The sequence below is a fragment of the Neisseria weixii genome, from assembly GCF_042658245.1.
Lineage (GTDB): Bacteria > Pseudomonadota > Gammaproteobacteria > Burkholderiales > Neisseriaceae > Neisseria > Neisseria weixii.
The window spans coordinates 56,388-171,730 of sequence record NZ_JBHSPY010000002.1; the positions used below are offsets into that span (position 1 = coordinate 56,388).

Below are 115,343 nucleotides of genomic sequence, written 5' to 3' on the forward strand. Positions count from 1 at the left end.
ACGTGCGCGGTTAATCGCACGGCCAACATTACCTTCACCCCAGTTATAGGCAGCCAAAGCCAAAGACCAGTCTCCGAACAGACCATGCAGATATTCCAAATAATTTAATGCGGCATTTGTAGCGGCGTAAACGTCATGGCGTCCATCGTATAATGCAGTTTTTTCCAAACCGTAATGGCGGCCGGTAGCCGGCATAAATTGCCACAAACCTGAAGCACCGACATGTGATTTTGCTTTGGTCACATACGCACTTTCAATGAAAGGCAGCAGAGCGATTTCGGCAGGCATATTGCGCTTTTTAACTTCAGTGGCAATATGATACATATAAGGTTTGCTGCGATTGATGGTTCGGTCGAAATAAGCACGGCCAGCCGCAAATTTACCTTCATGGTGACGAACCAATTCGGTGTTGACTTCACTCATGCGGAAGTCTTTACGCAGGGAAGCCCATAAGCTGCCGGAGCCGAAGGTTTGTGATTTGGCTTGGTCGAGCAATGCGGAATTCAAACGCATCATTGCCATACCGACTTGATTAGGAGTAGCGTTGCTGGCTGCTTGTGCGTAAGTAGCGCCGGAAACGGCGGAAATACCGGAAATGGTGAGAGCAATCGTTTTCAGTTTTGCCATAGTCAAAAATAATAGTAAGATAGAATAAATTTTGTCAGTTCGATACTACTGTTTGATGTTGTGAACGTCAAGCTAATAAGCTTGGTATTTGTCGATACTGTGGCCTTAATGCCAACTTTTTGATTAAGGTTATGATGTTAGTGTAAAAACTTGACATTATGGTATAAATTGATACCCGAATTTATAATGAGGCCGTCTGAAGACAAGGAGCGCAAATGAATAATTGGTTTGAACAAACCGTAATAGGACAATATGTTGCGCAAAAAGAGCGGAAGTTTTTCCAAAAACATGTGCATCTTGCTGCAAATGAACAGGCAGTACAAATCGGGCAAACTTGGTTGAGGCCGTCTGAACGGCTTATTTATGTTCCCGATGATATACGCATGAGCGCGAGTGAAATGGCTTGGGAAAGCCAATCTTTGAATATGCTGCTGCTGCCACACAGCCATGAATACAGTGATTCGCCGCTTTTGGCGCTGGCTGAATCGGCCAGAGTATTGAAGCATGGCGGCAAGCTGGTTGTGACAGGCTTTAATTTGAATTCGCTTTGGTGTGGCCGCGAGTGGTTTGATGGTAAACGCTTGCCACAGAAAGAGAACTGTTTTACCTTGTCGCAATTTAAGCAGCAGATTCAGGATTTGGGTTTTGAAATCGAATACGGGCAATTTATGGTGTACGTGCCGCCGGTAGAGCAGGCATCTTCGTTGAAATTTTGGCAATTTTTGGAAAAGGCGGGCGATCGTTGGTGGCCGCAGTGTGCAGCGGTGTATGGTTTGGTATTGGTCAAGCGCATGGCAGGGGTAACGCCGTTACCTGAGCTTGAGGAAGAGTTGGCAGAGCAGCCTGTGGCTTTAACGATTGCCCGCGCGGAGGGTTATTAGGGTATTTTGCAGAGTTTTACCTTTTTCAGACGGGCTGACCCTTTAAAATAAATGTTGTTGGTTTTATTGTTTCGCTTTCTTTGTAAAATTATTCTTATTTAACGATTATGCCGGAATTGCCTGAAGTAGAAACCACCTTGCGCGGGATTAGCCCGCACATTGCTACGAAAACCGTATCAGCGGTTGAGGTGTGCCAGCCTAAGTTACGTTGGCCGATTCATCCTGAATTGGCGCAGATTTTGACTGGGCAAACTGTACTTGATTGCCAGCGTCGCGCGAAATATTTAATCATTCAATTTGATACCGGTATTTTGCTGATTCATTTAGGTATGTCGGGTAGCTTGCGGATTTTTACGGCAGGTGACGAACACATAAAGACGCATGATAAACATGATCACGTTGAAATATGTTTTTCAGACGGCACATTGCTTCGTTATCATGATCCGCGCAGGTTTGGCGCATTTTTATGGTATGAAGGCATTGCCGAACATCATCCTTTATTGGAAAAATTAGGCCCCGAACCTTTGTCTGATGATTTTAATGCCGAATATCTGTATCAAAAATTAAAACCGCTGAAGCGTGCGGTGAAACTGGCTTTAATGGATAATACCGTTGTGGTGGGCGTGGGCAATATTTATGCTAACGAAAGCTTGTTTAAAGCAGGCATTTTGCCACAGCGCCCGGCTAATAAAGTGACTAAAAAAGAATGCGCCTTATTGGTTGAAACCGTTAAAGCAGTGTTGCAACGTGCCATTGATACCGGTGGCAGCACTTTGCGCGATTTCGTCAATAGTGATGGTAAAAGCGGTTATTTTCAGCAGGAATATGCTGTTTACGGTAGACACAACGAGCCTTGTCTGCAATGCGGCCAATTGATTCAAAAGCAGACTTTGAGCCAACGCGGTACTTTTTATTGTCTGCATTGCCAAAAATAAGGCCGGGTAAAGTTCCGGCTGTCTGAAAACAAATGGAATATAAGAAAAATATGTCTTCTCCAAAAGCCTCATTTACCACACGCCTGCGCCGCTTATCCCGTTTGACGGCGTGGCTTTATCAAACTGCTAAAAACTTGAGCAATATTGATGGTAATAATCCCGCACAACGCAATCAGGCAGTGCTCGCTTTAGGCCAAGGCGCGCTGAATGCATTGGATATCGAACTGGAAATAGGCACTCCGCCGCAGCAACAATCGGTAAACGGTACTTTAGTTGTGGCCAATCATGTGTCTTGGTTGGACATTTTTGCCATGAGTGCGGTGTACCCGAGCAGTTTTATTGCCAAACAGGAAATCGGCAAATGGCCGGTATTGGGCAAAATGGGCAAAAATGCCGGCACAGTGTTTATCAACCGTAATTCCCGCCGCGACATTGAGCCGATTAATCAAGCGATAGGCGCGGCATTGCGTTCCGGACAAAGCGTAAGTTTTTTTCCCGAAGCGCGCACTTCTTCAGGCAGAGAGGTCTTGCCTTTTAAAGCAGCCTTGTTCCAATCTGCCATTAACGCCGGTGCGCCGATTCAGGTGGTGGCTTTGCGCTATTACGACAGTTTGGGGCGGCGCACTATTGAACCTTCCTATGCCGATGTAAACTTGGTGTCATCGTTGTGGCGTATCATTTCTATGAAAAAAATCCGCATTCGATTAGACTTTGCGCCTTTATACAGGCCGTCTGAATATCCGGACAGTGACCGTTATGAATTGAAAGACATTGCGGAAAATTATGTGCGGCAGACTATTGAATCAGATAAAGATAGCTTTGAATAAACCTTGAAATTTTTCAGACGGCCTATATTTGCAGCTTTAGAAGCAATGACATAATTTATAGTTTTAAATTATTAAGATTATTTGAACTATAAATTATACAAATGGAAATCGGTGGCTTAGAATGTGCTTATGGATTTTCAACACCCTTACTAAACCCTAATCTAAAAGGAGCTTAAAATGGCTTTGCAAGATCGTACCGGTCAAAAAGTACCTAGCGTCGTATTCCACACTCGCGTTGGCGACACTTGGAAAGACGTATCTACCGATGAATTGTTTGCCGGGAAAAAAGTAGTGGTATTCTCATTGCCTGGTGCGTTTACCCCAACTTGTTCTTCTTCTCATTTGCCGCGTTACAACGAATTAGCTAAAGCATTTAAAGAAAACGGCGTAGATGAAATTTGCTGTGTTTCTGTAAACGATACTTTCGTGATGAACGCTTGGGCTGCTGAAGAAGAATCTGACAACATCGTGATGATTCCTGACGGTAACTGCGAATTTACCGAAGGCATGGGCATGTTGGTTGATAAAAACGACTTAGGCTTTGGCAAACGTTCATGGCGCTACTCTATGCTGGTCAACGACGGCGTAGTAGAAAAAATGTTCATCGAGCCGGAAGAACCAGGTGATCCGTTCAAAGTATCTGATGCTGATACCATGTTGAACTACATTGCACCAGACTGGAAATCTCAAGAATCCATCGCCATCTTCACCAAACCAGGTTGCCAATTCTGTGCTAAAGCTAAAAAAGCTCTGGAAGACAAAGGTTTGTCTTACGAAGAAATCGTATTGGGTAAAGACGCAACTGTGACTTCTGTACGCGCCATCACCGGCAAGATGACCGCTCCTCAAGTATTTGTCGGCGGCAAATACATCGGCGGCAGCGAAGAGCTGGATGCTTACTTGGCAGCTCTTTAATCATTCATGATTAATCATTAATCGCTAAAAGATGAAAAGCAGCCTTAGGGCTGCTTTCCTGAATAATGTTAGAGTTATTCAGGTAATGCCGAACATAGCGGTATTACCTGAATAACTCTATATTTACAAGGGAAGCCGGTTATTACTAAATTTAATCGGAATTTCTTAAAAACCAATCAAGCCGTTTGAACAGTTTTAGGCAGCAATCATAAAGGAATCAACAATGAAAAAAATTCAAGCAGATGTAGTGGTAATCGGTGGCGGTACTGCCGGTATGGGCGCGTTCCGCAATGCCCGTTTGCACACAGACAGCGTTTACTTGGTTGAAAGCCACGTCTATGGAACAACCTGCGCACGCGTCGGCTGTATGCCTTCGAAATTATTGATTGCCGCTGCCGAAGCCCGTCATCATGCTTTGCATACCGATCCATTCGGTATTCATTTGGATAAAGACAGCGTGACGGTTAACGGCGAAGAAGTGATGAACCGCGTCAAATCCGAGCGTGACCGTTTCGTCAGCTTCGTGTTGAGCGACGTAGAAGAATGGCCTGCCGACAAACGCATTATGGGCACCGCTAAATTCATCGATGCCAATACCGTACAAATTGACGACCACACCGAAATCACAGCCAAAGCCATCGTGATTGCCACCGGGTCACGTCCGGTTATGTTGCCGCAATGGCAAACATTGGGCGATAAAGTCATCATTAATGACGATGTATTTTCATGGGATACACTGCCGGAAAGTGTCGCAGTATTCGGTCCGGGCGTGATTGGTTTGGAATTGGGCCAAGCTTTGCACCGCTTGGGTGTGAAAGTCGAAGTATTCGGCGTGGGCGGCAACTTGGGCGGTATTTCTGATCCGGTAGTGTTGGAAGAAGCCAAAGCCGTATTTGGCGAAGAAATGACCTTGCATTTGGATGCCCAAACCGAAGCTGCATTGGATAAAGACGGCAATGTCGTGGTGAAATGGGAGCAAGACGGTGAAAGTGGCGAATTCACTGCAGAATACCTGTTGGCTGCTGTTGGCCGTCGCCCGAATGTGGATAACATTGGTTTGGAAAACTTGGACATCAAATTGGACGACCGCGGTGTACCGGTTGCTGATCCGTTGACCATGCAAACCAGCATTCCGAATATTTTCATCGCCGGTGATGCGTCTAACCAATTACCATTGCTGCACGAAGCTTCTGATCAAGGTAAAATCGCCGGTGATAATGCCGGCCATTATCCGAATTTGGAAGAAGGCTTGCGCCGCAGCACCATCGGTGTTGTGTTTACCACGCCGCAAATTGCTTCGATTGGTTTGAAATACACACAAGTTTCTGCCAAATACTCAGAAGAACAATTTGTCATCGGTGAAGTATCATTTAAAAACCAAGGCCGCAGCCGTGTGATGTTGGTTAACAAAGGCCATATGCGCGTTTATGCCGAGCAAGGTACCGGATTATTCTTAGGTACAGAAATCTTTGGCCCTGCCGCCGAACACTTGGCGCATCTGTTGGCGTGGGCGCATCAAATGAAGATGACCATTCCGCAAATGTTGGATATGCCTTTCTATCATCCGGTTATCGAAGAAGGCTTGCGCACCGCATTGCGCGATGTGAATGCGAAATTGAAATCAGCTTAAATAAAGTTGCCATTCGAATGAGCAGTCAAAGGCCGTCTGAAAATAATATCGTGCAAAATCATTTCAAACCGTTTCATAAACTATTTTAAGGATGAAACCATGCAAAAAATCCTGTTGTTAATTGTTGCCGTTGCATGGGTTGCCCCTTTGTCTGCGCATGCTGTGGGTGCCAAGCCGACTGAAAAAGCAGTTGCTGCACAACCTGCCAAAGCAAAAGGCGTATGGATTGATGTGCGGACACCGGAAGAATTTTCTCAAGGTCATTTGCGTAATGCGGTTAATATTCCGGTAAATGAAATCACCGCCAAAACCAAACAAGTCAGTCCGGATAAAAATGCGCCGGTTAATTTATATTGCCGCAGTGGCCGCCGCGCCCAAGCCGCTTTGAAAGCGCTGAAAAAAGAAGGCTACACCAATGTGACCAATCATGGCGGCTATGAAGATTTATTGAAAAAAGGTTTGAAATAATCATTGAGGCCGTCTGAAAGAAAGTATTTTCAGACGGCCTTGATTTAAAAATATAAGAAGGAGATTTCATGAAATCATTAAAAACTTTAGCTATTGCAGTATTTGCTACCACGGTAATTGCCGCTTGTACTACCTCTGCCATTAAACCAGCCCAAGCCATACAACAAGACGCGCAGACGAATAAAACGCATTCAGCCGCCAGCCGGTATACTTTTGACGAAACCGTTAACCGCCTGCAAAGCGCAGTCAAAGAAAAAGGCATGAATGTGTTTGCCGTTATCGATCATCAAGCGGCGGCAAAAGAAAGCGGCTTGGATATGCAGCCGGCGAAAGTGATTGTGTTTGGTACGCCGAAAGCCGGTACGCCTTTGATGGTAAAGGATCCTGAATTTGCATTGCAATTGCCGCTGCGCGTATTGGTAACGGAAGCCGACGGTCATGTGAAAGTGGTGTTTAATGATACTCGCGCATTGATTGCGGACAGTAAAATCGACTATGCTGAAGTAGAAAACACGTTGGCCAACGCGGAGAAGTTGATTCGTAAGGTGGTTACGGAATAAGCGATTATCAATGAATGAGGCCGTCTGAAACGTTTGAACTGTCCCTCAATACTTGGACAAGTTAAGAATCTTTCTTAAACATCCTTTTCAAGCTGGGTTCTGTAGCCGACAGAACTCAGCTTTTTCAAGTTTAAACTAATCCGTTCATGGTTGTAATAACGTATGCAATCATCTATCACTCTAGTCAATTCTGCCACCGACAGCGCACCTTCCTGATAGAAGCTCTCTTTTAATGTACCGAAGAAACTCTCCATCGGTGCATTGTCCCAACGTGCCTTTGCGCGACATGCTTTGCACCATCCCTTTCTCAGCCAGTTTCGTTCGATAAGCATCGGTGCGGCAAAGTACACCTTGGTCGGAATGCAGCTGCGGTGTTTGGCCTTTCAGACGGCCTTTGCGTATGGTATGGATAAAAACATTTGCAAAAAACGAAAATTCTCGGAAAACGACAATCCGCTGTTATTTTCGCAAGTCCTCTGTATTTTCCTACATGGACGGGAATCGGGCTGGGAATTTTATACCAATTGCATGTTATCACTCATGTTCAAACGTCTGCCAGCGCCGAAACAAATTGCCTAATCAGTCGCGCCACTTCCTCGGGATGGCTGAAGGCCATGTCGTGCCCGCCTTGCGGTATCACGGCCAGCTGCGCATCGGGTAGGGTGCGTTGCAGGAATTTGCCTGCGGCCAGCGGACTGATGGCATCGCTGCCTCCCCAAATCAGCAAGGTTTTTTGGCGGATTCGGGCGAAGTCGGGCATAAAATCCTGTGGGGCGTCGGCAAACCATTGCGGTAGTTGTGCCATTTCGACCTGATAATCGGTGCGCCAGTCGGCCGCTGCAAAACGCCGCATATCCATCCCGCCCGAAGTGGCAGCCAATACCAACCCCTGCACCAAATGCGGTTTCTGCAAAGCGGCCTGCACGGCGATAATGCCCCCCATTGATTGCGCCACTGGAATGACCGGTTCCTGAATTTGTCCGACTATCCAACGGCTTAAATCATCTAAACTGTTCACATCCGGCTGCGGCGGTTCACCCCAAAATCCCGGATAAGCCTGTATGACGCAGTCAGGTGGCGGCGGCAGACGGTCGATGACAGGTTGCCAGAATTCGGTGCTGCCAGATGCCCCGGGCAGGAAAAGCAGTTTGTTGGCGGTTGCGGTCATCATTGCGGAATGCCTGTCTGAAAATTGGAAGGAGAGGCGGGCATAGGGATTGGAATGTTTTAGCTGTGTTTGTGCGTAGATGCCACCTTAATTTGAACTTGATTTGAACTGATTTCGCTGATACCGTCAATTTTTACCGGTACTGAAAGCATGACAAGCAGAAATCTATTTAGCCAAGGGCGGTTTGTAAAAAAAATCTTCAATCTTAATTGTCTGCATTTCTGCAAACCTCCACCGCTTCCTGCAAACTCGCTACACCGAAAATCTCCAAATTCGGAAATTCTTTTGCATTGCGCGGCATATTGGCTTTCGGCACGATGGCACGTTTGAAGCCGAGTTTCTCTGCTTCTTTGAGCCGTTCCTGCCCGCGGGCAACGGGGCGCACTTCGCCGCTCAAACCGATTTCGCCGAAGGCGACCATTTTTTCCGGTAAAGGGCGATTACGGAAGCTGGAGAGCATGGCGAGAATCACGGCCAAGTCAGCTGCGGGTTCGCCGATTTTCACACCGCCGACAGCGTTGAGGAACACATCTTGGTCGAAACAGGCGATGCCGCCGTGGCGGTTTAACACAGCCAACAGCATGGACAGGCGGTTTTGTTCGAGGCCGACGGTAAGGCGTTTGGGCGTGAAACCGTGGGCATCGTCGACCAAGGCTTGGATTTCCACCAACAAAGGCCTTGAGCCTTCCTGCGTCACCAATACACACGAACCCGGCACATCATCTCGATAGCTCGCCAAAAAAATTGCCGAAGGATTTGAAACTCCTTTCAAACCGGTTTCCGTCATCGCAAAAACCCCCAACTCATTGGCCGCACCGAAGCGGTTTTTAATCGTGCGAATCATGCGGTAATTGGAATGCTGGTCACCTTCGAAATACAGTACCGTATCGACCATGTGTTCCAACACGCGCGGACCGGCAATCGCACCGTCTTTGGTAACGTGGCCGACCAAAATCATGGCGATGCCCATCTGCTTGGCCATGCGCGTCAGTTGCGCCGCACATTCCCGTACTTGCGACACCGATCCGGGTGCGGAAGTGATTTGATCGGAATACATGGTTTGAATCGAGTCAATCACCACCACTTCCGGCTCATGCTGTTTTAAGGCCGTCTGAATCGCTTCCATGCGGATTTCGGCCAACAGATTCACACCATCGGTCGGTAAATCCAAACGCTGCGCACGCAAGGCGACCTGTTGCGCCGATTCCTCGCCTGATACATACAACACCTTGCGTGTTTGCACCATTTTGGCAATGGTTTGCAACAGTAAGGTTGATTTGCCGATGCCCGGGTCGCCCCCCAACAAAATCACCGCGCCGTCAACCAAGCCGCCGCCCAGTACACGGTCAAGCTCGCCCATGCCGGTCGGATTGCGCGGCACTTCCGTTGCAGTGACGGCAGATAAAGACTGCATGCTCGAAGTATCCGCCGCCCACGATTGGAAGCGTGCGTTTTTCGGATCGGGCGCGGCCAAGCTTTCCTGCAAAGTGTTCCATTCGCCGCAATGCGGGCATTTGCCTTGCCATTTGGGCGATGTGCCGCCGCATTCGGTGCATTGGTAAACGGTTTTCGGTGCTTTTGCCATGACGGATTCCGTGAGTAAGTGTGAGACCGTTATTATACGCATGCCGCCCAATGCCGTCTGAAACTTTTCAGACGGCATTGCACAGGACTGTTGAAATAACTATTGCATTTGTGTTTGCCCGTCTGACATTCAGACGGCCTGTAATGGCGCTTTAATCCGATGAATCATTGCTTTTCACAATGATAGCTGCCAAAATTTTTCATGACGATTGTCGCCGATTGTGATATAAATTAGTAAATAAACTCTAAAACACATCATCTAAAAAAGAGGTTGTATGACATCTGCAGAATCTACATTGCAGCCGGTGAACATGGATACGGCTGCTTTTTTGCGACATATCGAAGAAACGTTTGCGCGCGTATTCGGCGGCGGATTGTGCTTGATGCAATATCTGCCGGAAGACAAATGGCTGGAATTGAAAAATGCCGGATTGCTGCTGCCGTTTTTGGATGAAAAACACGGAGGCCGCAAAAATAATCAGTTTGAAATTCAAGAAGTATTGCGCTTGGCCGGTCATTACGGCGTACCGGTAACCTTGCGTACCGGCATAGAAGGCGCACTGGTATTGCAGCCTTTGCAAGAATTCGGCAGCGAATCGCAAATCAAGCTTGGTTTAGACTTGATTTTCAAAGGTGAGGGCGGCGGCTTGGGCGTGACCGAACCGGAAACCTCCGGCGCGGCGATTGCACGTGAAATGCAGTCATTTTACGAATACGCCGATGATGAAACCGTTTACGTTAAAGCGGCCAAATATTGGCAGGGCAACTCGCAAAGCGATTTCCTGCTGGTGGCGGCCAAAGAACGTAAAAACGGCAAATTGTCTAAAGTCATCGATTTGTTGTTGGTGCCGAAAGAATACATCCGCTGCGAAGTGTTGAAGTCGGAAGGTTTGCGCGCGGTGCGTTATGCGATCAACCGCATCGACGGCACTATCCCGGCCGATTTGGTGGTGAAACTTTCAGATAGTGATGCCGCCAGTTTGCGTGCGTTTCAGAATATTTTCATCCGCAGCCGTCTGCAATTGGTCGGCATGACGCACGGCATCATGGAATATATCGTTGCGAACACGCAAAAATATGTGCGCAACGACATCAAGTTTGTCGAATTCGAGCGCCGTGAAATTCAGCGCCGCTATGAAGTGTCGCAAGTATTGTACGGCTTTACCTGCAATTGCGTGTCACCTGACCAGCCGGTGAGCCATCAAGTGATGGAAGCCAATATCATCAAGACCTTGGCGACTGAATACACTTACGAAGCCGCGCAAAAGCTGCAAAAATTACTTGGCGCCAAAGGCTTTGAGAGCGGGCATGTGGCCAGCAATATCGCCATCGATTTCCGTCCGTTTACCATTTTTGAAGGGCCGAACGACATGCTGTATGCCGAAATCTATGATGCATTTAACCGTGCCACGGCTGAAGAAAAAGAAGCAGGCATCAAGCTCGATAAAGAGCAAACCCTGCTGCAACGCTTCAACAGCGACAAACGCCTGACGTCGGTGAAACTGGATAAAAGAAGCCTGCCGCAAGACATCGCCGATTTCTTGGCATCTTACAAAATCGCCGAAGCCTGTGCGTTGAAGAAAGTATTTATCGGTAAAGTGGTGGCGAAATTATTTGTGTTCATTCAAACCGAATCCGACAGCGCTGCTGAATTCTTGCTGAAGAATATCCGCAAAGACATTTTGGATTGCGAATATTGTTGATAAATATACGAGGCCGTCTGAAACAGACGGTCTGAAACCTTTGCAAAATCCCCATCTTTGGTACAGTTCAAAGTTAGAGCAGCACAGAAAGCGCAGACATATCATAAAGATAGGCAATTTTTTGAGCAGCGTACAACGAAGAAATCTACCAAAGATGGGGATTTTGCAAAGGGCTCAGTCTTTATTTTTGCGTTGCGTCAAAAGATGAATATAAAAGTTATGTTATGATGACCGAAGTTTAACCCCAAAGCGAGATTGAAGCCATGAGCGAAGAAAACAAAATCAAAGTCAACGATTTGCCGAATCAACAACCCGAAACCAAAGAAGAAGTGGAATTGCCGGTTTTGGATAATCAAGAAAAACGCGGCGGCCACAGCGAAGGCGGTTGCTGCGGTGCATGTGGCGGTTGATTTATTGCGATTAAGGCCGTCTGAAAAAATAGTTTTCAGACGGCCTTTTCGTTTCTTAACGCTTTAATCCGCTGAATATTGTATTAAGTAAGAACAATTTATCCTTTTCTCGGAATATGATACAGTTATCCCACATAACAAAAAGCCGCGCTGGTTGAGCATGGCGAAAGGAAAGAGATATGTTTTGGTATATTATCGGTTTTTTAGCGGCGGCGGCCGGGCTGCTGTCGCTTTGGGTCAACGCCAGCGCATTCGGAATGGAAGACGATGATACACCGCCATCCGATTATGAAAAAAAGCTGGGCTTAGGTACAACTTTAAAAGATAAAGACACGGTTGCGCGTGAGCGCGCGGCAGCCAGATTTCACCCTGACGATTAACTTAAAGCCGTCTGAAAGTTTCTGATAAAATGCTGATTTCAGACAGTTTTAATGAAATCACGGACAATAACTTCATAACACACAAACTTCACAATACACAAAAGGATAAACATGTTAAAACTTTACTATATGCCGGGAGCTTGCTCATTGGTACCGCACGTGGCTTTGGAATGGGTGAAAGCCGATTTTGAAGCGGTGAAAATGGCGCATGATGAATTGAAAACGCCGGAGTTTTTGGCCTTGAATCCCTTAGGCTCTGTCCCGGTTTTGCAAGACGGTGATTGGACGCTGACGCAGAATATGGCGATTTTGGATTTCATTGACACGCAATATCCCGAAGTCAAGCTGTTTGGCAAAGGTGGTGTGCGCCAACAGGCTAAAGCGCGTCAATGGTTGGCGTTTGCCAATGCCGATTTTCATTCGGCATTTGCTTATGTGTTCTACCCCAACCGTTTTATCGAAGGCGAGGGCGAAGGTGCGCAAATCCGTGCACGTGCAATGTTGCAAGTGAGCGATTATTTCGGCTTGGTTAACGAAGCCCTGCAAAACCAGGATTACTTGATCGGTGAATTAAGCATGGCCGATGTGTACGTGTATGTGTTGCTGCGTTGGGCGAAGGCATTTAATATCGATTTGAACCACTTGAATAAGCTTGAAGGCTTTTATCAGCGCGTAGAAGCCGATGAAGGTGTGCAAAAGGCATTGGAAACGCAAGGTTTGTTGTAATTTAGGTTGTAATTTATAGAGGCCGCCTGAATGGATTGATCACATTCAGACGGCCTCAATCAGAACGGGGCAACATGAAAAAATGTGTGGTCTTAACAGGCGCGGGTATCAGCGCCGACAGCGGCTTATTGACTTTCCGCGATGCGGGCGGTTTGTGGGAAGGACATAAGGTGACCGATGTCTGTACCCCCGAAGCCTTGGCGAAAAATCCGAAGTTGGTGATTGATTTCTACAACCAACGCCGCCGCCAAGCCAATGAGGCCGAGCCGAATGCAGCACACAAAGCGCTACTGGATTTGGCCGAACATTACCGCGTGCACATCATCACGCAAAACGTCGACAATCTGCACGAAAGAGCCGGCAGCAAGAATGTGCTGCACCTGCATGGCGAACTGAATAAATTACGCAGCGTTGATTACCCCGATGAAATCATTGAGTTTACCGGTGAGCAAACTGCGGAAACTTTGAGTAGCACCGGTGGCGCGATGTGGCCGCATATTGTGTTTTTCGGCGAAAAAGTCCCCATGTTTGATGTCGCGGTGGAAGAAATGCGCGATGCCGATGTGGTGGTGATTGTCGGTACCTCGATGCAAGTGTATCCGGCGGCTTCTTTGGTGCATTACGCGCCGCCGCATGCCGATTTGTATTTGGTTGATCCGAATCCGCAGAACGTGGCCGCGAATATCGAAGTGATTCCGAAACGCGCGACAGAAGGCGTGCCGGGTTTGGTGGCCTATTTGATTGAGCAAGCAAAAAGCTGATTATTGATTCCGGGCTGTCTGAAAATAGTTTTTTCAGACGGCCTGAGACCTTTTATTTTGACTAAGAATAATCCCGAATCAATTGCGGTAATTGCGCCATATCGTCAAACAAAACCTGCGCGCCGGCTTTCTGCAAGGTTTCGCGCGGTGCCCAGCAGGCATAGCCAAACGGTGTCATGCCGGCAGCAAGTGCGGCGGTGACGCCGGTGGGGCTGTCTTCAATCACCACACAATCTGGCGGCACGTAGCCCATGGTTTCGGCAGCGAGCAGAAACAAATCAGGCGCGGGCTTGCCTGTTTTGACCTGCGTGGCGCTGAACATTTTGCCTTGAAAACGCGGCAGCAGGCCGGTAGCGCCAAGCGTGGTATTCATCTTGTCAAAATCGCCGTTAGAAGCCACGCAATAAGGAATTTCAAGCGCATCAAGTGTGGCTTCGATGTTTTTTACCGCTTTGACTTTTTCTTTCAACTCAGCATTGGCACGCTTGGCAAAGTCCTGCCACATGCTTTCAGACGGCCTTTCGCCCAGCATTTCGCCGATCATCTCCATGCTTTTGGGAATGGATTTGCCGACGAACAAACGCCAGACTTCTTGGCTGTCCATCACCAAGCCGAGTTCGGCCAGACATTGTGTCAATACTTCGCAGGTAATGCGTTCGCTGTCGACCAAGACACCGTCGCAATCGAAAATCGCTAATTTGAATGCACTCATAAAAAAATCCTTTGCAGTGGTTTTTTAAACAGGTTACACTTTCCGCGCCGTCTGAAATCATAGCCTAAATAAGGGCATAAAGATATGCTTGCGTTTCAGACGGCCTTTATCCGCCGCTGTCGTCATTGTGCCGACAGTCAAGCCATCAGCGTCATTGCGCCGCTGTGAAACCAGAAAGAACACAACATGACCCTCTCTCCTGTAGCCTTGCGCCGCCAAACCGAGCGCAAGCCGCATCCGACTGCGCGTTATTGGAAAAAATGTGATGTAGAAGCTTTGTTTGCCTTGCCGTTTTTAGACTTGGTTTATCAGGCTGCCGAAATCCACCGCCAACAATTCAATCCGCGTGAAATCCAGCTTTCCACCTTACTTTCCATTAAAACCGGCGGCTGCCCCGAAGATTGTGCATATTGTCCGCAATCGGCGCATCACCATACCGATTTGGGCAAAGCGCAGATGATGGATGTCGATGAAATCGTCGCCAAAGCCAAAATAGCGCAAGCACGCGGTGCCAGCCGTTTCTGCATGGGCGCGGCGTGGCGTGGGCCGAAGCCGAAAGATGTGGAAACCGTGTCCGAAATCATCAAAGCCGTGAAAGCCTTGGGTCTGGAAACCTGCGGCACATTCGGTATGCTTGAAGACGGCATGGCCGAAGATTTGAAAGAAGCCGGATTGGATTACTACAACCATAATCTTGATACCGATCCCGAGCGCTACAACGACATCATCCACACGCGCCAACACGAAGACCGCATGGATACTTTGGGCAAAGTGCGCCATGCCGGTTTGAAAGTGTGCTGCGGCGGCATTGTCGGCATGAACGAAACCCGCGCCGAACGCGCCGGATTGATTGCCAGCTTGGCCAATCTCGACCCGCAGCCGGAAAGTGTACCGATTAATCAGTTGGTCAAAGTCGAAGGTACACCTTTAGCCGGTGTCCAAGATTTGGATTGGACGGAATTTGTGCGCACCATCGCCGTAGCGCGCATTACCATGCCGAAAAGCTTTGTGCGCTTGAGTGCAGGGCGCACAGGCATGAGCGAATCGACCCAAGCCATGTGTTTTTTGGCCGGAGCCAATTCGATTTTCTACGGCGGCAAGCTACTAACCACTGATAATCCTGATGAAGACGGCGACCGGCTGCTGATGGATAAATTAGACCTGATGCCGCTGAACCACCAAACCGAAGCAGCTCAAGCACCACCCGCAATTAAAGTGGATTATTGAGAACCAAAGGCCGTCTGAACCATATAATTTCAGACGGCCTGATTTTTATCATCACAAAATCAGCGTGTTTGCATAATATCCATCAAGTTTGTATATATTTGATTGACACAATTGCAAGCTATTTTTATATTATTAGGAATATCTTTCATTTTCCGCCCCCTATGTCAGGAAGCGGCATAACCAAGCGAAAAGGAGTGTAACCATGGCAGCATTTGAATTACGCAAGAGCGACGACGGTCATTTCAGCTTCAGCCTGCTCGACGGTGATGATAAGACCTTATTGAAAAGCGAGCAGTACAACAGCAAATCGTCTGCGCAAAACGGCATTGAGTCGATTCGTAAAAATTCTGCCGAAAATGCACGCTATGAGTTAAAGGAAAGTAACAACGGTAAATTTTACTTTAATCTCAAAGCGACCAACGGTCAAATCATCGGTACCAGCCCATTGCTTCCCGATGAAGCCGCGCGTGAAGCCGCTATCGCCAAAGTGAAGGCAGAAGCCGCTTCAGCCAGCGTATTGGAAGGCTAAAATAGTTTGCATGAAAAAGCCGTCTGAAATTCAACTTTCAGACGGCCTTGATTGTTACCGGTGTTTACAAGACAGCCAAAGCCGCATCGTAATTCGGTTCTTCACCGATTTCAGGCACCAATTCGCTGTATAATACCTGGTCATTTTCGTCCAACACCACAACCGCTCGGGCGTTTAAGCCTTTGAGCGGTGAAGACTGAATTTCAGTACCGTAGTCTTGCTTGAAGTTTTTGCAGCGGAAAGTCGAAAGCGAGGTCACATTTTCAATGCCTTCGGCACCGCAGAAACGCGCCAAGGCAAACGGCAAATCGGCAGAAATACACAAAACAACGGTGTTGTCCAAGCCGGTGGCGCGCTCGTTGAATTCGCGTACCGATTTTGAGCACACGCCTGTGTCGATACTCGGGAAAATATTCAGCACTTTGCGCTTACCGGCAAAATCCGACAGACTTTTTTCGGATAAATCGGTGGCCACCAAGGTAAATGCAGGGGCGGTTTGGCCGACTTGGGGCAGGGTGCCGCCCACTTCTACGGATCGCCTTTAAAGGTTACTTGAGCCATATTGATTCCTTTCTGTTAAGTTAAGTCCTACGGTTAATGGATTTCGTCGATGCGGCGATACCATGCTTCTTTTTCCGCATCACTGATAAACGAGGCCTTGAACGAATTTTTGCACAGCATGCGGATGTCTTCATTGCTCAAATCCAAAGCCTCGGCTAATTCTATAAAATTTTGATTCACATAGCCGCCGAAGTAGGCAGGGTCGTCTGAATTTACCGTCACCAACACACCGCGTTGCAGCATACGGTGCAGATTGTGTGCGCTCAGATGATTGACGACGCTCAATTTCAGGTTACTCAACGGGCAGACCGTCAGCGGCATTTGCAAATCAATCAAACGCTGCATCAGGGCATAGTCTTCTTCGGAGCGCACGCCGTGGTCGATGCGCGCCACCTTGAGCAAATCTAAGGCTTCATACACATATTGCGGCGGGCCTTCTTCACCGGCATGCGCCACGGCGAGAAAACCGTGTTCGCGAGCTTTGGCAAACACACGTTCGAATTTAGACGGCGGGTGGCCGACTTCACTCGAATCCAAGCCCACACCGATGATTTTGTCGTGAAACGGCAAAGCCCGGTCTAAGGTTTCAAACGCCGATTCTTCCGACAAATGACGCAGAAAACACATAATCAGGCGGCTGGAAATGCCCCATTCCTGCGCGGCATCACGGCAGGCGCGGTCTATGCCGTTAATTACGGTTTCAAATGCCACGTCGCGCTCGGTATGTGTTTGCGGATCGAAAAATATTTCAGTGTGGGTAACATTGTCTTTGCGGCAGCGCAACAGATAGGCGCGGGTCAAATCGTAAAAATCACGCTCATGCAGCAAAACTGCCGCGCCGGCGTAATAAATATCCAGAAAAGACTGCAAATTATGAAAATTATAAGCGGCTCGAATGTCATCGACATTGGTATAAGGTATATCAACCTGATTGCGACGGGCGATTTCAAACATCAATTCAGGCTCAAAGGTACCTTCGATATGGACATGGAGCTCGGCTTTGGGCAGGGTGGCGATCAATTCATTGTGCGTCATAATGGTTTTCTTGTTCAGACGGCCTTTACCTAAAACCGTTATTCGTTGATTGATTGTCGTCTTTTCAACTGACGCGGTCAATGTTTGCGAGTGTAAGATTCTGTATGGGCGCAATGGTAAAATAGCTCAATTGTCATGAACAACGGTTGATACTTAAAGCCGACCGTGATAGCTACTTTCGGCGGTAGAGCGACTTTCAGACGGCCTTTTCCTGCCTTCGGGCTTGTCTAATCGGGCAAATCAGCCTAGACTCCGTATGAATCTGTTTCCGGGAAAATAGCATGTCTAAAACCAAACAAGATATTTTTGAACACAACCGTCAATGGGCCGAAGAGCAATTGCGCAACGACCCGCATTTTTTCGATAAGCTCTCCATCAACCAAACACCGGATTATCTCTACATCGGCTGCTCTGACAGCCGCGTGACCGCTGAAGATATGATGGGCATGCAGCCGGGCGAAGTTTTCGTGCACCGCAATATTGCCAATATGGTCAATGCCATTGATATTAATGTAGCTTCGGTCATCAATTATGCGGTTTACCATCTGAACGTGAAACACATTGTCGTGTGCGGCCACTACGAATGCGGCGGCGTAAAATCCGCTATGCAGGCCAAAGATTACGGCATGCTCAATCCTTGGTTGCGCTGTATCCGCGACGTGTACCGCCTGCACCGGGAAGAACTGGACGCGATTGAAGACGAGCAAGCGCGTTACGACCGTTTAGTCGAATTAAACGTGCAAGAGCAATGCATCAATGTCATCAAAAGCGCAGGTGTGCAGAAACGTTATTTGAAAGAAAAATTTCCGGTGGTGCACGGCTGGGTATTTGATATCCGTACAGGCCGTCTGAAAGATTTGAATATCGATTTTGACAATATTCTGAAAGAAATTCAGAAAATCTATGATTTGACCAACAGCGATTGGAGTGTACCGCAATCGTGAGGTAACGGTAGTTTGATAAACACGGAATTAAAAGGTCTCGGCCGTCTGAAATATTGGTTTCAGACGGCCTTTTAATTGCGGATAAGCCTAAAGGTTAAGCAGCCAACCACTCATTAATCGCGACTTCCAAGCGTTGCATGCCTTCTTGTAAATCTTCATTATTCAGTAGCAAGCTTGGTGCGAAGCGCACGACATTGGGTCCGGCCACTAATACCATCAGGCCGTGTTTCAGGGCGGCGTTGAAGATTTCGCCGGCGCGGTTTTCGTATTGGTCGGCCATCACCGCGCCGAGCAGTAAGCCCATGCCGCGGACTTGTTTGAATACGCCGGTGCGCTCGCCGATTTGTTGTAAGGCCGTCTGAAGTTTTTCGCCTTGGGTTTGTACATGGCTTAAGGTTTCAGGGGTGTTGATGATGTCGAATGCGCGGTTGGCGACGGCGCAGGCTAACGGATTACCGCCAAATGTAGAGCCATGCGTGCCGGGGCCGAAGGTTGGGGCAATGGCATCAGTGGTGACAATCGCGCCAATCGGGAAGCCGCAACCTAGTGCTTTGGCCAAACTCATGATGTCGGGTTTGACGCCGTAATGCTCGTAGGCAAACAGTTTGCCGGTGTGGCCGACGCCGGTTTGCACTTCATCAAAAATCAGCAAGGCATTATATTGGTCGCACAGGCGGCGGGCAGCTTCAAGATATTCTTGTGTGGCAGGCAAAATGCCGCTTTCGCCTTGAACCGGCTCGATAATCACGGCGCAGGTTTTATCACTGATGGCGGCTTCGAGCGCGGCGATGTCGTTAAAGGCAACGTGGCTGATGCCTGGCGGCAACGGCGCGTAATCTTGGCTGTATTTCGCTTGGCCGCCGACGGATACGGTAAACAATGTGCGGCCGTGGAAGCTGTTGATGCAGGCAATGATTTCGGTTTTGTGTTCGCCGAAATGGTCGCGGCCATATTTACGGGCAAGTTTAAGCGCAGCTTCGTTGGCTTCGGCGCCTGAATTACAGAAAAATACTTTGTCGCCAAAGCTGTGTTCCACCAAGCGGCGGGCTAAATCTTGCGCAGGCTGAGTGGTGTAGATATTGGAAATGTGCCACACCTTTTGCGCTTGCCGGTTCAGGGCATCAATTAGCTCGGGATGGCTGTGGCCCAAGGCATTTACGGCGATGCCGCCCGATAAATCAATCAGCTCACACCCTTCGGTATCCCACACGCGACTGCCCGAAGCACGCTCGGGAATCATGGGGGCGAATGAGAAATTGGGGGTGAGATAGTTGCTCATGGCGGCTTCCTTTATCGAAATGGGTTGGCTATTTTTACAAAAACGAGCATTTGATTATGCGCCGATTGTTAACGATTTTCAAGACAAAAGGCCGTCTGAAAACGATATTTTCAGACGGCCTTTAATCATCGCAATCAAATCGAATATTCGATTAATTCGTTTTGCGAAAAGATGTAGATTTGTTTCGGCACTAAAGCCAACTCTTTGCCCACGGATAAGGCCAGACGGGTGGCATCGCTGCCGGCTAGGGTGATGTGTACATCGCGTTTGTCGTGTTTGACGGTGACATGGGTCAATGCGCCGACAGCGTGGATTTTTTCAACCGCGGCGGTCAGCATCGGCGTTTGTCCGGCTTGGGCGATTTGCCATTCGTGCGGACGGATGTAGCCGATGGCCAATTGTTCCTGCCATTTGTATTGGCGGTCGAGCGGCCATTGGTAGCTGCCGTAATGCCACACGCCTTTTTCGATGCGGCCTTCAAAGGCATCGGTTTCGCCCAAAAACTCGGTGACAAACGCATTTTCCGGTTGGCGGTAAATGTGGTCTGCGCTACCGGTTTGTTCGATATGACCGTGGTTCATTACCACGATTTCGTCGGACACTTCCAAAGCTTCTTCTTGGTCGTGGGTGACGAGAATGCTGGTCACGCCGAGATTATGGTGAATGTCGCGCAGCCATGTGCGCAATTCTTTGCGAACCTTGGCATCGAGCGCGCCGAATGGTTCGTCCAGCAGCAGTAATTTGGGTTCTACCGCCAAGGCGCGGGCAAGGGCGATGCGTTGGCGCTGGCCGCCTGAAAGCTGGTGCGGATAAGATTTGGCCAAATGCGAAAGCTGCACCAAACCCAATAATTCTTCTACTTTGGCGCGGATTTTTTCTTTGCTCGGGCGCTTGCTTTTCGGCAATACGGTCAAGCCGAAAGCCACGTTGTCGAACACGTTCATGTGGCGGAACAAAGCGTAATGTTGGAATACAAAGCCGACTTTGCGGTCACGAACATGCTTGTCTGTCACGTCTTGTCCGTCGAACAGAATTCTGCCGTTGTCGGAAGTTTCTAAGCCGGCAATAATGCGCAACAGCGTCGTCTTGCCGCAGCCGGATGGGCCGAGTAGCGAAACCAGTTTACCGGTCGGTACGTTTAGATTGATGTTTTTCAGTGCGTGAAAATTGCCGAAATGTTTGTTTAAATTTTCAATGGTGATGCTCATGCGTTTCTCTCCGCTGCGGCGAGTTTTTTCTCTTGCATTTTGGTAATAAAGTTTTGTAAGGCTAGGGTGGCTAGGGCTAATAAGGCCAATACGCCGGATAGGGCAAAGGCGCCGGTAAAGCTGTATTCGTTGTAAAAGATTTCCACCAACAGCGGAATGGTGTTGGTCTCGCCGCGAATATGGCCGGACACCACGCTGACGGCACCAAATTCGCCCATAGCGCGCGCGTTAGTGAGAATGATGCCGTAGAGCAGCGCCCATTTGATATTGGGCAGGGTAACGCGCCAAAACATCTGCCAGCCGCTTGCGCCCAAAATCAGCGCGGCCTGCTCTTCGCTGTCGCCCTGCGCCTGCATCAGCGGAATCAGTTCGCGGGCCACAAAAGGAAAGGTAACAAACAGCGTGGCCAAGATAATGCCCGGAATGGCGAAGATAATCTGTATGCCCTGCGCTTCGAGCCAGCCGCCGAAAGCGGTATGCGCGCCGAACAGTAACACGAACATCAAGCCGGCCACCACGGGTGATACGGAAAACGGCAAATCAAGTAGGGTGGTCAGCAATTGTTTGCCACGAAAATCAAAGCGCGTGAGTAACCAAGCCATAGCAATACCCAATACGGCATTCGCCGGCACCACAATAGCAGCGGTAATCAAGGTTAATCGAATGGCCGACCATGCTTCGGGATCGGTAACGGATTGCACATACAAACCCCAGCCGCCTTTTAAGGCTTCGTAGAACACGGCCACCAGCGGCACAACCAGCATCACCAGTAGAAACAGTAATGCAATCGCGGTTAGGATCAAACGCAGCCAGCGCGGTTCGGTCAGGTTTGGATTGGAAGAATGGGTTTGCATAATGAATGTCTTTTTTCGGTTCTAAAATTTTCAGACGGCCTATCATGTAGGAAATTGTCGGGTTGTTTACACTTTTTATGCAAAACAGCTTTTATTTTTTACCTAAATGATTGTTTTAGGATTTTTGAGCATTATTAAGAACCATGCGGCGTTGCCGTGCCTTTCGGCATTCTTGACAACACTCAAAAATCCCAAAATGGGTCTTCAAGCAAAAAAGAAAAAGTGTAAACAACGCTAGGATTTTCTACACCATCAGGCTTTGGCACCCGCCCGTTTGCTCAATGCCCATTGAGTCACGTTTAAAGCAAACAAGATCGCAAACGAAATCATCAGCATAAACAGCGCCACCGCTGATGCCCCCTGCACATCAAACTGCTCCAATTTTCCGGTAATAATCAGCGGCAAAATCTCGGAAACCATCGGAATATTACCTGCAATAAAAATCACCGAACCGTATTCGCCGGTCGCGCGGGCAAACATCATGCCTGCGCCGGTAATCAAAGCCGGCATGATTTCCGGCAGCAATACGCGGCGGAAAGTGGTGAACCGGTTTGCGCCTAAAGTAGCCGCGGCTTCTTCGTATTCGCCCGATAATTCTTCCAGTACCGGCTGCACCGCACGCACAATAAACGGCAGGCTTACCACCACTAACGCAATCCAAATGCCGATGGGCGTAAAAGCAATTTTGATGCCCAAAGGCGCGAACCATTGTCCGATCCAGCCATTCGGCGCGTATAAAGTGGCCAAGGCAATACCGGTGACGGCAGTAGGCAGGGCGAAAGGTAAGTCCACCAGTGCATTAGCCAGATTTTTTCCCGGAAACTCATAGCGCACCAACACCCACGCGACTAAAGTGCCGAACACAATATTAGTCAGCATGGCATAAAACGACATTTTCAGGCTCAACCATACCGCTGCCAGAACGTTGGGTTCGGCAATTGTTTGCCAAAAAGCCGTCCAACCAATTTCGCCGGCTTTGGCGGCCATCATGACAAACGGCAACACGACCAAAAGCGACAAACACAACACGGTCAACCCTAAGCTGATTTTAAAGCCCGGTAAGACGCTGGGGGTTTTCAGTAATAACATGGCTTGATAACAGAGTAGTGATTATGGGCGAACTTTATAGAAGCTGTCGGAAAAAGGGAAAGAATGGTTTGTTTATTGCAAAGATGATTTTGTTATATATGTTTATAAAGGGGTGATTTCTTTAAACACAAAAAGGCCGTCTGAAGCCGATGTTTCAGACGGCCTCTGAATGAAAAATGTTTATGCATCAAACTGTCGGCTAAATTCGATAAATTCTGCTTTCTTGGCCTTGGCTTTACCCGAATCAATCGCTTCTTGTGCGGCGGTGACACCGGCAGCCAAAGAGTCCACCACATTGCCCGCATACAGGGCGGCGGCGGCATTGAGCACTACGATATCACGTGCGGCACCGTGTTCGCCGTTTAAAACGGCATCCATTTTCTGCAGTGATTCTTCGCTGTTTTCCACGCGGATATCGTCAAGGTTGCGGCGCAGTTCTATACCGAAATCTTGTGGGTTGATGTCGTATTCGCGGATGGTACCGTCTTTTAATTCCGCGATGCGGGTGTTGCCGGTGAGGGTGATTTCGTCCAAACCGCCTTCACCGCACACCACCAACACATGTTTCGACCCCAATTGCTGCAACACGCGCGAGAGAATGCCGCATAAATCAATGTGGAATACGCCTAACAGCTGGTTGGGCGCCCCCGCCGGGTTGGTTAACGGCCCCAGAATGTTAAAAATGCTGCGGAAACCCAGTGAGCGGCGCACCGGCGCAACATGGCGCATGGCGCTGTGATGGTTTTGCGCAAACATAAAACCTAAGCCGGTTTGCTCTATGCTTTGGGCGACTTGCTCGGGCGTAACATTCAATACCGCGCCCATTTGCTCCATCACATCGGCCGCGCCGCAGGAAGACGATACCGATCGGCCGCCGTGCTTCGCGACTTTGGCACCGGCTGCGGCAGCAACAAACATGGCCGTAGTGGAAATATTGAAGGTTTTCGCACCGTCGCCGCCAGTGCCGACAATATCAACCAGATTATCGGCATGGCTAACCGCTACTTTGGTGGAAAATTCACGCATCACTGCTGCGGCAGCTGTAATTTCAGAAACGGTTTCTACTTTGATGCGTAAGCCCGTCATAATGGCGGCGATTTGCTCCGGCTGCACTTGGCCGCTCATGATCTGTCTCATCAAATCGGTCATTTCATCGTAAAAAAGCTCGTTGTTGCTGATTAGGCGTTCAATTGCCTGTTGCGGCGTAATCATGTGTTTTCCTTCGGTAATAAACAAATGCTATGCACTTTCTTTGAGGCCGGGTTCGGGTTTGGGCGGTGCGCCTGCCAGCCAAGCGCACAGCATGACGGCACTTATACAAAACCATAACCAAATATAAGCCAATGCAGACGCAAAATCGGAGGGCGGCAGCCAGATAGTATGCGCTTCCATGTAGTGGGTAATCATTTTAAACAGCCATGCGCCAATCACAATGGCCAAGAAAACGGCCGTAGCGAAAAAGCCGATAATATACCCGCCGCGTTTGTTGCGGTAAACCCGTTTGGCCACGCAAATCGCGACGGTAAGCAAAACCAAGGGCAGGCAGGTCAGTGTGGCATACAGCAGAATTTCAAAAAGATGGGCGGATATACCGGTTGGCGGATGATGATAGCCGTCTTGCCGCTCGGCCCACCTGAGAATCTGCCAATTGGCTTCGATAACGAGCAATGATACGCCGAAACCGCAGATGAGTGAATAGAAAAGCACTTGGCGGCTGGGATAAGATGGGGTAGGCATGACGCAGCAATATCCTTATTGTATTGTTTTGCCATAAATTATGGATTTGCCGGTAGCGCAAAGAGGAATCTTTGCAGGACTTGTTTGGCCGGAAAATAAACAGCGCGGCCGCCAAGGCAAATTTGAAATCTACGGTGGTTTGTGGAATAGATATTGAGCAGGCGTATTGTCGAATGTGTTGTGCCGAAAGGGTTTTCGACATGTAAAGAGAGTATATTATGAAACCGCCTGAACATATTTGGGGGATAAACAGATTCAGACGGCATTTATTGTATGAACATACAGACCGCTGTCATGGCGGTTAGTTCATTGGAATTCAATTTTTTGTTTCAATCAGCTTGATCGCAGAAATCTTTGAATTCTTCCAAAAAATTGTGCAGCATTTCATGGCCATACTCGGTCAACAAAGCTTCGGGATGGAATTGTACGCCTTCGATAGCATATTGTTTGTGGCGTACGCCCATGATTTCTTGGTCATCCGTCCATGCAGTAACTTCAAGGCAGTCGGGCAGGGTATGGCGGTCGATGACTAGGCTGTGATAGCGTGTGCAGGTTACAGGATTTGGCAAATCTTTAAACATACCTTTATTGGTATGGTGAACCGGCGAGACCTTACCATGCATTAAGGTTTGCGCACGCACCACATTGCCGCCGAATGCTTCGCCTATGGTTTGATGACCGAGACATACACCCATAATCGGCAGCTTACCGGCAAAATGCCGCATGGCCGCCACGGAAATGCCCGCTTTTTTCGGAGAACAAGGACCGGGGCCGATAATCAAGTATTGCGGATTGAGTGCGGCGATTTCTTCTAAAGTAATGTCGTCATTACGGCGCACGACGACTGCTTGGCCTAGTTCGGCAAAATATTGCACGATGTTATAGGTGAAGCTATCGTAGTTGTCAATAAAGAGTAGCATTATTAACCTTTTGTATTTACTCGTTTTATATTTCAGACAGCCTAATTTTTTACCATTGCCAAATTATCGGGGTCATTAATAAACAACCACATTTTTTCATCGGTGGTAAACACGCCGTTGCGGATGAGATAGTGCAAATCATGCTTCACTTGGGCATCGGCTTTACGTATCACTACGCGCATATTGTTGCGGAAAGCGGCCATTTCAAGAATTTTAGCGGCAAACTTCGGCTGGTGTAAACGGGCATGGGCGAGCGGGTTGCGGTGGATGTATTCATTTAACTTCCGGGCGCTACTTTTGAAATCAGTGTGCAGCGGATCGATGAATACGATATGAAACGGCATCCGGCTGAGGTAATCGTGTTCGATATCCATCATCTTCGCCTTTTCTATTAAATCTTGAATGATGCTTATCTTATCAGCAATTCAGGCCGTCTGAAAGAATTTTTGCCTAGGGTAAATAGCTGCCCATCTTTCAGACGGCCTGTTGAAAACTGCTTTAGTTTAAGGTAATTTCGGTTTTACTTTGACGCTCAAAGGCAGATGGTCGGAAAGCATTTGCCAGTTGCGGCTGTTGTGAATTTTAGTATCCATGATGTCCAAATTACGCGTGTAAACCCGATCAAGGCTCAACAGCGGCATACGCGAAGGGAAAGTTTTCGGGCGTTTGCCGTTACTGTCGAGAAACACTTCATCTAAGTTGAGCGCCTTACCAAAAGAAATGGCTGATTTGTAGCGCCAATCGTTGAAGTCGCCGGCAATAATCAATGGGCTTTGGGTATCGATGTGTTGGCTGACGTATTCAAAAATCGTCTGATATTGCTTGGCGCGGTCAGGTTCACGCAAATTCAGGTGGGCGCACAAACACACTAAAGGAACATCCCAGCCTTCCGGCAATACTTCGCAATGCAACATGCCGCGCTGCTCGTGTTTATTGACTGTAATATTCAGATTATTGCGGGTTTCAAGCGGTAGATGGCTGAGGATGGCATTACCGTGGTGGCGTTGCGGATAGATGGCATTTTTGCCATAGCTGCGGTTGAAGGAGAGATGGTTACCCAGCACATCATAATGCGGTTCGCTCGGGTATTCGAGAATTTTGCTGCTGCGGTTGGCGTGCATACCTTGCACTTCTTGAAGAAACAATACATCTGAATTGAGCGATTGTAAGGCATCTCCCATGATGTCGAGCTGGTATTTTCGGTTGAGTGCCGACATACCTTTGTGCATATTGTAGGACGTAATGGTAACGGGACGTGGTGACATGATATGACCTCACAGTGTGTTTTGTTATGTGTCGGCGTGGTTGGATTTTTATTGAAGCCGACTATTTATTCCTATTACAGTATAACACCATTGAAGCAATGGTTTTTTGCGCTATGTAAAAAACTTCAGTTTTAGCAAGCAGTAATAAGACAAAGGCCGTCTGAAAATAAACTTTCAGACGGCCTTTGGCTCTCTAATTTAAGATTTAGCTTTGCTGCGGCCTTTGCGTTTGCCGGAAGGCTCGCCGCTGTTTTTTACTTTGATTTTAACGCCTTTATTTTTAGATGATTTTTTGCTTTTTGCTGCCTTTGATTTGGCCGCTTGCTTGTGTTCATCCGTTTTATGGCGTGAAGTTTTTTGCTTGGCGGCAGCCATTTGCTCGTCAATTTCCTTTGCCGACAGTTTTTTACTGCGCGTTTTGACTTTTTCGGCTGCGGCTGATTGATTACTTTCGGTTTTGCCGGGCGCGCGGCGTGAATTTAGGTGGCGGCTTTTTGTGCCGTTTTCATTACCGTCTGCCAATACCAAATCAATCTTGCTGGTGTCCAAATCCGCACGGGCAACTTTAACCATCAATTCATCACCCATATTGAAGCGTACGCCGCTGCGTTCGCCTTCAATCGCCATGATTTCAGGTCGGAAGTTGAAATAATCTTCGCCCAAGTCGCTGATGTGTACCAAACCGTCGATGTGGATGTCGTCCAAGGTAACAAAAATGCCAAAGCTGGTCATGCCGGAAATTTTGCCCTTGAACACTTCCCCCACTTTATCGCGCATATAATAAGTTTTCAGCCAGTTTTCAACATCTTTGCTGGCATCATCGGCACGACGCTCGCAGAATGAAGTATGCACCCCCCAAGCCTGCCATGTTTTTAGCGGCGTGTATTTTTCGCCTTGCAACACGGCTTTAATGGCGCGATGCACGGTCAAATCCGGATAGCGGCGGATAGGCGAAGTGAAGTGGGCGTATGATTCGTAAGCCAAACCAAAGTGGCCATCGTTATGCGGTTCATATACTGCCTGCTGCATTGAGCGCAACATCATCACTTGCAGCAACTCTTCATCCGGTCGGCCTTTGAATTGCTGCGCCAAGACAGCATAATCTTTCGGGGTCGGTTTATCGCCGCCACCCAAGATCAAACCCAGCAAGCCCAATTGTTCGCGCAAAGTGGCTAATTTTTCAGGTGTGGGGCCTAAGTGGTTGCGGAATAGGGCCGTATGTTTGTTTTTCAACAGAAAATTCGCCGCACATACATTCGCTGCCAGCATACATTCTTCAATCAGTTTATGCGCATCGTTGCGGAGCACCGGCACAATTTTTTCGATTTTGCCGTTGTCGTCGAAAATCATCTGAGTTTCCACGCTGTCAAATTCGACGGCACCACGATCTTGGCGTTTTTTCTGTAATACTTGGAAGAGTTTATATAAGGTATCGATTTGCGGCTTCAGCGGATCGTCGGAACCTTCTTCAATCCATTGCCACACTTGATTATAAGTTAACCGCGCATGCGAGCGCATAACCGCCGGATAAAATTGATATTCCTTGACATTGCCCGCGTAAGTGATGGACATATCGCAAACCATACACAAACGCTCGACATCTGGATTGAGTGAGCAAATGCCGTTGGAAAGGTTTTCCGGCAGCATTGGAATTACACGGCGTGGGAAATAGACGCTGGTGCTGCGTTCGACTGCATCATTGTCGATCGCATCGCCCGGACGCACATAATGGCTGACATCGGCAATTGCTACCACCAAGCGGAAATTGCGACCCATGCGCTCGGCATAAACCGCATCATCAAAATCACGTGCGGTTTCGCCATCGATGGTCACCAAAGGCAAATCGCGCAAATCTTTGCGTCCCTTCAAATCGCTTTTACGCACATGATCGGGGATTCTGGCGGCAGCTTTTTGACAAGCTTCACTGAATTGGTGCGGCAAATGATGCTTGCGCACAGCAATTTCGATCTCCATGCCGCTGTCGGCATATTCGCCCAATACTTCAATGATTTTGGCCACAGCAGGGCGGTGTAATTCAGGGTAGCTCTCGATTTCAGCCACAATTACTTGGCCTGATTCAGGCTTAAATCGCGCCACACTCTCAGGCTCCAGCACAATACTTTGTGTCAAGCGTTTATCTTCCGCTTCCAAAATAGCGATACCACGATCAATATAGAAGCGGCCGACCACTTGAACTTGCGCACGTTCGACAATATCCAGCACCATGCCTTCGCGGCGGCCGCGGCGATCGATGCCGGCAGGGCGCACGGTGACAATGTCGCCATGCATTACGCCACGCATTTGGCGTTCGTATAAAACAAAATCGCCTTCGCCGGTTTTTTCCAAAGGCACGGCAAAACCGAATCCGTCTTTGTGTGCTTCAACACGGCATTTCACCAAAGCCAGTTTGTCCGCCGCACACAGCGCACCGCGACGGTTAATCAACACCTGACCATCACGCGCCATAGCTTTCAGGCGGAGTTCGAAAAATTCGTATTCTTCGTCTTTAATGGAAAGCTCGCGCGCCAAAACCTCTATTTTGGTCGGCACGCCTTTTTGCTCTAATAATTCAATCACCCACTCTCGGCTGGGCAACGGTTCAGCATAACGTTGCTTTTCTCGCTCTAAGTAAGGATCTTTTTCTCGTAGATTTAATGATTTAATTTTTTTATTCATTTTTACAGTTGACATTCTTCGTTGTAAATATATAATAGCCACTTCGTTTTCGTTTTCAGCGGCACCTTCTTCGGTACTGTAACGTAAAACGGTAAATAAAGCAAAGCCCAGGTGGCGGAATTGGTAGACGCGCTAGCTTCAGGTGCTAGTGTCCTCACGGGCGTGGAAGTTCGAGTCTTCTCCTGGGCACCAAGATTGGTCTCTTTGCTCTGAAAAATTGAATGCCCAGGTGGCGGAATTGGTAGACGCGCTAGCTTCAGGTGCTAGTATCCTCACGGGTGTGGAAGTTCGAGTCTTCTCCTGGGCACCAAAACTTCCGGTTTGAAACCGGATTTTTATTATTTGCTTAAAGCCTACAGGCAAATAGTCTTTTATTACAGAGGGGTGGATGAGTGGTTTAAGTCGCACGCCTGGAAAGTGTGTATACGTTAATAGCGTATCGAGGGTTCGAATCCCTTCCCCTCTGCCATATATATGAATCCCAAGTCAATATTGACTTGGGATTTTTTATTGTCTAACTGTAGTATTCTCAAATAATGGGATCTTTGCAAAACCCTAGGTGTGAGTGCAGTTCAAATTGCCGCAGCACAGAAAGCGAAGATATATCATGAAGATAGGCAAGCTTTCGAGCAGCACACAACGAAGAAATGTGCCAAAGATAGGAATTTTGCAAAGATCTCATAATATTTGAAAATCACTCCTATTCTTAATGACTTATTTCATTTATTCATGCTATACAAAGCAGCCAAACCGGTGTATCCTTGCATTCATTAAATACATTCATAAAATATGTATCTTTAAAAAAGGCCGTCTGAAAGCCTTTAACCAACACAAGGAACCTGACCATGACTGATTTTACCGTTTGGGAAACTGCGCCTTTTCATGCAACCATCGACCATATTTTGCAGCGTTATCATAATGTGCATCGCGCGCAGTTTGATGAATTGGTACCATTGGCGCAAAAAGTGGCAACGGTGCATGCCGATATTTTTCCGGCTGAAATTGCTGAATTATTGGCCTATATGCAAAACGAGCTGCTCAGCCACATGATGAAGGAAGAGCGCATGCTGTTTCCGATGGTGAATCAGGGGGTCGGGCGCGGAGCGGCGATGCCGATTAGCGTAATGATGCACGAACATGAAGAACACGACAAAGCCATCCAACGCCTGCGCGAATTAACCAACAATTTTGAAATTCCGGAACATGCCTGCGGCAGCTGGACGCGCTTGTACCGTTTGGCGGAAGAAATGGTCAGTGATTTGACCGACCATATCCATTTGGAAAACGAAGTGTTTTTCCCGCGCGTATTGGCTTCTTAATCTAATTTTTCTTAATCTAATTTTATTGCGCTAGAAATGCCGTCTGAAAATCTTCAGACGGCATTTTTTCAGACGGCCTGTTGTTCTGTTTCAAATGCCAACAATACTTGTTTCACTTCATCCGCTTCTTTCAAGGTTCGCACGCGCTCAAACAAATCCTGCGCTTGCGGAAATTCTTTTTTCATCATGCCGAGCCATTGTTTCAAACGCGCCACGGGATATTTATTGTTGGCTTCTTTGGCCACGCACAAATCAAAAAAGAGATTAATCCAACCGGCAATTTCAGCAAAATTGGTGGGATACACTGTTTCGCCACCCTCGTACTGTTTGATTTGCCGCGCCAAATCGGGCCGAATCACCGCACCGCGCCCCAGCATCACGCTGTTGCAGCCGCTGACATCTTTAATTGCCAAATAATCTGCCAGCGTGAACACATCACCGTTGGCGGTCACCGGAACGGACACTGCATCGCGGATTTTACGTACCCAATCCCAATGCGCGGGAGGTTCATACCCCTCGACTTTGGTCCGGGCGTGAACGGTCAAACCGCATGCGCCGCCTTCGGCAATGGCAGCCGCGCATTCCAAGGCCAAATCGGTGTTTTCAAAGCCCAAACGCATTTTTCCGGTCAGCGGAATATGTTCGGGTAGGCGGCTGCGCAAGGTTTTGACAATATGGTGAATCAATTCCGGCTCTTTCAGCAAAGCCGCGCCGCCTTTGTGTTTGTTGACTGTCGGTGCAGGACAGCCGAAATTTAAATCTATTTTATCGGCACCGAAGCGTACTGCCTCCAAAGCATTGACGGCCATATTGTCGGCATCGCTGCCCAAAAGCTGCACTGTACAGGGCGTACCGGCAAAGGTTTTGTTGCCGCTGGCGATTTCGGGCACATATTTCAACCATGTAGCGCGGGAATGCACGGTGTGGGTAATGCGCACAAATTCACTGATGCACTCGTCATAACCGCCGATACGCGTTAATAAATCACGCATCACGTCGTCGCATAATCCTTGCATGGGGGCGAGCAGCAATCGCATAGTCAATAGGCCGTCTGAAAAATGAAATGCGTATTGTAGCGGTATATCGGGTAAAATACAGCCGTTTAAGATATTTTTCAGACGGCCTGACTATGATAAACACAAGAATTCCGGCAACTGCCGCGATGTTGGTCAAAAATTCCGAACGCTATTTGGTGGAAGTGTTGACCGCGCTGGGCGATTTCGATGAAGTTTTGCTGCTCGACAACGGTTCGACCGACCGCACATTCGAGATTGCCGCGCAATTTAAAAACGTCAGCTATTTCAAGCATGATTTTATCGGTTTCGGCCCGATGAAAAACATGGCCGCACGTTTGGCGCAAAACGATTGGATTTTCAGCATCGACAGCGACGAAGTGCCTGATACGGAGTTAATCGGCAGCATACGCGCTGCCGTGGCGGAAAATAATCCGCAAAATATTTATACCTTGTCCCGCCTGAATCATTACAACGGCCGTTTGATTAAAGGCTGCGGCTGGTATCCGGATATTCTGCCACGCCTTTATCACCGCCGTTTTACCCGCTTTTCTGACCGCCAAGTCCACGAATCGCTGGTGCTGCCCAAAGATGCGCAAAACCATTCTTTGTCAGGCCGTCTGAAACATTATTCTTTTGAAAACGCGGAAGGCTTGATTCAGAAAATGCAGCAATATTCTTCGTTGTATGCCGATGAAAACCGCTTTAAAAAGCAGACTTCTCCTGCTCAAGCTTTATTGCACGGCGGCGTGTCGTTTATCAAAAATTATTTCCTGAAACGCGGTTTTGCCTACGGTTCAGACGGCCTCACGATTTCGGTGGCCAATGCGCAAGGTTCTTACTATAAATATGTGAAGCTGCATGAGCGCAACCAGAACCTGAAAGTATCGCTGATTATTACTACGTATAACCGGCCGGATGCGCTCGCTTTTGTGTTGCAATCGGCTTTATCGCAAACGCGCTTGCCCGATGAAATTATTGTGGCCGATGACGGTTCGACCCGCGAAACGGCAGATGTGATTCAATACGTTAATCGGCAGAGCCCGGTGCCGGTGAAGCATTCTTGGCGGCCTGACGATGGTTTTCGTGCTGCCGAATCACGCAATCGTGCGTTGGCGGTGGCCAAAGGTGATTATATTGTATTGATTGACGGGGATATGCTTCTGGATGCTTCGTTTATTGCCGATCATTTAAAACTGGCACTTAAAGGCCGTTTGGTGCAAGGTTCGCGCGTGATTTTGACTGAAAAACGAACTCGGGAAATTCTGGCCTCTGATCAATTGCCGAATCTTTCTGTGTTTGATTCAGGTATTGAAAAGCGTCTTTCCGCTTTAAGATGCCGTTGTTTGTCTGCTTTGGTCGGCAAAAACGGCAGCCAAAACCACCGCGGCATCAAAACCTGCAACATGAGCTTTTTCCGCGAAGATGCCTTGGCCGTAAACGGCTTTAACAATTGGTTTGTCGGTTGGGGACGAGAAGACAGTGAGTTTGTGGCCCGCTGCTACCACAACGGTATGAAACGACATAATCTCAAATTTGCCGGCATTGCTTATCATTTGTGGCATCATGAGGCAGAGCGCGATGCGTTGCCGCAAAACGATGTGCTCTTAAAGCATACTTTAGAAACGCAGCAAATTCGTTGTGAAAGCGGGGTAAATATGTTCTTGAAGAAAAATACCATAAGCTAAATGCCGGGCCGTCTAAAATCGTTTTCAGACGGCCTCTTTATATAGAGCAGATGACGTTTAAGTTAAAAATCCAACAGCTTGTCATCATCATTCGGTTCATCTTTTTAGTACGGTTAGAATGTCAAAACAATATAAATAAATAAAACGCCATATGACACAGACAGCCGAAAATCTTTATCACCAAGCCAATCAATTTTTGCTGCAATCCCCGCCTGATTATGCGCAAGCTGTACCTTTGTTGCAGCAGGCTGCGAAGATCGGACACAGCGAAGCCGCTTTTCAGCTGGCTGCGTGTTTGATTAACGGCAATGGCATTGCAGCGGATTTTGCCGCCGGTATTGAATTCTTGAAGCAAGCAGCCAGAGCAGGGCATGTTTATGCCCGTTATAATCTGTTGCAATTGCAAGAATCGGAAAACGGCGATGTTCAACCCCTTTTGCCGCACTACACAGAATTGGCCGAAGAGGGTTTGGTGCATGCGCAATTGCGTTTGATGCGTGCATTTAACGATAGGCGACAAACCCAACAGGCATTGCTTTGGGCGAATAAGGCAGCCGAGCAAAACCACCCGCAAGCGCAGTATTTTTTGGCGCAATATCATCAATATGCTGCCGAACCCGATTTATACAAAGCACATCATCTTTACCGTTTGGCTGCCGAACAGGGTTTTGTCGCAGCGCATTGGCAGCTTGGATTGCAATATAAACTGGCGCAAGGTGTAGCAAAAGACCTGAAGCAAGCAATGGCGCATTTGCAGGTTGCCGCTCAACACGGTATCGCGCCTGCACAAACCGCACTGGCTGAGATTTTATTGTCACAAAACAGTGATGAAGCGCTGACTTGGTTTCAGACGGCCGCACAAAACGGCGAAAATGATGCTCATGCTGCTTTAGCGGAAATTTATCTATTAGGCCGGTATGTTGAGCGAAATCCGCAAAATGCATATCATCATGCGAAACAGGCTGCTGAAAACAACCATCCGCAAGCCTTGCGTTTATTGGGCGATATTTACCGTTATGGCTTGGGCGTGGCGGCGTATCCGCAAAAGGCTCGTGAATATTACCGTCGGGCGGCAGATTTGGGCGATATGAAAGCGCATCAAAAATTATTGTCCGACAGCGCATTGAACGACCATCAGCATTATGAAGAGGCCAAACAGGCCGCTTTACAACGCCAACAAGCAGAAAGCCTTTATCAAAAAGCCTTTGCCGCCCATTATGGTTTGCAGCGGCGTCAAAGCTGTGCCGAAGCCTTACCGCTTTATCTCCAAGCAGCAGAGTTGGGGCACATTAAAGCCAAGACCAATTTGGGAATGATGTATTACAGCGGCCAGGGGGTGGAGACCGATTTCAGCCAAGCCGCGCAATGGTTTGAATCTGCCGCCGAGCAGCAAGATACTATGGCGCAATACAATCTGGCCTGCCTGTATTTTCACGGCATTGGCGTTCAGAAAAATGCGGCCAAAGCCTGTGAGTGGCTTTGCAAAGCGATTGAACATGGCCATGAGCAAACCGATATGTTGAAAGCTTTGCTGGCGCAATGGCAACAGGCGGTCTGAAAGTATAAACATCAAGAAAAGGCCGTCTGAAAGAAGCATAATCAGGTATAATTGTGCGCTATATATTCCAAGCTGTTTGTTTCAGGCTGCCTTTCATTTCGATTATAAAAATTTAACCAGTATGACAGATTCCACTCAAAACCACGAAGAAAACCAATTACCTGCAGAGCATTTGCGTTCTATCCGCAGCTTTGTATTGCGCCAAGGACATATGACTGCCGCGCAACAGCGGGCCATCGACACCATGTGGCCGCAATTCGGTATCGACTATCAAGATGCCGTCATCGATTTAAACCAACAGTTTGGCCGCGGCAATTCGAAAGTTTTGGAAATCGGATTCGGCATGGGTACGGCTACGGTAGAGATCGCCAAGCGTTTGCCGGAAACTGATTTTCTGGCGATTGACGTACACGGCCCCGGTGTCGGCAATATTTTGAAACTGATTGAAGAAGAGCAAGTCGGCAACATCCGCGTGATGCGTCACGATGCCGTAGAAGTAGTGGAAAACATGCTCGCTGACGACGCATTATCGGGTATTCACATCTTTTTTCCGGATCCGTGGCACAAAAAGCGCCATCACAAACGCCGTTTGGTGCAAACGCATTTTGTCGGAAAACTATTACCGAAATTAGCCATAGGCGGTTACATCCACATGGCAACCGACTGGGAAGAATACGCGGTGCAGATGCTGGAAGTATTAAGCGCTTTCGACAGCCTGCAAAACACAGCTGAAGATTATGCCCCAACACCGGATTACCGTCCGGAAACCAAATTCGAAGCCCGCGGTAAGCGCTTAGGGCATGGCGTTTGGGATTTGGTGTTCAAGCGGATTAAATAGAACCCATGAAAAGGCCGTCTGAAAGAAATCTTTTCAGACGGCCTTTTCATAGCGGTAAAACACACAAAAAATCAACGCAATTCGCGTGAATCTTTCCAGCCGTCACTGGTTTTAACCAGTGTAGCCGTTTGTACGCGCACTTCGTCCAATGGCAATTTGGCATTGCCGCCGGCTTTCAATAAATTGCCAATCCATTTTTCCGGTACAAATTTCGCTTCGTAAGACACGCGCGAAACAGTCATACCGTTAGACGGGCCAGGCTCGGTGTACCAATTGATTTTACTGACCTCTTGGTGCCCAATGCAGAAATGCGGCATTCTTTCTTTGGCGCGGGTTTGTTTTCCGCCTTTTTCAGTCAGCTTATAAACCAATATTTTGATAGTCTCATCGCTGTTAGGGGCAACCGGCATGGTTTCTTTAGATTTTTCGTAGAAATCTTCTTTTTCGAGAATATTCAATTGCTTCAACGCGGTTTTGTTGATGTTGTTGCCTTTGCGGTCTTTTTCTGCCAACTTGATTTCAGGCGCGCCGATCGGCACTTGCGTGAAGCTGTCGCCGGCGCTTGGATTTTGTACATTCAAAACCAAAGGCAAACAAATGCCTTGTTTTTTTGCATATTGATTGATGGTTTTTTCAAATAAAGAATTGCTCGGCTTATTGTCTGAACAGCCCGCCATAAGCACAGCGGCGGCAATTAAAGAAAGCGTGACGTTTTTTTTCATCGGGTCGCTCCGTAATGATGTCGTGTGTCGGAATATCGGCCAAAGCCATTGCTGGTTATTCTACCGTATTTTGTGGCAAACTGTACAAGCTCTCGGTAGAATGGAAGGGCAAAAATAAAAGAAAGGCTGAACATGATTAAATTATATGGTATTCCCAATTGCGACACAGTCAAAAAAGCCCGCATATGGCTGGCAGATAACGGCGTAGAAGCCGAGTTTGCCGATTTTAAAAAATCACCGCCTACACCTGAATTGATTACGGCATGGTTGTCGCAAATTCCTTTAGAAAATTTATTGAACAAACGCGGCACGACTTGGCGCAAATTAGATGCCCAAACACAGGCGCGAGCGACCGAACAGCAAGGAGCCGTTCGCATTATGGTTGAACATCCGAGCGTAATTAAGCGCCCGGTGTTGGAGAAAGACGGTCAGTTTTATGTTGGTTATTCTGCTGACCGTTATCAGCAGATTTTTGGCTGATACGGCCTTTGTTTATAAAACAGAATTTTGCAGATTTTTCTTCGTGGGGTGGTACGCGCAACACTTCACGATCATTTCATTGAATATCAAGAAATTTCCCATATAAGCAAACAACCAAATACCCAAAATATTAAACAGTATGCCAGGGATCAATGTGGCCATATAAGCTAATGGGTCAGCGACGCTGCTTGAAAAATAGCTTCTACATTCATTGTTCTATATTAAATCATTAGCCGGCTCAGCCCAACCTTACATACGCCCCAATTCGCGTTGCAGAGCTTGAATGTTTTGCTGGCGGTCGAGCACCGCACCTTCCAGATTTTTGATTTGCTGGCGGTCAATAGTGCCACCTTTCACTGCACGCGCTTGTGCCAACGATTTTTGCGCTTCTGACAATGCCCTGCGCTCGTTGCTCAATTCGATTTCCAAAATAGTGCGACGGCTGTTGCTGGCGGCAGGTTTCGGTGCAGGAGCGGCAACGGATGCCGTGGTCGGGCGAATCGGTGCCGCCGGTGCTTTTGCTTTGGCGTTCACTGTTTTACTTGGGCTACGCTTGGTGTTGTTAGCAGCTTTACGCTGCGACTCAGGCGCGGCCATCATTTCAGGCGCATCGTAACGTGCGCTGCTGTATCGGCCAATCGGCGGTAAATCAGGTGCATGACAGTCGCCGGACGGGCGTGATGTATAGACCACCGTGCCATTGATTTCGCAGGTATAGATTTTGCTGGCTTCTGCCGTAAAGCTTGAAAACGCGATGACGGCGGCAAATGTATTTAAAGCAAAGTATTTCATGTTCATTCTGAAACACCACACCTACCTTTCAGACGGCATGGTGATGATTTTAAAGTGAGTGGGACAATGTGCATTCGGCCGCTTATAAAATCACCCAAACGATTTCTTAAAAATTAGAATCAGAATCTTATGATTTTTTCAGACAGCTTTTTATTATTTTATTATTAAGATGAAACGATTCAAGCAAACTCGGCATCAATTTGAGTCAAGATCTCTTCCAACTCCTGCTGCCAAAGCAGCCAATTTTCTTCCAATTCGTTTAATTTTACTTTAGTTTCAGCCAATTGCGTGAGTGTTTCCTGTAACTTGGCTTTGTTTTCATCAAAATACGCGGCTTCTTGTCCCAAAAATGCTTCACAGGCCGTCTGAATTTCAATCAGCTTGGCTATTTCTTTTTCCGTTTTGTCGATTTCCTGCTGAACCGGCTTGCCACGCTTGGCTTTTTCCTGACGGATTTTCGCTTCAATGCGTTTGGTGTCTTTGCGGTTTTGCGATTGAACGGAGTCAGCAGGTGCGGTAGCGGCATTTTCTTGCGCCAAGCGCCATTGGCGGTAATCATTCAAATCGCCGTCAAACGGATTCAGACGGCCTTTATCGATTAATAAGAAACCGTCGGTCGTGGCTTCGAGCAAACTGCGGTCATGTGACACCACAATCAATGCACCTTGGAAACTTTGCAAGGCCAAGGTTAAAGCGTGGCGCATATCCAAATCCAAATGGTTGGTCGGTTCGTCAAGCAAAAGCAGATTCGGTTTTTGCCACACAATCATTGCCAAGGCCAAACGTGCTTTCTCTCCGCCGGAAAACGGCTCGATTTTCTGCAAAGCCATGTCGCCGACAAAGTTGAAACCGCCCAAAAAATTGCGGATTTCCTGCTCGCGCACTTCCGGTGAAAGCTGCTGGATATGCCAAATCGGGCTTTGGTCATCGCGTAACGTATCGAGCTGATGTTGCGCAAAATAGCCGATATTGAGTTTTTCCGAGCGCACAATCTGGCCGGAAAGCAAATCCAGTTCACCTGCTAACGCTTTAACAAAGGTCGACTTACCGCTACCGTTAACACCCAGCAACCCGTAACGCGCGCCGCTTTCCAGCGACAATCTCAAATCGTGCAAAACCACATGATCGCCGTAGCCCAAATCGGCTTTATCCAGTTTCAGCAAAGGATTGGGCAAATGCGCCGGACTCTCAAATTCAAACGAAAATTCGCTGTCCAAGTGAGCGGGTGCGATGCGCTCCAATTTTGCCAAGGCTTTCATACGGCTTTGCGCTTGGGTGGCTTTGGTGGCCTTAGCTTTAAAGCGGTCGATAAATGACTGCAAATGCTTGATTTGCGTTTGCTGCTTCACATAGGCGGCTTGCTGCTGCGACAAACGCTGCGCGCGCTCGTTTTGGTAGAAATCGTAATTGCCGCCGTATTGGGTTAATTTTTGGTTCGATAATTCAATTGTTTGCGTGGTGGTAGCATTGAGAAAATCACGGTCGTGCGAAATGATGATTTGCGTGCACGCCAAATTGGCCAAATGATTTTCCAGCCATAACACGGTTTCCAAATCCAAGTGGTTGGTCGGTTCATCAAGCAGCAGCAAATCAGCGCGCCGCATCAAGGCTTGCGCCAAATTCAGGCGCATACGCCAACCGCCGGAAAACGCTTTCACCGGCCTGGCGTGCTCTTCTTGCGAAAAGCCCAAGCCGCTCAATAATTTGGCCGCGCGTGCCGGCGCAGTGTAGGCATCGATTTCTTCTAATTTGGCATGATATTCTGCCTGCTTCATGCCGTCGTTTTGCGCTTCAGCTTGGCTTAAGGCCGTCTGAAACATTTGCAATTCGGTATCACCCTGCAACAGATAATTCAGTGCCGATGTCTCCAGAGCCGGCGTTTCCTGCGCTACAGCCGCCAGCTTCCATGTGCGCGGAATCAGAATATCGCCGCCATCCTGACTGATTTCGCCTTTAATCAACGCAAAAAGGCTGGATTTGCCTGTACCGTTTTTACCGATTAAGCCTACGCGCTGGTTGGGGTTGATGGTAACGCTGGCTTTATCCAGCAACACTTTCAAACCGCGTTGTAAGGTTAGGTTTTTTAATTCGATCATGGGGAGCTCTATATCAAGATGGCTAAGCGCAAAGGCGGTATTTTACCTGAAATCAATACAAAAAGGCCGTCTGAAAAACAAGTTTTCAGACGGCCTGATGGGGTTCACTCAAATCAGACGCTTTTCTCTTTACGCCCGTAAATATCGAAACCGGGCTGCTTCACACGTAACAGGAAGGTTACGCAGAAAGCAAAAATATACAAGGCAGTATAAGCATACACCACGCCGATAAAACTAAACATCGGCAACACTAAAGTCGCAATTGCGGGCGCAACGAAATTCGACAAACCGGCTGACAGGTTATACACCGAGATGGCCGCGCCTTGGTGTTTCGGTTCCAACGTAGTAAACACAGCCGTCATCGGCACAAATGCCGCCACAAACCATCCCAGCAAAATTGCCGGAATCCATGCCATCATGAATTCGGACGTTGAGGCACCTTCTATGCCCTCCGGTGCGATTTTGTTGTACCATTGCGGCAGATAATAAAACACCAGTGAGGAAACCGCCATACCGATACAGCCGAACCAGCGCACTACTTTTACCCAGCCGAGCTTCTCGCCGACAATACCCCAAAACACATTCGAAATCAGTGTGGTGGCAAAGAATACCGTCCAGATTTGCAGCCATTGCGAAGTGGTAAACCCCAACTCTTTGGTAAACATCATCGGCATGATGACGGCAAAACCGAACAGTGACAAGGTGTTGATAATACGAATCCAGCTTGAAAACAGAATTTGGCGGTTGGTAATCAGCAGTGTCACCGCACGGCTCAATTCGCCGAATTTTTCCTTCATCGGCAAATCGTGCATCGGCGATTCGGAATTGACATTGCGCAACATCACCATTGCCATCAGACCGCCGGCAATACAGAACACCAAGGCCAGCCAAAGTGTACCCATTTCCCCCATAGCAGGAATAGTCAGGCTTGGGATGAAGCTGCCGAACACGCCGATACCCACGGAATAAGTTGTCCAGAACCAACCCATAGACGGACTGATTTGGGTGCTTTTCACGTTTTGTACAATCATCACGATGAATGAATAGAGAAACAGCGGATAAGCAAAACCACGGATGCCGTAAAACAGCATAATCAGCGGATAGCTTTTGTCTCCCAAGCCAAAAATTAAAAACAACACGTGAAAAACACACCACATGATAAAACCGATAATCATGGTTTTACGCGGAGTGATGATTTCCGCCAATACGCCGGAAATCCAAGCCGACAATGCTGCGGCAAAGCCGTAAACTGCAAAAGCCGAAGAAGATTGCGCTTCCGTAAAGCCTAAGTCGGTAATGTATTTTGACAAAAATGCCAATTCAAAACCGTCGCCGGTCATAAACAGGGCAATGGCAAGATAGCCCCATACCAAATTCAAGGGCATACCCAGCCATTGTTTGGTTTCTGTTTCTAATTTATTCATCATCATCCTTTGATTTGAGATTCAATAAATGCCGTCTGAAAGCAAACAGACGGCATTCATCACTGTGCTTATGATTCATAAAACTTCAGATCGCCTGAGCCTGTCTAAAAGCTTTATCTTGTTGGTACAAAGCACGGAACAGCGCATAACGTTTGACCAAGTAGTCCGCATTGGCGGCTTCAGGTTCAAAAACTTGCGCAATTTCAGGCTTGGTACAAACCTCTTTTTCATCGGCACCGGCAGCCAAGGCCGCCAAACGTGCCGCTCCCAATGCGCCACCGGTTTCGCCGCCTTTATGGGTTACAATCGGTAATTGCAGTGTATCGGCCAGCAGTTTTGCCCAGAAAGGGCTGCGTGCGCCGCCACCCAATAACGAACATTGTTCGATATGCGTCCCGCTTTCCTGTAAAACGCGTACACCGTCGGCAATGCCGAAGCCCACGCCTTCAATCACAGCATAACCCATTACCGCGCGGTCGCTGCTATGGCGGATACCGTGGAAAACACCGCTGGCAAACGGATCGTTATGCGGTGTGCGTTCACCTGAAAGATAAGGCAGAAAAATCGGCGCATTGGTTTTTTGTTCCGCACTCAAGCCGGCGATTTCGGCCAACAAATCAGCTTCACGCGCACCAATCAGTTTGCAATACCAGCTCAAACAGGCCGCCGCACTCAGCATTACGCTCATTTGATGCCAGCGCTTAGGCAATGTGTGGCAGAAACAATGCACCGCGTCTTTGGGCGCAGGACGGTAGGCTTCGTTCACCACAAACACCACACCCGAAGTACCCAGTGAAATAAATGCATCACCCGGGTTTACCGCACCGACACCTACCGCGCTGGCAGCATTGTCACCGCCGCCGCCGGCCACGATAACATCCGAGGCCAAGCCCCATTTTTCGGCAATTTCCGGCAAGAGCGTGCCGCTGCTTTCACTACCTTCAATCAAGACAGGCATGTTTTCCCGGGTCAAACCTGTGGCCTCCAACACTTTATCCGACCAATCGCGCTTGGCCACATCCAGCCACAACATACCGGCCGCATCCGACATTTCCGATACTTTTTTGCCGGTCATTAAAAAGCGGATGTAGTCTTTCGGCAGCAATACTGAGGCCGTCTGAACAAAAATTTCCGGCTCATGTTTTTTCACCCACAATAATTTCGGCGCAGTAAAACCCGGCATGGCCAAATTACCGGTGATGCCGTGTAAATCAGGTACGGCAGCTTCCAATTGAGCACATTCTTCCGCACTGCGGGTGTCGTTCCACAAAATCACCGGGCGCAGCACTTGATTGTCCTGTCCCAGCAACACCGCGCCGTGCATTTGGCCGGATAAACCGATGGCCTTTACCGCATACCAAGCCTTACCGGCTTTTTCACGCATTTTGGTCATGAGATCGTTGGTTACCTGCCACCATTCCGCCGCTGATTGCTCCGACCATTGCGGATGCGGACGCTGGATAGAAAGCGGCAAACCGTGCGTACAAACGATATTGGCGTGTTCGTCCAGTAATAGCGCTTTGATTTCGGATGTGCCGTAATCTAAACCGAGATACATAATGATTTCCTTAAAGGCAATGAAAAGGCCGTCTGAAAGATATTTTTCGAAGTTTTGTCTTTTCAGACGGCCTGGTTCGGTTTATTTCACAAATTGACGCGCTTTGGCGACTTGTTCGCGCAACAAGGCTTCAAAATCGGCATTCTCAGCCAATTCGCCGAACAACGCTTTATCGGTGGCAAACACATGAATCGGGTCATCAGATTCAAACATCGCATGCACCGCAGCTTCATCCAAAATACCGTCCTGATATGCATAGGGCAGCTTGCCTTGGTGCCATTGTTCCATAAATACGAAGAAAATTGCCGGAATCAATGCGGTGGCCGCCGGGCGTGCGCCTTGTTTATAGCGTTCGATTAAGGTTGGCTGGATTTGCGCCGGAATTTTTGAAAAACCGTCGGCCGCAACGCGTTGATTGGTGTCTTTGATGTGCGGATTGGTAAAACGCTCCAGCACCACATCGCGGTATTTACCCAAATCAATCAAATCGTTGCCCAAGCTGGCAATCACGTCTTCGGTGACATAATCATAGGCCACTTGGCGTACTTTATCGTTTAAGGTGCTGTCGTGGATAAATAGTTCGTCCTGCAAAGTGCCCGCCCATGCAATTGCAGCATGCGGCACATTCAACACTCGGATTTTGGCTTCTTCGTAAGGAATCACCGATTCCACCAATTCCACACCGACTTTTTCCAAAGCCGGACGGATACCGTCTTTAAAATTATCTTCAATTACCCATTGGATAAAGGTTTCACCCATGACCGGCGCTTTATCGTCGATGCCGGTTTTTTCTTTGATACGCGCAGGCAAATCTTCAGCAGGACGCGGCACAATGCGGTCAACCATGGTGTTCGGCGTAGTGGCGTTTTGCGCCAGCCAATCAATCAAATCGTTTTGATCGGTTAATTGCAGAAATTCAACCAAACCATCATGGAAACGCTCACCGTTGTGGCGTACATTGTCGCAACACAATAAGGTCACGCGGCCGTCTGAAAGCTTCATGCGCTCGCGCAGGATTTTAACAATCACGCCGTAGATGGTTTCATGGCCGCCCTTCAAATCCGCCTGCAAAGCCGTATCGTTTTGTACCAGCTTGAATTTACTGTCAAGGTAATAGCCTGCTTCGGTAACGGTAAAGGCGATTACTCTGGTGTTTTCCGCCGCTCCCACGGCAATCAGTGGCGCCAAATCGGCTGCCCAGCGAATCGGTTGCTTGATGGATTTAATCACTTCATATTCACGCTCATCATGCGGACTGACGGTTTCTAAAACATATTCGCCGTTTTGAGCCAACATTGCTTCCACAGTGTGCTCGCTGTCGTTACGGATATTACCTGCCGCAATCGCCCAACTGTCGTCGCCGGATTCAATCAATTCATTAAAATACCATGCTTGGTGTGCACGATGGAATGAACCGAGGCCGATATGCAGCCATATGTATTGTTGACTCATTGCAAACTCCTTTAAAATCGCATTATCCGTGAAGTTAAGTTATATAATGTAACGAATTTCGTTTGATTTATATGTAACTTTCTGAAACTCATTTTTTGATTTTACTTGAACTTAATTTCAGGTCAAGAATTAATTTTACTACACGACAACCAATATTTTATTAACATAATTTAAATATAAATTATTTAAATTCAAAATATTATGTAAAACTACATCTAATAAAAGGTTAAGACTGATGATAAACCAGCTAAAATCAATCTTCTGCTTATCATGTTGTAAGTATTAAATATTGAATTTTACTACTATATGACACTAGATTAGTGATTTATGTTGATTGCATTTTTTGAAAGATAATTTCAAGAAACCAATTCACATTTAAGCTCTACTCAGCAGCATTTTGAGTAGTCAATAGTAAAAAATGTAAAAGTAGATATTGTTCTTTTGAATGTCTAGGCTCATAAAAAGGGCTTTATTGTGCTGTATAACTAAAAAATTATGATGAAGAAACCAAAAAAAGGCCGTCTGAAAAACAAGTTTTCAGACGGCCTTTAAATCACTTCAATCAAAATTCAATGCATTACGCGATTTCCAACCACATCACTTGATACGGACGCAATTCCACATCTTGATTCAATTTTACGGTTTCGCCGCTGATTAAATCTGTCGCTTGGAACGGCATCGCCTGCAACGCGTGTGCAGTGATGGTTTGTGGGAATTCACTGAAGTTGGCAAAGGCCAACAGCGCATTGTTGCGGATGTAGCCGATAACGTGTTTGTTGTGCGTATAGAACGTTACCAAACGGCCACCGTCGAAACGCGGATTGTTTTGGCGAATCTCAATCATGTGGCGCAAACCTTGATAGATTTGGCCTGCAGTAGTCGATTCATCGTGACGCTGATTGTACAATTCTTCATTGTAACGCGGACGGTGTGCCCAGCGGCTATCATCACGTTTGTTTTCGTCATGTGACCAATCGGTATCGTTTAAAGTGCCGACTTCATCGCCCAGATAAATCAATGGCAAACCGCCCGTACTCATCACAATGCTATAAAGTAGTTTCAAGCGATCAACGGCAAACGGGTCGTTTTGCGCCAAACCGACCAATGCTGCTGCCGTACCGCTCACGCGGCAATCGCCGGTAGTTGGGTTGTATTGGAACGGTTCGCCGCGGGCAAAGCTGCCATCGTAATGATTGACAAAGAAGCGGTTAAGGAATTGGCGGTGGTCATAACCGTGAATACCGAATTGACCGGCATCTTCGTCGGCAAATGTCCAGCCGATGTCGTCATGGCTGCGCACATAGTTCACCCATGCGGTGTGTTCCGGCAGATTGTGGCGGTAGGTCAATGCATGATGCAGTAAGTTGACTTCGCGCGTAGCTAAGGTGTTCCATAGTAAGGCCATCTGCAGTGGGTTGTAGCCGATTTGGCATTCATTTTGGCTGATGTATTGCACTACTTCATCAGGGTGAACAATGGCTTCGGATTTGAAGAACACGCCCGGTGCGGCAATGCGCATCACGGAATTAAACGCGCGAATCAAGGCATGGGCTTGCGGCAGGCTTTCGCAGGTCGTACCCATCTGTTTCCAAATAAAAGCCACCGCATCCATGCGCAGAATATCCACGCCCAAATTAGCCAAGAACATCATCTCACCGGCCATAGCGTTGAACACCCAAGGGTTGCTGTAGTTTAAATCCCATTGGAAAGAATTGAACGTCGTCCATACCCAACGGCCGTCTTCCAATTGAGAGAAGCCGCCCGGATGTTGATCAGGGAAGATTTCACGCAAGGTACGGTCATATTGGTCAGGCATCCAGCGGTCGGGGAAAATATAGTAGAAATTGTCATATAAAGGATTACCGGCCGCGCATTCTAATGCCCAATGATGCTCGTTTGACGTGTGGTTGAAAATAAAATCGACTACCACAGAAATACCGGCCTCGTGTAAGGCTGCAATCACATCGCGTAAATCGTCAATCGTGCCTAAAGCGGGATTTACATCGCGGTAGCTGCTTACGGCATAGCCGCCGTCACTTTTACCTTCCGGACATTTAAACAGCGGCATCAAGTGCAGATAAGTCAGCCCCAATTCCTTGAAATAAGGGATTTTTGTTTTCAAACCCTGCAAATCGCCGGCAAACAAATCGACATAACACACCCCGCCGACTTGTTTGTTCGACAAAATCCAATCGGGATCGGCTTCACGAGCCGCATCGGTTTGCTTCAGTGATTTGGCACGTTGTGAATAGCTTTGCCATGCTTGGGAAAACAATTGCTCCAGCATCGGCAAAACAGCTTCATTGCTGCCGTAAACATTATCCAACTCATACATCAAGCTCGGAAAATGCATTTGCAAACGCTCGTTGAATTTTTGCCAATCTTCCGAACGCTCAATACTTGCCCGCTGCTCGGGCGTGTAAATCGTCAATACACGCTCTTTTAAGTGCTGAAGGGTCAAATCGACCTGCTGGGTTTGAGTCAACATAATGCCTGCTCCGATTAAGGTAAAATATCAAACAGTCTGAATTAACAGGGAAATTTTTTAAAATTCTTTTACACTGCCAAACATCATACTGCAAGTCATAGCCCATGCCTAGAGGCTGCCAACCGGTTTTCATTACAATATTGCCAATCGCTTCATACGGCTATTTGTTTATCATGAGGATGTGATTATAAAATCATATTTATCTAATTGATTTTATAATAATTAAATTTAAATCATGGTTAAAATTTATCATCTACATGCTTTAAATGAATACCTTTATTTCATATAGAAACTGTGCATATCGTTTGACTCAAATCAAAGGTCGTCTGAAAGAAAATTTTTTCAGACGGCCTTTGGCATTATAAAGTGGCAATCTCATGCGCATAATCATCTGATAGCACAAAAAAAGTGGTTAATTGCATCGGAGTTGATGTACTGTAGGCAGATGAGCCGTAAGCAGTAATTTATAATTTTGGCAGAATCAGGCCGTCTGAAGATGAAAACAGGATTCTTTTGTTGAAGAATCCTGCTGACGATTGCTTTTAAAGAGGTTAGTGTGATTTTTGATCGCCGTTATCTTTGCCGTTACCATTGGCACTGCTTGGAATCTGTACGGGATAAACCAATTGCAGCGGGTTGGTTTTGACTTGGGCCCACACGTTTTTGATGAGGTTCGACATACTGCTGATTTCTGTGCCGCGTGAACGTAAGGCGACGTATAAAGCCAAAACAAAACTGACAATCAGATTTACTGTGCCGATAGCTAACACGCCGATCATGCCGTAGATGAACGCAGCCGCGCCAATATCACCGCTTACTGCTGCATAGCCCAAGTTGGCCGAAGAAAAAGCCACATGACGGATATCGAGCGGCAGATTAAAGAGATGGCCGAAAAAGCCGGTCATTCCCAGCAGCATACCGAAAATAAAATTGCCCATCAGCGAGCCGTAATGATTGTGCATGTATTCAGCAAAGTGCTTGCGCAAGGCCGCAGGCATGATTTTGCGTAAAAAGGGATTCACAGTCAGGCGGTTGCGTAAATCCAGATAATCGGAACGGTTGTCAAAAAAGCCCGCGATAATCCCCGAGCAAAACAGCCAAACTCCGGCAATAGCAGCATACCACAGTGTCGGCTGAGTAAAGATATCAATCGATTTTAATTGATAGGCCACGCTTTGTTCACTCAATAAAGGCTGCTGGTTGCTGCTGATAAAAGCTGCCGAAATCACACCCGCCAACAAAATCGCCACCACCACATTGCCAAATACAGCCACACTTTGCGAGCGGCACACATCAATCAGCAGCTTAGCCAATTTATTGTCGACCGCGCGACCGCGTTCGTTTAAATCAACTTTTTCGGCAAATCGCGCGGCGGTCATGGCCGGTTGCTTGGTGGCGACGGTGAAATGCAGCATATGGATAATCATGAAGCCTATGCCGTAATTCAGGCCGGATAATACAGATTTGATGAATTCGCTGTAGCCCAGGGTGCTGATATGGATTTTGTTCAGCGCCATTAAAGCGATAATCACACCACCACCGGCTGCCGAGTAGAGCATGCTCATATATTCTCTACGGTCACGCGTGATGTAGTGTTCGCCGTGGTTGCTGGTATTTTCGGTGATGCTGCGCGCCAACATGCGGATGCTGCTTCGGCGTAATTCACGTGTGCTGTATTGGCCGACGGCAGCATTAATCAGGTGATTCATCAGCACAATAGTCAAACGTGTGCGCTGCTGCGGCTGGGTTTGAATATTGGTTAAAAGTTTCAGGCGGCCTAAGGTCTGCTGCAAGCGTTCCAACAAATGTGCTACTTTGACTGATGAGCCGGAGCCTGCACCAGTGCCGCGACGAGCCAAGTATTCCACTTGTTTAACGCATTGATCGAACATCACTTCCAGATGAGCGGTGTCGTAAGGCGTGGTTTCGAGGCGATAATGTTCAATCAGCTTGGCCATTTCGCGTTGCAAGGCGACAAAAGGCGAATCGGAATGCAGCAAGCGCGGCGCAATGCGCACCAATTCCGGCTCAATGGCTTCGGAGGCAATCCAGAGTGAGAGCATTTCCATTGAGCGGAGCAGAGAATCGGTCAATTTGCGTTGCACAATTTGCAGCAAAGTCGGATCCGCATGCTCTTCAATCAGCTCATATAAAGCCAACCATTGTCGCAAATTCAGGGTTTGCAACCATTTTTCATCGCTTTGGGTATGGAAAAGGTAAAGAAAAACTTCCAATAAATTATTGAAATCTTTGAAAGATGGGCTAAAGCGCTCATAAATGCGGATGGTAATTTCGCGGATAAAGCTGTCACGTGAAAATAAGCCGAGTTTGATGAGCGCCGGATAAACGTGTACTTTTTCCAGCCAAATATAAAAACGTTGGCTGAATTTGCGGGCTAAATCCGGATTGTTTTTCAGTGTGGCAATGATTAAATCAAAACGCTCTGAGGCCAGTCTTCTACCGCCGTTGCGCAAAAACCTGATGATGGCGTTGAGAATCAACACAAATTCTTTGCTCTCGAGTGCTTCGTTGAGCTGTACGTGCAGGTTTTGGGCAGTGAGTTTTTTCATTGAGTGTTTTCCATAAAAAATATGAGCTTAATGGATATTACTGATAGATAGCACAAAGCGTTGTTTTTTATGTATGGCTAGATTTTTGCTGCGGAGAGCCATAAGAGTGATGCCGATTATAACCATATTTTGCTTTGTGTATGTGTCAGATGCAGCAGGGTATGGTTAAACGGCAATTCTTTAAGCTTATCATTGAATATATTACAAAAGGCTGTCTGAAACGTTCAGACAGCCTAAGTGAATGAATATTTAAAGAGTTTGGCTGTCTAACCAACGTTCTGCATCCAAAGCCGCTTGGCAGCCGGAAGCGGCGCTGGTAATGGCTTGGCGGTAGGTATGGTCTTTCACGTCGCCGGCTGCCCATACACCCTCGATATTGGTAGCGCCGACATTGTCTGCCGTACCACCTTTGGTTTTCAGGTAACCCGTGGCATCCATATCCAGTTGGCCTTTGAAAATATCGGTGTTCGGTTTGTGACCGATGGCGATAAACACGCCTTTGACGTCGATATTTTCGATGTTGCCGTCGTTGTGTTTCAAGCGTGCGCCAGTCACGCCCATGTCATCGCCCAATACCTCGTCTAAGTTGGTATTCAGTTTCAGAATGATTTTGCCTTCTTCAACGCGTTTCATCAGTTTGTCGACCATGATTTTTTCCGCGCGGAAGGTTTCGCGCCGGTGAATCAGGGTAACGGTTTTGGCAATGTTGGCTAAGTACAGCGCTTCTTCGACAGCAGTGTTACCGCCGCCGACCACGGCCACATCCTGCTCACGGTAGAAGAAACCGTCGCAAGTGGCGCAAGCGGATACGCCTTTGCCGGCAAAGGTTTCTTCGCTCGGCAACCCCAAGTATTTGGCCGAAGCACCAGTGGCGATAATCAGCGCATCGCAGGTGTATTCGCCCATATCGCCTTTGAGTGTGAACGGGCGGTTTTGTAGGTTAACCGTATGAATTTGATCGAAAATCATTTTTGTACCGAAGCGTTCTGCATGGGCTTGGAAACGTGCCATCAATTCAGGGCCTTGCACACCTTCTGCATCGGCCGGCCAGTTGTCGACTTCGGTGGTGGTCATCAATTGGCCGCCTTGTTCGACACCGGTAATAATGACCGGATTCAGATTAGCGCGTGCGGCGTAAACGGCGGCGGTGTAACCGGCAGGACCCGAACCCAAAATAATCAGTTTGTGATGGTTGCTCATGCTGTTTCCTTTATGGTTGGCATTTTCAGACGGCTTATTGTACTGAAAAGGCGTGTGCTTTGGAATAAATGGTTTTTACTATCTTTAATAATAGCAATAAAATATATTAAATTAATGAATTTTGATATTTTAATATATTTTAAAAATGAATAAGGCCGTCTGAAAGAAAAGTTTCAGACGGCCTGTGTAGATTATAATTAACGTCGGCGGCCAAAACCACGACGGGCAGGGGCTTTGCGGCGAATATTAGACGGTGCGGCCTGCGTTTGACGATAGTTCGGTGTGGTGGCCGCACGGTTTTGCGCCGGTACGGAACGGGTGTTCAGTTGCTGGCTGGTGCGTGCGTTCGGGCGGGCGCTTTGGTAATAGCTGTTGCGCGCACGTTGGGCAACCGGGCTGTTTTGGTTATTGGCTTTGGTAAATTTATTGGCCAAAGCATTACCGATAAATGCACCGGCAGCGGCACCAATCAGGCTTTGCAGCAGCCAGCTGCCGGTGGATTGGTCATAGATATATTGTTGGCCGTCGGTACCGGTTACCGGTCCGCCGTTGCCGTTGTTGGCCAAGGCTTCGGCAGGAATGGTCTCTTTAACGGCATCTTCTGTCAATTGGTAAACGGTATTGTCTTCTTGTGCGGTGGCTTGGTTATTTTGTTGGCTTAATTGTTGTTGCAACGCTTCGATTTGTTTTTGCTGTTGTTCCAATTTTGCTTGAGTATCGTCTTTGCAGGCAGCTAACGCGAAAGTCGATAATACAGCTAAGGCAATGATTTTTTTCATTTTGGCTTCCATAATAAAGATGGTGTTGTCTGAGCCGATTGACTCGGCAAAATCCGTCAAACAGATTATGAGTCGTAATATAGGGGAAATTCAGTATTTATCAAGTCAGGTTGCGGTTTTTTACAAAGGCATACGCGGCAATTTGGCGGCAAAGGCCAGAGTGTTCGCGATCAAATTGCCTTGGCTTTCCATTTCGTGTTCAGTTTCGATAATGAGCAGGTTCGCCGGACGGTTGGCGTGCAGCGCCATTTGGATATCAGCCGGAATAAACGGCAAATTATGTTTGAATGCGAAAGCTTGGGCGCGTTGGTTGGCGGTTTTGAGCATAGGGATTAAGGTGATGTCGAGATGGAAACGGCGCACGCCCAAAACCAAAATACGGGCGGCAAAGAAATCGGCCTCTTCGGTAAACACAGCCGGGCTGGCTTGGTTGAACTGATGACGCTCGGCAGCGATTAAAGTGGCGATGGTGCGGATATTCGGCAGCATGGCTTCGCTAATCAGATTTTCTGGCGCATCAGGCAATGTGCCGTCGCACAAATCGCTGCGGTGGATATTGCCATCGACAATCATGCGGCAGCGGTGTAATAGTTTGGTTTGAGTAAAAATGTTGGCGGCGGGTTTCATGGGTTGCTCCTTAAAGTAAGTTCGAATGTTCTTAATCTTTGGGGGCGGCAACCGTTGAAACTGAAAAACAAAAATGCCGCCCGATTTCACGTGGCGGCATGTTTCGCGTTTGCTTATTTTTCTATGCTTCAGACAAGCGCAAAAAAGTACCGCACGTTGGTGTGGTACCAATAGTAATAAGCAACTGAGCGAATTTGCGTTTGCATGTTGGAAAATCTGCTTTATTAAATGAATGATTGGGCTTAGTTTAAAACAAAAAGTCGAGTAATTTCAATATCCAATTCACAAATGCGATTAACATTTGTATAAGCTGTTGTAATCCTTCCAATTTATTTTACCTTATTGCTGTGTTTAAGTGGCATTATACTGGATTTTCACTGCCAAACATGTAAAGGCCGTCTGAAACATTTCAGACGGCATAAGCTACTTCAAGATGGAGGAAAATCGGGATATTTAATCAATACACATCGCGTTGGTAACGTTTGTCTTCACGCAAATCATTGAGATAGTCTTCCGCATCATCGTGGCTCAATCCGCCTTGCTCGGTAATCACGGCCAGCAAGGCTTCTTCAACATCGCATGCCATGCGGGTGGCATCGCCACATACATATACATGCGCGCCTTCTTGCAGCCATGCCCACACCTCGGCGGCATTTTCAGTGATTTTGTGCTGTACATACACTTTGTCTTTGCCTTGACGGCTCCAGGCCAAATCGGCCCGGGTTAGTAAGCCGTCTTTGCGGAATTGCTGCCATTCGATTTGATACAGGAAATCATCGTAAAAACGTTGGTTGCCGAAGAAGAGCCAGTTTTTGCCGCTATCACCGTTGGCTCCACGTTGTTGCATAAACGAACGGAACGGAGCCACGCCGGTGCCTGCGCCAATCATGATAATCGGTGTGTCGCCATTTGCAGGTAAACGGAAATGCGGGTTGGGCTCGACGAATACTTTTACCTCACCACCTTCTTCCAAACGCTCGCCGATAAAGCCCGAAGCAGCGCCGGTGTAGGTTTGGTCGTGATGGTTGAAACGCACTACGCCGACGGTGAGATGCACTTCTTCGCCAACTTCATCCTGCGCCGAAGCAATGGAATACAGGCGCGGCGTTTGCGGACGGAACAGGCCGAACAGGGTTTGCGCATCCAAGGCTTTCGGATAAGTCGCCAACACACCCACCGGCGGCGTGATGGCCAGATAGGCATCGAGTTTGTCGCTATCGGACACAATCTCACGCAATTCGGCATGGTCGGTCAGTTCGGTATATTGCTGCAAGAATGCAGGGGTGTTTTGGGTAATGTCGGCAAACTCGATTAAGGCCGTCTGAAGGTCGGTTTCTCTGCCATCGGCGAGTTTAACCGTTTCCGAGCCGCTCAATTGGGCAAGATTCAAGATTTCTTGCACGGTATCGGGCGCGTTCAACGGCCAAATGCCCAAAGCATCCCCGGCTTGATACTGAATGCCCGATCCGCTTAAATCGATTTCGATGTGTTCAACGTCTTTTTCCGCATTACGCGCGGTAATTTTTTGGCGCACGGATAAAGTGGCGGTGTAAGGCTGCTCTTTGGTATAAATCGCGCCGCTTGCTGCGGTTGCGCATGCAGTAGCAGCATTGGGGGCAGGAGCAGCAGAGGCTTGAGTAAAGAGTTCGGCCACTTTCGGTACCAGTGCATCAATCCACGCATCGGCAGCAGCTTGGAAATCCAAATCGCAAACGCCTAAATCAGTCAAACGGCTGCCGCCCAATCCGGCGAATTTGCTGTCGAAATCTTTACCGGCTTGGCAGAAATTCGGATAAGAAGAATCGCCTAAACCCAATACGGCAAAGGTGAGTTTGCTTAAATCAGGCGATTTTTTACCGAACACGAATTTATACAGCGGCACAGCTTCTTCCGGTGGTTCGCCTTCGCCTTGGGTGGACGTGATCAGCAGTAAAACGTCTTCTTCAGGCAGGGTTTTGCTTTTGAAATCGGCTACCCCGACCAAGCGTGCACTCACACCGGCGGCTTCAAGTTTCTGATGCAGGGATTCGGCCACCCGGCGGGCATTACCGGTTTGCGAAGCAGATAACACGGTAACGCGGCGGGCAACAGCAGACGCAGCGGTTTCGGAGGCAAAGGCGGCTGGTATCACACCGGCACTGCTTGCCGCGCCTTGGCTTTGCGCCCAGCAATAGCCCGACAGCCAAGCCAATTGGGTTGGTGACAGGGTAGATAATTGCGCCGAAATTTCGGCAGGTAGCGGATGGGCTTGACTCATGACGGTTCCTTTGTCGAGGCAGTGCGTTGCTGAATATTTCCGCTAACGGCCGCCACATTTTGATTTTGTGCTGCGTATGCCTGCAACGGCAGGCATTTGAAGGTAGCGCTACTTTATACAGGCCGTCTGAAAAAGGGAAAGAATGGTTGATTTTAATTTAATGCGTTTTCGTTATAAGTTTTCAGACGGCCTGTACGATAAGGCCGTCTGAATCAGTAAGATATTCATTATTTGGAATAAAATAAGAAAAAGCCGTCTGAAACGCATTTCAGACGGCTTTCAAAGGAAACAAACTGGTTTCAGACGGCCTGACAAATAATAATCTGAGACCTTTGCAAAACTTCAGATTCAAGTACAGCTTGAAGTTAGAGCAGTGCAGAAAGTTCCGACATATCATGGAGACAGGCAAACTTTCAAGCAGCGCATAACGAAGAAATGTGTTAAAAATGAAGATTTTGCAAAGGTTTCAGGCCGTCTGAAAAAATTACGCGCCGTAAACCGGATATTTATTACACAAATCGGTAATTTGTTCGTGCACTTTAGCCAAGTTGGCTTCGTCTTCCGGATTTTCCAATACATCGGCCAGCAAGTTGGCTAACACGCGGGCATCAGCTTCTTGGAAGCCGCGTGTGGTCATGGCAGCCGAACCGATGCGGATGCCTGAAGTGACGAACGGTTTTTCAGGATCGTTCGGGATGGCGTTTTTGTTCACGGTGATGTGTGCGTTACCTAATGCGGCTTCGGCAGCTTTACCGGTAATTTTCATCGGTTGCAGGTCAACCAAGAAAACATGGCTTTCTGTGCGGCCGGAAACGATGCGCAAACCGCGTTTGACCAATTCTTCCGCCATCGCAGCCGCGTTGATTTTCACCTGTTTGGCGTATTCTTTGAATTCAGGTTGCAGGGCTTCTTTGAAGGCCACGGCTTTGGCCGCGATAACGTGCATCAGAGGACCGCCTTGCAGGCTTGGGAAAATGGCGGAATTCAAAGCTTTAGCATGATCTTCGTTACGGCACAAAATCACACCGCCGCGTGGGCCGCGCAAGGTTTTGTGGGTGGTGGTGGTCACGAAATCGGCAAAAGGCACCGGATTCGGGTATTCGCCACCGGCCACCAAGCCCGCATAGTGCGCCATATCGACAAACAGATACGCGCCTACTTTATCGGCGATTTCGCGGAATTTCACCCAGTCGATTTCCAAAGCGTAGGCAGAAGCACCGGCCACGATCATTTTTGGTTTGTGTTCCAAAGCCAAGCGTTCGACTTCGGCATAATCCAATATTTCGTTTTCATCCAAACCGTAGGTCACAGCGTTGTAAAGCTTGCCGGAAATGTTCACGCTGGCACCGTGGGTCAAGTGGCCGCCGTGTGCCAAGCTCATGCCCAAAATGGTATCGCCCGGTTGCAATACGGAAGCGTAAACCGCTTGGTTGGCTTGCGAACCGGAGTGTGGCTGTACGTTGGCATAAGCTGCGCCGAACAATTCTTTTACGCGGTCGATGGCCAATTGCTCGACCACGTCAACGTGTTCGCAACCGCCGTAGTAACGTTTGCTTGGGTAACCTTCGGCATATTTGTTGGTTAATTGTGAACCTTGGGCTTCCATAACGGCGCAGCTGACATAGTTTTCAGAGGCAATCAGCTCAACGTGGTCTTGTTGGCGCTGCACTTCCAAATCCATGGCAGCGGCTAATTCTGGGTCGTATTTTGCGAGGGTTACGCTTTTTGAAAACATGGGTTTATCCTTTGAGGTGGAATGGTCGTGAAGGGGGAAATGATGTTGCAGACAAATAAACTGAGTAATGTACCAAATTGGCTGTAATTGTCAACAATTTTAGGCGTTTATTGGAAAATATTGTTAAGGCCGTCTGAACACTAACGGTCAAACATATCTTCCTGCTTCAAATAAAAATCGATTTTGCCGATAAGCTGTTCCAAATCATATTCAGCCTGCGCCGCTTGCAGGTTTTTGGCCAAATCCTCCAGTGCCAGCATCTGTAAGCGTTTTTCTTCCAAGCGGCGGGCTTCTTCGCTGAAGATTTTCACGTTATCAGGTAATTCAAACGCCACGTCATTGCCGTCAATCGGATAAAAAGCTTCATCGTGAATGCTAAATTCGCCGCTTAATTGGGGAGCATGGTCGTAATCGGCATCGTTGACCGGCATCCAGTAAGGGCGGCCGGCAAACAATACAAACTGCCCGCCCGCACCGAAAACGGCACGGATTTTAGTCATGTTGGCCGCTGCCCAGCCAGCCTTGTTGAAAAATCAACGGCTCGTTTTTCGGCTCGGTGCTGCTGTAATAGCGGGCGAATTTTTCACGGTAAGGCAGCTTTTCACGCGCTTCGCCGAATTCGGTCATGGTTTGCTCGTAGGCCTCCAGACCGTCTGAAAGGGTTTGGTCATCAGGATAGCGGTTTTCGGCGTAGACGGTGTGCTCGGGCAAACGCGGTTTGACGCGCATTTCAATGTCGGGCGTGCCGATACACAGGCCGAATAGGGGAAACGTGTTTTTCGGCAGATTCAATAATTCGATGATGTGCACCGCAATCATGCGGATGCCGCCGATGTAGCATGTGCCGTAGCCCAGGCTTTCGGCAGCGACAACGGCATTTTGTGCAGCCAGCGAGGCATCGGTGACGGCAGTAATTAAGTTGTCGGAATGAGATGCGGCGGTAAACGTGCCGTTATAGGCTTGCGAACACAATTCGCTGCGGTGTAAATCGGCGATGAAAATCAGAAAAATGCTGCAGGTGGCGACTTGCGGGTTGGCCGGCTGCAGGGCAGCAATTTGCTTGCGCAATTCTTCATCCGTGATGTTGATGATGGTGTAATGCTGGCCGTTCATCCACGAAGCCGCTTGGCGTGCGCAATCGATGATGGCTTGTACGTCTTCTTTGGGCATGGTGATGCCGGTTTTGAAATGGCGGAATACGCGGTGGTTTTTCATGGTTTCGATGGTGTGATTCATGTTTTGTCCTTGCGTTTGCGTGTTTTGATGATTGTAAGGCGGTGTTTTTACGCCGTCTAGGGGAAAGGCCAATCCTTGGTGGGAGATGTTCGGCGGATATTTGATTTAAAGCAGATTACAACCGCAAAAAAAACTGGCTAAAAATATTGCCTTTGCTATAATGTAATCAAGAAATCGACAACACAACACAGGTTTTACCGTGTTATTTTTACTTTGATTTGAAAAAGAGAGGAAAACAGATATGTTCCCAGAATATCGCGAATTGATTTCTAAATTAAAACAAGAAGACGCACACTTCGCCCGCTTGTTTGACGAACATAACGAGTTGGACGACAAAATCACCGGCTTGGTCAATAATCCGGTGACTGCGGGTTCGGACGGTATTGAAGAGCTGAAAAAAGAAAAATTGGCATTGAAAGACCGCTTGTACGAAATCTTGTTGAAAGCCGACGGTAAGGCTTAAGCATAGTATAAAAGGCCGTCTGAAACGAATAATTTTCAGACGGCCTTTCTTTTATACCCAATCCGCCAAATCTTCTGCATGAATATCCCACGACCAAATGCCGTTTTCCGTGCCGTTCATGCCGCGCAAAAACAGATAGCGCACGGCGATTTGCGGCAAAGCAAGGCCGCGCAGCTTGAAATAGCGGCCTACGGCGATGGCGTAAATCAGGGCTTGCAGGTAGTAATGATGTTCGGCCATGGCTTCGTTCATGGCTTGCGGAGTGTAAGCCGCTGCATTGGTGCCCAAGTAATTGGATTTGTAGTCAATCACGCAGACTTGGCCGTCTGAAGTGAGGCAGGTCATGTCGATAAAACCGTTGAGATAGCCCTGCACATCTTGAAAATCCAGCCTTTGCGCCGCTTCGAGGCATTCCGGCGGTAAGCCCAAATGTGGCTGGGCAAACCATGCGCGTAATGCGGCAAGGTTGAAATCATGCATATACAGGGTGAAGCCCATTTCGGGTAAACGCTCGTTCGGTTGAATGTCCGACAAGGTATCTTTGCCTGAAATCGGCGTTTCGCGGCAACAATCCAACAAGGTCATCACAGCGGGCAGCCATTTTTCTTCAAAGCCGTGGCGGGTCAAGGTTTCTAAAATCTGTTTGCTTTGTTCGGCGGCAGGTGTTTGGAACTCGAGATTTTCCAGCATATCGTGCAGACACAAGCCCGCATTCGTGCCGCGCGGGAAACGATGGATGCTCAATTCGTCATGATCGCTTTCTTCAACCACGTTTTCAGACGGCCTGATGTTGCTTTCTGCGGCATCCAAGCTCGGTTGCAATTCTTCGCGTTCGCTGTCATGCGCTTTGACGTGGCGGCTCAAGCCGGTAAAGCTGGTATGGCGGATGTATTCAAATCCACGTGGCGGAATACTGGCGGCTTGATACTGTACATCGGTTTGTCTGGCGGAATGATAAGCGGCGGAGAGAGGTGCATCTTCCGTGAATACAAAATCGGTATTTTCATTTTCGGCCTGCCCGCTGATGAATTTTATCCAATTGTTTTTCAGCATGGCCATTTCTGCCGCTCCTTTTCCGGCTTTGCGCTCACTTTCATAAGCGGCTTTAACGGCTTCACGCGTGCTATCGGCACGGCCTTCGAGCAGATAGGCGAAGGTGTTGTCGTCGGTATCTTGGCAATAGGCGGCGTAAATATTCAATTGTTCTTCGGCGCGGGTGAGGGCGACATAGAGCAGGCGCAGGCGCTCGGCCATTTCTTCGTCAGACAATTGGATATGATCGCCATCATCCAGTTGGTGTTCGGCCAGTAATTCACTTTCCCCTCCGTCGCGGTGTAGAATCTGCCAATCATGCGCTTTATTGTCTTGCGCGTCCCATACAAAAGGACAATACACCAGCGGATACTGCAAACCTTTGGCCGCGTGCATGGTGACGATTTTGACTAAGGCTTCATCGCTTTCCAAACGCAAAACATGACTTTCGCTTTTATTGCCGTTTTCTGCCAGATTGATTTGTGCCAACAGCCATTGATGCAGCGATGCCGGGCTGCGGCTTTGCTCGTTTTCTGCGGATAATCGTTCCAGCAATTGATGATAATTGGTCAGACTTCGGTTGTTGCCGTCTGAAAGCAGACGGGTTTCGATACCGTGCTCGGCAGAAAAATGCTGCATGGCAGTGTAAATGCCTTTTTGCTGCCACTCTTGGGCGGCGCGCTCGGCGGAATCGATCCACGCCAACAGTTCGGCTTCGTTTTGATTGAGTGCGTAAAGTGCATCGGCATCATAGCCGAACAATACGCTGCTTAAGGCAAAACGCAGTGATTCGGTTCGGCGCGGATTGAGATAAAAATCCAATAAAGCAGACAAACCTTGTGCTTCAGGCGAGGCGAATACAGATTCGCGGTGCAGCAATACGCTTTGAATGCGGCGCGATTTCAAGGCTTGCGCAATCATGCTGCCTTCGTTGTGGGTGCGCACCAATACCGCAATGTCGCCTGATTCCAGCGGCTGCCCTTTGAAATTCAGACGGCCTTCTGCCGCTTCATTTAAAGCAAAAGCGATTTCATCGGCACAATATTCAGCGGCACGTTTGCGCAAGGCATCTTTATTCATCGGCTCGGTTTCACTGCCATGTAACCAACGCACCTGAATAGCGGGACGGCCGGGCGACAAACGGCTTTCTTCACGCGCCGCGCCGACGGGGTTGTAATCAATATTTTCCAATACAAACGGACGGTTTTTGCATTGAAACAGCGAGCCTATGCCATTAATCAGCTTGGCATGGCTGCGGAAATTGGTCGCTAACGTGTAATGCTGTTGTGCATCTTCTGCGGCTTGCAGATAGGCATAAATATCGGCGCCGCGAAAACTGTAAATCGCTTGCTTCGGATCACCAACTAAAAATAAGGGATTGTTTTGACGTATAAAAATTTGGCTGAAAATCTGATATTGCAGCGGATCGGTGTCTTGGAATTCGTCAATCAGGGCGACCTGCCAAGTGGCCGCGACTGCTTCGGCCAAAGCTTGGGCGTGCGGATTGCCGGGTTGTAATGCGTTGGACACATCCAGCAATAAATCGTCAAACGTGCGTTCGCGGCGGGATTTTTTCTGTTCGGCCAAAGCCAGGTTAATGTGGTCGAGCAAGTCGAACTTGAGCAGGGTGAGGGCATTTTTTTCTTCTTCCTCGGCTTGGGTCAAATCGCGCCCGAGATTGGCCAGCATCTGCAAATCAGCCAAAGCGGCGGCATCAAGGCTTTGGCCTTTTTTGGCTTTGCCGGCCAACAAATCTGCGCCAAGCATCGCTAATTTATCGTAATTTTTCGGCAGATAATCTTGTTCGGCCGCGTGTTTGAGCTGATTGAACAATGCTTGGAAAGTGTTGCTACGGTAGCTGTTGCCGTTCAGATCGGGGTGAATACGCCAAAAGATTCCTTCCAGTTCGGGCAGATTGGCTTTGACTTTGGCCCACGTGTCGGCAACTTTTTGCTGCGATTCGGCCAATAGGTTTTCAGGCCTTCTGAAACGCAAATACGGGCGGCCGGTAAAGCTTTGAATCTCGGCCAACATATTTTGCGGCGTATATTGATGCTTGAAAACCAGCTTGGCCAACTGCGGATTATTGCTCACGCGTCCACGCCAAAAATCCTGTGCGGGCACCAGCAACCGCTCGCGGCTGTCGTCGGTGAGTTCGACATCAAATTGCGTTTGGCACAAAAAGGCAAAATCGCGCAACACGCGCTGGCAGAAACCGTGGATGGTATAAATCGAAGCGTTGTCGAAACCGCCGATAGCGGCTTTCAGGCGCACGATCAAGCGCGCTTGGCTTTCTTGTTCTAACGCTTTTTGCAGCAAGCCGTAGAGGAATACATCACCGGAGTGTTCGCGTTCGCAATATTGACTGAGGCCGTCTGAATCTTCAGCCGCGTTTGCCACGCTTTCTAAAGCTTGCAACACTTCGTCCAAACGCGCGCGCAAACGGGTTTTGAGTTCGGCAGTGGCGGCTTTGGTGAATGTCACCACCAACACTTTGTCTACCGGCATTTTTTCCAACACAATCAGGCGGGTAAACAGGGCGGCGATGCCGTAAGTTTTGCCGGTGCCGGCAGAAGCTTCTATCAGGTTGGTGCCTTGGATGGGAACCGACAGCGGTTTAAAAGCGTGAACGGAATGGGACATATCGCAAAAGGCTTGAATGAAAAAGGAATGTGCTTATCATAACAGAGGCCGTCTGAAAACTCATGGACTTTCAGACGGCCTTTCAAAGATCAAATTGCCGACTAAAGGTTTTGCAAACGCTCAACCGGCGGCGCAAAATAATAGGCACCGGAAACAGCAGTCAAAATATGCTTCAGCAGCAAATCGACTTTGCCGTCGGTTTCACCGAACATGCTCAATAATTGCGCTTCAATGTTGTGCAGCGTATGGCAATAGGCAAGGAACATCAAGCCGTGTTCGCCGGTGATTTTGCCGTAGGGCAGGCTGCGGCGCACGATTTTCAGGCCCACGCCGTTTTCTTTCAAGTCTACGCGGCCTAAGTGCGAATCGGCCAAGCGCACGCTTTTGTCCAGCTCTTCGTCGGTTTCCTTGCTGCGGCCGATGCAGCTTTCTTGGTACGGCACATCAACCTTGCTCCAGCGTTTCAAATCGTGGCGGTATTTTTGCAGCAACACATAGCTTCCGCCCGCATCAGGCTGATCTTTAGGAATAATGCCTGCTTCGTAAATGGCTTGGTCTTGCGGGTTTTCCGTGCCGTCGACAAAGCCGTCTAAGCCGCGCTCTTGGTAAAGGCGGTAGCCGTGTTCTTCGGTGACGATGGTCAGGCTGTCGCCGAAGGTTTCCAATACGTCTTGCGCCAAAGCCAAAGCCGCATCTTGTTGCAGCGATTGAATGTGAATCAACACGTCTTGCTGCGCGGCCGGCGCCAAGCCGTTGCCCAGAGGCGTAAACGGTTTGATTTCGCGGCCTTCATCGGCATGGCCGAAAATACGCCAAGCTTCGCTGCCAAATGCGATGGTCAAGCCCAAATCGGCTTGCGGAAACTTGGCCTGCAAAACCTGAAGATGGGCAACGCTGTCGCGGCAAGCGGTTTTGACGGCATCGATTTGGCCGATGCGGATGTCGGCTTCGATAAACACGCCCGATTTGGCATGGTCGGAAATAATGGCGGTTTGCGGATTCATGGTTTGCTTCCGGATATCGGTTTTTAACGGGCAATATTATAACGCAATTTGTATAGGCGGTTTACAGTTGCTTGCGTTCAGACGGCCTTTGTTGATATGGCTTTATGCTAGAATGTGCGCCTTATTTTCAGGCAGGTTGATTCATGCGCATCGGATTTTTTATTATCGTATTGGTGTTGATGCAGCTCTTTACCTTTGGTTTGGGGCGTTCGCTGCAATGGCTGCTGGCACCGTTTATCGCCAAACGCGGCCGCCGCTGGCTGATGGGATTGGCCTATTTTATTACCAATAGTTTGATTGTCGGCCTGTTGCTGCAAGTCGATCACGCTATTTTCCGTGTGACGGCGTTTTGGATGGTGTTGCTGCTGTTTGTGATGTATTCGGCGTTGGCAACATTTATTCTGTATTTATTATTGCGTAAGTTTATGGCGCAACCGCCTTTGTCGCGTAGCTTGCGCGTGTTTGCGCCGCTGTTTCTCTTGTTCTTGACTGTTTTATCGGTGTACAACGCCTATACACCGGTGGTGCGCCATCAAAGCATTGCCATCAATAAGAAATTAGACCGGCCATTGCGCATCGGTTTGGCCAGCGACACCCATTTGGGCCTGCTGATGGGCAGCAAGCAATTGGACAAACTCGCCGCCATCATGCAGCAGCAAAAAGTCGATTTGATTTTGCTGCCGGGTGATTTGATGGATGATGATACCGAAGTGTATAGTGCCAAAAACATGCAGCCACATTTGGCCAAGCTGACTGCACCTTTAGGCGTATATGCCACGCTCGGCAATCATGATTTGTTCGGCCATCAGAATGAAATCCGTGCGGAATTGGAAAAAGCCGGTATCCGTGTGCTGGTGAACGAAGCCATCGAAGCGCATGGCTTATTGCTGGTCGGCCGTAATGACGACATGGACAAATCACGCCCATCCACCGAACAACTTTTGCAAGGCCAAAATACCGATCTGCCGGTTTTGCTGCTGGATCACAGGCCGTCTGAAATTGATTTACATGCCGAATTGCCGGTGGACATCCAAGTTTCCGGCCACGTGCACAACGGCCAAGTGGCGCCGGCCAATTTAATCGTAAAAACCATTAACCGTATAGCCTACGGCTACGAAGCAATCGGCAAAGGCCATTATTTCGTCACATCAGGCTATGGATTTTGGGGTATACCCATGCGTTTGGGATCGCAAGCGGAAGTGTGGATTATTGATGTGAAGGGCCGATAAGGTCGAGAACCAAAAAAGCCGTCTGAAAATTCAGACGGCTGTTTGGGTTTTTATTGGTGGTTTATGAGGTTTTGCAAAGGTCTCAGGTTTTGACCTTATTCCGCAACCAATACCTTTTCTTTCAAAGTCTTTAACATTTCCTTCACCATATTAATCCGCACATCGATATTTTCCATTTCCGCGCTATACCGCAATTTGTCGGCACCGGCCAAGCGGTATTTTTTGTTGGTTTGAATCAGCATGATGATTTCGGTCGGGTCGATGCGGTTGTTGTTACCGAAAGTGACGGTAACCGCTTCGTTAGCGGCATCAATGCCGGCAATGCCCATTTCTTTGGCTTGCAAACGCAAATGGTGGCTTTCGATCAGGGTTTTTACCGGCTGCTCGGGCAGGCCGAAGCGGTCGACCAGCTCTTCGTGAATGGCGTTGATTTGCTCGCGCGTTTCGGCGGTGGCCAAGCGTTTGTAGAGTACCAAGCGTTCGTGAATGTCGGGGCAGTAGCTTTCGGGCAGCAGCGCGGGGCTGTGCAGTTTGATTTCGGTGGTCACGCCCAAGGGTGCGTCCAAATCGGGCTGGCGGCCTTTTTTGAGGTCGCGCACGGCCTGTTTGAGCATTTCGGTGTAGAGCGTGAAGCCGACCTGCATCATTTCGCCGCTTTGGCCTTCGCCGAGAATTTCGCCGGCGCCGCGGATTTCCAAATCCTGCATCGCCAGCGTGAAGCCGGCGCCGAGTTCGTCTGCCGCCGCAATCGCGTCGAGCCGTTTTTCGGCATCTTTGGTGATGTATTCGGGGGTGAGCAGGTAGGCGTAGGCTTGGTGGTGGCTGCGGCCGACGCGCCCGCGCAATTGGTGCAGCTGCGCGAGGCCGAATTTGTCGGCGCGGTTGATGATGATGGTGTTGGCGTTGGGGATGTCGATGCCGGTTTCGATGATGGTGGAACACAGCAACACGTTAAAACGCTGTTGCAGAAAGTCGCGCATCACCTGCTCCAGCTCGCGTTCGCGTAACTGGCCGTGGGCAACGCCGATGCGCGCTTCGGGCAGCAGCGTTTCCAGCCGTTCGTGCATATTTTCAATCGTATCTACTTCATTGTGCAGGAAAAACACTTGTCCGCCGCGCTTGAGTTCGCGCAGCACGGCTTCGCGCACGCTGCCTTCGCTGAAGGGTTTGACGAAGGTTTTCACCGCCAAACGGCGGCTGGGGGCGGTGGTAATCAGCGAGAAATCGCGCAGCCCTTCCAATGCCATGCTCAAGGTGCGCGGAATCGGCGTGGCGGTGAGGGTGAGAATATCGACGTTGGCGCGCAGGCGTTTGAGCTGCTCTTTCTGGCGCACGCCGAAGCGGTGTTCTTCGTCGATAATCACCAAGCCCAAGTTTTTGAATTGATTGTTGTCCTGCACCAGTTTGTGGGTGCCGATCACAATATCCACCGTGCCCTCGGCCATGCCTTTGAGGGTAGCGGTGGTGGTTTTGCCGCTGTTAAAGCGCGACAGGCTGGCCACTTTCACGGGGAAGTCGGCGAAGCGGTCGGCAAAATTCTGCGCGTGTTGCTCCACCAGCAGGGTGGTGGGGGCGAGCACGGCCACCTGTTTGCCGCCCATCACCGCCACAAACGCGGCGCGCAGGGCGACTTCGGTTTTGCCGAAACCGACGTCGCCGCAAACCAATCTGTCCATCGGCTTGCCTTGGGTGAGGTCTTTAAGCACCGCGCCGATGGCGGCGGCCTGATCTTCGGTTTCTTCGTAGCCGAAGCCGTCGGCAAAGGCTTGGTAATCCTGTTCGTTGAAGGCGAATTTGAAGCCTTCCTGCGCCGCACGTTGAGCATAAAGGTTGAGCAACTCGGCAGCGGTGTCGCGTGCTTTCTCGGCTGCCTTACGCTTGGCTTTGCCCCATGCGCCGCTGCCGAGTTTGTGCAGTTGCACGCTCTCATGTGCCTGACCGGAGTAGCGGCTGATGAGGTGCAGCTGCGACACCGGCACATAAAGCTGTGCTTCGCCCGCATATTCGAGCAGCATCATTTCGCTGACGCCTTCGCCCAAATCCATGCCCACCAAGCCCATATAGCGGCCGATGCCGTGTTCTTCGTGTACCACCGGGTCGCCGATGTTGATTTCGGCCAAATCACGCAACAGGCCGTCTGAAACTTCGGCATGCTTTTTGCGGCGGTTGGTTTTTCGGGATTTAGCAACGTATTGATACAAATCCGATTCGGTAATGACCGCGATGTTTTGCTCGGGCAACTGGAAACCGTAAGCCAGCGGCGCCACGGTAATCATCAGCGGCTCGTGTGCCGATAAAAAGCCCTGCCAATCGCCCACGGCTTTGGCTTTGATGCCGTTTTGCTGCATAAAGCCGGTCATGGTTTCGCGGCGGCCGAGACTTTCGGCGCACAATAAAATGCGGCCGTCAAAGGCCTTCTGAAAGTCGATTAAGGCTTGCAAAGGCTGTTCGGCTTGGCGGTTGACCGCGACATCGGGCAGGTTTTGGTCGTGGCTGTACACGTCCGGCCATACTTGCGCATAAGCTTTCAGACGGCCTGCAAATTGGTCGGAAGCGAGATACAAATGCTGTGGAAGCAAAGGCGGGTAGGTTTCATTGCCTTGTGCCATTTGATAGCGTGATTTGACATCGCTTTGAAAACGCACCGCTTCGGCATATACATCACCCAAACAGACAAACAATGCTTTATCGCCGACATAATCAAACAGCGTATCCAGTTCGTTTTCAAAAAACAGCGGCAGATAATATTCCACGCCCGCGCCGAAATGGCCGTTGCTCACTGCTTGATACACCGCTGCTGCGCGATAGTCGGCATCGATTTCATCGCGGAAACGGCTGCGGAAAATTTTTTGCGCGTCGTCGTCGGTGGGGAACTCGTGCGCGGGCAGCAGGCGGATTTCACTTACCGGCGCGACGGTACGCTGGGTATCAGGGTCGAAGATTTTGATGCTGTCGATTTCGTCGTCAAACAAATCCAAGCGGTAGGGCATGTCACTGCCCATCGGGAACAAATCGACAATGCCGCCGCGCACGGCAAATTCGCCCGTAGCGACCACATTCGATACATGGCTGTAACCGGCTTCGATTAAATCGCCTTTGAGCGCGTCCAAATCCAAAGACTGGCCGGTTTTCAGCCAAAAGGTACGCCCGGCGAAGAATGACACCGGCGACAATTTCTGCATAGCCGTCGCCACCGGGACGAACAACACATCTGCCGCGCCGCTTTTAATCTGCCACAAAGCGGCCAAGCGTTCCGACACCAAATCGTGATGCGGCGAAAAACGCTCATACGGCAGTGTTTCCCAATCGGGCAGGAAAACCGCCGTATCGTGCGGCCGGAAAAACTGCCAGGCCGTCTGAAGGCGCAGCGCTTGCTCGGCATCTTGGGTCAACACCACTTTAAGCTGCTTGTGGGGCAAATGGCGCGCCAAAGCCAGCGGCAACGAGCCTTGCGAAAGATTGAGCCAGTGGGTTTTTTCTTGGGGTTTGGGAATCGGATAAGTCATGATGGCAGATGAAAACAGGTTGATGCCGTCTGAAAGGCTTCAGACGGCCTGAATGTTAGGAATGCTTATTTTATCAGAGAAACAAAATAATGTTGGCGGCAGAAAGGCCATACAAGAGAAAAATCATCAAGGTCATAGCATGATTTTTTTCGGTTTGGCATTATAATGCGCTGCACAAGATGCCTTATTTGGAAATATATGTTTCAGAATTCACAACCGCTATTCGGGCAGCAAATTCAAGCTGCTGGCTTTTATTGAGAACGTGATTCGCACGCATTGCCGCGATTGCCATACCTTTACCGATTTATTCGGCGGCACGGGTGTGGTGGCGCATCATTTCAACGACCGTTTCCGTATTCAAATCAACGATACCTTATCCGGTAATTTTTTGGCTTATCAAACGTTCTTTGCTGCTGAACCGGTCAATTGGCCGCACATCAAAGAATGGATTGACGGCTACAATCAATTAACCGATATGCCGTCTGAAAACTACTATTTGCGCCATTTTGCCGGTATCTTTTTGAGCCGCCAGAATATGCTGAAGGTCGGTATCATTCGTGACGACATCGATGCCTTGTTCGCCCAAGGCAAAATCAATGCGCGTGAACGGGCGGTGTTGATTACATCATTATTGTATGCCATCGACCGCATCGCCAATACCGTCGGCCATTACGATGCTTTCCGCCGCAGTGGCGATTTGGCCAAGCCGCTGGTGTTGCGTTTGCCGCAGACGCAGGAAGCGCACAATCAGGGCAATCAAATTTTTCAGCAGGATGCCAACGAGCTGGTGAAAAGCATTCGCAGCGACATCGTATATATTGATCCGCCGTATAATTCGCGCCAATACGGCGATGCGTATCATTTTTTGGAGAATGTTGCCGTCAATGCCAAGCCCGAAGTGCACGGCGTGGCACGTAAAATGGACAGAAGCCATCTGAAAAGCGGTTACTGCACGCAAAAAGCAGCGGCTGAAATCATTTGCCTTGATAAAAACGAGCAACTGATTGATTTGTTGAAATTTATTCAAAGCCAAAGCTATGCCGGTTTGGTTGCGCAATTGGAACAGAAAATTGCCTGTTACGGTTTGAGCGATACCTTCCGCCACGATTATGATTTTTACGAATGCAACAGCAACAATGGTTTGGGCAAATTCAATAAACAGCCGTTTGCCCGATTGCGGCAGGATTATAACCAATCGAAAGACAATTTATTGTTTCTGCTGCTGATTTTTTACGGCTTCAACAACCAGATCCGTTTCAATCAAAAAGGCGAATTCAATCTGCCGGTAGGCAAGCGCGATTTTAATGTCAGCCTGCGCAACAAGCTGCGCCTGTTTATGCAAAGGCTGCGCACGCGCCATATCCGTTTTGCCTGCCAGAATTTCCGTGATTTAGACATTGAGCATTTACAACGGCAAAACGCCTTTCTTTATCTCGATCCGCCTTATTTGCTGGGTATGGCGGCCTATAATGAAAAGGGTGGCTGGACGGCGCAAGACGAGCGGGATTTGTTGCAATTTCTCCAAACCTGCAACGAGCATCAGATTCGTTTTGCCTTATCGAATGTGATGAAACACAAAGGCGAAACGCATCAGCAATTATTGGATTGGTATCGCGCATTCGTTTCACATCAACTATCTGAATTTCCATTACCAAAACGCCAATTATCAGGCGAAGCATAAAAGTGGAGAAACGCAGGAAGTGTTGATTACCAATTATTGACCAAACAAAAAAAGGCCGTCTGAAAAAATGCTTTTCAGACGGCCTTTGTATATGAATCACATTATTTTTCGTTTTGCCGATACCATTCGATAAACGCATCCGGTTTCACAAAGCCCAATAAGGCTTCGCTGCGCGTACCGTCGGCACGAATGACGAACACACCCGGCGGGCCGAATAAGCCGTATTCTTTCAGCAAAGCTTGGTGCTCGGCGGTATTGGCGGTGACATCGATTTGGAAGAAGCGCTGCATATCCACCGCTTCATGCACTTGCGGCTGGTTGAGCGTGTAGGCCGCCATTCCTTTACAGGAAACACACCAGTCGGCATAAAAATCAAGCAACACCGGTTTAGACGGGTCGGCTTTCAAAGCGGCATCCATCGCGGCTTTGAGCTCGGCCACATCAGTGAACATGATGCCGTGATCGCTGCCTTGGCCGGCTTCAGACGGCGGCGTTAAGGTTAAGAAATGGTGCAGGGCGGTGGTTTGGCGCTGATAGCTTTGCCAGCCGAACCATGAGCCGCTAATCAGCAGTAAAAATCCCAATACCATCGCCACACTTTTCAGACGGCCTGTTTGCTTGCCGGCGCGCACCAGCAACCACACCGCCGGTACCAACAGCAATAAAGTATAAAGCGACGCCACCAATGCGTAAGGCAGGTAAGGCGTAGCCAAATACACCGCCACTGCCAGCAGGATAAAACCGAACGCGGATTTGATGCCGTTCATCCAATCACCGGCACGCGGCATGATGTGGCCGCCGAAAGTGCCGATGATAATCAGCGGCACACCTGTACCCAAAGCCAACGCATATAAGGCCAAACCGCCCAATACCGCATCGCCGGTCTGGCCGATATAACCCAAAGCAAAGGCCAGCGGCGGCGCCACACAGGGGCCGACAATCAGTGCAGAAAGCATGCCCATTACAAATACCGAAGCCATGCGGCCGCCGGAGAGTTTGTTGCTTTGATTTTGGAAATAGGATTGCACCGAGCTTGGCAATTGGATATTGAAGAAACCGAACATCGACAAAGCCAGAATCACCATAATGGCAGAGGCGGTCAGCACTACCCAAGGCTGTTGCAGCCAGACGGTCAACAGCGCACCGGTCAGGCCGGCAAACACGCCGACCAGCGTGTAAGTGAGCGCCAAACCCTGCACATACACCATCGATAAGGCAAACGCGCGGCCTTTGCCGGCATTTTTATCGCCGACGACAATGCTCGACACAATCGGCAGCAACGGATACATACAGGCGGTAAAGCTCAAGCCCAAACCTGCGAGAAAAAACGCCAACAGATTGGCGTTCAAGGTATCCCAAGACAGTTTGAAGCGGCTGTCGCTCTTGGCAGGCGCAGATTTCAGGCCGTCTGAAGACGTGGCAGGTCGGGTGAATCGTTCTTTTGCCGACACCGGCGCACCGCCGCCTTGCGGTTCATACAGGCCGTTGCCGTTGATGTCAAAAGCCGTATCCACCGGCGGATAGCACACGCCGACTTCAGCACAACCCTGATAGCTCAAGGTTAATCTATATTGGCCGAACGCTTGTTTGTAAGGCCAATTCACTTGTGCCGCGTAGCGATACACGATTTGCCTGCCGAAAAATTCGTCTTCTTTTTCTTCGCCGGGGCTAAGTTGCGGCGTATCGCCCAACACACCGACAGGAACGGTGTCAGCGATGATTTTGGATTGGTAAAGGTAATAACCTTCGGCAATCTGAAATTGCACATTAATCCCTTGCCCGGTCACGTTCACTTGCGGGCGGAATGCTTGTTCGGGCGGCAACAGCTTCGACGCATCAACCGGCCCGGCAAAGGCCGTGTTGAACAAGGCGTGGAAGGCCAAGACAAAATAAAAGAGTTTGTTCATATCGACAACCTGTCGGTGTGGAGTAGATTCGCGCTGGTTAAACAAGAATTTAATATATTGTTTTCAGCATTATAAGTGATTTGAGGCCGTCTGAAAAACAGGAAACAGGTTTACTTGCATTAAAGCAGTTTCAGACGGCCTGTCTGATTGAATATCCATACAAATACGGCCGTCTGAACATATTGATTTCAGACGGCCTGAAACGTTTGCAAAATCTTCATCTTTGGCGCATTTCTTCGTTATGCACTGCGCGAAAGCTTGCCTGTCTTCATGATATGTCTGCGCTTTTTGTTCGACTATAACTTCGAACCGTACTCAAATCCGGGGTTTTGTAAAAGCCTCTGCCTTTGATAAAAGGAGCATTACATTTAAGGATAAGCAATCACCGCATAAGCCGAATGGTTGTGAATCGATTCGAAGTTTTCACTTTCCACTACAAAGCTTTCCACGCGTGCATCGGCAATTAGGGAAGTAGCCACATCGCGCACCATGTCTTCCACGAATTTCGGATTTTCATACGCTTGCTCGGTCACGAATTTTTCGTCAGGGCGTTTGAGCAGCCCGTAGAGTTGGCAGCTGGCCTGCGATTCCACGCAGTCGATGACTTCTTCAATCGCCACATCGGCATTGGCTACCAGCGATACGGTAACATGCGAGCGTTGGTTGTGTGCGCCGTATTGCGAAATCTCTTTGGAACACGGACAAAGCGAAGTCACCGGCACTATGACTTTCAGGCTGTGGCTGTAAACACCGTTTTTGATTTCGCCGGTGAGGGTAACATCATAATCAAGCAGCGACTGAATGCCCGATACCGGCGCAGTTTTCTTGCGGAAAAAAGGAAAGCCCATGCTGATTTTGCCCGAATGCGAATCCAGTAATCCAACCATTTCGCGCGTGAGCTGCTGCAAACGCTCAAAGCCCAAGGCTTCGGTTTGCTGCTCCATCAAAGCGACAAAGCGCGACATGTGCGTGCCTTTTTGGTCGGCAGGCAGATAAACCGTCATCGTCAGGCGGGCAACGGTGGCCTGTTCGCCCTCGGCGGTACGCAAGGTAATCGGGAAACGTAAGTCTTTAATACCGACTTGGTTAATCGGCAGGTTGCGTAAATCGCGGGTGGATTGCACGTCTGCAATGGCGTTCATGCGTGTTTTTTCCTTAGAAATAAGCCTAGGCCTGATAAGTGTGGGCGGCAAACGGTAATTCAAGGCCGTCTAAAAAAGGCCGGCTTGATGACCGGTTTTATAAATGCGAGATTATATCACTTAGCGGGCAGGGCGGTATTAATTGTTTCTATTTTTCAGATAGTGATAGAATGAATGCCATTCATATCGAAACAAGGTTTGTGTCATGAAATTCGCCACCAAAGCAATTCATTCCAGCTACGATTGCGACGAACACCAGCGCGCGCTGATGCCGCCGATTTACCAAAACAGTATGTTTGCCACCCACGAAATCGGCGAGCAAACCCCTTACCGCTACTCACGCCTGAGCAATCCAACGCGCAAGATTTTGGAAGACACGGTCGCCGATTTGGAACACGCCGCCGCCGGTTTTGCGTTTTCCAGCGGCATGGCCGGTATTGATGCCGTGTGGCGCACTTTTTTGAAGCCGGGCGATACCATCATCGCCGTAGCCGATATTTACGGCGGTGCGTATGATTTGTTGAATGAGGTATATGCGCCTTGGGGCGTAAATGTGGTGTTTGCCGATTTGAGCCATCCTGATAATCTCGATGCGCTGCTGGCCAAACACGCCAACGTCAGAATGGTGTGGCTCGAAACACCGTCGAATCCTCTATTGCGTCTGGTGGATATTCCGGCCTTAGCCGCCAAAGCCAAAGCAGCCGGGGCGCTGGTCGGCATCGACAATACCTTTGCCACACCATACCTGCAACGTCCTTTGGATATGGGCTGCGATATTGTGTTTCATTCCGCCACCAAATATTTATGCGGCCATTCCGATGTGCTGATGGGTGTGGTGGTGGTGAAAACCAAAGAATTGGCCAAGCCTTTGCATGCCATGATGGTCAACAGCGGCGCAGTGGCAGGCCCGTTTGACTGCTGGCTGGTGTTGCGCGGCATCAAAACCTTGGCCTTACGCATGAAAGCCCATTGCGAAAACGCTTTGGAAATCGCCAAGCGTATGGAAAATCATCCGGCGGTGGAAAAAGTGTTTTATCCAGGGCTGCCGTCACATGAGCATTATGAATTGGCCAATGCGCAAATGCCTAAAGGCAGCGGCGGCGTGGTAACGGTTTATTTGAAAAACGACGCCAAGCAAGCAGCCAACAGCGTGATCCAAAACATGGATTTGGTCAAAATGGCATCCAGCTTGGGCGGTGTAGAAAGCTTGGTCAACCATTGCTATTCACAATCACACAGCGGTGTGCCGCACGATGTAAAAATGGCAATGGGCATTAAAGTCGGTTTACTGCGCTTTTCCATCGGTATTGAAGACGTTGACGACATTTGGCAGGATATTTCCAAAGCCTTGGACACGACTTTGTAAATATTCATGCCGTCTGAAAAGCTATAACCTTTGCAAACGAGCAGCACATAACGAAGAAATGTGCCCAAGATGGGATTTTGCAAGCGTCTTCATCTTTCATACGGCATAATCTATTTCCATAAAAACTTTACCGTTATTTTTCAGACGGCCTTAGCGTATAATCAAGGCCGTCTGAAATATTTTTGACCAAAGGAAACCTTATGGCCGCCGCACCTGAAGCCAAGTTCACCGAAGAAAAAGTGTTATGGGTGAAACACCGCACGCCCAAACTGATGACATTCGCCATCACTCGCCCCGAAGCCTACCGCTTTTCCGCCGGCCAATTCTCACGCTTGGGTTTCCGCGACGGAGAAGGTTATATCTGGCGCGCCTATTCTGTGGTATCGGCCGAATATGCCGACACCTTGGAATATTTTGCCGTATTGATCGAAGACGGTCCGATGTCGGCTAAATTGGCAAAAATGCAGGCAGGCGATGAAATCCTGCTGGACAAAACCGCCACCGGTTTCCTGTTGCCCGAACGTTTCCCAGACGGCAAAGATTTGGTCATGCTCTCCACCGGCTCGGGCATTGCACCGTTTTTATCCATCATCGAGCAGCCGGAAATCCGGCAGCGATTCGAGCGCTTGGTATTGGTGCATTCCGTATCGTATGCCGATGAATTGATTTTCAACCAACGCTTAGCCGATTTGAAAAACCATCCGCTGATTGAAGAGCATTTCCACAAATTGGTATTCGTGCCCGTAACCACACGCGAAACCACCGAAAACGCCTTATCCAACCAACGCATTCCGGCTTTGCTGCGGGAAGGCATTTTGGAAAAACACATCGGTTTCACGTTTAATAAAGCCGACACGCGCTTTATGGTCTGCGGCAATCCGGCGATGGTGAAAGACACCTTCCAGGCCTTGATGGACTTGGGCTACACCATGCACCGCAACCGCGAACCCGGCCAAATCATGATGGAAAACGGGTTTTGATTAAGCTTGAATCACCGTTCAGATGGCCTGTGACCATAGCAAAATCTTCAACTTTGGCACATTTTTTTGTTATGTGCTGCCCGAAGCTGCTCTCACTTCGAACCGTACTCAAATCCGGAGTTTTGTCAAGGTCTCGACCTGTTATTTAAACAGGCCGTCTGAAAAAATGCTATCCAAAGAACACATTATGCCTGTCAACCACTACGAAAACTTCCCTGTCGGCTCCATCGTTTTGCCGCGCCGCCTGCGCCAGCCCATTCATGCGGTGTATGCCTTTGCCCGAACCGCCGATGATATTGCCGATGAAGGCGAAGCAAGCAATGAAAGCCGTTTGCAGGATTTGACCGGATTGGAACACGAGTTAGACCGCATCCGAAAGGGCGAAACGCCGCAAACTAAGCTCATGCAGCGGCTCAACAATGAAGCAATTGCACCTTTCAGCATGCCGCTTGAGCCGTTTTACGATTTGCTTTCTGCCTTTAAACAAGATGTAGTGAAAAAACGCTATCAAACTTTCGGCGAATTGGTTGATTACTGCCGCCGCTCCGCCAATCCTGTAGGGCGCATTCTGCTGCATCTCTACGGCGAACACGACCCTGTCAGCATCGCCCGCAGCGACGGCATCTGCACCGCTTTACAACTGATTAACTTTTGGCAGGATGTCGCCGTCGATTGGGAAAAAGGGCGCGTGTATATTCCGCAAGACGATTTGGCACGCTTCAACGTTACCGAGCAGCAAATAGCCGAAGGTAAAGCCGATTTCGCCTTCCAACGGTTGATGGCACACGAATGCGAACGTGCGTTCAGCATGCTCAAAGGCGGCTCGCCTTTGGGTAAAACGCTCAAAGGCCGCATCGGTTTTGAGTTGCGCATGATCATTATCGGCGGCCAGTTGATTTTACAAAAACTCGACGGCATTAAATACGATGTGTTTAACGAACGGCCGGTGTTGGACAAAAAAGACTGGATGATTATCGTCAAGCGCGCGTTTCAGAAGAAATAACTTCTGAATAAAACAGGCCGTCTGAAAGCAGAAATCACATTGGGTGATTGCTTTCAGACGGCCTGAGACTTTTGTAAAACTTCATGACCTACCAATAAAAACCAAAACAGCCGTCATTCCCGCGCAGGCAGGAATCCATCACAACATCTAAGAAACCTATTTTTTCAATAGTTTGCCATGCTCAAAAATGGATTCCCGCCTACGCGGGAATGACGGCGGTTTGGGGTATGCTAACTTTTGAAGGAGTTTTGCAAAGGTTTCAGACGGCCTGTTTCTTGACTATCTAAGCCTTATTTCCCTGCCTTCAAACCCTGCCATTGCTGCACCATAAACTTCAACGCATTCGGCTCAATCGGCACCATAATGAAACTATTCTTCAAATCTTCATCGCTCGGGAAAATCGTATTGTCGTCACGATATTCTGCGTTCATCAACGCTCTTGCCGGCATGCTTGATGGCGCGTAAGTGACAAAATTACCATTTTGCGCTGCGGTTTCCGGCTCTAAGAAATGATTGATGTATTGATGCGCATTGGCCACATTTTGGGCATCTTTCGGAATAGCAAACGAATCCACCCAAATCCCTACACCTTCTTTCGGCATCATCACACGGATTTTTTCTTTGCCGCCGGCTTCTTCGGCGCGGCGCTTGGCAATGTTCAAATCACCGCCGAAACCGATGGTCACGCAGGTGTCGCCGCGCGCCAAATCATCGATGAAACCGGATGACGTGAAGCGCTTGATGTTGCGACGGTTTTGCTTGAGTAAATCAGTAGCCGCCTGAATGTCTTCAGTTTGGCTGCTGTTCGGATTTTTACCGAGATAATTCAATACCATCGGATACATTTCCGCCGCACTGTCGAGATAGCTGATACCGCATTGCTTCAACTTGGCAGTGTATTTCGGATTGAATACCAAATCCCATTCGTTTTGCGGCATGGGCATATCGCCCAAGGCTTTTTTCACGCGCTCAGTATTGATGGCAAAGGTGTTGGTGCCCCAGAAAAACGGCACGGCGTATTCATTGCCGGGGTCAACATTTTCCATTAAGGCCATTAATTGCGGATTGAGATTTTTATAATTAGGAATCAGCGCTTTGTCGATTTTTTGATACGCACCGGCCTGAATTTGACGGCCGATAAACGCATTAGACGGGCCGACCAAATCATAGCCGGATTTGCCGGTTAACACTTTGCTTTCCAAGGTTTCGTCGCTGTCGTAAACATCATAGCTGACTTTGATGTTATTTTTGCGTTCAAATTCAGCCACGGTTTTCGGATCGACATAGTCCGACCAATTATAGATTTTCAATGCGCCGCCGTTATTGCCAGTAGGTTGGCCGGCGCTTTGTTTCGTTTCGGGATTACCGCTACAGGCGGCGAGAGTCAACACGGCCAAGCCGATTAAAGACAAATGTTTGCGCATCGTGTGTTCCTTAATGTCGTTCTCGGGTGTAAAAGCCAGCGATTATAAGCGATAAAATCTTGATTCGGCGAAAAATTATCGATGTTAACATTTATTTTTGAAACACTCCGCTGCAAATGCGTGCGTTTGCGCCCGATAATCAGGCCGATAGATAGCTTGAAACAAGGATTTGCGGTAAGATAGGCGGAATCTGAAAATTACATTCAGACGGCCTTTGAAAAGTTCAACAGGCCGTCTGAAACCGTTTAAACCTGTTACAGAAAATATTATGAAAACTTCTGAATTACGCCAAAAATTCCTGCAATATTTCGAACAACACCAACACCAAATCGTGCGTTCGTCTTCACTCGTACCGCATGACGACCCGACCCTGCTGTTTACCAACGCAGGTATGAACCAATTTAAAGATGTCTTCTTGGGCTTCGACAAGCGCCCATACAACCGCGCCGCCACCGCGCAAAAATGCGTACGCGCCGGCGGCAAACACAACGACTTGGAAAATGTCGGCTACACTGCGCGTCACCACACTTTCTTTGAAATGATGGGCAATTTCTCATTCGGCGATTATTTCAAACGCGAAGCGATTCATTTTGCTTGGGGCTTTTTGACCGGCAAAGAATGGCTGAACCTGCCGAAAGAAAAATTATTGGCTACTGTCTACGCGGAAGACGATGAAGCCTACAACATCTGGCTCAACGAAATCGGCCTGCCTGCCGACCGCATTGTGCGCATCGGCGACAACAAAGGCGCGCGTTACGCGTCTGACAACTTCTGGCAAATGGGTGACACCGGCCCTTGCGGCCCTTGTTCGGAGATTTTCTACGACCACGGCGAAGAAATCTGGGGCGGCATTCCGGGCAGTCCTGAAGAAGACGGCGACCGCTGGATTGAAATCTGGAACAACGTTTTCATGCAGTTCAACCGCGACGAACAAGGCAATATGAATCCGCTGCCAAAACCAAGCGTCGACACCGGCATGGGCTTGGAGCGTATGGCTGCCGTGATGCAGGGTGTACACAGCAACTACGAAATCGATTTGTTCCAAGACTTGATCAAAGCCGTTTCCCGCGAAACCGGCGCACCGTTCAGCATGGACGAACCAAGCCTGAAAGTGATTGCCGACCATATCCGCTCTTGCTCGTTACTGATTGCCGATGGCGTGATGCCGGGCAACGAAGGCCGCGGTTATGTCTTGCGCCGCATTATCCGCCGCGCGGTACGCCACGGTTACAAATTGGGTCAGAAACAACCGTTTTTCCACAAACTGGTGCCGGATTTGGTGAAAACGATGGGCGCTGCCTATCCTGAATTGAAAGAAAAGCAAACCCAAATCATGGAAGCCTTGCGCGGTGAAGAAGCGCGTTTCGGCGAAACCTTGGAAAAAGGCATGGGCTTGTTTAATAACGTATTAAACGGCATGCGCTTTTTGAAATTAGAAAGCCTGTTGCCGCTTGAAGGCCAAGGCAAACCATTGACCTTGCGTACTTCAGACGGCATCGAATTTACCGCCGCTGCCCGCAACAAAGGTGGCGACAAACAAATCGTTATTCAAACCCAAACTGAAGGCCGTCTGAACGAAAGCCGAACCATCGGCCTGAAAGAAGTGATCGGACAAGGTAATGTTTCCGAAGAAGGCAAACCGTTTGCCGCAGCGTTGGAAACTTACGTTAAAGACAACATTGCCAACAGCAAAATGGTGATTGGCGGCGAGCACATCTTCAAACTCTACGATACCTACGGCTTCCCATACGACTTAACCGCCGACATGGCGCGCGAATTGGGCATCGAATTGGACGAAGAAGGCTTCGAGCGCGAAATGGAAGCCCAACGCGCCCGCGCCCGCGCCGCACAAAGCTTCAAAGCCAATACCCAATTGGCTTACGAAGGTCAAGATACCGAGTTCCAAGGCTACACCGAACGCCGCACCCAAGCCACCGTATTGGCTTTGTACAAAGACAGCGAAGCCGTGAACGAACTTGCTGAAGGCGAGAGCGGTGCGGTCGTGATTGATTTCACTCCGTTCTACGCTGAATCAGGCGGCCAAGTGGGTGATGTCGGCTTTATCTTTGCCGGAGACAACCGCTTTGAAGTGCGCGATACGCAAAAAATCAAAGCCGCGGTATCCGGACAATTCGGCGTGGTAACGTCAGGCCGTCTGAAAGTAGGCGATGCGGTGACAGCAAAAGTGGATAACGATGTGCGCGATGCCAATATGCGCAACCACAGTGCCACCCATTTGATGCACAAAGCCTTGCGTGATGTATTGGGCGAACATGTCGAGCAAAAAGGCTCGTTGGTGACTGCCGATTCAACCCGTTTCGACATTTCCCATCCGCAAGCCATCAGCGCGGAAGAAATCGCCGAAGTCGAACGCCGCGTCAACCAAGCTATTTTGGCCAACGTGGCGGTTGATGCCAATATTATGAGCATGGAAGACGCGCAAAAAACCGGCGCGATGATGCTGTTTGGCGAAAAATACGGCGACGAAGTACGCGTGTTGCAAATGGGCGATTTCTCTACCGAGTTGTGCGGCGGTACCCACGTTGCCCGCACCGGCGACATCGGCCTGCTTAAAATCATCAGCGAAGGCGGCATCGCTGCAGGCGTGCGCCGCGTCGAAGCGATCACCGGCCTGAACGCTTTGAAATGGGCTCAAAACCAAGAGCGTTTGGTGCGCGACATCATCGGCGAAGTGAAAGCCCAAACCGAGCGCGACGTATTGTCCAAAATCCAAGCCAACGCTGCTCAAACCAAAGCCTTGGAAAAAGACTTGGCCAAAGCCAAAGCCGAATTGGCCGTACACGCAGGTGCCAAGCTGCTGGATAACGCCAAAGACTTAGGCGCAGCCAAACTGGTTGTCGCCCAAATCGAAGCCGATGCCGCCGCTTTGCGCGAAATTGTGACCGACCTGAGCGGCAAATCCGATAAAGCCGTGATTCTGCTGGCTGCGGTAAACGACGGCAAAGTTTCCTTGTGCGCCGGTGTATCCAAACCGTTAACCGCCAAAGTCAAAGCCGGCGATTTGGTCAAATTCGTGGCCGAACAAATCGGTGGTAAAGGCGGCGGCCGCCCTGATTTGGCACAAGCCGGCGGCACCGAAGCCGATAAGCTGCCGCAAGCCTTGGCAAGTGTTGAGGCTTGGGCGAACAAAAAATTGGTTTAATGAGCACAAAGGCCGTCTGTAAAGGGTTTCAGACGGCCTTCTATCCCAAAATCACTGCATAATTATGCCTTAAATATATGGACAAATCAGGCTAACAAGATTATCTTATTCCCTGTGTAGCCGTGTGCCGGCGATATTAATATTTTCTCAAAGAGGGTTTTAGAGTATGGCTTATCGTGTTGAATATGATTTATTGGGCGAACGTGAGATTCCGAACGATGTGTACTGGGGCATCCACACCTTGCGCGCTTTGGAAAACTTCCAGATTTCTTTGCAAAAAGTCGCAGATATGCCTCATTTTGTGCGCAGCTTGGTGCAGGTGAAAAAAGCGGCGGCGCAGGCCAATGGCGAATTGGGGACGTTGTCAGTAGACGTAGCGGCTGCAATTGATAAAGCTTGCGATGAGATTTTGGTAAACGGCCGCTGTATGGATCAGTTTCCGACCGATGTGTTTCAGGGTGGCGCGGGTACTTCGGTGAACATGAATATCTGCGAAGTGATTGCTAACTTGGCTTTGGAGCAATTGGGGCAAGAGAAGGGCAACTATGAAGTCGTGAACCCGATTGATGATGTGAATGCCAGCCAATCGACCAACGACGTTTATCCGACTGCTTTCCGCTTGGCGGTGTATCACAGCATCGGTGATTTCTTGAAAAACCTGGCTGTGTTGAAAGATTCGTTTGCACAAAAAGCAGATGAATTTAAAGACGTATTGAAATTGGCGCGCACACAATTGCAAGATGCGGTGCCGATGACGCTGGGGCAGGAATTTAAATCGTTCCAAGTATTGTTGGACGAAGAAATCATCAATTTAGAGCGCACGCGCCAATTGTTGTTGGAAGTGAACTTAGGCGCAACCGCCATCGGTACGGGCGTGAACACGCCGGAAGGCTATGCCGATTTGGCAGTGAAAAAATTGGCAGCCATCAGCGGCTTGGATGTCAAGCTGACCGAAAACCTGATTGAAGCCACTTCCGACTGCGGCGCGTATGTGATGGTACACAGCGCGGTGAAACGCACGGCGGTGAAAGTATCGAAAATCTGTAATGACTTGCGCTTGCTGTCGTCCGGCCCGCGCGCCGGTTTGGGTGAAATTAATTTGCCGGAAATGCAGGCAGGCTCTTCGATTACACCGGCCAAAGTGAATCCGGTAATTCCCGAAATGGTGAGTCAAGTCTGCTTTAAAGTATTGGGTAACGATACTACCGTTACCTTTGCTTCCGAAGCAGGCCAACTGCAATTGAACGTGATGGAACCAGTGATTGCCCAATGTATGCTGGAATCGATTTCATTGCTCAACAACGCTTGCGCGGGCTTGGCGGAAAAATGCGTGAAAGGCATTACAGCCAACCGTGAAGTATGCGAAAGCTATGTGTTCAATTCGATCGGTCTGATTACCTTCCTGAACCCGTACATCGGCCATGAAAACGGTGATTACATCGGCAAAATGTGTGCGGCCACCGGCCAGAGTGTGCGCGATGTGATTTTGGATTTGGGCTTGATGGAAGCTGCGGATTTGGATCGTATTCTGTCGCGTGAAAATATGCTGAATGCGCAATTGAATAAATAATAGGCACCAAGAGAAAAGGCCGTCTGAAAACAGACGGCCTTTTTTGTATTTGACTATTGGCGGTAATTTTTCAAGAAACGCTCCAATTTCGCCATCGCTTCTTCGATTTGATGCACATAAGGCAGGGTGACGATGCGGAAGTGGTCGGGCTTAATCCAGTTGAAGCCCGAACCTTGCACGAACAAGACTTTTTCCTGTACCAACAAATCGTAAACGAATTTCATGTCGTCATGGATGTTGTACATTTCCGTGTCGATTTTCGGGAACATATACATCGCGCCCATCGGCTTCACGCAGGTAATGCCGGGAATTTGGTTCACCAGCTCGTAAGCTTTATTGCGTTGCTCGAGCAAACGGCCGCCCGGCAAAATAAATTCATTGATACTCTGATAGCCGCCTAAGGCCGTCTGAATCGCGTGTTGCATGGGTGTGGTAGCACACAAGCGCATAGAGGCGAGCATTTCCAAGCCTTCGATATAGCCTTGGGCATGTTGTTTCGGGCCATTGAGCACCATCCAGCCCTGGCGGAAACCGGCTACGCGATAGGCTTTTGACAAGCCGTTAAAGGTGACGGTCAGCAAGTCAGGAGCGAGGGCGGCGATATGGTGATGTACGGCACCATCGTACAAAATCTTATCGTAAATCTCATCGGCAAAAATAATCAGGCCGTGTTTGCGTGCCAATTCGGCGATTTCCAGCAGGATTTCTTTGCTGTATACCGCGCCGGTCGGGTTATTCGGGTTAATCACCACAATCGCTTTGGTCTTCGGTGAGATTTTGGCTTCCATATCGGCTAAATCCGGAAACCAATCTTTCTCTTCGTCGCACAGATAATGGCGCACATTGCCACCGGCCAGTGTGGCGGCAGCCGTCCATAAAGGATAATCCGGTGCCGGAATCAGGATTTCATCGCCGTCATTGAGCAATGCCTGCATAGACATGGTAATCAGCTCGGATACGCCGTTGCCGATAAACACATCATTCACGGTAATGTCACGCAAGCCCTTGGTCTGATAGTAATGCACGATGGCCTTACGCGCGGAATACAAACCCTTAGAATCGCAATAGCCTTGTGAAGTGGGCAGGTTGCGGATAACGTCGACCAGAATCTCATCCGGCGCTTCAAAGCCGAAAGGCGCAGGATTACCGATATTCAGCTTCAGAATTTTGTGGCCTTCTTCTTCCAAGCGCAGGGCTTCTTTGTGTACCGGCCCGCGGATATCGTAGCAGACATGATCCAGTTTTGATGATTTAGGGAAGCGATCCATGATGTGTGTTCCGTCAAATTGAAGATTGTTTACAATGTAGTAAATGTACCCTTTTTGTAATCAGAATAAAAGGGGATAACCGACAATATTTGCAATTTTAGCAAATTTCTCGGCCCAAACAGGGCAAAATGATTTGTCAGGCCGTCTGAAACTGCGATACAAAAACAAAAAAGACCGCATTAAGCGGTCTTTTTAAAATTTGGTGCCCAGGGTCGGACTCGAACCGACACACCTTGCGGCGGGGGATTTTGAGTCCCCTGCGTCTACCAATTTCGCCACCTGGGCGGTGGAAAGCGTCATTATAGTAAATACACAAAATTTGTAAAGTAGCTTGCTCAAATTAATTTAAAAATGATTGATATAATGATAATTTATTTATCGGCCGCTAACTTGTTTGCAGACGGCCTGAATGGTTTTTTACATTTTATTAAAATTTCCTAATATCAAAGTGATTACAATAGCCAAACTTTCCCACACCTTTGATAAAGGAAAAAACATGACCCGTTATTTATCTGCTTTGATGTTGGCCGCGCCGATGGCGATTGTGGCTCCTTATGCTGCCGCTGCGACGCATCCTGCGCAAACGCAAATGCAGCAAAATATGGATACTGTGTTGAAGATCGCCAAAAGCTCGGCAAGCGAAGCGCAAAAAGTGAAGCAAATCGAAAGCTACGCCAACCGCTATTTGGATTACGAGCGCATTTCCGCTTTGGCTGTGGGCGCTCCGTGGCGCAATTTTACCGCCAAACAAAAAAGCGAATTCATCAGTGCGTTTAAAGACATGATTATCAACATGTATTCACATTCGGCCTTGATAGGGGCAGCGGATGCCAAGGTGAAATTGTTGCCGAAAATGACTTCCAACGGTAATCGACATGATGTTTTCTCTGAAGTCCAAACCAAAAACGGCACCAAATACGAAGTGGCTTATCAGCTTTACCAAGTCGGTTCGGTATACAAAATCTACAATATCCGTGTAGACGGTGCCAGCTTGGTAACGATTTACCGTAATCAATTCAACGAACTAATCCAACAGAAAGGCATTGACGGCGCGATTGCTACCGTGAAAGCCAAGGGCTTGAAAAAGCAGTAATGGATGGATATAAAGAGGCCGTCTGAAAGAATATGCTTTCAGACGGCCTGAAACCTTTGCAAAACCTCATGAACCACCAATAAAAATCCAAACAGCCGTCATTCCCGCGCAGGCGGGAATCCATCTCAAAATTTCAGAAACTTATTTTATTCAATAGTTTGCCATGTTTAAAAATAGATCCCGCCTGCGCGGAAATGACGTCGGTTCTTTGGCAATAGCTTTTCAGGGGGCAAAGGTCTCGGCCTTATATTGTTTGTCGCTTCAATTGTATTTTGCTTTAAAGGCTTCCTGTATCGGCTTAATCTTTGCCAAACGCGCTTCGTCTATGCGCTGGGCAATCAAATGTTGCTGCTGGTTTTGAGCGCATTGGGCGGCAATTTCACCGGCGTCGATCTCATTGGCTGCCTGTAATAAGTTCAACCAATGTTCACGTTGCGGATATTCGGCATCTTCAAAATTCAGACGGCCACGTTGATCGGCTACGCATACGTTCAAGGCCGTCTGAAAGCGTTCAGGTCGTCTGAATGCATCGGTTTTTTTTAGCGTATTCAACACGGTAGCCGGTTTGAGTTGCGCTACTTGATGAAAAATAATGTGCCAGCGGCAAACCAGTTCGGCCAATCCCCCACACGCACGCGGCGCACGCAAACGCCCGTTCACTTCACGCACCAAGCTCACGCCGGCCAAATCATGGCCGTGATGCTTGGGCAGGATTTCAGACGGCGTTTTGGCTTTGCCCAAATCGTGCAGCAGCGCCGCATAGCGCTCGGGCAAGCTCAAACCCATATCGGCTGCTTTTTGCAAAACCATCAGCGTATGGATGCCGCTATCGATTTCGGGGTGATAATCCGCCCGCTGCGGCATGCCGAACAAGGCTTCTACTTCAGGCAGCAACACCGCCAAACCGCCGCATTCGCGTAAGACTTCAATCATTTCCGCCGGATTTCGTTCCATCAGGCCTTTGGCCAATTCCTGCCAAACCCGTTCCGCCACCAGCGCATCCGCTTCGCCATCGGCCACCATTTGCCGCATCAGCAGCAGGGTTTCATCGGCTACTGAAAAGCCATAGCGCGCGGCAAAACGGGCAATGCGCAAAATCCTGACCGGATCTTCGGCAAAAGCAGGAGAAACATGGCGCAAAATGCCGTCTGAAAGGTCCTGCTGCCCGCCGAACGGATCGATAATCAGGCCGTCTGAATCTTGCGCCATGGCATTGATGGTTAAATCGCGGCGCATTAAATCTTGTTCCAATGTCACGTCTCTATCGGCATGAAATGCAAAACCGGCATAGCCTTTGGCCGTTTTTCGCTCGGTGCGGGCGAGGGCGTATTCTTCGTGACTGTCGGGATGTAAAAACACCGGAAAATCTTTGCCCACCGGCTGAAAACCTTGTGCCAACATGGTAGGCGCATCGGCACCGACCACCACCCAGTCGCGGTCTTTGACTTCTAAACCCAATAAATAATCGCGGACGGCACCGCCGACTAAATAAATCTGCATAGCAAACTTTCAGTGAATTAAATGGTTTTCAGACGGCCTGAGACTTTCAAAATTCCTTGAAAAACGACAAGCACAAAGAACCGACGTCATTCCCGCGCAGGCGGGAATCCATTTTTGAGCATGGCAAGCTATTGAATAAAATAAGTTTCTGAAATTTTAAGATGGATTCCCGCCTGCGCGGGAATGACGGCTGTTTTGGTTTTTATTGATGGTTCATAAAGTTTTGCAAAGGTCTCAGCCTTTATTTTATTTTGTAGCGTCGTTAGCCAACGCCTCAAACGCCGCTTTCATGGTCGGATTTTTACGTGTGAGTTTCTTCACACTCAATTCTTCTGCCTTATTATTGGCCAAGCGCAAGTTGTTTTCGGAAGAAAGCAGCGCTTCTTTGGTTTTTTGCAAGTGGATGATGGTTTTGTCGATTTCTTCAATGGCCGTCTGAAATTTTCGGCTGGCCAATTCGTAATTGCGGGCAAATGCGGTTTTGAAGGTATTTAAATCTTCCTCAAAATTCGTGATATCGATATTTTGCGCACGCATTTGGGCGACTTCCTGTTTGTATTGCAAGGTATTCAGCGCGGCATTTCGCAACAGCGAAATCAGCGGAATGAAAAATTGCGGCCGCACGACATACATTTTCGGATAAGCGTAAGACACATCGACAATGCCGCCGTTGTAAAGCTCGTTATCCGCTTCCAACAGCGACACCAACACGGCATATTCGCATTTTTTCTCGCGGCGGTCTTTATCCAACTCTTTGAAAAAATATTCGTTTTTCTTTTTGGTGGCGGTGGTTTCGTTTTCGTTTTTCATCTCAAACATAATCGAGATGATTTCATTGCCGTCTGAATCGCATTCACGGTAGATATAGTCGCCTTTGCTGCCGCCGGCCACATCGTTATCCTTGCCGAACACGGCTTGCGGGAAGGCGGTGGTTCGGATACGGTTGAATTCGGTTTCGCAATGCTGCTCAAGGCTTTCGCCGACCATCTTGGTGGACTGGCGCGCTTTGAAATCTTTATAAAACGCAATCGCTTCGTCTTTTTGTTTCAATTCGGCTTGATATTGCTCACGCAAGGCTTGTTTTTCCAATTCGCGCTCTTTGGCCTGCAATAAAAAACGCGCATTGAGTTCGCCCAATTCACGTTCTTTCACCGCAACGGCACGGTGAATTTCGAGTTCTTTTTCAATGTTTTTCGATTCTTCCAATGATTTCGCCTGCAAACGCAGCGCGGCAATTTGCTGATCACGCTCGGCCAATTGCGCTTTCAGACGGCCTTCCGCTTCGGCCACGGCCAGCAGGCTGTCTTTTTCATGGCTTTTCAAATGCGCCGCCAATTCGGCTAATTCGCGATCTTTGGCAGCAAGCTTCTGCTGATAAGCCGTTTCCAGCGTGTTTTCCGCCAGCTTGATTTCGGTGTCGAACTGGCGGCGGCTTTGCGCCAAGCGTTCGTTTAATTCCTGCTGAAATTCCAGCGTGCGCACTTGGTTGGCAATATCGGCATAACCGGCTTCATCTACGGTAAAAGCGGTGTGGCAATGAGGGCATTTGATTTCGGGCATGGCGTTCTCGCGTGATGTGTTTGTGCGTTATTTTAGCAGAAAGGCCGTCTGAAAACTGGGTTTCAGACGGCCTTTGGGTTTTAGGTTTTCATTTTTATTGGCGTAAGCCTGAAAAGCCTATCGGATGGGTGGTATAAGTATGTTTATGTATCGGATCTTGATTACGCACTTCGATATGTCCGGCAATTTCTTCGGCTTTGGGGCCGAAAAAGCCCAAACGATAAACGGGGTTACTGTCCAAATTACTGCCAGTGGCCTTACCTTCAATACCAGCCATCGGCTTGGAAGTAATGCCTTGAAACAGCGTGGAATCCAACTTATCTGTAATGACCGCTTTGTGCAGAGTAATATGACCGTGTTCTTTCAGGCCTGTGATTTCTCCACTACCGGTTTTTTGAGCAAAATCCACATGGTAATTGAACACGCCTTGACCGTTGCTGCTGAGGGCAACGCCTTTGTATTGAAAGCTGCCGCTCATTTTATTGACGATTTCGGGTTTGGTGAATTCACCGATGGCGGCAGGATTAAAATTAGTATAAGTGGGATGCAGCGTTTTGATTTCTACTTCTTTATCGTCGCGGAATAGTTTGATCAGCGTGCTGCCAAGGATAATGGAATGAGGTAGGTAGTAAGCTTTGACCTAGCCTTCCTCTCTGCTGCTGCGGTATGGATTATTGGAAGAAGGTTTGGGACGTGTCTCTTCTTCGGAGTATTTTGATTCGCTGTAACCTAAAGGAAAGATTTTGCTGAAATCATTCGCTTCTGTATTACTAAAGACATGGCTGTTGATTGTCGTTGTGCTCCAATTATAATTGGGACCGGCAGGCTCTGTTATTTTCGGTGCGATATAGATATTTTTTGAAGAGGCGTTTGTTTGACCGTCGCTGGCATCTGCCGCGTCGGAATTAGCCGTGTTTTGTTTGGTGGGCGTACTGTCGGCACTGGGCTGATGATTCGTACCTCCACCACCACCGCCGCAGGCGGTTAATAAGGAAATCAGGGCAAGGGTAGGGAGGGTTTTGGTAATATTCATGAATGTCTTCCTTTGCATGGGATTAATGACATTATTTTATTATTTTTCATTCTGCTTTCATATGTAAAAGGTCATTTATCGGGTTGGGCGGATAAAAGGCCGTCTGAAAGGCTTTGCGGAAATCTACGTTATCTTTCAGACGGCCTTTGCCGTGCTTCAGCCGCATTTCACCGCGCCGACATCATAGTGGATATTGTGAAATTCATTCAAGCTGCTGCGGTGGCCGATGCTGATGATGATGCTTTCGGGCATTTTTTCGCGAATGCCGCGGTAGAGCTGCGATTCGGTCGGCTCGTCAAGTGCGGACGTGGCTTCGTCGAGCAAAACTACTTTGGCGCGTGAGAGCAGGGTGCGGCAGAAGGCAACACGCTGGAGTTCGCCGGGGGAAAGTTTGTGTTGCCAGTCATCGGTTTTGTCGAGTTGGTCGATTAAATGGTCGAGGCGGCAAAGGCTCATGGAAGCGGCTAAATCAGGATGCTGCGGGTCGATGTCAGGGTAGCAGATGGCTTCGCGCAAAGTGCCTTGCGGGGTGTAGGGGCGTTGCGGCACGAATAAAATTTGACTGCGTTCGGGTTGCACAATGTGGCCGCTGCTGCCGAACGGCCACAGTCCGGCCAGCGAACGGAGCAGGGAGGTTTTGCCGCAGCCGCTGGGGCCTTTAATCAATAGGGCATCACCGGGTTTGACATCGATATTGATGTTATCCAACAAGATTTCGCCGTTATTGCGGTAGAGCGCAACGTTGGAGAGCTTGAGGCCGTCTGAAATGTGTTTGATTTCAGGTTTGGGGGCGCTGTGTTGCTCATGGGTGCTGAGTAAGAAGCCGTATAAACGTTCCAAGCGGGCGCGGTAGGCGGTGAATTCTTCGTAAAACATGCGAAAAAACGATAGGGCGCGTTGCAGGCGGGCGAAGGCTTGTACGGTTTGCTGTACGTCACCGATTTTGATTTGTCCGGCAAACAGGCGCGGGGCTTGCAGGATAATTGGGAACAGCTGAATGCCGTTGCTGAACATATCGTTGAAGCCGCTCAAAGCCACGCTTTGACGCGCGATGCGCCAACGGTTGCGGATAATGGCGGCAAAGCGGCTGCTTAATTGGGCTTGCTCGCGCCATTCGCCATCGTAAAACGCCACGCTCTCGGCGTGATCGCGCACACGGATCAGCGAATAGCGGTAGTCGCCGTTGAGCTTTTCGTTTTCATAGTTGTAACGGATCAAAGGATTACCAATCCACATGGCAATAAAGGTGGCTAAAATCACGAAGATAAAGACAAACCATACGATGCCGCGCGGAATATCGTAGCCGAATACGGTGAGAATGCCCGCCAAGCCCCACAATACAAAAGCAAATTCGAGCGACGACACCACGGAATTAAGCATACCGCGCACGAATTCGATGGTGGAGGTGATAAAATCCTGCGCATCTTGCTGGATACGTTGATCGATGTTGTCGGGCGAATGGCGGCGCATCTGCAGACGGTAGTAGTTTTTGTTTTCCAGCCAGCGCGTGGTCAGTACATGATTGAGTTTTTCCGACCATTTAATGGCTAAACTTTGATCGAGAAAATCGTTAACCACACCGTTAAACGTGCGCAGCAATACCACGCCCGCATTCATGGCGGCAAATTGCCAGAATGCCTGTATTTTCATGTCCTGCATGGAACTGTATAAGCCGTTGGACATAAAGGTGCTGAGTACATTCAACCGGACTTCGGTAAGCAACAGCACCACCATCATCACAATAGCGACGATGATTTTGACGCTGCTTTTGCGTGTTAAACAAAGCTTGAGAATATATTTGGATTCTTGGCCGAAACGGGTTTTGGAAGCGAAAAATAAGATAATGATGAGCGCCGCTGCGACACCTGCCAGCGTTTGCAGCAGCCACAGCGGGGTGCCGTAGAGTTCGGTTTGCCATTTTTGCATGGAGGTTCTTTTTAATAATGTTATTAGGCCTTCTGAAAACATTTTCAGACGGCATTATTCAATCATTTGGTAAATTATTGCACTAAGTGTTGTATTTATTGTTTTAAACTAATGATAAGAACAATTTTTATTTCAACCTATAGCGAGGCAGAATATTATCAAATATAATATGTTTTTAAAATCATTTTTAGATTTTTTACGCTTAAAACACATTAAACACATTTATTTCAGAGAAGAACCTACATGAACAATAAATCAGCCTTAATGCCGCTCTTGATTGCGGGCGCATTTGCGTATGCTGCCGATGAAAGCAGCGATACGGTAACCGCCAATCAAACTGAATTGCAACAAGTGGAAGTGAAGGGCGACAATAAACGCGTGCGCGCCGCCAGATCCTATTCCATCGCCAGCGACGGTGATTTGAAAGACCGCGTCAATCTCGGCGTGTTGGGCAAAGCCAATGCCTTTACCGCACCGGTGACGGTGGTGAGTTATGATGAGAAAGTAATCCGAAACACCGAAGCGCGCACCTTAGTGGATGTGGTGGCGAAAAAAGATGCATCGACTTGGCAGTTCGGCGGAGAAACCAATACGCTCACCGGCCTTTATTTCCGCGGTTATCAGCTTGATTCGCGCCAATTCAGCGTCAACGGTTTGGCCGGTATGTACGGCACACAGGGTACGTCCAGCGTGCAGGTGGCTTCTGTGCAGCTGATCAAAGGCGCATCGACAGCCGTCAACGGCATGGATCCGGAGGGCGCGGTTTCCGGCTCGCTAAACATCGAAACTAAAAAAGCCGCCGATGAAGGCAACCGTACCATCGGTTTGGGCTGGTTTAGCGGCAGCCGTGCGCAAGGTGCTTTTGATTTGGGCCAGCGTTTCGGCAGCGACAAACAGTTCGGCGTGCGTGTCAACGGTAAACTGCGCCACGGCGATACCCCGCGTGACGGTTACAGCGAAGACAACAAAGAATTTGCCTTAAATACCGATTACCGGGGCGAGAAATTGCGCGTAGCATTTGATTCCGTGTATTCCAAACGCAAAGCACAAGGCGGTCGCGCACGTATTCAAGACATTCAAAATGCCAACGGCCGACTGTTTGATGCACCCGACGGCAGAACCAATCTGTTGCCGGCCTGGAACCGGCAGAATACCGTCGGCCAAACCAATATGCTGACGTTTGAATATGACCTTGATGCTCCGGTGCAAATCACCGGCGGTATCGGTTACAACAAAGCGCGTTATTACGGTACACTGGTTTCTCCAACGGCCAGCACCACCGACAGCAGCCAATACAACACCAGCACCGCACGCTTGACCGATCAGCGTTTTCAAACCACCAGTATGAATCTCACCGCCCGTGGCCAATTTGAAACCGGCTCGGTGGATCACACTTGGAGCGCAGCCTTAGACCGCATCGACCGCCGCCGCCAAACCTATCGCGGCACCAAAGCAGGCAACAGCAAAGCTACGATTGACGGTACCGGCGACATTGCCGCGCAACTGGCTTCATTTGCCGCCGACTATCCGACCGCCATTGAAAGGACGCCGAATTTAGATACCCGAATCCAAGTCAACAGCTTAGCGTTGTCGGATACTATGGGCTTTGCTGACAACCGCTACCGCTTTACTTTGGGAGGACGCTTCCAGCAAGTCGAGCAAAAAAACAATCTTAATCAAACCAAAGCCAATGCCGGCCGCTTCAGCCCTATGCTGATGGCCGCGTGGGTGCCGAAACCGGATTTGGCTGTTTACGGTAACTATATGGAAGATTTGGAACCGGCCAGCTTGAGCGTGGACGATACCACCGGCGACACCACCATGGCCAAACCGCGCGTCAGCCGCCAATTTGAAATCGGTGTGCGTAAAAACTGGGGTGATTTTGTCACCACCTTGAACGCCTTCCAAATCCGCCGTCCGGGCTATTGGCGCGGCACCACTGTCCGCAGAACCGATTTTGCCGCCAGTGGTGCGGCTGCCGGTGATGAGCAGGGTATCGAGCGTAATCGCGGTATCGAATTTAATGTTTACGCCAATCTGATGAATCAAACTCTACGACCGAGCTTCGGTTTGATGTATTTGAAATCGCAAGTGAAGGATTATCCGAATTACAAAGACAATCTAGTAAGCGGCGTACAAGTTGCCAATCCGAGCGTGATTGCCAAAGCGGGCGTGGAATGGGATACACCTTATGTGAAGGGCTTGACGCTGTCGGGAAATGTGCAGTATTTCGGCAAATCTTATCAAGACACGAAGAAACAATACGCTTTCCCGTCTTACACCTTGGCTGACATCGGTGCAGGCTATAAAACCAAGCTGGGCAAAAACGATTTGACCGTAAGCACGGCAGTCGAAAATCTGTTCAACAAAGCCTATTGGCAGGTGCAGCGCGGCCAGTATGACCGCAGTTTTGCCGTATTGGGCATGCCGCGGACTTATTGGCTGAAAGCGGAATATTCGTTCTGATTTTGACAATCGAAGAATGGCCGTCTGAAAATTATTAGGTTTCAGACGGCCTTTTGATTCGGTTTGTGGATTTGGTTAGAAACCCAATAAAAGGATGGGGACTGTGTATTGGATTAGGAGTTGTGTTACCCGGCAAAAATGAAGATAAAAACTGTAAACTATGTAAAAAAGCGCACCGCCTGCCATTTAGCACTTCAAGCAGACGAAGTTTTTGGTGCCCCTGTTGAGTTGGACGAGGGTCGTTTTGGCGGACAACGCAAGGTAAGCATGGTCGCGGTGCAGTAGGTAAAGTGGCTGTATTTGGCATACTGAAACGACATGGTTAGGTTATACCATTGTAGTTGAAAGCACCAAGCAGGATACTTTACTTCCTGTTACTAAACAAAAAGTTATGCCTGATAGCATTGCATATACCGACTGTTGCAAAAGCTGTGATGTGCCGGATGTGAGTGAGTTTACTCATCATTGCATCAACCACAGTACACATTTTACAGACTGTCAAAATCTCATTAACGATATTGAGAACTTTTGGAATCAGGCAAAGCGCGTTCTGCGAAAATACAATGGCATTGAGTGTAAATCTTTTCCATTGTTCTTGAAAAAACAAAAACACCGCTTTTACACGGTGTTTATCACGATTTAGCCAACCACTCGGTTTTCACTAATCATAAAATCGGCAATCCGTTTGGCAATCAGCCATTTACCGTTTTGTTTAATATAAGTGTCGGCATAGCGGACGCTGTGTTCCTGCAACAGCTCTTTACCGTCTTTGCTTTCAACCAGTTTAACCAAGCAATAGTTAATGGCGGTGGCATTATTTTCATCAATCAGGTTCACCGTATGCTGACCGTTGATGTGGTACACGCTGTGAAACGGGGTTAAAAATCATTTAGGGGTTGGTTTTGTCGGCTTACCACAAGTACAAAAAGAGCTACAATCAGGCGAATTGGTGGAGCTGCTTTGTGATTATCGTATGACTTACACGCCGTTTTATGCCTATTATCCAAGCAAAAAACATCATTCACGGGCATTTGAAATGGTGTTAGGTGCGTTAAGGGAATGACGTAAAACTGATAAATACCGCCCATTTTGGACGGTTTCTATCATTTATTTCCCCATTTTTCGCTCAAAAGGCATATCCGATTCAATCACTTTAAATAAACTCGGATAAAACACCACGCCTTCCACTTGGTTATCAGGCAGGGCTTTACGCATTTTGGCGGTGGCATTTTTAAAATCATCGGCACTACGCCAGCGTGCGACATTAACCAGATAAAATTTGCCATTGGGGTCAAGGTTTTGGTGCAACTGCGTGCTGATGCAGCCGTCTTGGGTTTGCAAAAAATCACGCGATTTTTGCCACGATTGCAAGGCTTCGGCTTCTTTGCCTTTTGGCACTTCAAAGGCGTTAATCAGCACCACGCTGTTTTGCCATTCGGCTCGTTTGGCTTGCCAACGCTCTGCTTTATTTGCCATACCGCAAGCACTTAAAACGCTTGTCATCAGCAAGGCGGTTGCCAATAATTTGATTGATTTCATGGGTATACTCCTATCTCATACGGTTTAAAATTTTATCGCCCTTGGCATGATGAACTGCCACCATGCCGATATGGCCGGCCACCAACAATAACAATGCCCAAGCCAGCACCCCATGCCAAGCATTGCCCAAATCAATCAGCGGTTGATTGCCTTGTGCAAAACCTGCCTGACGAACCACGCCTACAATCGGCACCGCCAGCATCAACACATACAATGCCGCATGCCCCAATTTTGCCGTCAGGCTCTTGGCAGGCGGCTGTTTGGCGTGTGTGATTGCCCAAATCACCCGAAACAGCGTCAAAATCAGCAATAAAATGCCTATGGCACGGTGCGGATTCATCAAAAATTTCAGGCTGTCATTCATATTCCAAGCAATTGCGGTCGCAAACATCACTGTGTAACATAATGCCATACCCCAATGCAGGTAGCGTGCGGTGCGGTTGTAAGTAGTTTGATTTTTCATCATTTTTCCTTCAAAAAATTATTTTCTTTTTCTGATGCCAAAACCGTCTTTCATTGACAAAAACATCAGCCGTAAATTGACCGCCCCTGCCAACAGCTCCAAGCACTGCAAGGCATAAAAAGCAGTATCAAATTCACCGGCGTTTGCCTTACGGCACAGATACAGCGCACAAGGCAATAAAATCAACAGCCCATTGATGGCAATCACCGGCATACGTTTTTTCTTGGCAAGGATTTTGGGGTGTTTGGACTTTGCCCCCATTTTCATACCGCTCGCCCCCGTCATCGCTATAGCCGCCATGAGAAAAAATACACCGTAAAAAATCACATTTTTGACCCAAACCACCGCTTCTTGCGACAAAAAAATCTCGCTAATCAAGGTGCTTGTCCAAAAAATGCCAATCAGCAAAGCGGCAGTCATTGCTGTGAATTTGTGTATGGTGCAAAGGGTATCCCGTGTCATCTTGGCCTCTAAAAATATAGCGTGCTATTAAATTATAAATATAATAGCACGCTATATTTTTATATAGCAAGCTATTTTTATGATACAATGACAAAATTTTTATGATTGATTGATTTACAAGGAAATTTTATGCAAAGAACCGTGTCCGCAGGCTACCTGATGAACCACATCGCCCGCCAATTCGCCATTTTGTTAAACGAAGGGTTAAGCCCCTTGGGGGTGTCGCCCGCCCAATTCCCCATTTTACTGACCCTGTGGGAAAAAGACGGTTTGAGCCAAAACGAACTGGTGGAAATCGCCGATTTAAAGCAAGCGACCATTGCCAACACGCTTGCCCGCATGGAACGGGACGGCCTGATTATGCGGGAACCGCACCCAACGGACGCACGCATCCGCCTGATTATGCTGACCGACCACGCCAAAGCCCTGCAAGAGCAAGCGACCGCCATTGCCCAAAAAATCAACCAAACCGCCCTGTCGGTGCTGACGGACGATGAGCAAATGGCGTTTATTGAGATGATGAATAAAGTCGTTGCACAGCAGAAAATGATGATAGAGAATAAGGCAGGCTGAAAGTTTCAGACTGCCTGTCAATATCGGATTTATTCAGCACCTTTCAAGCCAAAATGCAGGTAAGTGCGCTCTGTTGCTACCCGGCCGCGCGGCGTGCGCTGCAAAAAGCCTTGCTGAATCAAATAAGGCTCAATCACATCTTCAATGGTATCAGTCGATTCACCAATTGCCGCCGCCACGTTTTCCAAACCCACAGGACCGCCGCTGAATTTGTGCAAAATGGCTTCAAGAAATTTTCTGTCCATTACGTCCAAACCTTTAGCATCGACATCGAGCATACTTAAAGCCGCATCAGCAATATCGGCATCAATCACACCGTTGTTTTTCACTTCGGCATAATCGCGAACACGGCGCAGCAAACGATTGGCAATACGCGGCGTACCACGGCTGCGCTTGGCCACTTCCATCGCCCCCTCATCCCCCATGTCCAACGACAATAATTGCGCAGAACGGCTGACAATCGTGGCTAAATCCTTGTTTTCATAGAATTCCAAACGTGAAACAATACCGAAACGGTCACGCAGCGGATTAGTCAACATACCGGCGCGTGTCGTGGCGCCAATCAGCGTAAACGGCGGTAAATCGATTTTTACCGAACGCGCTGCAGGCCCCTCTCCAATCATGATATCGAGCTGATAATCCTCAAGGGCAGGGTAGAGAATTTCTTCCACTACCGGACTCAACCTGTGAATTTCATCAATAAAAAGAACATCATGTGGCTCAAGATTGGTTAACAGGGCTGCCAAATCACCGGCGCGCTCCAACACAGGGCCACTGGTTTGACGCAAGTTGACACCCAATTCTTTAGCAATAATATGTGCCAATGTGGTTTTACCCAAGCCCGGCGGGCCGAATAATAAGGTATGGTCGAGTGCTTCACCGCGTTTTTTCGCCGCTTCAATAAAAATCGCCAACTGTTCCTTAGCCTTGGCTTGGCCGATATAATCTGCCAGCGTTTTCGGACGTAAAGCGCGTTCTAAAAGCTCTTCTTGGGCGGAAATCGATTGTGCCGCAATAATTCGCTGCGGCTGTTGGGCGGTAAGATTATCGGTTTGCAACATAATTTATCATTTCAATCATCGGCATATGCCGTAAATATTTTCAGACGGCCTAAAAGTTACACAGTATTTAACCGCGTAATTCACGCCAAGCCAAGTAATCACGCAACGGCGGCATGGGCGGGTTAATACAATGCGGACACACGCCGGTGATGTCTTCATCATCACTGTCGATATGGTATTCATTCGGATCAAAACGCTGCTGCTGCAAAACCGCCTGAGCCAAAGCCTGCGCCTGAACCACGTCAAAATCAAAGCGCTGCAGAATGTCTTGCAGCAAACCGGTTTCATTGGCGCTAAAGCCGCTGCTGCTGCTGGCAATAATCATGCGCTGATAATCTTCGTTGGCAATTTTGTCGCGCAGTAAATCGGTATTGAACATAAAACCATTGGAAACATGAAATAATAGGCTGGATTATACAGCATAAGTGTATGCTTCGAGATGATTATTTAAATTCGCATAATTTATATTATGTTAAATTTTATGACTGCCTGAAATGACACGGCTGTGAAATGCGACATCGGAACCTCCCACTCCCGAATATTATTGCAGAGATATTTATTCTTACCTAACCAACTGTTTTAGAAAGTTTAAATTATGTCTGCACCCGTAATTTTAGCCGCCACCTCAACCAAAGGCGGGGTCGGTAAAACCACTTTGCTGGCCAACATCTCAGCCGTACTTGCCGATATCGGCCTCCGTGTCCTGATGGTTGATGCCGATGTCCAGCCGTCACTCTCCAAATATTATCCGCTCAGCTACCGTGCGCCGCACGGGATTGTCGAGCTGCTTTTGGGCGACAATTCCGATGCCAATGTGCGTTCGACCGTGTCCCATACCGTCTTTCCGAATCTGGACATCATCGTTTCCAATAATATTTCGGCCGACATCCAAACCAAAATCGCCAACCGCGCCGACCGTGCCTTTTTGTTGAAAGCGAAACTGCAAAATCCTTTTTTCCAAAATAACTACGACGTGATTCTGATTGATACCCAAGGTGCCGTCGGTCCTTTGCAGGATGCAGCCGCATTCGCTTCAGGCTGTCTGATTACCCCCATCATGCCCGAAATCCTGAGTGCCCGTGAGTTTGTCACGGGCACTCAGGAAGCCTTGGCACGCCTTGCTCAAGGCGAAGTCATGGGGTTGGCTATGCCCCAGCTTCGCGCCGTCATCTATGCCCAAGACCGCAGCAAAGATGCCAAGCTGATTGCACAGGAAATCCGTGAATTTTTCAGCGCATCACTCGATGACCGTAAAAAACTGCTCCAAACCCATGTGCCGGAAGCCAAATCCTACAAAGAGGCGGCGACTCTGCGCGTACCGGTGCATTGCCACGAGCAAACACACCCCGGTAAGCTGATGCCCGCCTACGAAGTAATACACAACATCGTTTATGAGATTTTTCCCGGAATCAAAGAACGTGAACTGCGCGGCAGCTGCTTTAATGACATGAGTACCCTCCTTCCTGAAGAAAACCGTGCAGCGGAGGTGCAATCATGAGTTTGGAAAACAGAAACAAACTCACGCAGGGTTTGGCAGGCTTGAGTCTGCACGTGGGCACGCCTGCACAAACCGCCATGAATCTGACTGATAAGCCCCACATGGGCAGCGGTATGTTTATGAATCTGCCGGTTGAGGAAATCGAGCTTTTCGACAAGAACCCGCGCCGCCGCCATGATGCCGCCGCTTATGCGGCTATCAAGGAGTCTATCCGTGCGACAGGTATCCAACAGCCTGTTCATGTGACCCAGCGTCCGGATGAAGGCCATTATGTCCTGGCTCAGGGTGGTAATACGCGTCTGCAAATCATGCGTGAGCTGTATCAGGAAACCGGCGAAGACCGTTACCGTACCATTCCCTGCTTCTACATCGCCTACCCCGGCGAAACCGAATTGCAGATTGCTCATCTGATCGAGAACGAACAGCGTGCAGAAATGTGTTTTTGGGATAAGGCCTGCGCCTATGCGGAGGTGCGCGATATTTTTCAGGATGACAGTGACAAAAAACTGTCCCTGCGCGAATTGGAAGTGATGTTCGGTACAGCAGGCCTGGTCATTTCCTATCAGGCTTTGAATCTGTTCTTCTTTGCCTCAGACTCTTTGCAGGAACTGGGACGTTACGCTTACGAACTGTCGAATGCCAAGGTGGCGGAAATCAAAAAGATGCATACATCTATGGCTGAAGCTGCCAAGAAAGCCGGAGAAGCCGACGGCTTTCTGGCAGTATGGTCGGATATTCTGGAACAGTGGCACGAGCAATACGCGGAGGAAACTTTAGATGTTGCCGCCCTGCTCGATTTCATCAGTGGCCGCTTTCAAGAAGTGTATGGCACAGCCGCCTTTAATGATGAGGATAAAACTGGCTCAAACGATATCGAATATTCAGAATCTGAATCAAACTCCTTAGAAAATGATCCATCTTCTGCAAAATTTAATGCAAAAGAAACCGATGCGGTGCAGTTTCAAACTGCACCTGCCGCCACCGGCGGCACACCTATGGCCAAAACATCTGTGCTAGCGGCCTTGCTGCCGGCAGGCTCGCCTCGGGCGGAGGTCAATCCTCCGTCCGAGGCGGAACATCCGCAAACTGTAAGTTCGCCTGAACAGGTACTGAAAAATCTGCATACCGCCATCAAAAAATGGCTGGCAAAAGTCAATTTAAGCAATTGTTTCAAAGCCCATCCGCGCTTTCCGTTGGGTTTCTACATCGAGTATCCCGACTTTTCATCTATTGCCCACAATCCCGATGTGCTGGCACCGTTTATCGTCGACAACCTGCATCCCGATGCCGGTTACGTCTTCTCATACCTGTGGAAACTCTGCGGGCTGGATGAGCTGATGAACAATATCGATGACAACAACAATCCGGTACTGTCATTGCCGGAAGATTCCAAAGTAAGCATTGCCTACCGCGATCCGGATAAATATGACGAATATTTGAATTACGGTATCGGGGAACGCCCTGCCCTCATCAATCACGTACTGCAATGGCAAACACACGGTACACACCCGTTTTGCCCGATTTTGGAAGAAATCCATCTGCTTGTGCGTGCGTGGAACAAACAACAAGGGGAAGGATCATGAATAAGCAAAAACTTGTCTATCGTATCTTGGATGTAGACAACGTCCATACCCATCTGGCTTTAAGCAAACTGGCTTCAGCGCCGTATTCTAAAAGTGAGGCAGCCTACAATGCGATTGCATTGCGTGAATATAAGCAAACTCTGGACAAACTGCGACAAATGGATGCCGAGCAACTTGAAAAACTGGCCAAGCAAACTCCCGGGGTCGTGACTTATTTAATCGATCTTGATGCCTTGAAACGCCAATTGCACACATTGGAAAAAAACGTGCGGCAACGCTCGGAAGAATTGCAGCGGGTCCGTTGGCTGATTGCCCGCAAAGCCAGCAATCAGATGGTAGTGGATCTGTGTCCGTTGGTTACGTCGGAAGAAATCAGAAAAATCCGTTTCGAGCTGGGCGTGCCCGTTCTGAAAGGCCGTCTGAGAATGCCCCCTATTGCCATGCGCCTTCGGATTCTGAAAAGCTGGCAGACAACGGAACCGGAAAAGAACCTGTACCTGCGCTATCAGCTGTTGGCAGACGAATACCCTGACCTCAATCTGGGGCAGCTGTATACCGTGATTACCGATACCAAATATTTCGGAGAATAAACATGGACATCAAAGCTTCTTATTTGTGCCTGGTTTTTCTGTCACACCCGGTTACAATGAGCCTAATTATGCTGCTTTGAAAGGTTTGGCCGCCTTATGGGAAGAGCCGGCAACCTATGTCAAGCAGTTTGCCGAAGCCATGCAGTCGGTTACCCAAGGCTATTTTCTGAGTTATTTCACCGAAAAATGCATGCCCGGCGAATGGGTTTCGTTGAATAACGACATTGTATTCAACGAAGCCGGTTTGACAGCCAAACAGTGGCGGAATATTCGCGAACAGTTGATGGGCAAAGGCTTACTGCTGAACAAGCGTACCGTATTCCCGACGGACTCTTTGTTTACTTTGGACGACTTGTTGTTGGAGCGGATGATACACGAACACAGCACCCGTGATATTGCTGCAATGACTTGCCCGCCGGTATCCATCAACAAGTTGCATCTTAAAACCTTATCCGCTTTGGGTTTGTCGTTTAAATCGATACTGTATTTGTCCTTGATGCAGAACGAGACCGAGTATGTGGCATTCGATAAGCGCGGAGAGTGGTCTCCATGGACTTATATGTCCGAAGGACATGTTACCGAAATGACCCTGTTGTCACGCCGCGAACAGGAGACTGCGATTGCCGAATTATCGAAATTCGGTTTGGTCGAAATCAAGCTTGAAGGGATGCCGGCCACCCGTAGCGGCCGCTACAGTCTTAAAGCACTCGGTAACTTAACCGCCCAATTTATGAACAGGACTTAATCATGGCTGCTACTATCGATTTGCTGCCGCCGTCCGTGTTCAATGCGGAGCTTTCCCGATGTTGGGAGGCTCTGCAGGGTGGCCGGACGATTGCGGTTTACCGTTGTCTGATTGACATTACAGGCTCACTGAAATCAGCGGCAATGTTGTCGCAATTACTGTATTGGTCGCGTGTCAGCAAAGAAGTTGCCGCGCGTGACGGCTGGATATACAAGTCGGTCGGGCAAATGCAGGAGGAAACCGGTTTGACACCGCGCGAACAGGATACCTGCAAAGGCCGTCTGAAAAAACTGAACCTGATTCAGACCAGCCGGAAAGGGGTGGGTGCACCTCTTGCGTTGAAAGTGAATTTGGATGAATTGTCGGAGGCCGTCTGCCGTCATAGTGGGCATGAAGGAGATTTGTCACACCCCTTGACATTGCCCAAGCTGCAAAGCCGCAGTTCCCTGTTTTTCCGCCGTTACTTCAGCAACCGTGTGGCCTATCACCGCGATTTGGTCACACTGACCGGCTGTATCCATTCGGCGGTAATGCTGACCAGTGCACTGCAAGATGCTGTCAATCAGATTAACACCCATAAGCATCATGCCTTTTCGAGCTTGACAGCGTCGGAATGGCAGGAGCCTATTGCCTTGTCGGATAAATCGCAGCGTACTGCGCGTAACCGTCTCAAAAATCTGAAATTCATTTTTGAGAAGCATTTTATTGCCAGCCGCCGCATTTTTACCTTAGTCAACGGCCGCGCTATTTTGGAAGTCATCCGCAAGTTAATGACCTCGAAAAAGCCGTCTGAAAACTACAGTGCAACCAATGCCAAAAAAACCGAATTTCTCAGATTGGCGGAAAGGGCCAAAAAAGATTGGCGGAAAGGGCCAAATATGGAGGAGCAAGGTTTTCAGGGCGGTTTTTCGGCAGATTTACCCTCTTCTAAAAATATGACATTCGGAATCGACAAAAGGGAGGATTCGGAATCGACAAATGAGGAAATTCAGAAACCACAAAACAGGAAATCCATTTCCGACAAATGGTCGGCTTCAGAACCGACAAATGAGCAGATTGTTATATATTTAAATTACAAAGGTGTTTTTAACTACAACTACAAAACCGTGTTGCCGAACAAAAAACAGGCAGTTCAAGGAAATGTTGTGGTAGTTGATGAGGAGTTGATTTACCCGAAAACATTCAACAAGACCATGCAGGAGCAGGCTCAAACCATCTTTGGTCGTTACTGTCCGAATGCCAACCTGAAACAAAAACAGGAAATTCTGGACGAAATTTCGGGGCAACTGAAACCGGTAAATAGCCCTTTGGGTTTGCTGATGACGTTCTGTAAACTGGCAGGACAGAATCAGTTTACCGCCATGGTTGCACACAAGGTCAGTGAGACCCGTAAAACGCAGGCATTGAATCGGAAACGCCAAGAGGAAATGTCACAGCTCCAGTCTGAAAAACCGGATTCTCCCTATGCAGGTCTCTCGGTTGAAGAGTTGCGTGAAATGACCAGAAATGTAGTGAACAAAGCCAAAATAAACGGGCAATGCCGATAAACCGAATTTGCTGTCAAGAGTCTTGACAGCGGCCGCATCGTTGGCTGGATTTCCTGTCAAGGGCCTTGACAGCGCCGGAGGTGCGCAGGCCGCCTGCATCCGTTTTTCGTGGTCGGTTGCAGGTAGGTGTAGATATCATAACCATACCAAGGGAGCTTTCGGCAGCATTAAAGCCGATGACTGCCGGAAAAGACCGGTTTCGATGACAGCAGCTTGTCAAAGAATGTGACAAGCTGCCCATTTAAAAAAACATTAAAACGGATTGGAAGAAAATATGGAATTGAAACAGCGCTACGTTGTAAAACCCGGGGCAGTACATGTTGCACAAGAATTTGCCCTGAAGGTCGGCAACAAGAACTCCCCGTTCAGCAACGGTTACGATATGCCCCGTGCAGCCGAAAAACTGGGCGAAAAAGTGTCCATGGTTTTGACAGAAGATGATCCCCAATTTGCAGAGTGGGAAACATTCAAAGCACACGAGCTGCTCCTTAAGCATTATCTGCATAAAAATAATAAACGCAGAGGAGATTTGGTTTGGGGTGAATATGAAATTCTCCCGACTGAAAACGACCGTTTCCGTAAAATGGGCAATCTGACTTCTTCGGAAAATGACAAATTTTTGCTGCATACCAAGCAAGGCGTGCGTATGTGGGAAGGCAATAACAACCGCCGTAACGGGGCTCGTTGGCCGGGTGTGAAATACGGCCTCAGTCTCAGCAATGAACTACTCGGTTTGGCAATGGCAGACCATCCGTATGCGCAATATCATTTGATTGAGCTGGAAAAGCAGTTTGACGAAATCAATGAGTACTTGAGCACGGAGCAGAAAAAAATCGAATGTCAGATTGAAGAATTGGCATCTGCGGGGTTGAGTATTTCGATTATCCGGAATGATGATCCAATCAAAGTCAACCTGATTAATGCACGAGGTTACGGTTTCAAGTTGGTAAAGATGTTGATGGATTACGATCAGTTTGTATGCGCCGTAAAAACCATGACCACGAAAGGGATGATGTCGAACAAACAAGGTAATGATATTCTCTATAACGGTGGCCGTCTGGTGCGTCGGATTTTGAACGACCTGTATGTGGTGGTGATGGAGTTACGTACCATCCGTCATATCCGGCGAGAAAGCTTGTTTGATGAGGTAACCCGTGCGAAATTGCTGGAGGCCACCCAACAGGAAGTTTTACCGCGCATCCCAATGGATGTATGGATGTATAACAAGCAACCCGCCTTGGTTTATGTTCAGAAGAAAATGAAGCAGGAAGAATTGCAGCAACTAGCGGCAATTCTTGTTCAAGAGGGTTTTACCGAATGAAATAAAAGTGGCTGCAACCTAGTCAGGTGCAGCCACTTTTCTGTAAATTGAGAGATAGCCGCCACAGGGATTTTCTGTCACACCCTGTGACAATAAGATTAAGATGGGATGAAATACGATGACCGTTGGAAAACAGATTACTGAAAACACCCGCAATAAAGTTCAACTCAAATTCAGTTACCACAAAAGCCTTTTAAGGGTAAGGGGGATTAAGGAGTTGGAGGCAGAGATAGAGGAGAAAAAAAGGGCGTTGTCACAGCTTGTGACAGAGGCTAGGGATTTTTACGGTAAATGTATGAAATACCGGTTTGTGATGAGGATTATGTATCAACAGTCACCTATCGTGTATAAAGGCAGGATAAAGCTTAATACGGAGACTTTGCATATCCCGATCATGAATTTTATTGAAATCTATTACGACAATGCTTCTATGACCACAGGGAAAAAACGTAAAAAACAGGTGGTATTTGCATGGGAAGCTGTCAGTAAGGCGTTGGATGAAGCAAATGCTTCTTTAGATGAGAGGCTAATCCATATGCGTGTTTACCATGCTTTTAAAGACTTCTATTCGAGAAGTCGAGGAATTGCTCAAGAGCTAAGCTGTCTGTACCACTCAAAAAATCACTTTGAACAGATGATCGAATACGAAAAAATGGGTAGAAAGGATTTACCTGCTTTCATGTTGGAAAAGGCAAAATAACTGATTTGATAAAAGTCGTAACCTTGCGGTTGCGGCTTTTTTATTTTGGAGAACAGGCGCGACACCGCGCGTCTCCGACGCTGTCAAGGCCCTTGACAGGAAATCCAGCCACCGGTGCGGCCGCTGTCAAGACTCTTGACAACATCTGCAGCCGTTCCGCTTTCAGACGGCCTGCGCGACACCGCGCGTCTCCGACGCTGTCAAGTTGGCGTTGGCGAATAAACCTATTGACAAACAGAAACAAATAGAATCATAATTATCTATCCTTAATCTCATGATGGGGTATTTTATCCCGTTTTCTTTCTGCCATATTTATCCTCTACCTTCTCTTCTTAGGAGTGAAATATGACAGTTCAGCTTTCTGTGCGCGGCAATCTCGGTAAAGATTTCGACCTGCGCGCCGTCACTAATCCAAATAATAACGAACCTAATATGGTTCTTAATTTCTCAGTCGCATCGCCAACCTTCAAACGTAATTCAGAAGGCAAGTTGGAAGTGGTTTCTACTGAATGGATTAACTGCGAATATTGGAATCGTGATGCTTCTCACCTCCATAAAATTTTGAAGACAGGTATGCCGGTCTGTCTTGAAGGCGAAGAACGCTTTGAGATTTATACCAATCGCGATAATGTTGAGGTGCGTGCGCGCTCGTTGCGCGTTAAAAATCTGTTTATTGTTCCAAACGAACGCATCGAAGGTATTGCTTTGCGCCCTGCCCGCGATCCTGCTCCAGTTTCAGCTAATGCAAGTTCTCCGGATCAGCCTGATGACGACATCCCAATGTAAATTATGACAACCAAAAAAACATCCGCTTGGCACGATGTTTCCTGCTGGGCAAAGGCTCTATTAAGTGAATTGAAGGATTTTTTCTGGACATTTATTTTATACGGAGCCTTGCTTGCGGCTGTTGTCTGGTTGGTTTATACACTTTTCATGTGGATATTCTTCGAGCTGAAGCAAAGTATTGGAGTTTGAGATGCGTTTATTTCTCTGCGAAAAACCCAGCCAAGCTAAAGACATCGGTAAGGTGCTCGGTGTTTTGGACGGCCGTTTCGACGGTTATTTCCAGAAAGGAGATACCGCCGTGACTTGGGCATTCGGACACATTTTGAGTCAAGCCATGCCTGCTGCTTACGGTGAGGAATTTACTGATTTTGGCAACATCACAGCCCTTCCTGTTCTGCCTCAGCAATGGAAAATGGAAATCCAGCCGAAGGCGGCCAAGCAGTTCAAAATCATCAAAGGGCTGCTGGCCAAAGCCGGAGAAGTGGTTATTGCAACAGATGCTGACCGTGAGGGTGAAGTTATCGGCCGCGAAATCCTGGAATATTGCGGTTACCGGGGCAAGGTATCGCGCTTCTGGACCAGTGGACTGGATCCTGCCTCAGTTAAAAAAGCCTTGGCAAGCATCAAACCCGGCCGGCAGACAGAAACCCTGTATCAGGCCGGGCTGGCACGGGGGCGTGCAGACTGGCTGGTCGGTATGAACCTGAGCCGGGCATACACCGTGACATATTCGGCAGGTTTCGGAAAAGAACACACCCTATCCATCGGCCGCATTCAGACACCGACGCTGAATCTGGTGGTACGCCGCGACCACATTATCGAAAATTTCCAACCCTATCCGTATTACGTTTTGAGTGCCGACTTTCAGACGGCCTTAAAAGAGGTTTTTACAGCGGTTTGGCAGATACCCGAACCCCTTAAGAATTCAGACGGCCTATGCACCGACAAAGCTTTTGTCGAAAACTTGGCCAAACAGTTGGCCAATGCGACAGGTCGTGTCGTTTCTGCTAAAACTGAACGTAAAAAGACCCCGGCTCCGTTGCCGTACAGCCTTTCCGCCTTGCAGAAAGAAGCAGGTAAAAAACTGGGTATTTCCGCATCCAAGGTATTGAAAATCGCCCAAGAGCTGTACGAGAAACACAAAATTACCTCCTATCCGCGTACACCTTGCCGTTATCTGCCCCAGTCACAACAAAGTGAAGTGGCCGATGTGTTTGCAGCCATGACAGCCATTGACAGTAGCTTGGCACCGGTGTTGTCCAAAGTCGATTACAACCGCCCGTCGCGGGTATGGAACGACACTCAGGTCAACAAACATTCGCACCATGCGATTATTCCGACCAAGGTCAGCAATTTCAATTTAGCCCAGCTGGATAAAAACGAGCGGGAAATCTACCTAATGATACGCAACCGCTACATTGCACAGTTCTATCCCGACTACGAATACGATGCCACCGTGATTGTCGCCGAGAGCTGCGGCCAGCAGTTCAAAGCCACCGGCCAAACACCCAAAATACAGGGTTGGAAGGCATGGCTGAGTAAAACGGAAGATGAAGGCGGTGATGAAAACGAAAATACGGTATTGCCGGCCGTTTCAGACGGCCAACAACTGACCGTTACCGGCAGTAAACCCGAAAGCAAGAAAACCGCGCCGCCGCCGCGCTTTACCGAAGCCACCCTGTTGGACGAAATGCAGACCCTGTCCGACTTTCTCAAAACCGTAGATGACGAACAGATTAAGAAAATCCTCCGCAACACCGAGGGACTGGGAACGGAGGCCACCCGAGCCAACATTATCAATCGTTTGTTTGAGATGAGCTACATCGAGAAGCAGAAAGGCAAAATCGTTTCTACCGAAAAAGGCCGCAGACTGATTGCCCAAATACCGGCCATGGTAGCCGATCCCGTTACCACCGCCAAATGGGAGCTGGCTTTGGCCGGCATTGAATCGGGCAAGTTGACGATGGCGGATTTTATGGCTTATCAGGAAGACTTGATTCGGCAACTGATTGATCAGGCCAAGGCCGATGCAGTGAAAAGGCCGAAAGCGGCAAAACCGGCAGCGTCAGCTCAGCCGAAAAACATTGCCAAGAACAAAGCCGGAGATACCTGCCCGGATTGTGGTGGTACGTTGCAGGAAAAAGCGTTGAAGAATGCACCAGAGAAGAAGTATTTGGGGTGTTCCAAGTATCCTGAGTGCAAGCATTTTGAATGGGTGCAGTGAGAATATTATTTTGGAGGTTGGAAAAATGTTTGATTTAATTGCTACGATGATGATTGTCATGCCAATTGGGTTTGGAATATTTGTACTGATTCAATCCATTAAAGAAGAAAATGCTGTTTCGATATTGCTTTCCATGATTTTGATAGCTATAGGCTCAGGTACATTTTTGATAGTTAAACATCTTTCTGACATTCATCTCGAAATGAAGTCACAAAACATCAGACTCAAGTCTATCGAACAAAAATTAAGATAAATAGGGAGAAATCATGACAAAAAGACTTTTACAATGGAAAAAGGGACTGTTGCTCTATATTTTTAATGGACAGGAACAAGATGGTTTTGTTTCAGGGAGTACTTCTATTCCATTTATGCCTGATGAGGTTTACACGGTTCCGGCAGATACGTTTTATCTAACCACGTCAGCCTACTTTTTCAGTAAGTGGGTATTTTTTGAATTTCTGCTATTTGTCCTGAAATTTCAGATACGTTTGCTGAGTTTAGTCTTGTTTCATGCGTTGCTTCCAATGGCTGGGTATCTTATATTCGCAGCATTTTTTCTGTCTCAAAATCAATTTGATGAGTTTTTGGCAGTAATCATGACCCAAGAAGGTTTTCGAGAGTTTTATGAGGTTGGATTTATTTTAGCTCTTGGTTCTCATTTAATTTCATGGGTTCTTGGATATCCTTCAAATAAATCATCTTTTATTTACTTTCTTCAGCGAAATTGGATGAATTTTATACGACCGAGAGGAGCATTATGATTGAAGCGTATGAACACCGTCTGCTGGCCGACTTCATTGGTGAGAATTGGCGTAATTTTTTATCTCACGCTGCAGAAAACGGCTTTAGCGAAGCTGATGCAGAGGCATTGTGTGAAAAGCTGGAACAGGCTGCGAGTCAGTAGGCTGTGATTATTTGTTTTTCGAAGGAAAGTTAAAATGAAACAGAAGTATCAAGTAGAAATCCGTTTTCAACTTAACGGAAAAGATGTGGTTGTTGAAAAATATTCCGGCGAAATCAGTAGTCAGATGTTACGACGCGACCCACTAGTGCAACAGTTATTGGATGCAATTGAATCTGTCAATACTGCCTGCCGCCGATTGGAGACGGCAGGAAAAATAGGTGATTATCTCTCCTGCGAGTGAGAAGAATGATCGATTTCCTTAAATTTTTGCAGGTAATCAGCTTCGTGTTCTTTGATTTGCAAAGCAATTTTAAATAATGACTGAACATCACTATCTTTAAAGCTAGATTGATAGTAGTTCTCTCTACCGCTTATCATAACTGCTGCCAAATGAAGACATTCATACTCATTCATGGACATGGAAACCCTTTCATGGTTGGTTATAGGGATAGGAGCCATAACTATACCATGATGCCTGCGGAGGCATAAAATCCGCTGACCGCCGGGAAAGTCCGGCAAATTATTCAAAGTGTTAGAGGGAGTTCCTCTGATGACTAAGCGGCAAATATGGGCTAGGACGGTGGAGAGACTGAGGCCATTTTGGAAGACTAAAAATGAGGTTCAAATATGGATTTAAGTCGTCGGGACTTTTTAGGACGGGCAACTGCAGTGGCCGGCTTGGTCGCTGTAGGCGGTGCGGGCTTGCTCATCCCGGATTATGCAGCTGCAACTAACATGGCGGATTTCTGGACTCGGGACCGCATCATCAGCTGCCGTCGTGCGGATACCAAAGAAAAACACGATATTCAATTTTTTACGGCCAATCAGGGGGATATCGAGGACAGTTACCGTCGTGCCTGTTGGATGATGCGGGATGCAAAAGATGGCAATTCGGTTATCGCGGTTGATGTCGGGTTGCTCAACCTGCTCTATGCGATGCAGGAATGGGCTCGTGTATCCGGTAAGCCTGATCCGATCATTACCATCAACAGTGCTTATCGGACTCCACGCCGTAACGCAACTATTGAAGGCGCAGCGCGTAATTCGCTGCATATGCGGGGTAAAGCTGTAGATATTACCATGCGTGGTGTAACCTTGAATCAATTGGATCAGATGGCGCAATACTATAAAGTCGGTGGCATTGGGGTTTACGACACTTTCATTCATCTGGATACCGGTCGTTACAGAAGCTGGAGGGGCTGAGATGGCTTTATTGGATAGAGCACTGGCTCATCCGCCTGCTTGGGCGGAAGATATTCTTCAACCGTGGGATGAGACTGCTTATCAGGAAAAAGCTCCTTTTATTTCGCGACATTATTGGACTTCGCAAGGGAGCATCAATGTTTTTAGCGTGGTTGGAACGATTCATTCCGATTACCAAAATCATTCATGGCTGCATCTCTTACAAAACGGTAAAAGGATGCATCTTAATTTGCCCTTGCTTGAAAGCAATCCGCATTACTACCATGATACTTGCCCCAAAGAGCCTCCAATGTATTTTAAAACTTTGGACGGCCGCCGCTTTTACATCGATGATGACGGCAATCACCGGACCTGTATCGCACGATTCTATTTTTATGAGCAAGGCTTAACTCAGTTACATGGTGTGGTGATCAACCACTACCAGATTGATGAAGAATTTTTCAGCATCTACCAGCAGTTGGAACAGGAAATCCGACGACAGAGTTTAAAAATATGGCTCAAACCAACCCGTAAATCGATTGGGCGTGACGATACAGCCGGCTGGAAAGAAGATTTGTTTGAGACGGAGTTGAAATGGCAGGAAGGTTCTCAGACTTTACTCCTGGATAAGGCGGCAGCCTTAGAGAAACTGGAGGCATTGCGCCGTAGAAAGCACTCATGGCTTTCCAAGTTGTTTTCAAAATTTTAAAGTTAACTCCAAGCAAGCAGTTTGGACGGCATTTCTTTATGCCGTCTTTTTTTTGTTGGGTATCCGTACAAAAATACAATTACCCTGTTGACAGTATGAAATTTTGGGCATATATTAAAACCGTATTTCACGTTTGTGGCTTTTCTTAAAAGTCTCGTCATTTAGCCGCTCGAGAATGAGGTTCAATTCGTTGGACTAGCGGTACACTCTTTCAACTCGCCTTCAGGTAAGGCTTCTAAGTCAGTTACGGCATTCGCAAAAGCCGTATTAACCCTTTGGGGATATATTTATCCTCATCGGGATTGATATATCCCCTGTTTTTTATGGAGATATATCATGACTCAATCTGATCAAACTCAAAACCAATACTTCAATCTGACTGCCGACGGCATCGGTTTTTTGAACCGTCCCCGTACAGTAACAGCTAAAAAAGGTACCCCTTACTTTGCTGCTACGATTCAGGCATCCCGTGGTGATTCCGGCGATAAGACACGTTTCGACGTGCGTATCGTTGGTGGACATGCAAAGGAACTCTTCGAGCAGCTGCTGCAGGAATTTCCTAATTTGCAGGCCACGCAGTTGAAGGATCGCCCGACAGTTATTGTCGGATTTCGTGTAGGTGATTTGCAGCCCATCAAGTTTGAAACCGAAGATCGCAAAACCGGTGAAAAAATTGAGACGCTGTCTATCGATGCGCGACTGCTGAAATTCAAGTTCATCAAGGTGAACGGCGAATTTTGGTATCGATCGTCTCAAGACGAGCAGAACCAAGCTGATACGGGTAATCTGCCCCCTGCCCCTCAACCTATTGAGGAAGCGGCTGAAACTCCGGCTCAATTCGGTTCATAATCAAACCTTTTAAGAATGCAGGAAGCCTTTAGGCTTCCTCTTCTTAAAACTCCTCCCAATCCCTCACACGCTCTATCGTTCAGACAATTAAGCAACTGTTTTGACGGATGTTTAATTGTCTGAATGAACCCGTTTGATTTTCCGTGGCAGTACAAGGATAAGCTTCCTTGCAACAAAAAAGCTTGGCTTTGAACCAGATTTTATTTTCTTATCGATGCCCATATCCGTGTGGGTATCCGTAAGCAAATAAGCGATCCTTAACAATTTGGACTTTTTTAATTTTCTTAGAATTTGCAAGTCAAATTCCAAGCCACCCCCTAAGGGTGGCTTACCGAATCACCCTGCCCTAGCAGGAGGATTCGGTAAGCTTCCCCGGTTGACAGACCGTTTCTGTCTCGCGTACAGCCGTGTAAACAGTACGTCCGGTCATTCGTGACCGACACGGTTCTATTCAAACAAACCGACAGGTTCTTATTGGTTCTTCGGATTGCGGTGCAGCTTTCCACCGAACCCAACAGGGTTTTCATGCCCCGAACTCACATTCGTGTGGGTTCCTCCGGGCTGCTTTCGTCAAGGCAGCCTCGAAGAACTCATACTTTCTCGGCTGACAGACCGTTTCTGTCTCGCTGTAGCCGTTAACCAGCAGCCGGTGCATTCGTGCACCTCACGGTCCTTTCTTCCAACCCATCGGGGCACCTACCCCGGCGGGGCTTGGTGTCCCTGTTTTTTTACCGGAGTACACCATGTTTCCATTCAACTTTACCCGCCGGGTACCCGGCAAATTATGTCTCAATCCTGCGGATATCCGCAAAGGTACGGTACTGACCCACATGCCTACCGGTACGCGCCATACGGCGGTGTATGCGGTACAGGGCGATGTGCTGTTGATAGACGATAAAGGACAGCTCTCTGCCCCGTCTTTTAAACAGCTGGCACAGCAATATTGCTGTCGCGGCTATCAAGTCCGCTACGCACCCGAACTCGAGGTACTGTGGCAGAAAGCGGTATCGCGTTATCAGGCTGACAAACGCCTGTTAACCCGTCTGGGACTGCGGGGCAACAACCCTGCATCCATCCGTAGAGCTCTGGCCGTCTGATCGGACGGCTTTCCTCTCTCTTTTCACCAACCCTGTGGGGATATACTCCCTCGGGGCGGTATATCCCCTTTTTCGGAGATATACCATGTCTGTTTCTATTCCCGCTACTTTGAATGTTGTTGAAAAAACCGGCCGTAACGGTGTTTTTATGGCCGCCGAACTGATTACCGACATCGGTACGTTCGACCTGAAACACCGTGTGCTGGAGCAGTTCTCGCAAGGCACTTATCGCGGCATGTTCACCATCATCCGCATCTTTAACCAAAGCGTTTCCTGGAAAAACGGCACCTGGACCAAACTGTGTGCCGAATTGGACTGGGAAGCCCTGCGCATCCTGGCTCAATCCGACGAAACCGTTCCGAGCACGGCCATGGCCGTGGCCGAAATGGTGGCCGAGGAAGAAGCTGAAACCGTTACTGCTCAGATAACACCGCCTCAGGCAGACGCACCGGCACTCTTCGACGAAGACGACTTGGTGGCCGATATGGCGCAGCTGCAGCTTAAAGTTTCCCGTGCCGAACCGGTCAAGCTCGATGCCACCATGGAGGACCGCAATGCGTTCCGCCAACTGCGCGACGAGTTGAAAGCCCACGGCTACCGCTTCGACGGCCGTACCCAGTCTTGGTCTTTGGCTGAGCAAGGAGGTGTGTGATGCGTATGAAACTATCCAAAGCACACTTCGGCGGCATAACGCAGGAAGCCGGTAACGAAATCAGGATTTCGGATGGCGGTTTTCTGATGCCGATACACCTTCGTGCCGGCAGACACACCCGATCAGATTTTGTTGCGGACAATGTCTCAACGGCCGATGTGGAATGTCTGGTAATGCGTTTTGGCGAATCAGGCGTGTTGGTTGCTGGCCGCGACAAACGCTTCCGCCGCTTCGATGGCCCGATGTGGAGGGAGTGAAATGTACCGTACTTCTTCCCATGACCTGTTTGCCGATGCGTTTTTCATCCTGAACGACCGGTTGATGTTTGCTTCACTCTACGGCCGCGACGCGAATGTGCTGTCGCTGCTGGCGGTACTGAACAACAACGGTGTTTCGGGGACCGAGCGTTTGGGCTTTCGGGAAGCCGATTCGGCAGCCGGTGCATACCCGCCGTTTTCGACTGCACGTTACTTTACCGGGCTCTACAAGCACATGACGAAAATCCATACGCAGAACTACGGCGTATTGATTCATGCGTTTGTGTACGCAGACGAGGTAATACGGCACGATTTGGACGGCAAAACAGCCTGGTTGATATCGGATGACACTGATACCGAACTGACGGACGGTATTTGGCAGACGGTCAACCGTCTGACCGATGTACCGCTGCTGGACGGCTGGGCCGACCGCATCCTGCCGCGTTTGCGCGAACAGGGCTGCATCCGCTGCTATCCGCCGGGCATCAGTGCCGAAGCCACCCTGGTTGGTATACAGGCCTGCCACATCCGAATACCCGACGATTTTGACCAACAGGTCGGCCGTTAGCTTAAAACCGGTGTATTGGCAGCCTGATTGCCTTTTTATCCACCCCCGGGGTATCTTACCCTCAGGGGCGGATACCCCGTTTTCTTCGGGAGACTGTATGTTGAAACCCAGTATCTGTTTGAAAGTGTATGTCGATTCGACCGAATACGGCATTGCCTGGAAGCAGGCTGATTTGGAAGTCGAAATCGCCGGCGGCAGCGTACGTTTTTACTGCGGTGTCGAGTTGGACGGCTGCGGTAACATTCTGCCGGCCACCCTGCGTATTTCGGATTTGGGTTTGTCCGAGTTTCTGCATGACGGAACTGAACCCAAAGAATCCGTCCTGCTGAACCATGGCCAACCCAGCGAAAGCGACAATATCTACCCGGTATCGTCGATGCGGCCGGAGGTATTCGGTCACGCACTGGCCACGGCGGCTTCGGCCGTGGTGGAGCAGTTGTACGAAACGGAATATGTTTAATGTTTGAAAGGAAATAAGCAGATGTCCAGAATCGCCACTGCTGTTGAGAAACTGCAGGCACAACGCTTAAGCCGGTCTGGTTTGTTGGATGAGGGTGAATTGGGCGTGGTCGACATGATTTTGATGTCGCATGACGCTCAAGAGGAAATCGAAGAAGGATGGTTCGACGATTTCGCCCTGATTGAATTGAAATATCCTGACTGATTGTTTATCAACCTGCTTTCGAGCAGGTTTTTCAACGCCGACAGTCGTTTTACTGTCCCGGTGCTGCCGTTAAACATCACCAACCGCATCCGTGCGGCCACGGCATTTTTTTCAACTTTTCAACCCAATCGGGAATACATTTTCCCGACTGGGGGGTGTATTCCCTGTTTTTTAGGAGAATCACCATGAACCCGTCAACAAATAACATTTTTACCGATAATGAAGCATTGGTTTTGAATACCTACGGTGCGTCCGAGGTATTCCGCCAGCTGATACTCGGCTTATTTAACGGTTATATCTACCCGATGCCGGTTTTAGCCGTATCGCGTTTGGACTACGAACACTTCAGGCTGTTTATAGCCATGATCGAGGCCTACCACCGCGACGGTGAAACGGCCGAATTGCGTGAGCTGGCCTGCAAGGTTCTTGACCGATTTCCGGAGTTACGTGTCCGTTGCGTCCATCCGGAAAGCACGGCGCTGGAAGAACTGAAACGCGCACTGATTTTTTACGATCTGTGCGATGAGGATCAGGAATCCCGCGCCACCGGTGCATTTTCCGATGCGAAGGAAATTCTAATCACCGCAGTTCGCCATTTGCTCGAGCAGAGCAAGGTTTAAACCTGTTTTTTAACCCCTGTATTTTGTACAGTATCGGTCGTTTTGACCGGCAGAGTCGCTTTAAGGAGACAAACATGTCAGATCCTGTTTTTTTCACGGGCATCATCGATGAGTTCGAAAACCTCTATGAACAGGCTGTTCCAAACATAGACGGCTTGGATGTTCAGGCGTTCAAACAGAAGCTGTTTACCAAAATGCTGGCAGACGACACTTCGCGTTTCCCCATGGGTTTTGTCTATATGGACAGCCAAACCCATTGGGATTTTTTGCGCTGGATGGAGGAACACCATCCGGAACAGAAATACCTTGCGTAGTTTTCCGGCCGGTAACCGCTTATTGACCAACCC

General features: G+C 48.6%; 106 protein-coding genes, 4 tRNA genes and 2 pseudogenes (1 of these 112 only partly in view). 59 read left to right on the top strand and 53 right to left on the bottom strand.

From position 1 onward, the window contains the following. A protein-coding gene (locus ACFPVS_RS02095) for a LysM peptidoglycan-binding domain-containing protein (RefSeq protein ID WP_096295271.1) crosses the window boundary here: on the bottom strand, positions 1-627 show its 5' end (the start). Its footprint begins 1,554 nt before the window's first position; 627 of the gene's 2,181 nt are visible here — the first part of the coding sequence; its start codon is at positions 625-627; its stop codon lies off the left edge, out of view. 215 nt (positions 628-842) lie between these two features. Here ACFPVS_RS02095 and ACFPVS_RS02100 point away from each other — a divergent pair, with 215 nt between their 5' ends. The 7 genes from ACFPVS_RS02100 (at position 843) to ACFPVS_RS02130 (ending at position 6,843) form a co-directional block, all read left to right on the top strand. Beyond that, positions 843-1,508 (top strand): class I SAM-dependent methyltransferase, encoded by a 666-nt coding sequence (locus ACFPVS_RS02100; protein ID WP_123803704.1) that lies wholly within the window; start codon positions 843-845, stop codon positions 1,506-1,508. A 107-nt stretch (positions 1,509-1,615) separates the two neighbouring features. Then, on the top strand, positions 1,616-2,443 hold the full coding sequence (gene mutM, locus ACFPVS_RS02105; protein ID WP_096295270.1) for a bifunctional DNA-formamidopyrimidine glycosylase/DNA-(apurinic or apyrimidinic site) lyase: 828 nt from the start codon (positions 1,616-1,618) through the stop codon (positions 2,441-2,443). Positions 2,444-2,493: 50 nt separating this feature from the next. Next, a complete protein-coding gene (locus ACFPVS_RS02110) occupies positions 2,494-3,270 on the top strand; it encodes a 1-acylglycerol-3-phosphate O-acyltransferase (protein ID WP_096296116.1) in 777 nt (258 codons plus the stop codon). A gap of 177 nt (positions 3,271-3,447) precedes the next feature. Continuing rightward, the gene (locus tag ACFPVS_RS02115; protein ID WP_096295269.1) at positions 3,448-4,185 is read left to right on the top strand and encodes a glutathione peroxidase; all 738 of its coding nucleotides are present in this window, start codon (positions 3,448-3,450) and stop codon (positions 4,183-4,185) included. Positions 4,186-4,408: 223 nt separating this feature from the next. Beyond that, the gene (locus tag ACFPVS_RS02120; protein WP_096295268.1) at positions 4,409-5,815 is read left to right on the top strand and encodes a dihydrolipoyl dehydrogenase; all 1,407 of its coding nucleotides are present in this window, start codon (positions 4,409-4,411) and stop codon (positions 5,813-5,815) included. Between the two features lie 99 nt (positions 5,816-5,914). Beyond that, positions 5,915-6,283, top strand: coding sequence for a rhodanese-like domain-containing protein (locus ACFPVS_RS02125; protein ID WP_096295267.1), 369 nt, complete (start codon positions 5,915-5,917; stop codon positions 6,281-6,283). Between the two features lie 68 nt (positions 6,284-6,351). Then, entirely contained in the window at positions 6,352-6,843 is a 492-nt protein-coding gene (locus ACFPVS_RS02130) for a DUF302 domain-containing protein (protein WP_096295266.1), read from the top strand. Positions 6,844-6,917: 74 nt separating this feature from the next. On the opposite strand, the gene ACFPVS_RS02135 is transcribed toward ACFPVS_RS02130, so the two are convergent. From ACFPVS_RS02135 to radA, 3 genes are all read right to left on the bottom strand, one after another. Then, positions 6,918-7,175: an IS3 family transposase gene (locus tag ACFPVS_RS02135; protein WP_123803700.1), complete on the bottom strand. Its 258-nt coding sequence runs from the start codon at positions 7,173-7,175 to the stop codon at positions 6,918-6,920. A 212-nt stretch (positions 7,176-7,387) separates the two neighbouring features. Then, entirely contained in the window at positions 7,388-8,014 is a 627-nt protein-coding gene (locus tag ACFPVS_RS02140) for an alpha/beta fold hydrolase (RefSeq protein ID WP_378595292.1), read from the bottom strand. Positions 8,015-8,216: 202 nt separating this feature from the next. After that, the gene (gene radA, locus ACFPVS_RS02145; protein WP_378595294.1) at positions 8,217-9,596 is read right to left on the bottom strand and encodes a DNA repair protein RadA; all 1,380 of its coding nucleotides are present in this window, start codon (positions 9,594-9,596) and stop codon (positions 8,217-8,219) included. A gap of 274 nt (positions 9,597-9,870) precedes the next feature. Between radA and ACFPVS_RS02150 the strand changes: the two genes are divergently transcribed. The 5 genes from ACFPVS_RS02150 to ACFPVS_RS02170 all read left to right on the top strand — a co-directional run bounded on the left by ACFPVS_RS02150 (position 9,871) and on the right by ACFPVS_RS02170 (position 13,575). Next, a complete protein-coding gene (locus ACFPVS_RS02150; RefSeq protein ID WP_198345360.1) occupies positions 9,871-11,298 on the top strand; it encodes an acyl-CoA dehydrogenase family protein in 1,428 nt (475 codons plus the stop codon). Between the two features lie 263 nt (positions 11,299-11,561). Further along, positions 11,562-11,708: a hypothetical protein gene (locus tag ACFPVS_RS02155; protein WP_096295264.1), complete on the top strand. Its 147-nt coding sequence runs from the start codon at positions 11,562-11,564 to the stop codon at positions 11,706-11,708. Between the two features lie 179 nt (positions 11,709-11,887). Continuing rightward, positions 11,888-12,088 carry a hypothetical protein gene (locus ACFPVS_RS02160; protein ID WP_096295263.1) on the top strand — a complete coding sequence of 67 codons (201 nt, stop codon included), beginning with the start codon at positions 11,888-11,890 and terminating at the stop codon, positions 12,086-12,088. Positions 12,089-12,199: 111 nt separating this feature from the next. Then, positions 12,200-12,814, top strand: coding sequence for a glutathione S-transferase family protein (locus tag ACFPVS_RS02165; protein ID WP_096295262.1), 615 nt, complete (start codon positions 12,200-12,202; stop codon positions 12,812-12,814). Between the two features lie 74 nt (positions 12,815-12,888). Beyond that, complete coding sequence (locus ACFPVS_RS02170; RefSeq protein WP_378595297.1) at positions 12,889-13,575, top strand: SIR2 family NAD-dependent protein deacylase; 687 nt, start codon at positions 12,889-12,891, stop codon at positions 13,573-13,575. Positions 13,576-13,636: 61 nt separating this feature from the next. Here ACFPVS_RS02170 and ACFPVS_RS02175 read toward each other — a convergent pair whose 3' ends face one another. Next, positions 13,637-14,287: an HAD family hydrolase gene (locus ACFPVS_RS02175; RefSeq protein ID WP_096295261.1), complete on the bottom strand. Its 651-nt coding sequence runs from the start codon at positions 14,285-14,287 to the stop codon at positions 13,637-13,639. Positions 14,288-14,473: 186 nt separating this feature from the next. Between ACFPVS_RS02175 and bioB the strand changes: the two genes are divergently transcribed. Further along, positions 14,474-15,514: a biotin synthase BioB gene (bioB, locus tag ACFPVS_RS02180; RefSeq protein ID WP_096295260.1), complete on the top strand. Its 1,041-nt coding sequence runs from the start codon at positions 14,474-14,476 to the stop codon at positions 15,512-15,514. 202 nt (positions 15,515-15,716) lie between these two features. After that, complete coding sequence (locus tag ACFPVS_RS02185; RefSeq protein ID WP_096295259.1) at positions 15,717-16,043, top strand: YegP family protein; 327 nt, start codon at positions 15,717-15,719, stop codon at positions 16,041-16,043. 64 nt (positions 16,044-16,107) lie between these two features. Here the strand turns inward: ACFPVS_RS02185 and tpx are convergent. After that, positions 16,108-16,604, bottom strand: a pseudogene (gene tpx / locus ACFPVS_RS02190) (thiol peroxidase). A gap of 33 nt (positions 16,605-16,637) precedes the next feature. Continuing rightward, the gene (locus ACFPVS_RS02195; protein WP_096295258.1) at positions 16,638-17,639 is read right to left on the bottom strand and encodes an adenosine deaminase; all 1,002 of its coding nucleotides are present in this window, start codon (positions 17,637-17,639) and stop codon (positions 16,638-16,640) included. A 281-nt stretch (positions 17,640-17,920) separates the two neighbouring features. Here ACFPVS_RS02195 and ACFPVS_RS02200 point away from each other — a divergent pair, with 281 nt between their 5' ends. Then, on the top strand, positions 17,921-18,583 hold the full coding sequence (locus ACFPVS_RS02200; protein WP_096295257.1) for a carbonic anhydrase: 663 nt from the start codon (positions 17,921-17,923) through the stop codon (positions 18,581-18,583). Positions 18,584-18,677: 94 nt separating this feature from the next. Here ACFPVS_RS02200 and ACFPVS_RS02205 read toward each other — a convergent pair whose 3' ends face one another. The 10 genes from ACFPVS_RS02205 to rnr all read right to left on the bottom strand — a co-directional run bounded on the left by ACFPVS_RS02205 (position 18,678) and on the right by rnr (position 29,611). Next, a complete protein-coding gene (locus ACFPVS_RS02205) occupies positions 18,678-19,877 on the bottom strand; it encodes an acetylornithine/succinyldiaminopimelate transaminase (protein WP_255419101.1) in 1,200 nt (399 codons plus the stop codon). Positions 19,878-19,996: 119 nt separating this feature from the next. Beyond that, positions 19,997-21,070 carry a sulfate/molybdate ABC transporter ATP-binding protein gene (locus tag ACFPVS_RS02210; protein WP_096295256.1) on the bottom strand — a complete coding sequence of 358 codons (1,074 nt, stop codon included), beginning with the start codon at positions 21,068-21,070 and terminating at the stop codon, positions 19,997-19,999. Further along, on the bottom strand, positions 21,067-21,924 hold the full coding sequence (gene cysW / locus ACFPVS_RS02215) for a sulfate ABC transporter permease subunit CysW (protein WP_096295255.1): 858 nt from the start codon (positions 21,922-21,924) through the stop codon (positions 21,067-21,069). Before cysW ends, ACFPVS_RS02210 begins: the two co-directional genes overlap by 4 nt. A 252-nt stretch (positions 21,925-22,176) precedes the next feature. Next, positions 22,177-23,013 carry a sulfate ABC transporter permease subunit CysT gene (gene cysT, locus ACFPVS_RS02220; protein WP_096295254.1) on the bottom strand — a complete coding sequence of 279 codons (837 nt, stop codon included), beginning with the start codon at positions 23,011-23,013 and terminating at the stop codon, positions 22,177-22,179. 180 nt (positions 23,014-23,193) lie between these two features. Beyond that, on the bottom strand, positions 23,194-24,225 hold the full coding sequence (trpD, locus tag ACFPVS_RS02225) for an anthranilate phosphoribosyltransferase (RefSeq protein ID WP_378595302.1): 1,032 nt from the start codon (positions 24,223-24,225) through the stop codon (positions 23,194-23,196). Between the two features lie 27 nt (positions 24,226-24,252). Beyond that, positions 24,253-24,750 (bottom strand): hypothetical protein, encoded by a 498-nt coding sequence (locus ACFPVS_RS02230; RefSeq protein WP_096295253.1) that lies wholly within the window; start codon positions 24,748-24,750, stop codon positions 24,253-24,255. 329 nt (positions 24,751-25,079) lie between these two features. After that, entirely contained in the window at positions 25,080-25,670 is a 591-nt protein-coding gene (locus tag ACFPVS_RS02235) for an aminodeoxychorismate/anthranilate synthase component II (RefSeq protein WP_096295252.1), read from the bottom strand. 41 nt (positions 25,671-25,711) lie between these two features. After that, positions 25,712-26,047, bottom strand: coding sequence for a hypothetical protein (locus ACFPVS_RS02240; protein ID WP_232507563.1), 336 nt, complete (start codon positions 26,045-26,047; stop codon positions 25,712-25,714). Positions 26,048-26,173: 126 nt separating this feature from the next. Further along, complete coding sequence (locus tag ACFPVS_RS02245) at positions 26,174-26,935, bottom strand: endonuclease/exonuclease/phosphatase family protein (RefSeq protein ID WP_096295250.1); 762 nt, start codon at positions 26,933-26,935, stop codon at positions 26,174-26,176. Positions 26,936-27,133: 198 nt separating this feature from the next. After that, entirely contained in the window at positions 27,134-29,611 is a 2,478-nt protein-coding gene (gene rnr / locus ACFPVS_RS02250) for a ribonuclease R (RefSeq protein WP_378595305.1), read from the bottom strand. A gap of 105 nt (positions 29,612-29,716) precedes the next feature. On the opposite strand from rnr, the gene ACFPVS_RS02255 reads away from it, so the two are divergent. The 4 genes from ACFPVS_RS02255 to dnrN all read left to right on the top strand — a co-directional run bounded on the left by ACFPVS_RS02255 (position 29,717) and on the right by dnrN (position 30,930). Continuing rightward, positions 29,717-29,803, top strand: a tRNA-Leu gene (locus ACFPVS_RS02255). 31 nt (positions 29,804-29,834) lie between these two features. Next, positions 29,835-29,921: transfer RNA gene (locus ACFPVS_RS02260), tRNA-Leu, on the top strand. Between the two features lie 68 nt (positions 29,922-29,989). Continuing rightward, a tRNA-Ser gene (locus ACFPVS_RS02265) sits at positions 29,990-30,080 on the top strand. 376 nt (positions 30,081-30,456) lie between these two features. Continuing rightward, positions 30,457-30,930, top strand: coding sequence for an iron-sulfur cluster repair protein DnrN (gene dnrN / locus ACFPVS_RS02270; RefSeq protein ID WP_096295249.1), 474 nt, complete (start codon positions 30,457-30,459; stop codon positions 30,928-30,930). Between the two features lie 68 nt (positions 30,931-30,998). Here the strand turns inward: dnrN and ACFPVS_RS02275 are convergent, their stop codons facing one another. After that, the gene (locus ACFPVS_RS02275) at positions 30,999-31,967 is read right to left on the bottom strand and encodes a tRNA dihydrouridine synthase (protein WP_096295248.1); all 969 of its coding nucleotides are present in this window, start codon (positions 31,965-31,967) and stop codon (positions 30,999-31,001) included. Between the two features lie 95 nt (positions 31,968-32,062). Here ACFPVS_RS02275 and ACFPVS_RS02280 point away from each other — a divergent pair, with 95 nt between their 5' ends. From ACFPVS_RS02280 to trmB, 3 genes are all read left to right on the top strand, one after another. Then, complete coding sequence (locus ACFPVS_RS02280; RefSeq protein WP_378595373.1) at positions 32,063-33,631, top strand: glycosyltransferase family 2 protein; 1,569 nt, start codon at positions 32,063-32,065, stop codon at positions 33,629-33,631. A gap of 151 nt (positions 33,632-33,782) precedes the next feature. Then, positions 33,783-35,189, top strand: a complete 1,407-nt coding sequence (locus ACFPVS_RS02285) for a tetratricopeptide repeat protein (RefSeq protein ID WP_096295246.1) — start codon at positions 33,783-33,785, stop codon at positions 35,187-35,189. A gap of 121 nt (positions 35,190-35,310) precedes the next feature. Beyond that, positions 35,311-36,027, top strand: a complete 717-nt coding sequence (gene trmB / locus ACFPVS_RS02290; RefSeq protein ID WP_096296113.1) for a tRNA (guanosine(46)-N7)-methyltransferase TrmB — start codon at positions 35,311-35,313, stop codon at positions 36,025-36,027. A gap of 71 nt (positions 36,028-36,098) precedes the next feature. Here trmB and ACFPVS_RS02295 read toward each other — a convergent pair whose 3' ends face one another. After that, a complete protein-coding gene (locus ACFPVS_RS02295) occupies positions 36,099-36,749 on the bottom strand; it encodes a hypothetical protein (RefSeq protein WP_123803684.1) in 651 nt (216 codons plus the stop codon). 132 nt (positions 36,750-36,881) lie between these two features. Here ACFPVS_RS02295 and ACFPVS_RS02300 point away from each other — a divergent pair, with 132 nt between their 5' ends. Then, positions 36,882-37,229, top strand: coding sequence for an arsenate reductase (locus tag ACFPVS_RS02300; RefSeq protein ID WP_096295243.1), 348 nt, complete (start codon positions 36,882-36,884; stop codon positions 37,227-37,229). 249 nt (positions 37,230-37,478) lie between these two features. On the opposite strand, the gene ACFPVS_RS02305 is transcribed toward ACFPVS_RS02300, so the two are convergent. The 14 genes from ACFPVS_RS02305 to ACFPVS_RS02370 form a co-directional block, all read right to left on the bottom strand. Further along, positions 37,479-38,021: a hypothetical protein gene (locus tag ACFPVS_RS02305; RefSeq protein WP_096295242.1), complete on the bottom strand. Its 543-nt coding sequence runs from the start codon at positions 38,019-38,021 to the stop codon at positions 37,479-37,481. Positions 38,022-38,200: 179 nt separating this feature from the next. Beyond that, complete coding sequence (locus ACFPVS_RS02310) at positions 38,201-40,117, bottom strand: ATP-binding cassette domain-containing protein (RefSeq protein WP_096295241.1); 1,917 nt, start codon at positions 40,115-40,117, stop codon at positions 38,201-38,203. 113 nt (positions 40,118-40,230) lie between these two features. Further along, complete coding sequence (locus ACFPVS_RS02315; RefSeq protein WP_096296112.1) at positions 40,231-41,541, bottom strand: MFS transporter; 1,311 nt, start codon at positions 41,539-41,541, stop codon at positions 40,231-40,233. An 85-nt stretch (positions 41,542-41,626) separates the two neighbouring features. After that, the gene (xylB, locus tag ACFPVS_RS02320) at positions 41,627-43,099 is read right to left on the bottom strand and encodes a xylulokinase (protein ID WP_123803681.1); all 1,473 of its coding nucleotides are present in this window, start codon (positions 43,097-43,099) and stop codon (positions 41,627-41,629) included. An 81-nt stretch (positions 43,100-43,180) separates the two neighbouring features. After that, positions 43,181-44,551 (bottom strand): D-arabinitol 4-dehydrogenase, encoded by a 1,371-nt coding sequence (dalD, locus tag ACFPVS_RS02325; RefSeq protein WP_096295240.1) that lies wholly within the window; start codon positions 44,549-44,551, stop codon positions 43,181-43,183. A gap of 577 nt (positions 44,552-45,128) precedes the next feature. Beyond that, the gene (locus tag ACFPVS_RS02330; protein WP_096295239.1) at positions 45,129-47,039 is read right to left on the bottom strand and encodes an alpha-amylase family protein; all 1,911 of its coding nucleotides are present in this window, start codon (positions 47,037-47,039) and stop codon (positions 45,129-45,131) included. Positions 47,040-47,590: 551 nt separating this feature from the next. Beyond that, complete coding sequence (locus ACFPVS_RS02335) at positions 47,591-49,609, bottom strand: site-specific recombinase (protein WP_378595311.1); 2,019 nt, start codon at positions 49,607-49,609, stop codon at positions 47,591-47,593. Between the two features lie 249 nt (positions 49,610-49,858). Continuing rightward, entirely contained in the window at positions 49,859-50,809 is a 951-nt protein-coding gene (trxB, locus tag ACFPVS_RS02340; RefSeq protein ID WP_096295237.1) for a thioredoxin-disulfide reductase, read from the bottom strand. Positions 50,810-51,006: 197 nt separating this feature from the next. After that, complete coding sequence (locus ACFPVS_RS02345; RefSeq protein WP_096296111.1) at positions 51,007-51,588, bottom strand: hypothetical protein; 582 nt, start codon at positions 51,586-51,588, stop codon at positions 51,007-51,009. A 120-nt stretch (positions 51,589-51,708) separates the two neighbouring features. After that, positions 51,709-52,215, bottom strand: coding sequence for a hypothetical protein (locus ACFPVS_RS02350; RefSeq protein ID WP_096295236.1), 507 nt, complete (start codon positions 52,213-52,215; stop codon positions 51,709-51,711). Positions 52,216-52,672: 457 nt separating this feature from the next. After that, positions 52,673-54,472 (bottom strand): assimilatory sulfite reductase (NADPH) flavoprotein subunit, encoded by a 1,800-nt coding sequence (locus tag ACFPVS_RS02355; protein WP_378595314.1) that lies wholly within the window; start codon positions 54,470-54,472, stop codon positions 52,673-52,675. A gap of 484 nt (positions 54,473-54,956) precedes the next feature. Then, positions 54,957-56,207 carry a serine hydroxymethyltransferase gene (gene glyA / locus ACFPVS_RS02360; protein WP_096295235.1) on the bottom strand — a complete coding sequence of 417 codons (1,251 nt, stop codon included), beginning with the start codon at positions 56,205-56,207 and terminating at the stop codon, positions 54,957-54,959. A gap of 140 nt (positions 56,208-56,347) precedes the next feature. Then, the gene (locus ACFPVS_RS02365; RefSeq protein WP_096295234.1) at positions 56,348-56,707 is read right to left on the bottom strand and encodes a hypothetical protein; all 360 of its coding nucleotides are present in this window, start codon (positions 56,705-56,707) and stop codon (positions 56,348-56,350) included. Continuing rightward, on the bottom strand, positions 56,700-57,443 hold the full coding sequence (locus ACFPVS_RS02370; protein ID WP_096295233.1) for a nitroreductase family protein: 744 nt from the start codon (positions 57,441-57,443) through the stop codon (positions 56,700-56,702). Before ACFPVS_RS02370 ends, ACFPVS_RS02365 begins: the two co-directional genes overlap by 8 nt. A gap of 241 nt (positions 57,444-57,684) precedes the next feature. Between ACFPVS_RS02370 and ACFPVS_RS02375 the strand changes: the two genes are divergently transcribed. Continuing rightward, on the top strand, positions 57,685-57,906 hold the full coding sequence (locus ACFPVS_RS02375; protein WP_123803673.1) for a YdcH family protein: 222 nt from the start codon (positions 57,685-57,687) through the stop codon (positions 57,904-57,906). Between the two features lie 51 nt (positions 57,907-57,957). Here the strand turns inward: ACFPVS_RS02375 and recB are convergent, their stop codons facing one another. Beyond that, positions 57,958-61,581, bottom strand: coding sequence for an exodeoxyribonuclease V subunit beta (gene recB, locus ACFPVS_RS02380; protein ID WP_096295232.1), 3,624 nt, complete (start codon positions 61,579-61,581; stop codon positions 57,958-57,960). A 101-nt stretch (positions 61,582-61,682) separates the two neighbouring features. Beyond that, positions 61,683-62,585, bottom strand: coding sequence for a Dyp-type peroxidase (locus ACFPVS_RS02385; protein ID WP_096295231.1), 903 nt, complete (start codon positions 62,583-62,585; stop codon positions 61,683-61,685). Between the two features lie 143 nt (positions 62,586-62,728). Here ACFPVS_RS02385 and ACFPVS_RS02390 point away from each other — a divergent pair, with 143 nt between their 5' ends. After that, positions 62,729-63,814 carry a metallophosphoesterase gene (locus ACFPVS_RS02390; RefSeq protein ID WP_096295230.1) on the top strand — a complete coding sequence of 362 codons (1,086 nt, stop codon included), beginning with the start codon at positions 62,729-62,731 and terminating at the stop codon, positions 63,812-63,814. 95 nt (positions 63,815-63,909) lie between these two features. Here the strand turns inward: ACFPVS_RS02390 and mfd are convergent, their stop codons facing one another. Next, entirely contained in the window at positions 63,910-67,320 is a 3,411-nt protein-coding gene (gene mfd / locus ACFPVS_RS02395; protein WP_378595319.1) for a transcription-repair coupling factor, read from the bottom strand. Positions 67,321-67,528: 208 nt separating this feature from the next. Between mfd and ACFPVS_RS02400 the strand changes: the two genes are divergently transcribed. Continuing rightward, positions 67,529-69,001: a DNA adenine methylase gene (locus tag ACFPVS_RS02400; protein WP_269768641.1), complete on the top strand. Its 1,473-nt coding sequence runs from the start codon at positions 67,529-67,531 to the stop codon at positions 68,999-69,001. A 101-nt stretch (positions 69,002-69,102) separates the two neighbouring features. On the opposite strand, the gene dsbD is transcribed toward ACFPVS_RS02400, so the two are convergent. Next, positions 69,103-70,908 carry a protein-disulfide reductase DsbD gene (dsbD, locus tag ACFPVS_RS02405; RefSeq protein WP_096295228.1) on the bottom strand — a complete coding sequence of 602 codons (1,806 nt, stop codon included), beginning with the start codon at positions 70,906-70,908 and terminating at the stop codon, positions 69,103-69,105. A 368-nt stretch (positions 70,909-71,276) separates the two neighbouring features. Next, entirely contained in the window at positions 71,277-72,050 is a 774-nt protein-coding gene (gene folE2 / locus ACFPVS_RS02410; protein ID WP_096295226.1) for a GTP cyclohydrolase FolE2, read from the bottom strand. A gap of 205 nt (positions 72,051-72,255) precedes the next feature. Here folE2 and ACFPVS_RS02415 point away from each other — a divergent pair, with 205 nt between their 5' ends. From ACFPVS_RS02415 to hpnC, 3 genes are all read left to right on the top strand, one after another. Next, positions 72,256-73,416 carry a trans-sulfuration enzyme family protein gene (locus ACFPVS_RS02415; RefSeq protein WP_378595322.1) on the top strand — a complete coding sequence of 387 codons (1,161 nt, stop codon included), beginning with the start codon at positions 72,256-72,258 and terminating at the stop codon, positions 73,414-73,416. Between the two features lie 200 nt (positions 73,417-73,616). Further along, on the top strand, positions 73,617-74,396 hold the full coding sequence (locus ACFPVS_RS02420) for a ferredoxin--NADP reductase (RefSeq protein WP_096295225.1): 780 nt from the start codon (positions 73,617-73,619) through the stop codon (positions 74,394-74,396). Positions 74,397-74,583: 187 nt separating this feature from the next. Then, the gene (gene hpnC, locus ACFPVS_RS02425; protein ID WP_096295224.1) at positions 74,584-75,399 is read left to right on the top strand and encodes a squalene synthase HpnC; all 816 of its coding nucleotides are present in this window, start codon (positions 74,584-74,586) and stop codon (positions 75,397-75,399) included. 290 nt (positions 75,400-75,689) lie between these two features. On the opposite strand, the gene ACFPVS_RS02430 is transcribed toward hpnC, so the two are convergent. Then, positions 75,690-76,823: a polyamine ABC transporter substrate-binding protein gene (locus ACFPVS_RS02430; RefSeq protein ID WP_096295223.1), complete on the bottom strand. Its 1,134-nt coding sequence runs from the start codon at positions 76,821-76,823 to the stop codon at positions 75,690-75,692. A 268-nt stretch (positions 76,824-77,091) separates the two neighbouring features. Here ACFPVS_RS02430 and alaS point away from each other — a divergent pair, with 268 nt between their 5' ends. Then, on the top strand, positions 77,092-79,986 hold the full coding sequence (gene alaS / locus ACFPVS_RS02435; RefSeq protein ID WP_096295222.1) for an alanine--tRNA ligase: 2,895 nt from the start codon (positions 77,092-77,094) through the stop codon (positions 79,984-79,986). Positions 79,987-80,152: 166 nt separating this feature from the next. Then, positions 80,153-81,556: an aspartate ammonia-lyase gene (gene aspA / locus ACFPVS_RS02440; protein ID WP_096295221.1), complete on the top strand. Its 1,404-nt coding sequence runs from the start codon at positions 80,153-80,155 to the stop codon at positions 81,554-81,556. A 53-nt stretch (positions 81,557-81,609) separates the two neighbouring features. On the opposite strand, the gene ACFPVS_RS02445 is transcribed toward aspA, so the two are convergent. Together ACFPVS_RS02445 and ACFPVS_RS02450 are read right to left on the bottom strand one after the other, a co-directional pair. Further along, complete coding sequence (locus ACFPVS_RS02445; RefSeq protein WP_096295220.1) at positions 81,610-82,824, bottom strand: pyridoxal phosphate-dependent aminotransferase; 1,215 nt, start codon at positions 82,822-82,824, stop codon at positions 81,610-81,612. A gap of 200 nt (positions 82,825-83,024) precedes the next feature. Then, positions 83,025-83,109, bottom strand: a tRNA-Leu gene (locus tag ACFPVS_RS02450). A 211-nt stretch (positions 83,110-83,320) separates the two neighbouring features. Between ACFPVS_RS02450 and ACFPVS_RS02455 the strand changes: the two genes are divergently transcribed. Further along, positions 83,321-83,917 carry an MlaC/ttg2D family ABC transporter substrate-binding protein gene (locus tag ACFPVS_RS02455; RefSeq protein ID WP_096296110.1) on the top strand — a complete coding sequence of 199 codons (597 nt, stop codon included), beginning with the start codon at positions 83,321-83,323 and terminating at the stop codon, positions 83,915-83,917. 261 nt (positions 83,918-84,178) lie between these two features. Here the strand turns inward: ACFPVS_RS02455 and ACFPVS_RS02460 are convergent, their stop codons facing one another. The 5 genes from ACFPVS_RS02460 to ACFPVS_RS02480 form a co-directional block, all read right to left on the bottom strand. Further along, complete coding sequence (locus tag ACFPVS_RS02460; protein WP_096295219.1) at positions 84,179-85,417, bottom strand: multifunctional CCA addition/repair protein; 1,239 nt, start codon at positions 85,415-85,417, stop codon at positions 84,179-84,181. Between the two features lie 246 nt (positions 85,418-85,663). Next, a complete protein-coding gene (locus ACFPVS_RS02465; protein WP_096295218.1) occupies positions 85,664-86,977 on the bottom strand; it encodes a DUF2130 domain-containing protein in 1,314 nt (437 codons plus the stop codon). 94 nt (positions 86,978-87,071) lie between these two features. Then, positions 87,072-87,455 carry a factor H binding protein domain-containing protein gene (locus tag ACFPVS_RS02470; protein ID WP_096295217.1) on the bottom strand — a complete coding sequence of 128 codons (384 nt, stop codon included), beginning with the start codon at positions 87,453-87,455 and terminating at the stop codon, positions 87,072-87,074. A gap of 162 nt (positions 87,456-87,617) precedes the next feature. Then, on the bottom strand, positions 87,618-88,010 hold the full coding sequence (locus tag ACFPVS_RS02475) for a hypothetical protein (RefSeq protein WP_096295216.1): 393 nt from the start codon (positions 88,008-88,010) through the stop codon (positions 87,618-87,620). Between the two features lie 156 nt (positions 88,011-88,166). After that, complete coding sequence (locus tag ACFPVS_RS02480) at positions 88,167-89,936, bottom strand: ABC transporter ATP-binding protein/permease (RefSeq protein WP_378595328.1); 1,770 nt, start codon at positions 89,934-89,936, stop codon at positions 88,167-88,169. 243 nt (positions 89,937-90,179) lie between these two features. Between ACFPVS_RS02480 and ACFPVS_RS02485 the strand changes: the two genes are divergently transcribed. Together ACFPVS_RS02485 and ACFPVS_RS02490 are read left to right on the top strand one after the other, a co-directional pair. After that, positions 90,180-92,402, top strand: coding sequence for a TonB-dependent receptor (locus tag ACFPVS_RS02485; protein ID WP_096295215.1), 2,223 nt, complete (start codon positions 90,180-90,182; stop codon positions 92,400-92,402). 159 nt (positions 92,403-92,561) lie between these two features. Then, positions 92,562-93,045, top strand: a pseudogene (locus ACFPVS_RS02490) (IS1595 family transposase); the annotation flags it as partial. Here the strand turns inward: ACFPVS_RS02490 and ACFPVS_RS02495 are convergent. From ACFPVS_RS02495 to ACFPVS_RS02515, 4 genes are all read right to left on the bottom strand, one after another. After that, the gene (locus ACFPVS_RS02495; RefSeq protein WP_198345359.1) at positions 93,042-93,266 is read right to left on the bottom strand and encodes a nuclear transport factor 2 family protein; all 225 of its coding nucleotides are present in this window, start codon (positions 93,264-93,266) and stop codon (positions 93,042-93,044) included. The pseudogene ACFPVS_RS02490 and the gene ACFPVS_RS02495 overlap by 4 nt on opposite strands. Positions 93,267-93,509: 243 nt before the next feature. Next, a complete protein-coding gene (locus tag ACFPVS_RS02505) occupies positions 93,510-93,941 on the bottom strand; it encodes an antibiotic biosynthesis monooxygenase family protein (RefSeq protein ID WP_096295213.1) in 432 nt (143 codons plus the stop codon). Positions 93,942-93,951: 10 nt separating this feature from the next. Beyond that, positions 93,952-94,404: a cytochrome b gene (locus ACFPVS_RS02510; RefSeq protein ID WP_378595331.1), complete on the bottom strand. Its 453-nt coding sequence runs from the start codon at positions 94,402-94,404 to the stop codon at positions 93,952-93,954. A gap of 18 nt (positions 94,405-94,422) precedes the next feature. Next, entirely contained in the window at positions 94,423-94,764 is a 342-nt protein-coding gene (locus ACFPVS_RS02515; protein ID WP_378595333.1) for a hypothetical protein, read from the bottom strand. 231 nt (positions 94,765-94,995) lie between these two features. Between ACFPVS_RS02515 and ACFPVS_RS02520 the strand changes: the two genes are divergently transcribed. Continuing rightward, positions 94,996-95,439, top strand: coding sequence for a MarR family winged helix-turn-helix transcriptional regulator (locus tag ACFPVS_RS02520; RefSeq protein ID WP_378595335.1), 444 nt, complete (start codon positions 94,996-94,998; stop codon positions 95,437-95,439). A gap of 29 nt (positions 95,440-95,468) precedes the next feature. Here ACFPVS_RS02520 and ruvB read toward each other — a convergent pair whose 3' ends face one another. Together ruvB and ACFPVS_RS02530 are read right to left on the bottom strand one after the other, a co-directional pair. Continuing rightward, positions 95,469-96,500, bottom strand: coding sequence for a Holliday junction branch migration DNA helicase RuvB (gene ruvB / locus ACFPVS_RS02525; RefSeq protein WP_123804734.1), 1,032 nt, complete (start codon positions 96,498-96,500; stop codon positions 95,469-95,471). A gap of 67 nt (positions 96,501-96,567) precedes the next feature. Further along, positions 96,568-96,879: a hypothetical protein gene (locus tag ACFPVS_RS02530; RefSeq protein ID WP_096295210.1), complete on the bottom strand. Its 312-nt coding sequence runs from the start codon at positions 96,877-96,879 to the stop codon at positions 96,568-96,570. 216 nt (positions 96,880-97,095) lie between these two features. On the opposite strand from ACFPVS_RS02530, the gene ACFPVS_RS02535 reads away from it, so the two are divergent. The 13 genes from ACFPVS_RS02535 to ACFPVS_RS02595 all read left to right on the top strand — a co-directional run bounded on the left by ACFPVS_RS02535 (position 97,096) and on the right by ACFPVS_RS02595 (position 108,639). Next, on the top strand, positions 97,096-97,998 hold the full coding sequence (locus ACFPVS_RS02535; RefSeq protein WP_378595337.1) for a ParA family protein: 903 nt from the start codon (positions 97,096-97,098) through the stop codon (positions 97,996-97,998). Further along, positions 97,995-99,581, top strand: a complete 1,587-nt coding sequence (locus ACFPVS_RS02540) for a ParB family protein (RefSeq protein WP_378595339.1) — start codon at positions 97,995-97,997, stop codon at positions 99,579-99,581. The genes ACFPVS_RS02535 and ACFPVS_RS02540 overlap by 4 nt, the downstream gene beginning before the upstream one ends. Continuing rightward, positions 99,578-100,171: an STY4526/YPO1902 family pathogenicity island replication protein gene (locus ACFPVS_RS02545; RefSeq protein ID WP_157742730.1), complete on the top strand. Its 594-nt coding sequence runs from the start codon at positions 99,578-99,580 to the stop codon at positions 100,169-100,171. The genes ACFPVS_RS02540 and ACFPVS_RS02545 overlap by 4 nt, the downstream gene beginning before the upstream one ends. A 25-nt stretch (positions 100,172-100,196) precedes the next feature. Next, entirely contained in the window at positions 100,197-100,916 is a 720-nt protein-coding gene (locus ACFPVS_RS02550; RefSeq protein ID WP_096295207.1) for a hypothetical protein, read from the top strand. Between the two features lie 2 nt (positions 100,917-100,918). Further along, entirely contained in the window at positions 100,919-102,463 is a 1,545-nt protein-coding gene (locus ACFPVS_RS02555; protein ID WP_198345358.1) for a hypothetical protein, read from the top strand. Positions 102,464-102,737: 274 nt separating this feature from the next. Further along, on the top strand, positions 102,738-103,784 hold the full coding sequence (locus ACFPVS_RS02560) for an AcaB family transcriptional regulator (RefSeq protein WP_096295206.1): 1,047 nt from the start codon (positions 102,738-102,740) through the stop codon (positions 103,782-103,784). Positions 103,785-103,902: 118 nt separating this feature from the next. Beyond that, the gene (locus ACFPVS_RS02565) at positions 103,903-104,484 is read left to right on the top strand and encodes a hypothetical protein (protein WP_096295205.1); all 582 of its coding nucleotides are present in this window, start codon (positions 103,903-103,905) and stop codon (positions 104,482-104,484) included. 345 nt (positions 104,485-104,829) lie between these two features. Beyond that, entirely contained in the window at positions 104,830-105,270 is a 441-nt protein-coding gene (locus tag ACFPVS_RS02570; RefSeq protein ID WP_096295204.1) for a single-stranded DNA-binding protein, read from the top strand. Between the two features lie 190 nt (positions 105,271-105,460). Next, complete coding sequence (locus ACFPVS_RS02575; RefSeq protein ID WP_096295202.1) at positions 105,461-107,494, top strand: DNA topoisomerase 3; 2,034 nt, start codon at positions 105,461-105,463, stop codon at positions 107,492-107,494. A 25-nt stretch (positions 107,495-107,519) separates the two neighbouring features. Next, positions 107,520-107,747 carry a hypothetical protein gene (locus ACFPVS_RS02580; RefSeq protein WP_157742729.1) on the top strand — a complete coding sequence of 76 codons (228 nt, stop codon included), beginning with the start codon at positions 107,520-107,522 and terminating at the stop codon, positions 107,745-107,747. A gap of 13 nt (positions 107,748-107,760) precedes the next feature. Further along, on the top strand, positions 107,761-108,255 hold the full coding sequence (locus ACFPVS_RS02585; RefSeq protein WP_378595343.1) for a hypothetical protein: 495 nt from the start codon (positions 107,761-107,763) through the stop codon (positions 108,253-108,255). Further along, a complete protein-coding gene (locus ACFPVS_RS02590; RefSeq protein ID WP_157742728.1) occupies positions 108,252-108,398 on the top strand; it encodes a hypothetical protein in 147 nt (48 codons plus the stop codon). The genes ACFPVS_RS02585 and ACFPVS_RS02590 overlap by 4 nt, the downstream gene beginning before the upstream one ends. 34 nt (positions 108,399-108,432) lie before the next feature. Continuing rightward, on the top strand, positions 108,433-108,639 hold the full coding sequence (locus ACFPVS_RS02595; protein WP_096295199.1) for a hypothetical protein: 207 nt from the start codon (positions 108,433-108,435) through the stop codon (positions 108,637-108,639). On the opposite strand, the gene ACFPVS_RS02600 is transcribed toward ACFPVS_RS02595, so the two are convergent. Next, positions 108,621-108,857: a hypothetical protein gene (locus ACFPVS_RS02600; protein ID WP_157742727.1), complete on the bottom strand. Its 237-nt coding sequence runs from the start codon at positions 108,855-108,857 to the stop codon at positions 108,621-108,623. The genes ACFPVS_RS02595 and ACFPVS_RS02600 overlap by 19 nt on opposite strands. A 168-nt stretch (positions 108,858-109,025) precedes the next feature. On the opposite strand from ACFPVS_RS02600, the gene ACFPVS_RS02605 reads away from it, so the two are divergent. From ACFPVS_RS02605 to ACFPVS_RS02655, 11 genes are all read left to right on the top strand, one after another. Further along, positions 109,026-109,601, top strand: coding sequence for a YcbK family protein (locus tag ACFPVS_RS02605; protein WP_378595346.1), 576 nt, complete (start codon positions 109,026-109,028; stop codon positions 109,599-109,601). A 1-nt stretch (position 109,602) separates the two neighbouring features. After that, positions 109,603-110,289 (top strand): hypothetical protein, encoded by a 687-nt coding sequence (locus tag ACFPVS_RS02610; protein ID WP_096295198.1) that lies wholly within the window; start codon positions 109,603-109,605, stop codon positions 110,287-110,289. 336 nt (positions 110,290-110,625) lie between these two features. Then, positions 110,626-111,138 carry a DUF3577 domain-containing protein gene (locus tag ACFPVS_RS02615; RefSeq protein ID WP_096295197.1) on the top strand — a complete coding sequence of 171 codons (513 nt, stop codon included), beginning with the start codon at positions 110,626-110,628 and terminating at the stop codon, positions 111,136-111,138. Between the two features lie 743 nt (positions 111,139-111,881). Continuing rightward, positions 111,882-112,235, top strand: coding sequence for a hypothetical protein (locus tag ACFPVS_RS02620; RefSeq protein ID WP_096295196.1), 354 nt, complete (start codon positions 111,882-111,884; stop codon positions 112,233-112,235). 85 nt (positions 112,236-112,320) lie between these two features. Next, positions 112,321-112,887: a DUF3275 family protein gene (locus ACFPVS_RS02625; protein WP_096295195.1), complete on the top strand. Its 567-nt coding sequence runs from the start codon at positions 112,321-112,323 to the stop codon at positions 112,885-112,887. Further along, entirely contained in the window at positions 112,887-113,144 is a 258-nt protein-coding gene (locus ACFPVS_RS02630) for a hypothetical protein (RefSeq protein ID WP_096295194.1), read from the top strand. The genes ACFPVS_RS02625 and ACFPVS_RS02630 overlap by 1 nt, the downstream gene beginning before the upstream one ends. Position 113,145: 1 nt before the next feature. Beyond that, complete coding sequence (locus ACFPVS_RS02635; RefSeq protein WP_378595349.1) at positions 113,146-113,712, top strand: hypothetical protein; 567 nt, start codon at positions 113,146-113,148, stop codon at positions 113,710-113,712. A gap of 97 nt (positions 113,713-113,809) precedes the next feature. Then, positions 113,810-114,172, top strand: coding sequence for a hypothetical protein (locus tag ACFPVS_RS02640; protein WP_096295192.1), 363 nt, complete (start codon positions 113,810-113,812; stop codon positions 114,170-114,172). Positions 114,173-114,193: 21 nt separating this feature from the next. Continuing rightward, positions 114,194-114,376 (top strand): hypothetical protein, encoded by a 183-nt coding sequence (locus tag ACFPVS_RS02645; RefSeq protein WP_096295191.1) that lies wholly within the window; start codon positions 114,194-114,196, stop codon positions 114,374-114,376. Positions 114,377-114,561: 185 nt separating this feature from the next. Then, on the top strand, positions 114,562-114,996 hold the full coding sequence (locus tag ACFPVS_RS02650) for a hypothetical protein (protein WP_096295190.1): 435 nt from the start codon (positions 114,562-114,564) through the stop codon (positions 114,994-114,996). 74 nt (positions 114,997-115,070) lie between these two features. Beyond that, entirely contained in the window at positions 115,071-115,310 is a 240-nt protein-coding gene (locus tag ACFPVS_RS02655; protein WP_378595352.1) for a hypothetical protein, read from the top strand. The last annotated feature ends 33 nt before the right edge of the window (positions 115,311-115,343 follow it).

Bases quoted from the DNA above. Each gene is read 5' to 3' on its own strand.
- ACFPVS_RS02520 (WP_378595335.1), top strand. From the start codon at position 94,996: ATGCAAAGAACCGTGTCCGCAGGCTACCTGATGAACCACATCGCCCGC.
- trxB (WP_096295237.1), bottom strand. From the start codon at position 50,809: ATGAGCAACCATCACAAACTGATTATTTTGGGTTCGGGTCCTGCCGGT.
- ACFPVS_RS02445 (WP_096295220.1), bottom strand. From the start codon at position 82,824: ATGGATCGCTTCCCTAAATCATCAAAACTGGATCATGTCTGCTACGAT.
- mutM (WP_096295270.1), top strand. From the start codon at position 1,616: ATGCCGGAATTGCCTGAAGTAGAAACCACCTTGCGCGGGATTAGCCCG.
- ACFPVS_RS02510 (WP_378595331.1), bottom strand. From the start codon at position 94,404: ATGAAAAATCAAACTACTTACAACCGCACCGCACGCTACCTGCATTGG.
- dsbD (WP_096295228.1), bottom strand. From the start codon at position 70,908: ATGAACAAACTCTTTTATTTTGTCTTGGCCTTCCACGCCTTGTTCAAC.
- ACFPVS_RS02620 (WP_096295196.1), top strand. From the start codon at position 111,882: ATGTTTCCATTCAACTTTACCCGCCGGGTACCCGGCAAATTATGTCTC.
- ACFPVS_RS02530 (WP_096295210.1), bottom strand. From the start codon at position 96,879: ATGTTCAATACCGATTTACTGCGCGACAAAATTGCCAACGAAGATTAT.
- ACFPVS_RS02655 (WP_378595352.1), top strand. From the start codon at position 115,071: ATGTCAGATCCTGTTTTTTTCACGGGCATCATCGATGAGTTCGAAAAC.
- ACFPVS_RS02420 (WP_096295225.1), top strand. From the start codon at position 73,617: ATGGCCGCCGCACCTGAAGCCAAGTTCACCGAAGAAAAAGTGTTATGG.
- ACFPVS_RS02365 (WP_096295234.1), bottom strand. From the start codon at position 56,707: ATGACTAAAATCCGTGCCGTTTTCGGTGCGGGCGGGCAGTTTGTATTG.
- ACFPVS_RS02640 (WP_096295192.1), top strand. From the start codon at position 113,810: ATGTTGAAACCCAGTATCTGTTTGAAAGTGTATGTCGATTCGACCGAA.
- ACFPVS_RS02470 (WP_096295217.1), bottom strand. From the start codon at position 87,455: ATGAGCGGCAGCTTTCAATACAAAGGCGTTGCCCTCAGCAGCAACGGT.
- ACFPVS_RS02570 (WP_096295204.1), top strand. From the start codon at position 104,830: ATGACAGTTCAGCTTTCTGTGCGCGGCAATCTCGGTAAAGATTTCGAC.
- ACFPVS_RS02585 (WP_378595343.1), top strand. From the start codon at position 107,761: ATGACAAAAAGACTTTTACAATGGAAAAAGGGACTGTTGCTCTATATT.
- ACFPVS_RS02575 (WP_096295202.1), top strand. From the start codon at position 105,461: ATGCGTTTATTTCTCTGCGAAAAACCCAGCCAAGCTAAAGACATCGGT.
- ACFPVS_RS02130 (WP_096295266.1), top strand. From the start codon at position 6,352: ATGAAATCATTAAAAACTTTAGCTATTGCAGTATTTGCTACCACGGTA.
- ACFPVS_RS02465 (WP_096295218.1), bottom strand. From the start codon at position 86,977: ATGCCCGAAATCAAATGCCCTCATTGCCACACCGCTTTTACCGTAGAT.
- ACFPVS_RS02595 (WP_096295199.1), top strand. From the start codon at position 108,433: ATGAAACAGAAGTATCAAGTAGAAATCCGTTTTCAACTTAACGGAAAA.
- ACFPVS_RS02635 (WP_378595349.1), top strand. From the start codon at position 113,146: ATGTACCGTACTTCTTCCCATGACCTGTTTGCCGATGCGTTTTTCATC.
- ACFPVS_RS02565 (WP_096295205.1), top strand. From the start codon at position 103,903: ATGACCGTTGGAAAACAGATTACTGAAAACACCCGCAATAAAGTTCAA.
- ACFPVS_RS02415 (WP_378595322.1), top strand. From the start codon at position 72,256: ATGAAATTCGCCACCAAAGCAATTCATTCCAGCTACGATTGCGACGAA.
- ACFPVS_RS02480 (WP_378595328.1), bottom strand. From the start codon at position 89,936: ATGCAAAAATGGCAAACCGAACTCTACGGCACCCCGCTGTGGCTGCTG.
- dalD (WP_096295240.1), bottom strand. From the start codon at position 44,551: ATGAGTCAACAATACATATGGCTGCATATCGGCCTCGGTTCATTCCAT.
- ACFPVS_RS02300 (WP_096295243.1), top strand. From the start codon at position 36,882: ATGATTAAATTATATGGTATTCCCAATTGCGACACAGTCAAAAAAGCC.
- ACFPVS_RS02120 (WP_096295268.1), top strand. From the start codon at position 4,409: ATGAAAAAAATTCAAGCAGATGTAGTGGTAATCGGTGGCGGTACTGCC.
- ACFPVS_RS02165 (WP_096295262.1), top strand. From the start codon at position 12,200: ATGTTAAAACTTTACTATATGCCGGGAGCTTGCTCATTGGTACCGCAC.
- folE2 (WP_096295226.1), bottom strand. From the start codon at position 72,050: ATGAACGCCATTGCAGACGTGCAATCCACCCGCGATTTACGCAACCTG.
- ACFPVS_RS02375 (WP_123803673.1), top strand. From the start codon at position 57,685: ATGTTCCCAGAATATCGCGAATTGATTTCTAAATTAAAACAAGAAGAC.
- ACFPVS_RS02305 (WP_096295242.1), bottom strand. From the start codon at position 38,021: ATGAAATACTTTGCTTTAAATACATTTGCCGCCGTCATCGCGTTTTCA.
- ACFPVS_RS02535 (WP_378595337.1), top strand. From the start codon at position 97,096: ATGTCTGCACCCGTAATTTTAGCCGCCACCTCAACCAAAGGCGGGGTC.
- ACFPVS_RS02600 (WP_157742727.1), bottom strand. From the start codon at position 108,857: ATGGCTCCTATCCCTATAACCAACCATGAAAGGGTTTCCATGTCCATG.
- ACFPVS_RS02350 (WP_096295236.1), bottom strand. From the start codon at position 52,215: ATGAAACCCGCCGCCAACATTTTTACTCAAACCAAACTATTACACCGC.
- ACFPVS_RS02230 (WP_096295253.1), bottom strand. From the start codon at position 24,750: ATGCCTACCCCATCTTATCCCAGCCGCCAAGTGCTTTTCTATTCACTC.
- ruvB (WP_123804734.1), bottom strand. From the start codon at position 96,500: ATGTTGCAAACCGATAATCTTACCGCCCAACAGCCGCAGCGAATTATT.
- ACFPVS_RS02175 (WP_096295261.1), bottom strand. From the start codon at position 14,287: ATGAGTGCATTCAAATTAGCGATTTTCGATTGCGACGGTGTCTTGGTC.
- bioB (WP_096295260.1), top strand. From the start codon at position 14,474: ATGACCCTCTCTCCTGTAGCCTTGCGCCGCCAAACCGAGCGCAAGCCG.
- ACFPVS_RS02555 (WP_198345358.1), top strand. From the start codon at position 100,919: ATGGCTGCTACTATCGATTTGCTGCCGCCGTCCGTGTTCAATGCGGAG.
- ACFPVS_RS02115 (WP_096295269.1), top strand. From the start codon at position 3,448: ATGGCTTTGCAAGATCGTACCGGTCAAAAAGTACCTAGCGTCGTATTC.
- ACFPVS_RS02200 (WP_096295257.1), top strand. From the start codon at position 17,921: ATGTCTAAAACCAAACAAGATATTTTTGAACACAACCGTCAATGGGCC.
- ACFPVS_RS02345 (WP_096296111.1), bottom strand. From the start codon at position 51,588: ATGAAAAAAATCATTGCCTTAGCTGTATTATCGACTTTCGCGTTAGCT.
- ACFPVS_RS02505 (WP_096295213.1), bottom strand. From the start codon at position 93,941: ATGAAATCAATCAAATTATTGGCAACCGCCTTGCTGATGACAAGCGTT.
- ACFPVS_RS02590 (WP_157742728.1), top strand. From the start codon at position 108,252: ATGATTGAAGCGTATGAACACCGTCTGCTGGCCGACTTCATTGGTGAG.
- ACFPVS_RS02275 (WP_096295248.1), bottom strand. From the start codon at position 31,967: ATGCGATTGCTGCTCGCCCCCATGCAAGGATTATGCGACGACGTGATG.
- alaS (WP_096295222.1), top strand. From the start codon at position 77,092: ATGAAAACTTCTGAATTACGCCAAAAATTCCTGCAATATTTCGAACAA.
- ACFPVS_RS02110 (WP_096296116.1), top strand. From the start codon at position 2,494: ATGTCTTCTCCAAAAGCCTCATTTACCACACGCCTGCGCCGCTTATCC.
- trpD (WP_378595302.1), bottom strand. From the start codon at position 24,225: ATGATTACGCCGCAACAGGCAATTGAACGCCTAATCAGCAACAACGAG.
- ACFPVS_RS02630 (WP_096295194.1), top strand. From the start codon at position 112,887: ATGCGTATGAAACTATCCAAAGCACACTTCGGCGGCATAACGCAGGAA.
- recB (WP_096295232.1), bottom strand. From the start codon at position 61,581: ATGTCCCATTCCGTTCACGCTTTTAAACCGCTGTCGGTTCCCATCCAA.
- ACFPVS_RS02540 (WP_378595339.1), top strand. From the start codon at position 97,995: ATGAGTTTGGAAAACAGAAACAAACTCACGCAGGGTTTGGCAGGCTTG.
- ACFPVS_RS02615 (WP_096295197.1), top strand. From the start codon at position 110,626: ATGACTCAATCTGATCAAACTCAAAACCAATACTTCAATCTGACTGCC.
- ACFPVS_RS02235 (WP_096295252.1), bottom strand. From the start codon at position 25,670: ATGCTACTCTTTATTGACAACTACGATAGCTTCACCTATAACATCGTG.
- cysT (WP_096295254.1), bottom strand. From the start codon at position 23,013: ATGTTATTACTGAAAACCCCCAGCGTCTTACCGGGCTTTAAAATCAGC.
- ACFPVS_RS02240 (WP_232507563.1), bottom strand. From the start codon at position 26,047: ATGATGGATATCGAACACGATTACCTCAGCCGGATGCCGTTTCATATC.
- aspA (WP_096295221.1), top strand. From the start codon at position 80,153: ATGGCTTATCGTGTTGAATATGATTTATTGGGCGAACGTGAGATTCCG.
- ACFPVS_RS02355 (WP_378595314.1), bottom strand. From the start codon at position 54,472: ATGAGTCAAGCCCATCCGCTACCTGCCGAAATTTCGGCGCAATTATCT.
- ACFPVS_RS02285 (WP_096295246.1), top strand. From the start codon at position 33,783: ATGACACAGACAGCCGAAAATCTTTATCACCAAGCCAATCAATTTTTG.
- ACFPVS_RS02455 (WP_096296110.1), top strand. From the start codon at position 83,321: ATGACCCGTTATTTATCTGCTTTGATGTTGGCCGCGCCGATGGCGATT.
- ACFPVS_RS02155 (WP_096295264.1), top strand. From the start codon at position 11,562: ATGAGCGAAGAAAACAAAATCAAAGTCAACGATTTGCCGAATCAACAA.
- ACFPVS_RS02195 (WP_096295258.1), bottom strand. From the start codon at position 17,639: ATGACGCACAATGAATTGATCGCCACCCTGCCCAAAGCCGAGCTCCAT.
- ACFPVS_RS02310 (WP_096295241.1), bottom strand. From the start codon at position 40,117: ATGATCGAATTAAAAAACCTAACCTTACAACGCGGTTTGAAAGTGTTG.
- ACFPVS_RS02315 (WP_096296112.1), bottom strand. From the start codon at position 41,541: ATGAATAAATTAGAAACAGAAACCAAACAATGGCTGGGTATGCCCTTG.
- ACFPVS_RS02185 (WP_096295259.1), top strand. From the start codon at position 15,717: ATGGCAGCATTTGAATTACGCAAGAGCGACGACGGTCATTTCAGCTTC.
- ACFPVS_RS02170 (WP_378595297.1), top strand. From the start codon at position 12,889: ATGAAAAAATGTGTGGTCTTAACAGGCGCGGGTATCAGCGCCGACAGC.
- ACFPVS_RS02430 (WP_096295223.1), bottom strand. From the start codon at position 76,823: ATGCGCAAACATTTGTCTTTAATCGGCTTGGCCGTGTTGACTCTCGCC.
- glyA (WP_096295235.1), bottom strand. From the start codon at position 56,207: ATGTTTTCAAAAAGCGTAACCCTCGCAAAATACGACCCAGAATTAGCC.
- ACFPVS_RS02245 (WP_096295250.1), bottom strand. From the start codon at position 26,935: ATGTCACCACGTCCCGTTACCATTACGTCCTACAATATGCACAAAGGT.
- ACFPVS_RS02100 (WP_123803704.1), top strand. From the start codon at position 843: ATGAATAATTGGTTTGAACAAACCGTAATAGGACAATATGTTGCGCAA.
- radA (WP_378595294.1), bottom strand. From the start codon at position 9,596: ATGGCAAAAGCACCGAAAACCGTTTACCAATGCACCGAATGCGGCGGC.
- ACFPVS_RS02545 (WP_157742730.1), top strand. From the start codon at position 99,578: ATGAATAAGCAAAAACTTGTCTATCGTATCTTGGATGTAGACAACGTC.
- ACFPVS_RS02625 (WP_096295195.1), top strand. From the start codon at position 112,321: ATGTCTGTTTCTATTCCCGCTACTTTGAATGTTGTTGAAAAAACCGGC.
- ACFPVS_RS02335 (WP_378595311.1), bottom strand. From the start codon at position 49,609: ATGAAAAAACTCACTGCCCAAAACCTGCACGTACAGCTCAACGAAGCA.
- ACFPVS_RS02560 (WP_096295206.1), top strand. From the start codon at position 102,738: ATGGAATTGAAACAGCGCTACGTTGTAAAACCCGGGGCAGTACATGTT.
- cysW (WP_096295255.1), bottom strand. From the start codon at position 21,924: ATGCAAACCCATTCTTCCAATCCAAACCTGACCGAACCGCGCTGGCTG.
- ACFPVS_RS02150 (WP_198345360.1), top strand. From the start codon at position 9,871: ATGACATCTGCAGAATCTACATTGCAGCCGGTGAACATGGATACGGCT.
- ACFPVS_RS02135 (WP_123803700.1), bottom strand. From the start codon at position 7,175: ATGCTTATCGAACGAAACTGGCTGAGAAAGGGATGGTGCAAAGCATGT.
- dnrN (WP_096295249.1), top strand. From the start codon at position 30,457: ATGACTGATTTTACCGTTTGGGAAACTGCGCCTTTTCATGCAACCATC.
- ACFPVS_RS02390 (WP_096295230.1), top strand. From the start codon at position 62,729: ATGCGCATCGGATTTTTTATTATCGTATTGGTGTTGATGCAGCTCTTT.
- ACFPVS_RS02370 (WP_096295233.1), bottom strand. From the start codon at position 57,443: ATGAATCACACCATCGAAACCATGAAAAACCACCGCGTATTCCGCCAT.
- ACFPVS_RS02605 (WP_378595346.1), top strand. From the start codon at position 109,026: ATGGATTTAAGTCGTCGGGACTTTTTAGGACGGGCAACTGCAGTGGCC.
- mfd (WP_378595319.1), bottom strand. From the start codon at position 67,320: ATGACTTATCCGATTCCCAAACCCCAAGAAAAAACCCACTGGCTCAAT.
- rnr (WP_378595305.1), bottom strand. From the start codon at position 29,611: ATGAATAAAAAAATTAAATCATTAAATCTACGAGAAAAAGATCCTTAC.
- ACFPVS_RS02580 (WP_157742729.1), top strand. From the start codon at position 107,520: ATGTTTGATTTAATTGCTACGATGATGATTGTCATGCCAATTGGGTTT.
- xylB (WP_123803681.1), bottom strand. From the start codon at position 43,099: ATGTATCTCGGTTTAGATTACGGCACATCCGAAATCAAAGCGCTATTA.
- ACFPVS_RS02160 (WP_096295263.1), top strand. From the start codon at position 11,888: ATGTTTTGGTATATTATCGGTTTTTTAGCGGCGGCGGCCGGGCTGCTG.
- ACFPVS_RS02650 (WP_096295190.1), top strand. From the start codon at position 114,562: ATGAACCCGTCAACAAATAACATTTTTACCGATAATGAAGCATTGGTT.
- ACFPVS_RS02385 (WP_096295231.1), bottom strand. From the start codon at position 62,585: ATGAATCCGCAAACCGCCATTATTTCCGACCATGCCAAATCGGGCGTG.
- ACFPVS_RS02460 (WP_096295219.1), bottom strand. From the start codon at position 85,417: ATGCAGATTTATTTAGTCGGCGGTGCCGTCCGCGATTATTTATTGGGT.
- ACFPVS_RS02140 (WP_378595292.1), bottom strand. From the start codon at position 8,014: ATGATGACCGCAACCGCCAACAAACTGCTTTTCCTGCCCGGGGCATCT.
- ACFPVS_RS02330 (WP_096295239.1), bottom strand. From the start codon at position 47,039: ATGTTGACTCAAACCCAGCAGGTCGATTTGACCCTTCAGCACTTAAAA.
- ACFPVS_RS02485 (WP_096295215.1), top strand. From the start codon at position 90,180: ATGAACAATAAATCAGCCTTAATGCCGCTCTTGATTGCGGGCGCATTT.
- ACFPVS_RS02610 (WP_096295198.1), top strand. From the start codon at position 109,603: ATGGCTTTATTGGATAGAGCACTGGCTCATCCGCCTGCTTGGGCGGAA.
- hpnC (WP_096295224.1), top strand. From the start codon at position 74,584: ATGCCTGTCAACCACTACGAAAACTTCCCTGTCGGCTCCATCGTTTTG.
- ACFPVS_RS02475 (WP_096295216.1), bottom strand. From the start codon at position 88,010: ATGAATATTACCAAAACCCTCCCTACCCTTGCCCTGATTTCCTTATTA.
- ACFPVS_RS02645 (WP_096295191.1), top strand. From the start codon at position 114,194: ATGTCCAGAATCGCCACTGCTGTTGAGAAACTGCAGGCACAACGCTTA.
- trmB (WP_096296113.1), top strand. From the start codon at position 35,311: ATGACAGATTCCACTCAAAACCACGAAGAAAACCAATTACCTGCAGAG.
- ACFPVS_RS02125 (WP_096295267.1), top strand. From the start codon at position 5,915: ATGCAAAAAATCCTGTTGTTAATTGTTGCCGTTGCATGGGTTGCCCCT.
- ACFPVS_RS02210 (WP_096295256.1), bottom strand. From the start codon at position 21,070: ATGAGCATCACCATTGAAAATTTAAACAAACATTTCGGCAATTTTCAC.
- ACFPVS_RS02295 (WP_123803684.1), bottom strand. From the start codon at position 36,749: ATGAAAAAAAACGTCACGCTTTCTTTAATTGCCGCCGCTGTGCTTATG.